The 85,434-nt window shown below is 71.1% G+C and carries 77 protein-coding genes and 1 pseudogene; 35 read left to right on the top strand and 43 right to left on the bottom strand.

The window, feature by feature from the left end:
• Positions 1-660: 660 nt before the first annotated feature.
• The 3 genes from ACTOWY_RS39325 to ACTOWY_RS39315 all read right to left on the bottom strand — a co-directional run bounded on the left by ACTOWY_RS39325 (position 661) and on the right by ACTOWY_RS39315 (position 4,311).
• Positions 661-1,191: an AMIN-like domain-containing (lipo)protein gene (locus ACTOWY_RS39325; protein WP_441314676.1), complete on the bottom strand. Its 531-nt coding sequence runs from the start codon at positions 1,189-1,191 to the stop codon at positions 661-663.
• A 233-nt stretch (positions 1,192-1,424) separates the two neighbouring features.
• Positions 1,425-2,315, bottom strand: a complete 891-nt coding sequence (locus ACTOWY_RS39320) for a LysR family transcriptional regulator (protein WP_441314675.1) — start codon at positions 2,313-2,315, stop codon at positions 1,425-1,427.
• A gap of 19 nt (positions 2,316-2,334) precedes the next feature.
• Positions 2,335-4,311 (bottom strand): acyltransferase family protein, encoded by a 1,977-nt coding sequence (locus ACTOWY_RS39315; RefSeq protein ID WP_441314674.1) that lies wholly within the window; start codon positions 4,309-4,311, stop codon positions 2,335-2,337.
• A 66-nt stretch (positions 4,312-4,377) separates the two neighbouring features.
• Between ACTOWY_RS39315 and ACTOWY_RS39310 the strand changes: the two genes are divergently transcribed.
• Positions 4,378-4,770 carry a hypothetical protein gene (locus ACTOWY_RS39310; protein ID WP_441314673.1) on the top strand — a complete coding sequence of 131 codons (393 nt, stop codon included), beginning with the start codon at positions 4,378-4,380 and terminating at the stop codon, positions 4,768-4,770.
• Here the strand turns inward: ACTOWY_RS39310 and ACTOWY_RS39305 are convergent.
• From ACTOWY_RS39305 to ACTOWY_RS39295, 3 genes are all read right to left on the bottom strand, one after another.
• The gene (locus ACTOWY_RS39305) at positions 4,767-5,438 is read right to left on the bottom strand and encodes an acVLRF1 family peptidyl-tRNA hydrolase (protein ID WP_441314672.1); all 672 of its coding nucleotides are present in this window, start codon (positions 5,436-5,438) and stop codon (positions 4,767-4,769) included. The two genes, ACTOWY_RS39310 and ACTOWY_RS39305, sit on opposite strands and share 4 nt — an antisense overlap.
• Complete coding sequence (locus ACTOWY_RS39300; RefSeq protein WP_441314671.1) at positions 5,435-6,040, bottom strand: hypothetical protein; 606 nt, start codon at positions 6,038-6,040, stop codon at positions 5,435-5,437. Before ACTOWY_RS39300 ends, ACTOWY_RS39305 begins: the two co-directional genes overlap by 4 nt.
• Before the next feature lie 74 nt (positions 6,041-6,114).
• Complete coding sequence (locus tag ACTOWY_RS39295) at positions 6,115-8,838, bottom strand: S8 family serine peptidase (protein ID WP_441314670.1); 2,724 nt, start codon at positions 8,836-8,838, stop codon at positions 6,115-6,117.
• Positions 8,839-9,163: 325 nt separating this feature from the next.
• Here ACTOWY_RS39295 and ACTOWY_RS39290 point away from each other — a divergent pair, with 325 nt between their 5' ends.
• Positions 9,164-10,126: an isopenicillin N synthase family dioxygenase gene (locus ACTOWY_RS39290; protein WP_441314669.1), complete on the top strand. Its 963-nt coding sequence runs from the start codon at positions 9,164-9,166 to the stop codon at positions 10,124-10,126.
• Positions 10,127-10,147: 21 nt separating this feature from the next.
• Positions 10,148-10,705, top strand: coding sequence for a DUF3558 domain-containing protein (locus tag ACTOWY_RS39285; protein WP_441314668.1), 558 nt, complete (start codon positions 10,148-10,150; stop codon positions 10,703-10,705).
• A gap of 26 nt (positions 10,706-10,731) precedes the next feature.
• On the opposite strand, the gene ACTOWY_RS39280 is transcribed toward ACTOWY_RS39285, so the two are convergent.
• On the bottom strand, positions 10,732-12,306 hold the full coding sequence (locus ACTOWY_RS39280; protein ID WP_441314667.1) for a deoxyguanosinetriphosphate triphosphohydrolase family protein: 1,575 nt from the start codon (positions 12,304-12,306) through the stop codon (positions 10,732-10,734).
• A 131-nt stretch (positions 12,307-12,437) separates the two neighbouring features.
• On the opposite strand from ACTOWY_RS39280, the gene ACTOWY_RS39275 reads away from it, so the two are divergent.
• Positions 12,438-13,142: an SDR family NAD(P)-dependent oxidoreductase gene (locus ACTOWY_RS39275; RefSeq protein ID WP_441314666.1), complete on the top strand. Its 705-nt coding sequence runs from the start codon at positions 12,438-12,440 to the stop codon at positions 13,140-13,142.
• A gap of 224 nt (positions 13,143-13,366) precedes the next feature.
• A complete protein-coding gene (locus ACTOWY_RS39270) occupies positions 13,367-13,885 on the top strand; it encodes a lytic polysaccharide monooxygenase auxiliary activity family 9 protein (protein ID WP_441314665.1) in 519 nt (172 codons plus the stop codon).
• A gap of 123 nt (positions 13,886-14,008) precedes the next feature.
• Here ACTOWY_RS39270 and ACTOWY_RS39265 read toward each other — a convergent pair whose 3' ends face one another.
• Together ACTOWY_RS39265 and ACTOWY_RS39260 are read right to left on the bottom strand one after the other, a co-directional pair.
• On the bottom strand, positions 14,009-14,338 hold the full coding sequence (locus ACTOWY_RS39265) for a DMT family transporter (RefSeq protein WP_441314664.1): 330 nt from the start codon (positions 14,336-14,338) through the stop codon (positions 14,009-14,011).
• A 146-nt stretch (positions 14,339-14,484) separates the two neighbouring features.
• The gene (locus tag ACTOWY_RS39260; RefSeq protein ID WP_441314663.1) at positions 14,485-15,303 is read right to left on the bottom strand and encodes a Kelch repeat-containing protein; all 819 of its coding nucleotides are present in this window, start codon (positions 15,301-15,303) and stop codon (positions 14,485-14,487) included.
• Positions 15,304-15,504: 201 nt separating this feature from the next.
• Between ACTOWY_RS39260 and ACTOWY_RS39255 the strand changes: the two genes are divergently transcribed.
• Entirely contained in the window at positions 15,505-19,290 is a 3,786-nt protein-coding gene (locus ACTOWY_RS39255) for an AAA family ATPase (protein ID WP_441314662.1), read from the top strand.
• 82 nt (positions 19,291-19,372) lie between these two features.
• On the opposite strand, the gene ACTOWY_RS39250 is transcribed toward ACTOWY_RS39255, so the two are convergent.
• A complete protein-coding gene (locus ACTOWY_RS39250) occupies positions 19,373-20,116 on the bottom strand; it encodes a GntR family transcriptional regulator (RefSeq protein ID WP_441314661.1) in 744 nt (247 codons plus the stop codon).
• A gap of 82 nt (positions 20,117-20,198) precedes the next feature.
• Here ACTOWY_RS39250 and ACTOWY_RS39245 point away from each other — a divergent pair, with 82 nt between their 5' ends.
• From ACTOWY_RS39245 to ACTOWY_RS39230, 4 genes are read left to right on the top strand one after another with little or no spacing between them, the layout of a single operon-like run.
• Positions 20,199-20,819 (top strand): 5-oxoprolinase subunit B family protein, encoded by a 621-nt coding sequence (locus tag ACTOWY_RS39245; RefSeq protein ID WP_441314660.1) that lies wholly within the window; start codon positions 20,199-20,201, stop codon positions 20,817-20,819.
• Entirely contained in the window at positions 20,816-21,730 is a 915-nt protein-coding gene (locus tag ACTOWY_RS39240; RefSeq protein WP_441314659.1) for a biotin-dependent carboxyltransferase family protein, read from the top strand. The genes ACTOWY_RS39245 and ACTOWY_RS39240 overlap by 4 nt, the downstream gene beginning before the upstream one ends.
• Positions 21,727-23,052, top strand: coding sequence for an MFS transporter (locus tag ACTOWY_RS39235; protein WP_441314658.1), 1,326 nt, complete (start codon positions 21,727-21,729; stop codon positions 23,050-23,052). The genes ACTOWY_RS39240 and ACTOWY_RS39235 overlap by 4 nt, the downstream gene beginning before the upstream one ends.
• Before the next feature lie 40 nt (positions 23,053-23,092).
• Complete coding sequence (locus tag ACTOWY_RS39230) at positions 23,093-24,373, top strand: pyroglutamyl peptidase (RefSeq protein WP_441314682.1); 1,281 nt, start codon at positions 23,093-23,095, stop codon at positions 24,371-24,373.
• A gap of 39 nt (positions 24,374-24,412) precedes the next feature.
• Here the strand turns inward: ACTOWY_RS39230 and ACTOWY_RS39225 are convergent, their stop codons facing one another.
• The 6 genes from ACTOWY_RS39225 to ACTOWY_RS39200 form a co-directional block, all read right to left on the bottom strand.
• Positions 24,413-25,585, bottom strand: coding sequence for a JmjC domain-containing protein (locus tag ACTOWY_RS39225; protein ID WP_441314657.1), 1,173 nt, complete (start codon positions 25,583-25,585; stop codon positions 24,413-24,415).
• The gene (locus ACTOWY_RS39220) at positions 25,585-25,824 is read right to left on the bottom strand and encodes a hypothetical protein (protein ID WP_441314656.1); all 240 of its coding nucleotides are present in this window, start codon (positions 25,822-25,824) and stop codon (positions 25,585-25,587) included. Before ACTOWY_RS39220 ends, ACTOWY_RS39225 begins: the two co-directional genes overlap by 1 nt.
• Positions 25,821-27,014, bottom strand: coding sequence for a JmjC domain-containing protein (locus ACTOWY_RS39215; protein ID WP_441314655.1), 1,194 nt, complete (start codon positions 27,012-27,014; stop codon positions 25,821-25,823). Before ACTOWY_RS39215 ends, ACTOWY_RS39220 begins: the two co-directional genes overlap by 4 nt.
• 157 nt (positions 27,015-27,171) lie before the next feature.
• A complete protein-coding gene (locus ACTOWY_RS39210; RefSeq protein WP_441314654.1) occupies positions 27,172-28,515 on the bottom strand; it encodes a sensor histidine kinase in 1,344 nt (447 codons plus the stop codon).
• Positions 28,512-29,195 carry a response regulator transcription factor gene (locus ACTOWY_RS39205; RefSeq protein ID WP_441314653.1) on the bottom strand — a complete coding sequence of 228 codons (684 nt, stop codon included), beginning with the start codon at positions 29,193-29,195 and terminating at the stop codon, positions 28,512-28,514. Before ACTOWY_RS39205 ends, ACTOWY_RS39210 begins: the two co-directional genes overlap by 4 nt.
• A gap of 67 nt (positions 29,196-29,262) precedes the next feature.
• Entirely contained in the window at positions 29,263-30,624 is a 1,362-nt protein-coding gene (locus ACTOWY_RS39200; RefSeq protein WP_441314652.1) for an aminotransferase class I/II-fold pyridoxal phosphate-dependent enzyme, read from the bottom strand.
• Between the two features lie 129 nt (positions 30,625-30,753).
• On the opposite strand from ACTOWY_RS39200, the gene ACTOWY_RS39195 reads away from it, so the two are divergent.
• A complete protein-coding gene (locus ACTOWY_RS39195) occupies positions 30,754-31,815 on the top strand; it encodes an NAD-dependent epimerase/dehydratase family protein (protein WP_441314651.1) in 1,062 nt (353 codons plus the stop codon).
• Here the strand turns inward: ACTOWY_RS39195 and ACTOWY_RS39190 are convergent.
• Positions 31,802-33,082, bottom strand: coding sequence for a hypothetical protein (locus tag ACTOWY_RS39190; protein ID WP_441314650.1), 1,281 nt, complete (start codon positions 33,080-33,082; stop codon positions 31,802-31,804). The genes ACTOWY_RS39195 and ACTOWY_RS39190 overlap by 14 nt on opposite strands.
• Before the next feature lie 144 nt (positions 33,083-33,226).
• Between ACTOWY_RS39190 and ACTOWY_RS39185 the strand changes: the two genes are divergently transcribed.
• From ACTOWY_RS39185 to ACTOWY_RS39165, 5 genes are read left to right on the top strand one after another with little or no spacing between them, the layout of a single operon-like run.
• Complete coding sequence (locus ACTOWY_RS39185; RefSeq protein ID WP_441314649.1) at positions 33,227-33,892, top strand: glycosyltransferase family 2 protein; 666 nt, start codon at positions 33,227-33,229, stop codon at positions 33,890-33,892.
• Positions 33,889-34,581, top strand: a complete 693-nt coding sequence (locus tag ACTOWY_RS39180; RefSeq protein ID WP_441314648.1) for a TIGR04282 family arsenosugar biosynthesis glycosyltransferase — start codon at positions 33,889-33,891, stop codon at positions 34,579-34,581. Before ACTOWY_RS39185 ends, ACTOWY_RS39180 begins: the two co-directional genes overlap by 4 nt.
• Positions 34,578-35,210 (top strand): methyltransferase domain-containing protein, encoded by a 633-nt coding sequence (locus tag ACTOWY_RS39175; RefSeq protein WP_441314647.1) that lies wholly within the window; start codon positions 34,578-34,580, stop codon positions 35,208-35,210. The genes ACTOWY_RS39180 and ACTOWY_RS39175 overlap by 4 nt, the downstream gene beginning before the upstream one ends.
• The gene (locus ACTOWY_RS39170) at positions 35,188-36,309 is read left to right on the top strand and encodes a molybdopterin-dependent oxidoreductase (RefSeq protein ID WP_441314681.1); all 1,122 of its coding nucleotides are present in this window, start codon (positions 35,188-35,190) and stop codon (positions 36,307-36,309) included. Before ACTOWY_RS39175 ends, ACTOWY_RS39170 begins: the two co-directional genes overlap by 23 nt.
• Positions 36,309-36,734, top strand: a complete 426-nt coding sequence (locus ACTOWY_RS39165; RefSeq protein WP_441314646.1) for a hypothetical protein — start codon at positions 36,309-36,311, stop codon at positions 36,732-36,734. The genes ACTOWY_RS39170 and ACTOWY_RS39165 overlap by 1 nt, the downstream gene beginning before the upstream one ends.
• On the opposite strand, the gene ACTOWY_RS39160 is transcribed toward ACTOWY_RS39165, so the two are convergent.
• Together ACTOWY_RS39160 and ACTOWY_RS39155 are read right to left on the bottom strand one after the other, a co-directional pair.
• Entirely contained in the window at positions 36,691-37,323 is a 633-nt protein-coding gene (locus ACTOWY_RS39160; RefSeq protein WP_441314645.1) for a DsbA family protein, read from the bottom strand. The genes ACTOWY_RS39165 and ACTOWY_RS39160 overlap by 44 nt on opposite strands.
• A gap of 36 nt (positions 37,324-37,359) precedes the next feature.
• Entirely contained in the window at positions 37,360-37,899 is a 540-nt protein-coding gene (locus tag ACTOWY_RS39155) for a MarR family winged helix-turn-helix transcriptional regulator (protein ID WP_441314644.1), read from the bottom strand.
• 97 nt (positions 37,900-37,996) lie between these two features.
• On the opposite strand from ACTOWY_RS39155, the gene ACTOWY_RS39150 reads away from it, so the two are divergent.
• Positions 37,997-38,536: a putative immunity protein gene (locus ACTOWY_RS39150; protein ID WP_441314680.1), complete on the top strand. Its 540-nt coding sequence runs from the start codon at positions 37,997-37,999 to the stop codon at positions 38,534-38,536.
• A 58-nt stretch (positions 38,537-38,594) separates the two neighbouring features.
• Positions 38,595-39,467, top strand: a complete 873-nt coding sequence (locus ACTOWY_RS39145; protein WP_441314643.1) for a S8 family peptidase — start codon at positions 38,595-38,597, stop codon at positions 39,465-39,467.
• 31 nt (positions 39,468-39,498) lie between these two features.
• Here the strand turns inward: ACTOWY_RS39145 and ACTOWY_RS39140 are convergent, their stop codons facing one another.
• Positions 39,499-40,797 (bottom strand): alpha/beta fold hydrolase, encoded by a 1,299-nt coding sequence (locus ACTOWY_RS39140; protein WP_441314642.1) that lies wholly within the window; start codon positions 40,795-40,797, stop codon positions 39,499-39,501.
• Between the two features lie 133 nt (positions 40,798-40,930).
• Here ACTOWY_RS39140 and ACTOWY_RS39135 point away from each other — a divergent pair, with 133 nt between their 5' ends.
• From ACTOWY_RS39135 to ACTOWY_RS39105, 7 genes are all read left to right on the top strand, one after another.
• A complete protein-coding gene (locus ACTOWY_RS39135) occupies positions 40,931-41,773 on the top strand; it encodes a nitrilase-related carbon-nitrogen hydrolase (protein ID WP_441314641.1) in 843 nt (280 codons plus the stop codon).
• Position 41,774: 1 nt separating this feature from the next.
• The gene (locus ACTOWY_RS39130) at positions 41,775-43,073 is read left to right on the top strand and encodes an aspartate aminotransferase family protein (RefSeq protein ID WP_441314640.1); all 1,299 of its coding nucleotides are present in this window, start codon (positions 41,775-41,777) and stop codon (positions 43,071-43,073) included.
• Positions 43,070-44,476 carry a dihydropyrimidinase gene (hydA, locus tag ACTOWY_RS39125; RefSeq protein WP_441314639.1) on the top strand — a complete coding sequence of 469 codons (1,407 nt, stop codon included), beginning with the start codon at positions 43,070-43,072 and terminating at the stop codon, positions 44,474-44,476. The genes ACTOWY_RS39130 and hydA overlap by 4 nt, the downstream gene beginning before the upstream one ends.
• Positions 44,477-44,484: 8 nt before the next feature.
• Positions 44,485-45,978 (top strand): CoA-acylating methylmalonate-semialdehyde dehydrogenase, encoded by a 1,494-nt coding sequence (locus tag ACTOWY_RS39120; protein WP_441314638.1) that lies wholly within the window; start codon positions 44,485-44,487, stop codon positions 45,976-45,978.
• Between the two features lie 14 nt (positions 45,979-45,992).
• Complete coding sequence (locus ACTOWY_RS39115; protein WP_441314637.1) at positions 45,993-46,994, top strand: TIGR03842 family LLM class F420-dependent oxidoreductase; 1,002 nt, start codon at positions 45,993-45,995, stop codon at positions 46,992-46,994.
• 169 nt (positions 46,995-47,163) lie between these two features.
• The gene (locus tag ACTOWY_RS39110; RefSeq protein WP_441314679.1) at positions 47,164-47,985 is read left to right on the top strand and encodes a helix-turn-helix domain-containing protein; all 822 of its coding nucleotides are present in this window, start codon (positions 47,164-47,166) and stop codon (positions 47,983-47,985) included.
• A 64-nt stretch (positions 47,986-48,049) separates the two neighbouring features.
• Entirely contained in the window at positions 48,050-48,631 is a 582-nt protein-coding gene (locus ACTOWY_RS39105) for a dihydrofolate reductase family protein (RefSeq protein WP_441314636.1), read from the top strand.
• Positions 48,632-48,721: 90 nt separating this feature from the next.
• Here ACTOWY_RS39105 and ACTOWY_RS39100 read toward each other — a convergent pair whose 3' ends face one another.
• The gene (locus ACTOWY_RS39100; RefSeq protein ID WP_441314635.1) at positions 48,722-49,324 is read right to left on the bottom strand and encodes a TetR/AcrR family transcriptional regulator; all 603 of its coding nucleotides are present in this window, start codon (positions 49,322-49,324) and stop codon (positions 48,722-48,724) included.
• A gap of 53 nt (positions 49,325-49,377) precedes the next feature.
• Here ACTOWY_RS39100 and ACTOWY_RS39095 point away from each other — a divergent pair, with 53 nt between their 5' ends.
• Positions 49,378-50,709, top strand: coding sequence for a M14 family zinc carboxypeptidase (locus ACTOWY_RS39095; protein ID WP_441314634.1), 1,332 nt, complete (start codon positions 49,378-49,380; stop codon positions 50,707-50,709).
• Here ACTOWY_RS39095 and ACTOWY_RS39090 read toward each other — a convergent pair.
• Both ACTOWY_RS39090 and ACTOWY_RS39085 read right to left on the bottom strand, forming a co-directional pair.
• Positions 50,699-51,505 (bottom strand): class I SAM-dependent methyltransferase, encoded by an 807-nt coding sequence (locus ACTOWY_RS39090; RefSeq protein ID WP_441314633.1) that lies wholly within the window; start codon positions 51,503-51,505, stop codon positions 50,699-50,701. The two genes, ACTOWY_RS39095 and ACTOWY_RS39090, sit on opposite strands and share 11 nt — an antisense overlap.
• Complete coding sequence (locus ACTOWY_RS39085) at positions 51,502-52,410, bottom strand: TetR/AcrR family transcriptional regulator C-terminal domain-containing protein (RefSeq protein ID WP_441314632.1); 909 nt, start codon at positions 52,408-52,410, stop codon at positions 51,502-51,504. Before ACTOWY_RS39085 ends, ACTOWY_RS39090 begins: the two co-directional genes overlap by 4 nt.
• A gap of 94 nt (positions 52,411-52,504) precedes the next feature.
• On the opposite strand from ACTOWY_RS39085, the gene ACTOWY_RS39080 reads away from it, so the two are divergent.
• Both ACTOWY_RS39080 and ACTOWY_RS39075 read left to right on the top strand, forming a co-directional pair.
• Positions 52,505-53,059: a GNAT family N-acetyltransferase gene (locus ACTOWY_RS39080; protein WP_441314631.1), complete on the top strand. Its 555-nt coding sequence runs from the start codon at positions 52,505-52,507 to the stop codon at positions 53,057-53,059.
• Between the two features lies 1 nt (position 53,060).
• Entirely contained in the window at positions 53,061-54,185 is a 1,125-nt protein-coding gene (locus ACTOWY_RS39075) for a C45 family autoproteolytic acyltransferase/hydolase (protein WP_441314630.1), read from the top strand.
• A gap of 57 nt (positions 54,186-54,242) precedes the next feature.
• Here the strand turns inward: ACTOWY_RS39075 and ACTOWY_RS39070 are convergent, their stop codons facing one another.
• Together ACTOWY_RS39070 and ACTOWY_RS39065 are read right to left on the bottom strand one after the other, a co-directional pair.
• Entirely contained in the window at positions 54,243-54,440 is a 198-nt protein-coding gene (locus tag ACTOWY_RS39070) for a hypothetical protein (protein ID WP_247763929.1), read from the bottom strand.
• Positions 54,441-54,901: 461 nt separating this feature from the next.
• Positions 54,902-55,801: an SMP-30/gluconolactonase/LRE family protein gene (locus ACTOWY_RS39065; RefSeq protein ID WP_441314629.1), complete on the bottom strand. Its 900-nt coding sequence runs from the start codon at positions 55,799-55,801 to the stop codon at positions 54,902-54,904.
• A 62-nt stretch (positions 55,802-55,863) separates the two neighbouring features.
• Here ACTOWY_RS39065 and ACTOWY_RS39060 point away from each other — a divergent pair, with 62 nt between their 5' ends.
• Entirely contained in the window at positions 55,864-56,337 is a 474-nt protein-coding gene (locus tag ACTOWY_RS39060) for an Lrp/AsnC family transcriptional regulator (protein ID WP_441314628.1), read from the top strand.
• Positions 56,338-56,381: 44 nt separating this feature from the next.
• Here ACTOWY_RS39060 and ACTOWY_RS39055 read toward each other — a convergent pair whose 3' ends face one another.
• Complete coding sequence (locus ACTOWY_RS39055; RefSeq protein WP_247763934.1) at positions 56,382-56,537, bottom strand: DUF6131 family protein; 156 nt, start codon at positions 56,535-56,537, stop codon at positions 56,382-56,384.
• Positions 56,538-56,675: 138 nt separating this feature from the next.
• On the bottom strand, positions 56,676-57,218 hold the full coding sequence (locus ACTOWY_RS39050) for a hypothetical protein (protein WP_441314627.1): 543 nt from the start codon (positions 57,216-57,218) through the stop codon (positions 56,676-56,678).
• Positions 57,219-57,460: 242 nt separating this feature from the next.
• Between ACTOWY_RS39050 and ACTOWY_RS39045 the strand changes: the two genes are divergently transcribed.
• The 3 genes from ACTOWY_RS39045 (at position 57,461) to ACTOWY_RS39035 (ending at position 62,826) form a co-directional block, all read left to right on the top strand.
• On the top strand, positions 57,461-58,750 hold the full coding sequence (locus ACTOWY_RS39045) for a sensor histidine kinase (RefSeq protein WP_441314626.1): 1,290 nt from the start codon (positions 57,461-57,463) through the stop codon (positions 58,748-58,750).
• 160 nt (positions 58,751-58,910) lie between these two features.
• Positions 58,911-59,918, top strand: a complete 1,008-nt coding sequence (locus ACTOWY_RS39040) for a PQQ-dependent sugar dehydrogenase (RefSeq protein ID WP_441314625.1) — start codon at positions 58,911-58,913, stop codon at positions 59,916-59,918.
• Between the two features lie 169 nt (positions 59,919-60,087).
• Positions 60,088-62,826 (top strand): AAA family ATPase, encoded by a 2,739-nt coding sequence (locus tag ACTOWY_RS39035; protein WP_441314624.1) that lies wholly within the window; start codon positions 60,088-60,090, stop codon positions 62,824-62,826.
• Between the two features lie 200 nt (positions 62,827-63,026).
• Here the strand turns inward: ACTOWY_RS39035 and ACTOWY_RS39030 are convergent, their stop codons facing one another.
• The 4 genes from ACTOWY_RS39030 to ACTOWY_RS39015 all read right to left on the bottom strand — a co-directional run bounded on the left by ACTOWY_RS39030 (position 63,027) and on the right by ACTOWY_RS39015 (position 67,415).
• Positions 63,027-64,784 carry an NAD(P)/FAD-dependent oxidoreductase gene (locus ACTOWY_RS39030; RefSeq protein ID WP_441314623.1) on the bottom strand — a complete coding sequence of 586 codons (1,758 nt, stop codon included), beginning with the start codon at positions 64,782-64,784 and terminating at the stop codon, positions 63,027-63,029.
• The gene (locus tag ACTOWY_RS39025; protein ID WP_441314622.1) at positions 64,781-65,650 is read right to left on the bottom strand and encodes a 4Fe-4S domain-containing protein; all 870 of its coding nucleotides are present in this window, start codon (positions 65,648-65,650) and stop codon (positions 64,781-64,783) included. The genes ACTOWY_RS39030 and ACTOWY_RS39025 overlap by 4 nt, the downstream gene beginning before the upstream one ends.
• Before the next feature lie 240 nt (positions 65,651-65,890).
• A complete protein-coding gene (locus ACTOWY_RS39020; RefSeq protein WP_441314621.1) occupies positions 65,891-66,889 on the bottom strand; it encodes a DUF4142 domain-containing protein in 999 nt (332 codons plus the stop codon).
• Positions 66,879-67,415, bottom strand: coding sequence for a hypothetical protein (locus ACTOWY_RS39015; RefSeq protein WP_247764039.1), 537 nt, complete (start codon positions 67,413-67,415; stop codon positions 66,879-66,881). The genes ACTOWY_RS39020 and ACTOWY_RS39015 overlap by 11 nt, the downstream gene beginning before the upstream one ends.
• A gap of 165 nt (positions 67,416-67,580) precedes the next feature.
• Between ACTOWY_RS39015 and ACTOWY_RS39010 the strand changes: the two genes are divergently transcribed.
• Positions 67,581-68,135, top strand: a complete 555-nt coding sequence (locus tag ACTOWY_RS39010; RefSeq protein WP_185006828.1) for a sigma-70 family RNA polymerase sigma factor — start codon at positions 67,581-67,583, stop codon at positions 68,133-68,135.
• A 210-nt stretch (positions 68,136-68,345) separates the two neighbouring features.
• On the opposite strand, the gene ACTOWY_RS39005 is transcribed toward ACTOWY_RS39010, so the two are convergent.
• The 4 genes from ACTOWY_RS39005 to ACTOWY_RS38990 all read right to left on the bottom strand — a co-directional run bounded on the left by ACTOWY_RS39005 (position 68,346) and on the right by ACTOWY_RS38990 (position 72,867).
• Positions 68,346-69,722, bottom strand: a complete 1,377-nt coding sequence (locus ACTOWY_RS39005) for a GH1 family beta-glucosidase (protein ID WP_441314678.1) — start codon at positions 69,720-69,722, stop codon at positions 68,346-68,348.
• A 67-nt stretch (positions 69,723-69,789) separates the two neighbouring features.
• Positions 69,790-70,617, bottom strand: coding sequence for a carbohydrate ABC transporter permease (locus tag ACTOWY_RS39000; RefSeq protein ID WP_441314620.1), 828 nt, complete (start codon positions 70,615-70,617; stop codon positions 69,790-69,792).
• A 5-nt stretch (positions 70,618-70,622) separates the two neighbouring features.
• The gene (locus ACTOWY_RS38995) at positions 70,623-71,588 is read right to left on the bottom strand and encodes a carbohydrate ABC transporter permease (RefSeq protein ID WP_441314619.1); all 966 of its coding nucleotides are present in this window, start codon (positions 71,586-71,588) and stop codon (positions 70,623-70,625) included.
• A gap of 4 nt (positions 71,589-71,592) precedes the next feature.
• Complete coding sequence (locus ACTOWY_RS38990; protein ID WP_441314618.1) at positions 71,593-72,867, bottom strand: extracellular solute-binding protein; 1,275 nt, start codon at positions 72,865-72,867, stop codon at positions 71,593-71,595.
• A 236-nt stretch (positions 72,868-73,103) separates the two neighbouring features.
• Between ACTOWY_RS38990 and ACTOWY_RS38985 the strand changes: the two genes are divergently transcribed.
• On the top strand, positions 73,104-74,129 hold the full coding sequence (locus ACTOWY_RS38985) for a LacI family DNA-binding transcriptional regulator (RefSeq protein WP_441314617.1): 1,026 nt from the start codon (positions 73,104-73,106) through the stop codon (positions 74,127-74,129).
• 101 nt (positions 74,130-74,230) lie between these two features.
• Here the strand turns inward: ACTOWY_RS38985 and ACTOWY_RS38980 are convergent, their stop codons facing one another.
• Genes ACTOWY_RS38980 through ACTOWY_RS38970 form a run of 3 tightly spaced genes read right to left on the bottom strand, consistent with a single transcriptional unit; the run spans position 74,231 to position 77,733 of the window.
• Positions 74,231-75,160, bottom strand: coding sequence for a phytoene/squalene synthase family protein (locus ACTOWY_RS38980; protein ID WP_441314677.1), 930 nt, complete (start codon positions 75,158-75,160; stop codon positions 74,231-74,233).
• 53 nt (positions 75,161-75,213) lie between these two features.
• Positions 75,214-77,070 (bottom strand): cellulase family glycosylhydrolase, encoded by a 1,857-nt coding sequence (locus tag ACTOWY_RS38975; protein ID WP_441314616.1) that lies wholly within the window; start codon positions 77,068-77,070, stop codon positions 75,214-75,216.
• Between the two features lie 33 nt (positions 77,071-77,103).
• Entirely contained in the window at positions 77,104-77,733 is a 630-nt protein-coding gene (locus ACTOWY_RS38970; RefSeq protein WP_441314615.1) for an HD domain-containing protein, read from the bottom strand.
• Positions 77,734-77,880: 147 nt separating this feature from the next.
• Here ACTOWY_RS38970 and ACTOWY_RS38965 point away from each other — a divergent pair, with 147 nt between their 5' ends.
• Complete coding sequence (locus tag ACTOWY_RS38965) at positions 77,881-80,061, top strand: tetratricopeptide repeat protein (RefSeq protein WP_441314614.1); 2,181 nt, start codon at positions 77,881-77,883, stop codon at positions 80,059-80,061.
• Here ACTOWY_RS38965 and ACTOWY_RS38960 read toward each other — a convergent pair.
• From ACTOWY_RS38960 to ACTOWY_RS38940, 5 genes and pseudogenes are all read right to left on the bottom strand, one after another.
• Positions 80,042-82,732 carry a sugar-binding protein gene (locus ACTOWY_RS38960; protein WP_441314613.1) on the bottom strand — a complete coding sequence of 897 codons (2,691 nt, stop codon included), beginning with the start codon at positions 82,730-82,732 and terminating at the stop codon, positions 80,042-80,044. The two genes, ACTOWY_RS38965 and ACTOWY_RS38960, sit on opposite strands and share 20 nt — an antisense overlap.
• 17 nt (positions 82,733-82,749) lie before the next feature.
• Positions 82,750-83,556, bottom strand: coding sequence for a carbohydrate ABC transporter permease (locus ACTOWY_RS38955; RefSeq protein WP_441314612.1), 807 nt, complete (start codon positions 83,554-83,556; stop codon positions 82,750-82,752).
• Positions 83,553-84,425 (bottom strand): carbohydrate ABC transporter permease, encoded by an 873-nt coding sequence (locus ACTOWY_RS38950; RefSeq protein ID WP_441314611.1) that lies wholly within the window; start codon positions 84,423-84,425, stop codon positions 83,553-83,555. The genes ACTOWY_RS38955 and ACTOWY_RS38950 overlap by 4 nt, the downstream gene beginning before the upstream one ends.
• A complete protein-coding gene (locus ACTOWY_RS38945; RefSeq protein WP_441314610.1) occupies positions 84,412-85,368 on the bottom strand; it encodes an extracellular solute-binding protein in 957 nt (318 codons plus the stop codon). The genes ACTOWY_RS38950 and ACTOWY_RS38945 overlap by 14 nt, the downstream gene beginning before the upstream one ends.
• Positions 85,311-85,434 (bottom strand): annotated as a pseudogene (locus ACTOWY_RS38940) (IS630 family transposase); the annotation flags it as partial. The gene ACTOWY_RS38945 and the pseudogene ACTOWY_RS38940, both read right to left, overlap by 58 nt.

Here is an 85,434-nt window from a genome sequence, read left to right as displayed (position 1 = left end):
ATACTGAAGGAGGCCTCGTCGGGTCGGTTGTGTGTGGTAACTCAATCCAACCCGACGGGGCTCTTCACGTTCGAGGGAAGGTCAACTCCCGCGAGTTACGGACACAACTTCTGGCAACCCGCTTAGCGCGGGTAGCCCACCGGACACAAGCGGCGGCAGCGGTTTTCTGGTCCAGGCAGGGCACTCCAGGCGTGGCGAGCGGCGTGAATCACCCGTTTGGGTAGGTGATCCAAACGCGAAGGCAACCAAAACGCGGGTTTCTGCGTTCCGCTAGAGAGCGGTGTGCGGGGCGGAGGGCCGAAGGCTCACTCGTGCGACTCACTCGGCCGACTCGCTCGGCGGGGGCCAGGCAGCCATCAGGCCTGACAGCCCTCGGGCCAGGCAACCCGTCGGGGCCGGGCAACTGCCGGGCGTCGGGCGCGCCGCCAATTCGCTCCGGCGCGCCCAGGCCACGGGTGGTGATCACCACGGGATGTGGGGTGCCTGTCCAGTGCTCCCGCTGCGGTGCTCCCGCGCAGGCGTTATCTGGGCTGCGGCCTGAACCTGGGCTGGAGCCTGGACGAGCCGGCGGGGCGGGGAGTCGCGGCCGTGCGGTCGATCCGGGATGAGATCGACCGCCGGGTCCGTGTGTTGCTCCGCGAGTGCTGGGCGGCTACGGACTCACCAGAAGTGGGCGACGTCCACCACGACTCGGTTGGGCAGGGTGAATACCCGGAACGGCAGGCGGGCGCGCACGCCCAGGCCGACCAGGGTCTGGCCTTCGAAGGAGCCGGCCCAGGCTACTTGGCGGAAGGTTTGGTAGCCGGTGACGTTGACCAGTTCGGCGCGGTTGGCTGGGTGGTAGGTCAGGTTGCCGTGTTCGTCGTAGGCTGGGGCGTCGACCTTGACCGAGAGGATCGCGCCGCCGCGCAGCGGCACTGGGTTGCCGGTGGGGTCTTCGGTCATTTCCGGGACGTAGCGCACCGTGTAGCCGTCGGCGACGCCGCGGAGGTCGATGACCAGCCGGTCGAAGCAGTCCTGGCGGCCGGCGCGGATGTTGGTCAGCTCGGCCGTGGTGGTGGGGTTGGCGTGTTTGTCCGTGGAGCCCCAGGCGAGGCCGCAGTAGCCGGGTGTGGCTGAGGCGGTCAGGGGCGCGGTCAGCGCCATGGCCGCGAGTGCGGCCAGCAGTAAGGCCAATCGTCGTAACACCATCTCGTGCTCCCCTCGGGAACCGGAAGTCCGGCTACCCGGCAGACGCCCGAGTCCTGCGGCGCGTTGTCCGGCCGTCGGCGACGTGTCCTGTTCGTGCCCGGAACGTCACCTGACCTGCTTCGCCGTCCACCTGGCCTGCCCGCCGCCCATCCGACCTGCTCCGCCGCCTCCTCAGCTGACCTGGTCCGCCGCTTCCTCAGCCGACCTGCTCCGCCGCCTACCTGGCCTGCCGCCTACCTGGCCTGGTCCGCCGACGCCGTGGCCACGGCGAGGAAAGCCTTGGCGGCGGGGGTGAGTGGGGCGGTTCTGGTGGCCAGGGCCAGGGTGAGGTGCGCGGGGGGTTCCAGGGTCAGGACCAGGGCGCCTGCTCGGTGGGCCAGGTCGGACCAGGACTCGGCGAGTATCGCCAGGCCGACGCCGCTGAGTACCAGGGGCAGGATGGCTTCGCGATGTTCGGTTTCCACGACCTGCTGGAGGTCTACGCCGCTGGCTCGGATTTGTTCGACCAGGCGGCGCATGCCGGTGCCGGGCTGGCCGACCACGATCCGTTGGCCGGCTAGGTCTTCCGGGCGGACCACCTGGTCGGGCTGGAATGGGCCGTCGGGTGGGGCGATGAGGACGAAGCGCTGGCGGCCCAGTGGGATCAGGCGGATGTCGGCGGCGGCGGGGAGTTCGGTGGCGCCTAGCAGGCCCAGTTCGGTGACGCCGGTGCGTACCGACTCGATCACTTCGGGGGCGGTGAAGGCGGCGCGGATGGTCACTGACAGGCCGGGGTGGCGGGTGGTGAACTCGGTGATCAGGCGGCTCAGTGGTTGCACTGCTTGGGAGGGCATGGCGGCGATCTCCACCCGGCCTACCGTCAGGCCGGCGGTGGCGGCGACGCTGGCGCGGGCGGTGTCCAGGTCGCGGACTACCTGGCGGGCGGGTTCGACCAGGGCGTGGCCTGCGTTGGTGAGCACCAGGCGGCGGCCGACGCGGTGGAACAGGTCCTGGCCCAGGTCGCGTTCCAGTGCGCGGATCGCCTGGGACAGGGAGGGCTGGGCCAGGTAGAGGGCGGCGGCGGCCCGGTGCACGCCGCCGTGGTCCACGACCGCGAGGAAGTAGGCGAGCTGCCGGGCGTCCATGGCCTCGACGCTACCGGGCTCAGTGGGTCAGCGCGGGCAGCAACCTGCGGGCGAGCACCGGGGACAGTGAGGCCACGAAGCTGGCTGAGAGGTGGTTGTCGTCCAGGTAGACCTGGATGTTGCCGATCACCGGTGGGCAGCCCTCGGCCGCGCACAGGTAGTCGCTGAGGTCCACAAAGGACACGGTGGATGGGATGTCCGGGATGGACAGGTAGGGCGGGTGTTCCGGGTAGAGGTCGGCGCGGGTGGCCACGCAGTCGGGTGCGTCCGGGCCGAGTTCGTAGGCGCAGGTGGACGGCCAGTGGTCGAAGCGGGGGTTGTCTCGTAGTGCGATCACCGGGATGTTGGCCGCCGCCAGGCGTTTCCACTGTTCGACGAAGCCGGGTGGGGTGACCTCGGTGCGGCCGATCCTGACGTCCCGGCTGGCCAGGGTGAGCACGGCGTCGGGTTTGAGGTTGATGATCTCGGCCGCGGCGGCGGCGTTCCAGTCCACGCAGGGCTGATCGCCGGGCATCGACTCCGACGCGGTGGAGAACGGGCAGAGGCCCTTGAGCATGGCCACCACCCGCCAGTTGCGCTTGGCCGCGATCGGGCGGACCGCGGCCAGGTACTGCTGCATGTGTGAATCTCCCACCAGGACAACGGTTTTCGCCGGTTTGTCCATTGTGGACGTCGAGCAGAGTTCCAGGTCAGGGTTGCGGGCGGCGCGGGTGCAGTCGAGATCGTCCAGGGTGGCCCAGTCCTGGGGTAGCGCGATCCGGGGTGGCATCGGCGGCAGGTCGTCGGCGCCGCGGTACTGGAAGCCGGGGATCATGGCTTGCGCGCCAGGGTAGTCGCGGCTGCCGATGGTGATCGAGTAGTTGGCCTCGCGCAGGGCCAGGGCCTGCCAGGAGGTGGCCAGCGCGAGTACCGGGACGAGCAGCAGCGCGGCGAATCGGTAGGCGCCCCAACGGGTCGCGGGCAGTAGCCGGGTGGGTTGCTCGATGAATCGGTGGGTCAGCGTGGCCAGCGTGAGCGCGGCGCCGATCACCAGGATGCCGCCGCGCCAGCCGACCTGGTCGCCGCCGCGGGCGACCAGGTAGAGCACCAGGATCGGCCAGTGCCACAGGTACAGCGAGTAGCTGAGGTCGCCGAGCCGGACCAGCGGGCGGGCGGAGAGGACCCGCACCGCGTCCCCGGAGACGATCACCAGCACGGCGGCCAGGGTTGGCCAGAGCGCGGCGTAGCCGGGGAAAACTGTGCCCACGTCGATGATCAGGCCGCAGCTGATCAGCGCGAGGATCCCGAACCAACCGATCGGTCGGCGGAGGCGCTGGGGCAGCGAGATCGCGTCCACCACCAGGGCCAGCAGGCCGCCGAGGGCGAACTCCCAGACCCGGGTGAAGGTGTTGAAGTAGGCGAACGGTTGGTCGGTGGTGGTGAGCACGATGGAGTAGGTCAGGGACGCGGCGGTGATCGCCCCGAGCGCGAGGCCGATCCGGCGCCGCAGTCCGCCGCGCCGACGCACCAGCAGCGCGATGAGCAGCGGTAGCAGCAGCATGATCTGGGCCTGCACGGACAGCGACCAGAAGTGCTGCACCGGGCTGGCCAGGTCGTTGCGGGCGAAGTAGTCCACCGAATCCGCGCCCAGCCGCCAGTTCTCCAGGAACACCGCGGCCGCGAAGACCTCGCGGATGGTCTGGAACCAGCGCTCTGGGGGCAGGATCACATACGCCGCGACCGCGGTGGCCGCCAGCACCACCGCCGCCGCGGGGACCAGCCGGGTGAGCGTGCGGCCCCACTGGCGAGACAGGTCGAGGCGGTCGCGTTCGGCGGCGCGGACCAGCTGGCCGGTCAGCAGGAAGCCGGAGAGCAGGAAGAACACGTCCACGCCGCCGGAGATCCGGTCCGAGTAGACGTGGTAGATCACCACCAGGACGACCGCTAACGCGCGTAACCCTTGCAGCTCAGGACGATACCGCCGGGTCGGGGTGCCGGTGATCTCGGCTCGGGTCACCCGTCCGAGCTTGCGGGGCAAGTCTGAAGCGGCCCTGAAGAGCGACCGGTTCACTAGAATCCCGGCATGCTGCCCAAGGTGTCCGAGGACCGGCTCAGCGCACTGCGCGGACTGGCCGCCGACGTGCGCGACACGCTCGCCGAGGCCGGGCTGCCGATGACCGGCGACCTCGCACCTGGTCTCCGGGTGGGCGTCCGGGTCGAGGTGGACCCCGCCGACGACGAGGCTGGCGGCGTGTGGGTCGACTGGCACACCCATCCGCGGCTGGCGGAGGCGGCGGCGGACTGTGTCAACGACGGGCGACTGGACGATCCGGTGCTGACCCGCCAGGGCGAGGTGATGGAGGCGATGCAGCAGGCGTTGCTGGCGATCCTCACCGCCGCGGGCTTCCAGGCGAGCGATCCGGACCACGACTACCGGCCGTATGAGTTGCAGGTGACCGCCGGGCCGCGCTCCTAGGGTTCGGTGACCACCACTTCGACGGTGCGGGCGCGTTCGGCGGCGTCGTCGAGGATGGTGCGGCGCGGCTCGGGCACGTCCAGGATGCGGTCCTCGGCGCGGTTCATCAGCTCGGCGATGCGGCGGTCGGTGCGGAGTTCGGCCAGCGCGGCGCGGTCGCCGCCCAGCATTACGGCGGCCACAGTGGACAGTTGGGGCACCAGCACCCGGAACACGTCGTCGGCCGCGGCCTGCAGCGCGACCCTGGCCTGGCCTTCGCGGCGGCGGGCGAAGCGTTGCTGGGACCAGCCGCCCGCCTTGTTGCGGCCGTGCACCTGGCGGCGGTCGGTGGTGGACAGCAGCACCTTGCCACCTTCGGCGATGCCCAGGCTGTGCCCGCCGAGGCGGACCAGGATCAACGCGATCCGGCGTGGCAACAGCAGGTGCGGCAGCAGCGGGTCCAGGTGCAGGCCGGGGCTGGTGATCGGGTCGCCGGGCAGGCCGCCGAAGGGGATGGTCAGCTCGGCGCGGGCGCCGTCGGCGGCGGTGAACACGGCCTGGTCCGGCCCCAGCACCGACTCGGTGACGCCCTGGTGGCGGGTGCCGAAGCGCTCCAGGAACCCTTGCAGGCGTTCGGGTTCGACCTCCACCGCGCGGCCACCGCCTGCAACCTGGCGGACCCGGCTCATCGCGGGGCCAAGGCAACGCACAGCGGCAGCGGATGGCCGCTCTCGGCCGGGGACAGGCATTGCACCGCGGCGAAACCGGCTTCGGTCAGCGCCTCGGCGACCTCCTCCACCGAGAGCACCCGGTGGTGGGTGGACACCGAACCGGCCACCGCCCAGCCCTCCGCGCCGCGGATGAGCTGCACGACGTCCAGGCCGTAGGAGCCGCCGTCCTCGGCCCAGTCCCACAGCTGCACGGTGACCTGGCGGTCCGGGCCGGAGCCGGTGACCCGCGGCGGCGGCGCGGTGGGCCGGAACACGCCGAGTTTGGCCAGCTCAGGCACTGCGGCGACGAGCACGCCGCCGGGGCGCAGCAGGCGGCGGATCTGGTTGAGCACGGTGCCAAGGGCGTTCTCGTGGGCCAGCCGGGGCAGCAGGTCGTCGTTGGCGCGCACCGCGTCGACCGGACCGCGGACCACCCCGTCCAGGAGGTCCATCAGGTCCACGCTGAGATGCCTGCCGGGACCGAGGACCGCGGCGGCCACATCGGCCAGCACGTCCTCTGGCGCGCGCGGCACCGGCACCACCTCCACGGGGGCGACGGGGGCTGGTTGCGAGCCGGTCACGATCGAAACCCTAAGACCACGGCGCCCCGGAGCGACCACTGGGTCACTCCGGGGCGCCGACGATCAACGCAACGTCACTCGTAGCCGTTGATGTGCAGGGACAGCTGCCGCAGGTGGCCGACGTCGGTGCGGACGTTGTCCACCACCTTCACCGTCCACGTGCCGTCCGCGGTGCCGCGCAGCGTCGGCGACAGCGGCGACACCGGCCGCCAGGTGCCGGTGAACGGCGCCTGACCAGGGGTGACCCCGCTGAACGGCTGGGCGGCGCCGTCGTCGAAGACGACCTGGCAGAGGTTGTTGCCACTGCCGCCCTGCCGCTGGAACAGCGTGATGACCTGCCCCGACGGCGAGGTCAGGGTGCCGACCAGGTCACCGGCGTAGGTGTGGCTGATGCCCGCGGTGGTCGAGCCCTCGGCGGCCGAGCAGTCGGTGCCGTCCACCGAGAAGGTGACCTTGGAGGCCCGGCCGACACCGGTCACCGGGATGGTGACCGAAACCCCGGCCGAATCGCCGTCCGGGATGGCCACCGCGTCACCGGCGTAGGCGAAGTTCTTCGCCACCGCCGAGGGCTGGCCGATCGGGATGCTCAGCGAGGTCACCGTCGGCGACAGCGAACCGGCGAAGGTCACCCGCGCCGAGAGCACCACCGGATCCCCGATCAGGTGCGTCGAGGGCACCGAGATGGAGAACTGGTTGAGCCCGGTCTGCCCGGCCTCGATGGTGCCGTAGTTCTTGGTGCGCGGCGCGATGGTCACGCCCGGCGTGGTCGCGGTCAGCGCCACGCTGACCGAAGCCGCGGTGCCGTCGCCGTTGTTGAGCACCGGCAGGAACAGCGAGGCGCTCTCCCCCGGCTCCAGCCAGGCGTCGCCGTCACCGCTGGTCGGGCTGACCGTCGGGGACTGGGCAACGGCCCTGGGCTGCGGGCTGGCGCCGGTGTAGGCCAGCACCTTGTCGGTGAGCACGATGCCCGCACCCGCGCGGTTGTCCACGCCGGGCGCGCCGATGTCCACCGCGGTGCTGGTCAGCGCCTGCCGCACATCCGCGGCCGGCAGACCCGGGTTGCCGGAGAGGATCAGGCCGGCGATCGCGGCGGCGTGCGGCGCGGAGGCCGAGGTGCCGTAGAACGGGCTGAAACCGGGGGTCTTGGTGACCACGCCGTCCGCGGCGGTCAGGTCCGGCTTCTGCCGCACCTCGCCCTCGGGCGCGGACACCGGGGTGCCGTCGGCGTGGAAGAACACCCGGCGCGGGCCGTCGGAGCTGAAGCGCTCCAGCTTGGCGGTGCCGTCGAAGACACCGGGGAAGGGGCCTGCCGGGTTGGCCGGGTCGCCGATCTCGCCACCGGTGAAGGCCTTGGCCGCGGGGGCCGCGGCCACGCTGAAGGCGTTCTTCGCCGCGGAGTGGCCACGGGTCACTCCGGAGGTGGCGAAGCCCTTGAACCCGTCGGCGTCCTTGAACCGGCCGCGCAGCACCGACAGCGAGAGGTACTTGTCCTCACCGCGGTACTTGACCACGGCCAGCCGCTGACCGCCCGCGGTGGTGTCCACCCGCTCATACGGGCTCTGCAGACCGTCCTGCACGCCCTGACTGAGGCTGACCACGTCCCCGTTGGCGTTCAACAGGTACAGGTCGTAGTCGTTGGTGGAGCGCAGCAGCGGGTCGGCCCAGAACAGGGTGACCGGCTTGGCGCCCGAACCCGCCGACATCGGGTTGATGATCTGCGTCCCGGCGCCGGGGTCGAAGTCGTGCGCGGTGCCGACGAACCGGCCGATGCCCTTGCCGGAGTCGACGAACTTGCCCTCCCAGTGCCCGGAGGTGCCGTCGGCGAGGTTGCCCTCGTTGCCCGCGGAGGAGAAGAACAGCGCGCCGTTGGCGGTCACGTCGTTGACCGCGGCGGCGATGATGCCGTCCTGGAACGGGGATTCGTTGAAGTAGAGGACGTCGTCCACGATGACGTCGCATTTGAGGTCGAAGCGCAGCTTGCGGATGTTGTCCGCGAAGCTGGCGTCGCCGTTGAAGGCGGTGGCGAAACCGAGGGTGGCGCCGGGCGCGACGTCGTGCAGGATCTCCAGCATCGCCGTGCCCTCGTCGCCGTCGCCCTCCTGACCGGCGAGGACGTCGACCGCGGGCAGTTCGCCCTGGGTCCGCAGCGCGGCCAGGGAATCCACGCCGTCGGACATGGCACACAGCTTGACGCCGACGCCGCTGATCTTGAAGTCGCGGCGGGCGGTGTCCGCGGCGTGCACCCGGTCACCCTCGGAGGTGACCGCGGCGACGCCTGCCCGCTGCTGCCTGGCGGCCAGGGCGGCGCGGGTCTGCTCGGCGATCCGCTTGCCGCGCGCCTCCTTGCTCTCACTGGATTTCGGTGCCCCGGCGCGGGCGGTCATCGCCTCGCTGGCCGGTTCGATCTGCCGGACGTCCCCGCGTGCGGCCAGCCTGGCCAGCGAGGACAGCGGCAGTTCGGCGCGCACGGTGCGGGTGTCCGGGGAGACGTGCCGGAGCACGCCACCCAGCTTGCGGACCTCGCCGGTGAGTTCGTCGGAGACCTGGTCCGCCCGGATCTCCACCAGCACGGATCCGTTGCCCGCCACCGCGATCCCGGTGTTCAGCTCCGGGGCAGCACTCAGCAGCGAGCGGTCCTGGCGGAGCCGCTGCTCCACCACCAGACGACTGTCCACTTTGGACTCAGCCTTGGACTGGGTCGCCTTGACCCGTTGCAAGGTGTTGATCTGCCGCGCGGTCCGCTCGGACAGGCCCCCGTTGTCAGCGGGGTTGCCAGGCGCCGCCACGGCGGGTGTCACGGCGCCCAGTGCCGCTGTCAGACAGGTTGCCCCGGCGACCAAAACGGTGGTCAGCCGGGATGGACGTAACCGTGTTCGCACGCGCCCTCCACGTGTTGTGCGTGCCCCGACACACGCGTCGATCACCGGGATCCCCGGCTGATCGGTAAACGTACGGTCACGAAAGCCACTGGTCAGCAGCCGTTCGGGGGAAGTACCACCGGGTGAGACAACAACTCTTACTTGCACGCTTCGTAACGTTTGCCTGGTGGACAAGACCCGGCTCGCGTTGTCAACCCGCAAAGTTCCGCCCAACGGCGGAAAGCACTGCTGCTACCGTCCGAACATGAGTGACGCGGTGCCGATCATCGACCTCACGCCCTGGTTCCACGGCGATGCCGCCGCCCGGTCCGAGGTGGCCCGGCGGGTGGACCTCGCCCTGCAACGATCGGGTTTCCTGCTCATCACCGGACACGGCGTGCCGGAGGCCTTGCGGGACAACGTACGCGCCGCGGCCAAGGAGTTCTTCGCCCTCCCGGCGGAGACCAAACGGCGCTACGCGGTCAAGGTCGGCGAGCACGGCTGGCTGCCGCCGGGCGCGGAGGCCAACTCCTACGCCGAGGGCGCCGAATCGCCACCGGATCTCAAGGAGAGCTACTCGGTCGGCGCGGATGCGCCCACCGGCGACCCGGAGCTGGACCGGGAATGGTTCGCGCCCAACGTCTGGCCCGCCGAGACCCCCGCGTTGCAGGCCCTCACTGAGGAATACCTCGGGCACATGCGCAGGCTGGCCGACGAGTTGCTGGTGCTGTGCGCGGTGGCCCTTGAGCTGGCACCGGACTTTTTCTCCGGCCAGGCAACGCATCCCTCGTACACGATGAACATCAACTGGTACCCGCCACTGTCCACTGTGGGCACTCCGGCGCCCGGCCAGTTCCGGATCGGCGCGCACACCGACTTCGGCACGGTGACCATCCTGGACCGCCAGCACGGCGTCGGCGGCCTGCAGGTGCATACCCTGGACGGCGACTGGATCAACGCGCCGTTCGACCCGGCCGCCTTCACCGTCAACATCGGCGATCTGCTGGCTCGCTGGACCGGCGACCGCTGGCGCTCCACCCGGCACCGGGTGCTGCCACCGGATGCCAGCGCGCCCGATGAGGAGCTGATCTCGCTGATCTACTTCTACGAGACCGATCCGGACGCCCGGATCTCCTCGCTCGGCCCGCCGATCGGCAAGGTGGACTACCCGGAGGTGCGGGCCGCGGACTATTTGCGGGCGAAGCTGGACGCCATCACCATGGACTGACTCGCGCGAGGAGGCGGCACCATGCGCAGCGCCATCCCGATCGTCCTGACCGCGCTGGCCCTGCTGGCCACCGGCTGCGGCAGTGGCGCGCCCGGCCCCGGCAGCGCGACCGCCGCGCCGCCGGGCACGGCGGTGCCGCAGCGGCCGCGGGATGTCGCCGCGCACACCGTGCCCGCCTGTGAGCTGCTGACCTCGGCGCAGCAGGGCGAGTTCCGGGTGTCCCGGATCGAACCGGGGCCGACCGATGGATCGCAGGACCCGTGGTGCGCCTACGTGGTCGGTCCGGCCGGGCACCGGTTCGTGCTGACCCCGTGGGCCGGGGCCGGGATCGAGAGCTGGCTGGGCATCTCCAGCGCGAGGGCGGCGCTGATCGGGGTCGCCGGATTCCCGGCCGCGCGGGTGAGTTCGGCGGCCGGTCGCGGCGCGCCGTGCGGGGTGCACATCAGCGTGGCCGAGGGCCGGACCCTGGCGGTGACCGGCACCGCGACCCGGCCGGGCATCGGCGAGGACGAGCTGTGCGGGCTGACCGAACGGATGGCCGGGGCGGCCCTGGCGACCGCGCTGTCCCGGGCCCGCTGACCCGGTTCTGTTGACTCAGGCGCGGTTCACAGCACGAAGGCGTCCGTCCACAGCTGCCCGGTGCGTCCGGACAGCGCCTCCAGCATGGCCACCGCCTGCGAATCGGTCAGCGAGGCCACGAAATCCACCACCGCCCGCCCGCGGGCCAGCCTGCGCAGTGAGTCCCGGCCCTCCGGTAGCTCACCGGTGGCCCCGGCCAGCACCTGCGGCCGGGTCCGGGCCAGCTCGGTGTACTCCCCCTGCGCCAGCTCCACCAGGTCGTTGAGCCTGCGCGGCAGCCGGGAACGCTCGTAGCGGTCGCTGAGCCACTGGTCCAGCGCCTCCACGAGCGAGGTCAGCAGCCGGGCCTGGCCGCGCTGGTGCAGGGCCAGGTCCGGGCGGCCCAGCACGAAGCGGTGGTGCACGAACTTGAGCACCTGCACCTCGTGCCACTGGTCGGGGGCCAGCGCCACGTGCGCGGTGCGGGTGCTGGGTTCGGCGAGCATGGTGACGCCCTCGACCAGGCGGGCGGTCCAGCGCACCGAGAAGTCCGCGACCAGCTGCTCCGCCTCGACCGATCCGTCGAAGGGGGTGGAGAGCAGGCCGTCGACCAGGTCCCGGCGCACCCTGGCCACCGCGGCGGCGAAGGCCTCGTCGTCAACCACCCAACCGTCCTTCTGGTGCAGTCGGCGGCGCAACAGTTCCAGGGACCGGCCGGGGCGGCGGGACTGCGCGTGCAGGTCGGCGCGGCTCATCCCGGCCAGGTCGAGCTGCTCGCGCTGCCAGACGTCGAGTTCGGCGGCGACCGTGGCGTGTTGCAGCACGCCGACCCGGTGGAAGTCCTCCAGGTCGTGGATGGCGTAGGCGATGTCGTCGGCGGTGTCCATCACTGAGGCCTCGACCGTTTGCTGCCAGTCCGGGATCCGGCCGTGGAAGGGCAGCCGGGCCTGCAGCATGTCGTCGATCTCGGAGACGTAGACGGAGAACTTGGCCGATCCGGTGCCCGGCGAGTCCGCGGGCTCACCGGCGCCGCGCGGGGGTTGCGGCATGGTGCGCGGGTGCGGGTCCGGGTGGGACAGCCGGGTCCACGGGTACTTCAGCATGGCCGCGCGCACCGCCACGGTCAGGTCAAGGCCGACCGCGGCCGGGCCGCGCACATCGGTGGTGGTGACGATGCGGAAGGACTGGGCGTTGCCCTCGAAGCCGTCCGGCAGGCCGAGCCGGTGCCGGGCGAGGCGGTCCAGGACCTGCTCGCCGAGGTGGCCGAAGGGCGGGTGGCCCAGGTCGTGCGCGAGCGCGGCGGCCTCCACCACATCCGGCTCGCAGCCGCCGAGCTTGTCCACCAGGTCGGCGTGGAAAGGGTTGCGGCGCAGGCGCTCGGCGATCGCGCGGGCCACCTGGGCGACCTTGATGCTGTGCGTGAGCCGGTTGTGCACCAGCAGCCCGGAGCCGGACGGGCTGATCACCTGGGTGACACCGCCGAGGCGGGCGAAGAACGGGCTGGCCGCGACCCGGTCCCGGTCCACCCGGAACGGGCTGGCGGCCAGGTCCAGCGATAGCGGGACGGTGCCCTGGTCTCCGGAGCGGCGGAGCGCTCGCGCGTCGGTGGCGTGATCGTGCATGCGACGACGGTAGACGCTCGGTGGCCGGTTCGCCCCGCGGTCTGGTCGCAGCGGCTGATCGGATTGGGCTCACCGGGTCGAACAGCCTTGCAGACCTGGTATTTCGCCAATTCTTGGCGGATTCTCGATCTATGGAGCTGAGCGGAGCGCGGATTCTCGTGGTGGGTGCCACCGGTGTCCTCGGTGGCCGGATCAGCCGTGGGCTGGCCGACCGGGGCGCGAAACTCGCGCTGGCCGGACGTGATCGCCGAAAACTCATCGCGCTGGCCCGCGAACTGGGCGGCTGCCAGTACAAACGCTTCGACGCCTACGACGTCGAGGGCTGCCCGTGGCTGGTGCGCGATGCCCACCAGGTGCTCGGCGGGCTGCAGGGGGTGGTGGTGTGCTCGGGCATCGTGGCCTTCGGCACCGCCGAGAACACCCACGACGTGGTCTCCGAGCAGCTCTTCGCGGTCAACACCCTCGCCCCGATCGCCATCCTGCGCACGGCGTTGCCGGTGCTGCACCGGGGTTCGGCGATCGCGGCGATCACCGGTGTGGAGTCCGACCGGCCCGCCGCCGAACTGGCCACCTACTCGGCCAGCAAGGCCGCGCTGTCGGCCTGGCTGGCCGCGGTGCGCGAGGAGCAACGGCCGCGCGGGGTCACCGTGCTGGACGCGAAACTGCCGCACGTGGACACCGGCATGGGCGAGCGCGCGGCCGCGGGTCGCCGGCCGAACCGGTTGGGGCGTGGCGCGGATCCGCAGTACGTGGTGGACCGGATGCTGGACGCGCTGGCCAGTGGGGCCGAGGAGATCCGGGTAGGGCCGGACGGCCGGACTTTGGAAGCGGCCTAGACCACTCTGGGCATCCGACGGGTGGGCCGACTGGTGACGGCAAGTCACCAACCGGTTCACCCGTCTGTCGTATGTCGACTCATCCCAACGTTTGCCAAGATGAATCTGGTCTAGACCACACCTGGCGAACGTTGATTCCACTTCGCCGCCGCCACGGTCCGCACGCAGGACCGCACAACCTCGGAATCTTCCGTTCAGTCGCCTCCACCCTGTGAAGGAGAGACATGAGCGTGAAAAGCAAGCTCGTCGCGGCCGCCGCCGGACTCGGGATGGTGCCGGCGATGCTGGTTGCCCTGCCGGCCACGGAGGCGAGCGCGCACGGCTACATCGCCAACCCGCCGAGCCGTCAGCAGCAGTGCGCCGCGGGCACGGTGTCCTGCGGGGACATCAAGTACGAACCGCAGAGCGTGGAAGGCCCCAAGGGCCTGCGCAACTGTCACGGCAACGTCGGCCGCTTCGCCGAGCTGAACAACGACGGCAAGGGCTGGCGGGCCACCTCGGTGGGGCGCAACGTCACCTTCAACTGGCGCCTGACCGCCCGGCACCGCACGTCCACCTGGGAGTACTTCATCGGCGGCACCCGCATCGCCTCGTTCAACGACAACGGCGCGATCCCGGGCGCGACCGTGTCGCACAACGTGAACCTGGGCAACCACTCCGGCCGGCAGAAGGTGCTGGCCATCTGGAACATCGCCGACACGGCGATGGCCTTCTACAACTGCGTGGACCTGCAGGTCGGCTGACGTGGTGACCCGGGGGCGACGGCGGAGACGGGACCGCCGCCGCTCCCGCGTCCCACTTGGGCCAACCGGTACGCCCACTGTGGCCAAACCGGCGTACCAGTTGGCCCAACTCGTCGGTGGGGGTCAGCTGTGGGTGGCGCTGCCGGAGAAGCCCATGATCATGACGCCGGCGATGACGACGCAGATGCCGGTGATCGCCATCGGGTTCAGCTTCTCGTTGAACAGGAGGCTGGCGACGACGGCGGTGCCCGCGGTGCCGACGCCGGACCAGATCGCGTAGGCGATGCCGACGTTGATCTGTTTGAGGGCGAAGGCCAGCAGGGTGAAGGCGATGCCGTAGCCCAGCACCACGAAGACCACCGGCACCAGCCTGGACAAACCGTTGCTGGCCCGCAGGGACAGCGTGGCGGTGATTTCGGCCAGGATCGCTCCGGCGAGCAGGAGCCAAGGCATGGGCGACCTTCCCCAGGTGTGACCGCGGCCGGGCGCGGTGGCCGGGTCGGTGGCAGAGATGATCAGACTAACCCCGCGGGCTGGGCGCCGGCGGGTCGGCGGGCCCGGGGTGGTCGCGCTCTCTCGGCAGGCAGTTTGATGGCGGGTCAGGCGAAACGGAAAATCTCCGCGTCGGCGGTCAACGGGAACTCGCCCGCGGCCGGGATCGCCTCGCCCGCCGCGCCACTGCCTGCCACCAGCACCCCGCCCGCCACCAGAACCCGGCCGTCGGTCAGTTCCACCACGCCGAAATGCGCCCGCGCCACCCGCAGCGCCGCCTTCGGCCCGGTCCCGGCCACCAGCACCCCGCCCGCGGCCAGGGCCAGCGCGCGATCACCGGTGCGGCCGACCTGCTTGGCCTCGGCCAGACTGCGCGGGCCCGCGTCCGCGTCGTAGTGCTCGGTCCTGGTCCACAGGCCCGAATCCGGGTCGTACAGCTCGGCGGTCTCCAGCATCGTGTACCCGCCCGCGCGGGTCGTGCTGCCACCGGCCAGCAACACCCGGCCGTCCGGCAACAGCGTCGCGTGGTGGAAGAACCTCGGCTCCGCCATCGACCCGGCCGAGGTCCACCTGCCGGTCGCCGGGTCGTACAGCTCGGCACTGGCCAGGCCCAGCGCCGGGAACTCCCTCGGCCCGGTCAGCCCGCCGGCCACCAGGATCCGGCCGTCGGCCAGCACGGTCGCGGAGTTGCGGCGGCGGGCGGTGGCCAGTGGCGCCAGCTCGGACCAGTCCTGCCGCACCGGGTCGAAGCGGAAGACCTCCGCGCGGGCACTCCGGCGGCCGTCCTCGCCGCCGACTGCCACGATCGCACCGTCGGGCAGCCGGACCAGCCCGTCGGAATGGCCCCACCAGGCTCTGGGGGACGGCAGCGGAACGGCGCTGGTCCACTCCCCCGCTGCGCGGTCAAGCACCGCAACGCTTCCCATGGGAGAACGGTGCCAGGCCGCCAACCGGGTGACATCGTGTTCGCCCCAGGTCCTCCCTTTCGGGCAGGGTTTCACTTTCGGCCGCCGGACTGACCCGTTCGGCCGCCTCAAGGGGCAACCTCACTCGGGTGTCAGAGGCGCTGACTACTGTGGTGGCACACGCGGTCACGATCCGCGCTGGACTTCCTGGGGGTGTCATCGGTGGCGCTGGAGCCTGACCTCGGCCTGGTAGGGCGGGACAGCACGGCCGCGTTGCTGGCCTCCCTCATCGACCGCAAGGCGCGGCGGCCACTGCCCATCGTGGTCGCCTACGGGCCCGGCGGCAGTGGCAAGACCACCCTGCTCGACCACCTCGAACGCCGCTGCCGCCCCGATGTGCCGCTGGCTCGGGTGGACCTGGACGAGACCGGGTCCAAATCCTGCCGGGACGTCCTGGACGCGGTCTTCGGCCAGCTCCGCCGCTACCAGAACGCGCACTTCGGCCGGATGCGGCTGCCCCGCTACGAACTGCTCCGACTGGCCCAGAGCACCGCCGCACAACCCGAGGAGGACGGCGACCCGCACCGCCGCGCCCGCCAGCTCCTGGCGCACCGGCTCACCGGCCTGCCCCGGATCGCCGACGTGGTCGGCTCGCTCGCCGAGTCCGCCCCCGCCCCGCACTGGCTCACCCGCCTCATCCGGCCGCTGCTGAGCTGGCTGATCACCCTGGCCGTGGTGGCCCCGCCGAAGATCCGCTGGCTGCTCGCGCCACGCCGGTTCGCCGCCACCTGGCGCTGGTACGAGAAAGTCGCCGGGGAAGGCGTGCTCGGACTGGCCAAGGGCTGCAAGGTGGACGAGGTCATCGGGCAGATCTGGCACCTGCTGCGCAGCGAGGAACGCCGGGACCGCCTGGTGGTGGACCGGCTGCTGGTGGCCGCCTTCCTGGCCGACCTCGACGGCGCCTACAAGGGCCACCGCCGCAGGCGCCGCCGGGTCAACTGCGTGCTGCTGCTCGACGGCGCGGACCTGTTGTCCCCCTTCGAGGTCAACCTGTTCCCGCCCGGCCGCACCGCCCCCGAACCCCCGGTCAGCGACCTCCTCGAACTGCTCGCCGAGGCCAAACTGCGCCACCCCGAGGTGCCGCTGCTGGTGGTGGCCACCAAACAGGCCACCCCCGACCAGCAGGACATCCCACCGCAGGACACCGACTCGTTCGACCCCGGCGACGCCGCGCACGCCCGCTACCACGGCTGGCGGCAACGCTTCGAGACCGCGCGGGCCAACCACGGACCGGCCGGGGCCGCGGTGCTGCCGGTGCGGCTGCGGCCGTTCACCCTGGAACAGACCCGGCAGTTCCTGCACGAATGGAACCGCAGCCGGGACAGCACCGTCCGCTCGGACGCGCTGGTCGCCGAACTGCACGAGGTCACCAAGGGCCACCCCCTGGCGGTCCGGCTCACCACGCAGGTGGTGGACCGGCTGTTCCGGCGGGACCGGGTGATCCCCTCGGTGCGCGCGGTCTTCGCCCAGCGGGTGCCCAGGGACGAGGCCGGGGCCGAACCGGATGAGAAGGTCGGCGACTACCTGCTGGTCCGCTTCCTGCAACGCTTCCGCGGCTCCGACGTGCCCGAGCGCGCCCAGACCCGCCGGCTGCTCACCCGCCTCGCCGCCCCGCGCCGACTCGATCTGGCCACCATCCAACGGCTGGTCCCGGACCGGGACGCGGAGGAGATCTGGGGCAGGCTGTCCACCTACAGCTTCGCCGACCGCAGCGCCGACGGCCGGTGGATCGTGCTGCACCCGCTGCTGCGCGAACTGCTGGGCGCGCAACTGCTCGCGCACGGCGCGGGCGCGGAGTACCCGTACGAACACGTGCACCGCGAACTACGCAACCACTACACCATGCTGGGGCGGCAGGGAGATCGGCTCTACCACGCGCTGGCCCTCGGCGACACGCACGTGGTGGCCAGTCACCTGTCCTCCCGGCTCACCCGCGGCGACAGCCGGTGGGTGGCCGACCTGGAGATCATCGCCGAGGCGCCCGGCTGGCGGCACAGCAGGCAGTTGCGCAGCCGGTTGAACTGGCCGCGGGTGCGCCGGGTGGAGGAACTGCTGATCGCGGTGTGGAAACTGCGCTCCAGCACCTCCACCGTGCGCCGCAGCGCCGAACTCTTCGACGACGTGCTGCGCGCCTACCGCAACCTCGACGCCGCCGGACAGCCCGCGGTGGCCGACCAGCTTTCCTTCTACCGCAACCAGGTCCGGCTGGCCGAGGACAACTCGATCGCCGAACCCGGCCCCGCGCTGCCGCCCTACAGCACCGGCGAGGACCGCCACCCCTACCCCGCGGTGTGGCCGCCGCCGCACACCCTGCGCCGGACCGCGGTGGTGCTGGTGGCCGTGCTGCTGCTCGGCTACGGCGGGGTGTACCTGCGGCACCAGCTCACGCACTGCGACCGGGACGGGTTCTTCGCGCCGGGGCGGGTGCTGGACTCGGTGTTCGACCCGAGCCTGATGCTGACCAAGTCCGCGCAGGGTGAGTGCTACGGCGTCACCGACGGCATCGGCAACTTCATGCACGACGCCAACGAAACCCTGCCCGACGACATCGAGGGCGCCGAGCTGAGCAGGCTGATCGCCGAACAGAACGAGCAAGTGCGCCGGGAGGCCGCCCGGCCCGCCGCGGACGACCGCAGGCGGCCGTACGTGACCCTCGTGGTGGCCTCGATGCTGAGCAGCGCCAACGAAGTACCGCGCCGGGACCTGTCCGCCGGCGTGAACGAGTTGCGCGGGGCCTACCTCGCCCAGCGCGCCTGGAACCGGTTCAACACCCCCACCATCAAGCCACCGTTCCTCATCCGCCTGGTACTGGCCAACTTCGGCGGCAACTCCGAGTTCGCCCAGCACACCGCGGAGAAGATCCAGTCCCTTGTGGACAGTGATCCGACGGTGATCGGGGTCAGCGGCATGGGCCAGACCCGCGACTCCACCATCCGCGCCGCCGAGATCCTCGGCTCGGCCATCGGGCCCTGGCAGGGGATTCCGATGGTGGCCTCCGCGCCCACCGGCAACGCCTTCAGCGGCAAGGACTACTTCTTCCGGATCGCCCCGCCCAACCAGCGCCAGGCCGAGGCGGCGATCTCCTTCGCCGCCAACGAATCCCGGCTACGGGACAGTCAGCCGTTCCTGCTGCACGACCCCACCGACCGCTACAGCGCCGAACTCAAGGACGACTACGTGCGGACCCTGCTGCGGCTGCGCAGCGGCCTGGGCGAGCCGGTCGAGCAGACCTATGAGGCAGGCAAGAGCAACACCGGCAACCTGCTGGCCACCCGGGTCAAGGAGATGTGCGAGATCGCGGCCCAGCGCAAGCGCAAGCCGCTGCTCATCTACTCCGGCCGGGCCAACGAGATGCCCACCCTGCTGGAGAAACTCGACGACTCCGCCTGCGACCGGGACACCGTGATCCTGGGCGCCGACGACCTGTCCCAGCTGGAAACCGCAGGCTACGCCGACCTGGCAGGCAACGAGCAGCAACGCGCCCGCCGAGTATCCTATGTGGACGGAAGGCTGTACTTCACCACGCTGGGCCCCACCGAGGACGGCTGGCGCCGCATCACCGGCGGCCATCCCCCCGCCGAGGCCGAGCAGTTCTTCACCCAGCACGCCGACGCGCAGAAGGAACAGGGCGAGCAGGCCAGGGCCTTCCGCTCCGGCCCCAACGGCCACGTGATGCTGGCCTACGACGCGGTGAACCTGTTCCTGGAGGCCATCGAACGCGCCCGCACCGACACCGCCCTGCCCGACCGCGCCAAGCTGTACGCCGCCCTGCGCGCCACCACCGGCGCGAACCTGTTCCGCGGCGTCACCGGCCCGGTCGACTTCGGCCAGGCCGACCCGGAACTGCTGCGCCGCGGCGCAGACCCGCGCGGCAAGCAGGTCATCGTCCAACAGGTCATCGCCGACGGCGACAACCTCCGCTCCGCCTTCGTCCGCGCGGTCACCTGATTCCCGCACCACTTGGGCCAACTGGTACGCCCGCTTGGGCAAAACCGGCGTACCAGTTGGCCCAAGTCGCCGGGCGGGGCGCTCAGGTGGTGAGGTCGGGGGCGAGGGGGGCGTAGGCGCGGACCAGGGTTTGTTCGGCTTCGTCCAGATAGGACACCAGCAGGGCCTCGGCACGTTCGGCCGCGCCCTCTTCCAGCAACTCCAGGATGTCGCGGTTGCCTGCCATGAACGGGACGTGGAAGGCCTTGGGATCGTTCATCACCAGGAAGACCAGGCGCAGTTCGGCGAGTAGCTGGCGCATCAGCTCATCCAGGCGGCCGCTGTCGGCCAGGGCCACGATGGCCTGGTGGAAGCGCATGTTCGCGGTGCCGACGTCGCGCCAGCGGCGGTCGGTGGCGGCGCGGTCGGCTTCGGCGACGGACTCGCGCAACGCGGTCAGGCCGCTCGCCGGGGCATTGGCCAGGTTGCGCACGCCCGCGGACTCGACCACCCGGCGGACCCGGTAGAGGTCCACCACGTCGGCCACGGACAGGGTGCGCACGAAGACGCCGCGGTTGAGCTGGTGGGAGAGCAGGCGTTCGTGGCTGAGCAGCCGGAACGCCTCGCGCAGGGTGTTGCGGGAGACGCCGAGCGCCTGGCCGATGGCCTCCTCGGAGAGCCGTTCGCCGGGCTGAAAGAAGCCGGCGATGATCCGGTCCCGCAGGATGCCCGCGACCCGCTCGGCCGTGGAGCTGCGTCCCAGCAGCCCGCGATCAGCCGTCAGGTCCGCCAGGGGCGCGTCGCTCACCGTGTCCTCCTCGTTGCTCTCTAGAAAATCATGGCACATGGGTCTTGTTCTTTTGTTGAACAATCCTTATGTTGACTCGTACCACATCATAGGGTGACCCAGGACACACCGGGGGTGGACAGTGCACGCGGACATCCGGCGTTTCGGCAGCTCAGCGGCACTCGTCGAGCTGCCCGACAGCGAAGCGGCGCACGCCCTGCACGCGCTGCTGACCGCCCAGCCCCCGGCCGGGGTGCTCGAACTGGTCCCCGCGGCCCGCACCGTGCTCGTCCGGTACGACCCGCGTGCCACGAACTTCAGCACGCTGCGCGATCACCTGGACCGGCACGCCCCGCCACCCGGCATGCGCGCGCCGGCCAGCACCATCGAGGTCCCGGTGCGCTACAACGGGCCGGACCTGGGCGAGGTCGCCGAGCTGACCGGGCTGGCCGCGGCCGAGGTGGTGCGGCGACACCTGGGCGGGGAGTACACGGTGAGCTTCTGCGGGTTCGCGCCCGGCTTCGCCTACGTGACGGGCCTGGACCCGGCGTTGCGGGTGCCGCGGCGGGAGACCGCGCGGACCAGGGTGCCCGCGGGCGCGGTGGCCATCGCGGACGAGTTCGTCGGCATCTACCCGCGGTCCAGCCCTGGCGGGTGGCGGCTGCTGGGACAGACCGACCTGGTGTTGTGGGACACCGGACGGGCCCGGCCCGGGTTGCTGACCGCGGGCACCCGGGTGCGGTTCCGGGAGGTGGCGGCATGAACGCGAACCAGGGGTGCGGCGGGATCGAGGTCCTCGACGCCGGGCTGCTCACCCTCGTCCAGGACCTCGGCCGTCCAGGGCTGGCCGCGATGGGGGTCGGCCGCTCCGGCGCCGCCGACCAGCCCGCGTTCACCCTCGCCAACCGATTGGTCGGGAACGCCGAATCCGCCGCCGCCCTCGAACTCACCCTCGGCGGCGTCCAGCTCCGCTTCCATCGGGGCGCCTGGGTCGCCCTCACCGGCGCGCCCGCCCCGCTGCACCTCGGCACCCCCTCGATCGGCGCCCCGCTCGGCCCGCGCACCGCCGCCGCGCACGCGCCGCTCTACGTCCCGGCCGGGACCACGCTGCGGATCGGCCGCCCGGAGCGCGGACTGCGCAGCTACCTCGCCGTGCGCGGTGGGATCGACCTGCCGCCGGTGCTCGGCTCCCGGGCCAGCGACCTGCTCTCCGGCATCGGTCCGGAACCACTCGTCCGGGGGGCGTGCCTACCGATCGGTCGGGAGACCGTCGGTGACCCGATCGTGGATCTCGCGCCGGTCGCGGAACTGCCAGCCGAACCGGTGTTGCGGGTGCTGCTCGGCCCGCGCGCGGACTGGTTCACCCACCACGCCGCCGCGGCCCTGTGTTCAGGTCCGTACCAGGTCACCCCGGCCAGCAACCGGATCGGCGTCCGGCTGGCCGGCCCCCGCCTCGACCGCGCCCGTCCTGGTGAACTGCCGCCGGAGGGCATGGTCGGCGGCGCGCTCCAGGTTCCCCCGAACGGGCAACCCGTGCTGTTCCTCGCCGACCACCCGGTGACCGGCGGTTATCCGGTGATCGCGGTGGTCCTCGAGCAGGATCTGCCCCAGGCGGCGCAGGTCCGGCCCGGACAGCGAATCCGATTCCAGTGCACCGAAAGGACTAGCCGATGAGCAGCTCAGCGCCCACGTCGACCGCCCGGTCCGGCCGCAAGGTGATCGCGGCCAGCCTGATCGGCACCTCGCTGGAGTGGTACGACTTCTTCCTCTACGGCACCGCGGCCGCGCTGGTGTTCCCCAAGTTGTTCTTCCCGACCAGCGATCCGCTCACCGGCACCCTGCTGGCGCTGACCACCTACGCGGTCGGTTTCATCGCCCGCCCGGTCGGCGGCGCCATCTTCGGCCACTTCGGCGACAAGGTCGGCCGGAAGAACGTCCTGGTCATCACGCTGCTGCTGATGGGCGTGGCCACCTTCGCCATCGGGCTGCTGCCCACGCACGCCCAGATCGGCGTGCTGGCCCCGATCCTGCTGGTCACCCTGCGCTTCGTGCAGGGCCTTGGCCTGGGCGGGGAGTGGGGCGGCGCGGTGCTGATGACCATGGAGCACGGCGCGGCGGACAAGCGCGGGCTGAACGCGAGCTGGCCGCAGGTCGGCGTGCCCGCGGGCAACCTGCTGGCCGCCGGGGTCATGTGGATCATGTCGGCCTCGCTGTCCAACGAGCAGTTCCTGGACTGGGGCTGGCGGGTGCCGTTCCTGCTCTCCGGGCTGCTGGTGCTGGTCGGTTTCTGGATCCGCCGCACCATCTCCGAGAGCCCGCTGTTCACCCAGGTCGAGCAGACCGAGGCCAAGGCCAAGCTGCCGCTGTTCGACGTCTTCCGCGAGCACCCGCGCGAGCTGCTCACCGCGATCGGCGCGCGCATCGGCACCGACGTGGCCTTCTACACCTTCACCCTGTTCATCCTGACCTACCTCAAGGACGTGGTGAAGGTGGACCGGCAGGTCGGGCTGAACGCGGTGCTGGTCGCCTCGGCCTGTCAGCTCGCGCTGATCCCGTTCTTCGGCGCGCTGTCGGACCGTTACGGCCGCCGCCCGGTGTACCTGGCGGGCGCGCTCGGCGCGGCGGTGTGGGTGTTCGCCTTCTTCCCGTTGCTGGCCACCGGATCCACCGCGTTGATCATCCTGGCCACGGTGGTCGCGCTGGTGGCGCACGCGGCCATGTTCGGCCCGCAGGCGGCGTTCATCTCCGAGCTGTTCAGCACCAAGCTGCGCTACACCGGCGCCAGCCTGGGCTACCAGCTGGCCGGGGTGCTCGGCGGCGCGCTCGCCCCGCTGATCTCCCTGGCGCTGCTGGAATCCACCGGCAGCTGGGTCGCCATCGGCGTCTACGTGGCCGCCGCCCTGCTGCTCACCATCGGCGCGCTGATCATCGCGCCGGAGACCAGCCGGGTGGACATCGCCGCCGATCCGGCCCTGGACAAGCCCGCACTCACCTGATCGGGTGAGGCTCCCCTGTGAAGGAGGCGTGTTGAACACCGTGTTTCCCGGAAAGCTGATCCGCGCAACCCTGACCGGCACACTGGCAGTGGGCGCGCTGCTGGCCGCCGCCCCGCTCGCGGTGGCGGCCGAGACCGCCGCCCCGGCGAACTGCTTCGACCGCGCCGCGCCGATCCCGGTGGAGGAGCAGCGGCTCACCCTGCCGGTGCCGCAGGAGATCCTCGACCGCAGTGGCTTCGACCAGCGCGGGCCGAAGTTCGAGAAGTCGTTGTGCCGCACCAGATCGCTGCGGGTGGCCAAGGCGCTCGCGCAGACGCAGAGCAGGCAGCTGTGGCAGGCCGCGGTGGACCGGGTGCAGGGCCGTGGCCCGGCCGGTGGCGACCTCGTACGCAGTGACGACCGGCCGTTGTACTGGGCGCGGTTGCAGCTCACCAGGGCGCTGCGCCAGTGGCAGCCCGCCTTCACCCTCTCCCCGACCGACCGGAAGGTTCTCCTCGACGCGGTGGAGACCGGGTCGCGTGGCCAGGACTCGATCGACCTGCCCGCCGGGAACCGGGTGAAGCGGGTGCTGCTGACCGGTTTCGACCCGTTCCAGCTCGACGGCGACATCCGCCGCACCAACCCCAGCGGCGCGACCGCGCTGGCCCTGGACGGCACCTACATCGACACCCCGTCCGGGCGGGCGCGGGTGGAGACCGCGGTGTTCCCGGTGCTGTGGACCCCGTTCGAGGCGGGCATGGTCGAGCAGACCCTGTTGCCGCACTTCAAGCCGGGCCGCAAGCAGGTGGATCTGTTCACCACGGTCAGCCAGGGCCGGGCCGGCCAGTTCGACATCGAGCGCTACAACGGCCGCTGGCACACCGGCGCGGACAACAACCGGGAGAACCGGGCTACCGGGATCCCGATCCCGGCCGGGGTCCCAACGGTGACGCCGCAGCCGGAGTTCGTGCCGACCACGTTGCCGTACCAGGACATCGTGGCCGCGACCACCGGTCCGTTCACGGTGCTGGACCGCACCGCGGTGACCGAGATCCCGGCCGGGCAGACCCAGCCGGTGACCAGCCCCCACGGTCCGACGCCTGGTTCGGTGGCCCGCGCCGGTGGCGGCGGTTCCTATCTGTCCAACGAGATCGCCTACCGGGCCACGCTGCTGCGGGACGCGGTCAAGGCGAAGGTGCCGGGCGGGCACGTGCACACGCCGATCCTGTTCTTCGACCCGGCCAACCCGGACAAGGTCTCCGATCCGGTGCTGGAGAAGAACCGGGCCGACATCGTGGCCCAGGCCAGGGCGATCCTCACGGTCGCCGTCGGCACGCTCTGAACTCCCAGCGGGCGCCGGGATCACCGGCGCCCGCCGGTGTCAGACCCGGCGCAGCAGCCGGGTTTTCTCCAGCATGCCCAACAGTTCGCGGGCTTCCTCCTTGCTCAGCCCTGGCGCTTCGCGCAGCACGTCCGGGATGTCCACCGGCGCGCCAGCGGACATGTCGCCCATCCAGCGCAGCGCGGGCAGGAACTCCCGCCGCACCCGCAGACTGGCGGTCTGGGTGTCCCGGAAACCGTAGGCGGACACCGAGATCCGCGCGGTGTCCGGGTCCAGTTCGTCCACCCCGAACGCGGTCTGCCCGGCGCGCACGAACCGGGTCTCCAGTTCGACCGGCCGCTGGGTGAGCGGCTCCCGGACCAGGTCCCGCGGGTCCAGGCGGTCCAGCGCGTCGCGCAGCGCGGCCAGGTCCACGGTGGTGCGGCTGGTCGCCTCCTCCGGGGTCTCGAAATCGTAGATCGACTCCCGCCAGCGCTCGTCCCTGGTCAGCTGATTCTTGAGGCCGGCCAACAGGAAGTCCATCCGCAGTGGCGGAGTCAGCAGCACGTGCAGGGAGATCGAGTCCTGGTCGGAGCAGGTCTCGTGCCAGTAGCCGCGCGGCACGTGCAGCACGGCCCCTGGCTCCAGCGTGAACTCCTCGGCGTCACCGGGAATCCGCTCCGGTGGGGCCGCACGCTGGTAGGCACGCAGGTCCGGGGTGAGCGGATCGCCAGCGCCCCAGCCGTGCAGCGGACGCGGCGTGAACTCATTCGGCGCCACCCGCCACACCTTGCGGCCGGTGAGCTGCACGGTGATCACGTCGACCGGGTCGAAGTGCACCCTGGTGACCGCGCCCGGCCGGTTGCCGAAGAGCTGGACCTTCGCCGAGTGGCCGGAGACCCGGAAGGTCTCGGCCACCTCGCGCTCGAATGGGTCGAACTCGGCGATCTCCTGGAAGAAGGCGGTCATGCCCGCGTCGTAGAGCCGCCGCGCACTGGCCGCGGGCATCAGCGCGGAACTGGTGTTGCCCGCGGTGTCCTGGAACCAGGCGCAGACCCGCCGCACCTGTTTGGCGAAGACGTCGTCGATGGAGTGGATCTCCAGGGTGTCCCGCAGGCGGGCGGCCAGCTCCGCCCGGGCCGGAGTGGCGAGAATCCGGCGGCCCAGCACGGAGTCGCCGAATCCGGCCAGGTCCATGGGGGCGAACCAGTCCGCGAGGTCAAGCCGGGACATCACCCCTCCAGGTTGTCTTCGACGGGCGCCTTGGTGATCTGGGGATGGGGCCGGTGCGCGGTGGCCTCGCCAAGGCCCCGGGTGGTGGTGATCCGCAACTCGCCGAAGGTGGCGGTGGCGATGACGTCCTCGCCTGCACCGCGGTCGATGAGATCGGACGGACGCACGGCGTACTCGGCCTCGGCGCCCGCTTCGACGTGGACGACCACGGCGGGCGGCAGATCCGGTTGTTCGATCATGACAGCGGCTCCTCGGGGGATCGGCGCACCAGCCGGGTCTGCTCCATGAGCCCCAGCAGGTCCTGCGCCTCGGGTTTGGTCAGTCCGGGGGCCTCGCGCAGCACATCGGCCACATCGAGGGCGGCCCCCGCTGGCAGGGCGTTCACCCAGCGCAGGGCGGGCAGCGACGGCGCTGGCACGGTCACCGCGGCGGTCTGGGTCTCGCGGAAACCGTAGGCGGACACCGAGATCCGGGCCGTGCCCGGTTCGAGGCCGTCCACGCCGAAGGCGGCCTGACCGGCGCGGGTGAACCGGGTCTCCGGCCCGACCGGGGCGGTCGGCAGCGGGGCGCGGACCAGGTCACGCGGGTCGAGGCGGTCCAGCGCGGCGCGCAGCGCGGCCAAGTCGGCGGCGGTGCGGGCGGCGGTCTCGGCCGGGGTGGCGAAGTCGTAGATCGCATCGCGCCAGTGCCGCTCACTCGCCAGCTCGTTCTTCAGCGCGGCCAGCAGGAAATCCATTCGCAGCGGCGGGATCAGCAGCAGGTGCAGGGAGATCGAGTCCTGGTCGGAGAACGTCTCGTGCCAGTAGCCGCGTGGCACGTGCAGCACCGAACCCGGTTCGAGCCGGTATTCCTTGACGTTGCCAGGGATCACTTCGGGCGGCGGGTTCTCCTGGTAGGTGCGCAGACTGGGCCCGATCGGCTCGCCTGCGCCCCAGCCCTTGAGCGGGCGCGGCGCGAACTCATTCGGCGCGATCCGCCAGGTCTTGCGGCCGGTGAGCTGCACGGTGATCACGTCGACCGGGTCGAAGTGCACCTTGGTGACCGCGCTGGGCCGGTTGCAGAACAGCTGCACCTTGCCCGAGCCCGGCGCGACCCGGAAGGCGTGGGCCACCTCGCGCTCGAACCCCGCGAAGTCGGCGACCTCCTGGAAGTAGGCGGTGGTGCCCGCGTCGTAGAGCCGCCGCGCGCTGGCCGCGGGCATCGGCGCGGTGGCGGCGTTGCCGTCCAGGTCCAGGAACCAGGCCCGGACCTCGCGCACCCGCTTGCCGAAGGCGTCGTCCACGGTGTGCACGCCCAGTGCGGCGCGCAGCCGGTCGGCCAGCCCGGCCCTGGGCTGGGTGACCAGGGGCCGCTGGCCGAGCACGGTGCGGCTGAACTCGGTCAGGCCCAGCGGGGCGAACCAGTCGTCGAGATCGAGGCGCGGGCCCATCACAGTCCCCGGTCCGCGGGGTCTGGGTGGCGCCGAGTCCGGATACTCCATCAGTCCAACCTCGCCGCCGACCGTTCGGTTGGCCAGCGCGGTGACCGTTCCGCGCCCGATCGGGACCCATGATCAGCCCCTAAAGACGGTCAAACCGGGAAGTTGATCACTCTGGCGGGGCAAGCGGGAGCTGGACCCGGAAGCGCGCGCCCGGTCCCCGGCCCGCCCGGATCCGCCCGCCGTGGTGCTCGGCGATCTGGCGGGCGATGGCCAGTCCGAGGCCGGTGCCGCCGTCGGCGCGGGCGCGGGCGTCGTCCAGCCGGGCGAACGGCTCGAAGATCCGCCCCCGGTCCATCAGCGGGATGCCGGGCCCGTCGTCGAGCACCTCCAGCACGGCGTGCCCGTCCTCGGTGCCCAGCCGGACCTCGACGTAGCGGTCGGCGTGCCGTTCGGCGTTGTCCAGCAGGTTGCCCAGCAGCCGGGTCAGCGCGGCGGCCCTGCCGGGCACCACCACCGGCAGCTTCGGCGGTCGCGCGCTGCGCTGCAGGTGCGCGGGCAGCTCGCGGCCAGCCAGGTGTTCGCCGATCAGGTCGCCCAGGTCGACCTCGGCGCCGGTGGCCGGGCCGGGGTTGTCCAGCTGGGCCAGCAACAGCAGGTCGGCGGCCAAGTCCTGCAGCCGGACCGTGTCGGTCAGCGCGAGCCGCACCACCTCGGGCCAGTCGGCCTGGCCGGGGTGTGTGGTGGCCAGTTCCAGTTCACCGCGTAGCGCGGCGATCGGGCCGCGCAGCTCGTGCGCGGCGTCGGCGACGAACCGGCGCTGCCCGGTGACCGCCTGGTCCAGTCTGCTCAGCGTGGCGTTGACGGTGCGGGCCAGCTGGTGGATCTCGTCCTGGCGCACCGGTTCGGGCACCCGGCGGCCGAGGTCGGTGGCGGTGATGTCGGCCAGCTCGTCCCGGATCCGGGCCACCGGGCGCAGCATCCGGCCCAGGGCGAGCCAGGTGAGCCAGCCGGCCAGGGCGAGCAGCAGCGGCACGCCGGCGATCAGGCCCAGCATCCACCGGTCGAGGGTTCGTTGCGCCCATTCCAGGGACAGGTGCTCGCCCGGTGGGAGTGGGAGGTAGCGGTTGCCGGAGAGGACCCTGATCATCCGGCTGTCCGGCTGGTCGCCGAAGGGCCACAGGGTCAGCAGCCGGTCCGGTTCGGGGTTGAGCCGGACCGTTCGGGGCGCCTGGGCGGGCACGGCGAACTCCACGTTCTCGCCGAACCCGGCACAGGGCTTGGTGTACCGCAGGGTCTCGGGCAGGTTCCCCTGGGGATCCGCGATCCCGGTCAGGTACCCGGTGCACTCGCCCCCGCTCACTGCGTGCTCGGCCCGTTCCCTGGCCTGCGTCAGCAGCTGGTCCCGGATCAGGCCCGGTAGCAGCGCGGCCAGGGTCAGCACGGGCAGCGCCACCACGGCCAGCACCAGCAGGGTGAGCCGGACCCGCATCGAGGACAGCCGCCGCCTCATCGGCCCGTCCCGTCCGCGGTGAGCCGGTAACCGACCGAGCGGATGGTTTCGATGCTGCGCCGCCCGAACGGGGCGTCGATCTTGCGCCGCAGCGCGCTGACGTAGACCTCGACCAGGTTGGGCGCGGGCTCCTCGTCGCTGACCCACACCGCCTCGATCACCTCGGCCCTGGTCACCACTTCCTCCCGCCGCCGCAGCAGGCACTCCAGGACCTGGAACTCCTTGCCGGTCAGCCGGATCTCGGCCGGGCCGCGGTGACAGCGGCGGGTGGCCGGGTCCAGGGTGAGGTCCCCGGCGGCGAGCACGGCCGGGCGGGTGAGGTGGCCGCGGCGGATCAGCGCGCGCAGCCTGGCCACCAGCACCACGTAGGAGAACGGTTTGGTGAGATAGTCGTCGGCGCCGGTGTCCAGGCCCTCGGCCTCGTCGTAGACGCCGTCCTTGGCCGTGAGCAGCAGGATCGGCGTGCACACCCCGGCCGCGCGCAGGTCGGCGCAGACCCGGTAGCCGTTGCGGCCGGGCAGCATGATGTCCAGCACGATCGCGTCGAAAGCCCTGGCCTTGCCCAGCGCCAGACCTTGGTTGCCGTCATGGCACACCTGGACCGCGAAGCCCTCGGCTGCCAGTCCGCGGCGCACCAGTCCGGCCAGCCGCAGGTCGTCCTCCACCACCAGCACCCGCATGCCGCTCAGCCTGGCGGATCACCCGCCCGGGTGCCTGAAGGATGTTTCAGGAACTGTCCTGATCGGCTCAGACCCGGCTGTACGGCGGGTACGGGCGGGCCGCCTCGGCCAGGGCGTCGGCCACCGCGGCGGCCTCGCTCACCGGCAGCGTGGCGGTGGTGATGCGCAGGTGGTCGCCGCCGCTGGGCTCGACCAGGAACGGGGAGCCGGGGGCCGCGCCGATGCCCTGGGCGGCCAGGGTCACCAGGGCCTCGCGCTCGCGGGCCACATCGATCCACAGGTTGATGCCGTCCCAGCCGGTGGAGCGGATGCCGCGGCTGGTCAGGGCGTCTTTGAGGGCGGATCGGCGCTGGCCGTACACGGTGCGGGCGGTGGCCACCGCGGCCACACACCCCGGGTCGGTGAGCAGGCCGACCAGGACCTCCTGCAGCAACCGGCTGGACCAGGCCGCGCCCAGGTGCCGTCGCCCGATCAGCGGTTCGACGATCGAGGCCGGTCCGCCGAGGGCGGCCAGCCGCAGGTCGGGGCCGTGCGATTTGGAGAAGCTCTGCACCCGGACCACCCGGCCGGGCAGTGCGCCGGCGAAGCTGACCGGGTCGGCCAGGGCCACGTCACCGGAGTGATCCGCCTCGATGACCACCACGTTCGGGTGAGCCCGCAGCTTCTCTACCAACTGGTCGGCTCGGCGCTGGGTGAGGCTGACGCCGGTCGGGTTCTGCGCGCGCGGCTGCATGAGCAGCACCGCGGGGTCGCGGCGCAGCTGACCGGCCAGGGCGTCCGGCAGGATGCCCTCGTCGTCCACTGGCACCGGCAGCGCGCTGGCGCCCACGGTGTCCAGCAGGTCCAGGAACGGCGGGAAGGTCGGGTTCTCCACGATCACCCGGTCGCCCAGGCGCAGCAACTGGGCGAGCAGCCGGTCGATGCCGTCCAGGGAGCCGTTGACGATGGTCAGCGTCTCCGGATCGCACACCGGCGCCCAGGACTTGCGGACCAGGCGGTCCAGTTCGGGCAGCACCGGGGCGTCCAGGTAACCCGACAGTGGCGGCTGACCGTCGATACGGGCCAGCGCGGGCCCGATCGGCGGCAGTAACGCCTGGTCAGGCACGCCGGCGGAGAGGTCGCGGGCGAACCGGCCGGTATCGCCGGCCAGTCGCCAGAACCGGGTGGGTTCGGCGTTGTGGGTGTGCGCGGTGACGAAGGAGCCGTTGCGGCCCTTGGTCTCGATCGCGCCGACCCTGGCCAGTGAGCGCCAGGCCTCGTTCACCGTGGTCGGGCTGACGCCGAGGGCCTGGGCGAGCGCGCGCACCGTGGGCAGCCGGGTGCCGACGGACAACTCGCCCGCGCCGATCAGCCGGTTGATCGCCGCGGCGATGCCCGTGGCCGATCCCTCCTCGACGACCGACAGAATCCGGCTCAGATCGGCGTGCATGACCCTCCCGTCCACTGGCCCGCCGCCACCTTGGCGGACCACTCAGCATTGTGCGCAAGTTCTGACGGTTTGGTGACGTCCGACGCCGATGGCGCTCATCGATACATCGTTCGGCCTAGCGTCAGGGGCATGCGAGTGTTGATCACCGGGGCCGCCGGGTTCATCGGCTCCCACATCGTCGAGGCACTGTCCGGATCGGACACCGTGCTGCTGGACGCCCTGCTCCCGCAGGCACACGGCGCGGACGGCCCGCCCCCGTGGACGCCACCGGAGCTGGTCGTCGGCGACGTCCGGGACGCCGGCCTGCTGGACCGGCTGCTGCCGGGCGTGGACGTGGTGTGCCACCAGGCCGCCATGGTCGGGCACGGGGTCGATCCGAACGACGCGCCGGAGTACGCGCTGCAGAACGACTACGGCACCGCGGTGCTGCTGGCCGCGATGCACCGGGCGGGGGTGGGCAGGCTGGTGCTGGCCTCCTCGATGGTGGTCTACGGCGAGGGCCGCTACCGCTGCGCCGGGCACGGCGTGGTGCGGCCCGGTCCGCGGCTGCTGGCCGAGCTTGCGGCGGGCCGGTACGAGCCGCCGTGCCCGGTGTGCGGGGCGGCGCTGGCCGATGAACTGGTGCCCGAGGACGCGCCGGTGGATCCGCGCAGCACCTACGCGGCCAGCAAGCTCGCCCAGGAGCACCTGGCGGCGGCCTGGGCGCGGCAGACCGGCGGTGCGGTGTGGGCGTTGCGCTATCACAACGTGTACGGGCCGCGGATGCCGCAGAACACCCCGTACGCCGGGGTGGCCTCGATGTTCCGGTCCTCCCTGGAACGCGGTGAGGCGCCGGTGGTCCTGGAAGACGGGCGGCAGCGGCGGGACTTCGTGCACGTGCGGGATGTCGCGCTGGCCAACCGGCTGGCGATCGAGACGCCCGCGGCGGCGGGCGGGTTGTGCGCGGTGAACGTGTGTTCCGGCGATCCGCACACCGTGGGTGAGCTGGCCGCCGCGCTGGCGACGGCCTGCGGTGGCCCGGCGCCGCGGATCGTGGGCGGGGCCCGGCCGGGGGATGTGCGGCATGTGGTGGCCGATCCGGTGAAGGCGGTGGCGGTGCTCGGCTACCGGGCCCAGGTGTCCTTCGCCGAGGGCGTCACCGAGTTCGCCACCGCGCCGTTGCGGCGACCGGCGCAGCTCACCAGTTCGTGAGCACCAGGTGGTTCACCGCGAGCGCGGTGACCGCCTGCGCGGCCAGCCACCAGCGCCGGGATTCCCTTGGCAGCAAGGCGGTCCCGGCGCACAGCCAGACCGCGAAGGGCAGCCAGATCCGTTCCACCTCGGCCTTGCTGAGGCCGGAGAGGTCCGCGGCGAGTACCGCGAGCAGGGCCGCGGCGACCAGGATGGTGATCCCCCTGGTCCGTTCGGTGACGGCGCGGCGGATCCCGGCGGCCAGGGCGGGTCCGGTGGCCAGTGCGAGCGCGGCGAGGTTGGCCCAGACCCAGTAGGCGTAGGGGCGGGCGGTGGCGATGCCCTGGTAGTAGCGTTCGACGACCAGGTGGTAGCCGTCCAGCCACCAGAACCCGGCCAGCGCGAACGCACCCGCCACGGCGAGCACGCCGGTGGCAGCCGGGAGCACCTTGCCGCGGCCGGCGATCAGCACCGCCAACGCCAGTGGTCCCAACAGGATCAGGCCGTAGCTGAGGAACAAGCCGAAGCCCAGCAGCAGTCCGCCGAGCAGGGACCGCCACCAGCCACCCAGTGCCAGCAACGCGATTCCGCAGGCGGTGACCCCGGCGAAGAGGCCGTCCGCGGAGACACCGAACCACACGAATCCAGGCAGCAGCACCACAAACGGCAGCATCCGGCGGGCCGCGTCGGCATCGGCCAGCGCGCGCACGGTGACCGGCACCGCGATCGCGACCAGGCAGCCGATCAGGATCGTGACGATCCCGGCCCAGGCGCCGCCGTCCAGGCCGATCCGGTCCAGCAGCACGTACACCAGCAGTGCGCCCGGCGGGTGGCCGGAGACGTGCGTGGTCCAGGAATCGGGCTGGAAGTCCAGGATCCGCCCGGCGAACCCGGCGATCATCGCGCCGATGTCGGTGACCCCGCCGACCTCGTGGAGGTACTCGTCGGAGGTGGTGAGCCTGGTTGCCAGGCCGCGTTGCCAACCGTCCACAGTGGCCAGTGCCACGGTCCAGGCCACCGCGGTCACATACCCGGCGGCGAGCAATCCGCGCCAGGGCAGGCGATCCGCGAGCCGCGGTCCCTGCCACACCACCAGGACTACTAGGAGCACCGCGGGCGCGGTACCGGGTCCGAGGTGCGGCAGCCATTCGCCGAACAGCGGCGCGGCCCCGGCGAAAATGGGCACTCCGTTGGCACGCAGGATGATTCCGAGGACCACCGCGACGGCCACGAGCAGCACGAGGGCCGCCGCGGCCAGCAGGTCACGGCGGTCTTTTCCAGACAGCACGCGGCCAACCTAAGGCCATCCCAGGCACCGCACCCGGCGGATCCGAGGTCTGAAACAACTCGGTAAGAACTGGCCGGTACGTCATATTTCGGTAAGCACCGCAACGGTTCCCGGCTGATCGCCAGCGCCCTAACCTCCGGTGGCATGACGCAGACGACCGGCGCGGTAGACGTGGTGCTGCCCTGTCTCAACGAGGCAGCCGCACTGCCCGCCGTACTCCAGCAGCTCCCTCCTGGATACCACGCGATCGTGGTCGACAACGGTTCGACCGACGGCACCGCCGCGGTGGCCGCCGGACTCGGCGCGACCGTGGTACACGAAGCGAGCCGGGGTTACGGCGCCGCCGTGCACACCGGTATCGAACACGCCACGACCGAGATCGTCTGTGTGCTCGACGCCGACGGCTCAATGGCCCCGGCCCTGCTGCCCGCCCTGGTCGCCCCGGTCGCGACCGGCCGGGCGCGACTCTGCGTGGGACGGCGGATCCCGGTGAGCCGCGGGGTGTGGCCATGGCACGCGCGGGCCGGGAACGCCGTCCTGGCCTGGCTGCTGCGCCGCCGCGGCCTCGCGGTCCGGGACATCGGCCCGATCCGCGCCTTCCGCCGCGACGACCTGCTCGCCCTGGGCATCACCGACCGTGGTTTCGGCTACCCCCTGGAACTGTTGATCCGCGCGGCCGACGCGGGCTGGGAAGTGTCCGAAGTGGACTTCGACTACCTGCCACGCGCCGCGGGCACCAGGTCGAAGGTGAGCGGTTCGGTGCTCGGCACCCTGCGCGCGGCCAGGGACATGGCGGGGGTGCTGCGATGAATCCCGCGATCCTGGTGGTGGCCAAGGCCCCGGTGCCCGGCCAGGCCAAGACCCGCCTGACCCCGCCGGCCACCCCGCAGCAGGCCGCCGCCATCGCCGCGGCGAGCCTGCACGACACCCTGGCCGCCGCCCGCGCCACCCCCGGCACCCGCCTGGTGGTGGCGCTGACCGGGGACCTGGCGGCGGCGGCCGATTCGGTGCGGCTGCGCCGATCCCTGTATGGCAGCACGGTGATCTCCCAGCGCGGCAACGGTTTCGCCGAACGCCTGGCCAACGCGCACGCCGATGTCGCCGGACCGCGGTTGCAGCTCGGCATGGACACCCCGCAGGTCACCCCGAGACTGCTCGCCGACTGCCTGCGCCTGCTGGCCCAGCGCAACACGGACGCGGTGCTCGGCCCGGCCGCCGACGGCGGCTGGTGGGCGCTCGGGCTGCGCAGGCGGGAGCACGCGGCACTGCTGGCCACGGTGCCGATGTCCCAGTCCGACACCGGCGAGCGGACCCTGGCGGCCTTGCGGGACAAGGGCCTGGTCGTGCGGATCGCGCCGGAACTGTCCGATGTGGACACCATGGCGGACGCGGTGGCGGTGGCCCGCGGCCTGCCGGGCTCGTACTTCGCGCACGCGGTGACCGCGGTACTACCCAGCCTCGCCGCGGCAGCCACGCGCCCTGCCGAGGTGGCCCGATGACCAGCGAGTTCGACGCCGCCCTGCTAGGTCACACCGACCTGCTGCTGCTCCCGGACGGCCGCAGCCTGTTGCTGCCCATCGCCCGCTGGTCCGCCACCCCGTGCCCCGCCGACGAGCAACTCCTGCGCCGCTGCACCGGCCCGGTCCTCGACCTCGGCTGTGGCCCCGGCCGCCTGGTCACCGCGCTCGGCCGCCGCGGCGTGATCGCGCTCGGCGTGGACAGCTCCCCGGTGGCCGTCCGCCTCACCACCGACCGCGGCGGCGCCGCCCTGTGCCGGGACATCTTCGACCGGCTGCCCGCCGAGGGCCGCTGGCAACAAATCCTCCTGGCCGACGGCAACATCGGCATCGGCGGCGACCCGGTGGTGCTGCTCCGCCGGGTGCACCGGCTGCTCGCGCCCACCGGCCACGTCCTCATCGAGGTCGAACCCCCTGGCACCGGTCTGCGCCGGGAACAGGTGCGGCTGACCGGATCCGCCTTCGACTGGGCCTGGGTCGGCGCCGACGCCATCGGCCTGCTCGCCGTGGTCACCGGATTCCGGGTGACCGAACTCCTCGATCACTCCGGACGCTGGTTCGCCGTGCTGGGCAAGGAGGTTCGCGATGATGCGACTACGGCCACCCGCTGAATCCGACTTCAAGGGCGCCGCGCACGATGTCCGGGTCACCAGCCGGATCGGGCTGTGGCTGGGCATCGCGTTCGGGTTGTGCTTCGTCACCGGGCTGCTCAGCCACGGCATCCAGCACCCGCCGGCCTGGTTCAGCTGGCCCACCCGGCCGGTGAACCTGTTCCGGATCAACCAGGGCGTGCACGTGATCAGCGGGATCGCCGCGATCCCGTTGCTGGTGGCCAAACTCTGGACGGTCTACCCGAAGCTGTTCGCCACACCCGCCGTGCGCTCGCTGCCGCACGCCATGGAACGGCTGTCCATCTTCGCGTTGCTGGCCGCGGCGTTCTTCCAGCTGGCCAGCGGGCTGTTCAACGTGGCGCAGAACTATCCGTGGCGGTTCTACTTCGTCAGCGCGCACTACGCCGTGGCCTGGATCGCGGTTGGGGCGCTGCTGCTGCACATCGCGGTCAAACTCCCGCTGATCCGCGAGGCGCTGAGCCAACCCGTTGGCCTGCAACGGGAACCGGCGGTCGGCCTGTCCCGCCGGGCGTTCCTGCGCGGCACCGGCCTGGCCACCGGCGCGGCCGTGCTCGCCACCGCCGGAGCCACCGTGCCTGGCCTGCAAGGACTTTCTTTCCTCGGCTGGCGTTCCACCAAGGGCCCGCAAGGACTTCCAGTCAACCGCACCGCCTCGGCCGCCGGAGTCGCCCGGATCACCGACACCTGGAAGCTGGAGATCACCGGCCCAGCCGGGACCCGGACACTCAGCCTGGCCGAGCTGACCGCGTTGCCGCAGACCACCGCGGAACTCCCGATCGCCTGTGTGGAGGGCTGGAGTCAGTCCGCCACCTGGACCGGTGTCCGGGTCGCCGACCTGATCGGCAGTGTCGGCGCGGGGCCGGACGCGGTGGTGCGGGTGGAATCCCTGGAGCAGGGCGGCGCGTACCGGGTCAGCGAACTGCCCGCCACGCACGCGCACGACCCGTTGACACTGCTGGCCCTGCGGCTCAACGGGGAGGAACTGGACCTGGATCACGGCTACCCGTGCCGGATCATCGCGCCGAGCCGTCCGGGTGTGTTGCAGACCAAGTGGGTCGGCGGATTGGCGGTGCGGTGATGCGGTGGGTGCTGGGCGCGATCGGCGCCGGACTGCTCGGCTGGGGCGCGATCCTGTTGCTGCCCTTGCTGTCCACCTCCGTCGGCGACACGGTGTCGCTGGGCGGCTGGCTGATCGGCGGGCCGATCCTGCACGACGCGGTGATCGCGCCGGTCATCGGTCTGCTCGGCCTGGCTATCAGCCGGCGGGCCGGCCGGGCCTGGCGGACACCGGTGATCACCGGGCTGGTGGTGTCCGCGGTGCTGGTGACGCTGTCCGTGCCGTGGCTGTGGCGGACCTTCGCGCCCTACGTCAACCCCGGCCTGCACGACCGGAACGTGGCGCTGGGCCTGGTGATCGCGCTCGGCGTGGTGTGGCTGGCGGTACTGGCCGCCGGTCTGGTCAATCGCCGCCGGATGAGCGCAACGCCGCCAGCCGACGGGTGACTTCCTCGGTGGAAGCGTGTCCCACCGCGAGGGTCGCCACCCGTTCCTCGTCCACCACGAGCAAGGTCGGGAAGCCCTGCACACCCAGCTCCCCGGCGAACCGGAAGTCCGCCGCCGCCTCGGCCACCGCGTTCGGCGACTCGAAGGCGGCCACCAGCAGGTCCGGGTCCAGCCCGGTCCGCTCGGCCAGCGCGCGGTAGGTCGCGGGGTCGGACAGGCTCTGCCCGTCCTGGTAGAAGGCGTCCTGGAGCGCGCCGACGAGTTCCACCGCCCGCTCCGGGGCCAGCACGCGCAACGCGGCCACCCCGCGCGCGGCCGCCTCGGAGTCCATCACGAACGAGCCTTCATCGAGGAGTCGCTCGAATCCGGCGCCGAAGCTCACCCCGGTGAGGTCGGTGATCCGCTCGTTGGCCTCGCGGATGAACTCGTACTGACCGATCGGTCGGCGCCGGTCGCCGGTGAACAGCCCGCCGGAGACCACCTCCACCAGCAGCCAGGGGTACGCGGCGGTCACGTCGGCCATGGTCCGGGCGAACCCGTACGACCACCCGCAGTAGGCGTCCAGCACATACACCAGCCGAAAGGTCACCCGTCGAGATTACCTGACGAGTCAGATGTTTCACTATCAACCCAGCCGCGGCAGCGCGTCCCTGGCCGCGTGACTGAGCAGCTTCAGCTGTGCCGCGAACCGTGCCCGCTCCGGCTCGGGCAGCAGGTCCAGGAGATACCGCTGGACGTTGCGCGCGTGCAGCCGCGCCGCGGTCACCGCGGTCCGCTCCCCCGCCTCGGTCAGCCGTACCAGGTGCACCCGCCGGTCCCCCGGCTCGGCCACCCGCTCGACCAGGCCCGCCCGCACCATCCGGTCGACCAGGCGGGTGGCGCCGCCGGTGGTCAGCACCTGTTCCTGGGCGATCCGCCGCATCGGCAGCCCCGGCTCCCCGGCCCGGCCCAGGATCAACAGCACCTCGAACATGAGGTGGCTGATCCCGCACTCGGCCTCGATCTCCCGCCCGAGGATGTGCTCCAGGCGGTTCGCCGTGCCCAGCAACCGCCCGAACACGAGCACCCGGTCATCGGCCGCGGCCTGCTGCGCCGTGCTGATCTCCGTGTGCCCGGCCTCCGCGCCCAAGTCCCCGGCCTCCAGTCCCACCGTTTGAGGGTTCATCACCATTGTCCTGCGATTATCACCAAGAAGTCTCCACCGAATATTCAACGATACCGTTCACTGGGTGACTGACCAGGACCTGACGATCGAACTCAGCATGACCGAACTGCGCGAGATCGCAGGCTACGCCGCGGCCTGCGCGCAGCCCGCGTTGGCGATCTTCGAACGGGCCCGCCCCGGCGACCCGCGGCCACGAGCCGCGATCGAGTCCGCACTGGCGTTCGCGGCCGGCGCCGAGCGGACCAAGGCGATCCGGGACCACGCGTGGGCGGCCAACCGGGCCTACCACGAGACCCGCGACGCGGGAGCGGCCGCGGCCAGTGACGCCGCCCGCGCCGCTGTCGCCGCGGCCAGCGCCGCCTACCTGCATCCCCTGGCCAAGGCCACCCAGGTCCTGCACATCCTCGGCGCGGCCGCCCACGCGGCGAGGGCCTTCGAACTGGACGCCGGTACCGACCGTTCGGTAGGCGAGCAGTACATCGAGAAGGCCCGCACTCTGGCCAGTCCCGTGGTGGTGCGCGTCCTGGCGCGGTACCCGAACGCGCCGGGCGGGCGCGGGCGGGCGGGAGAGCTGTTGCGGGCGCTGGACACCGCGTTGCGCGCACCGGCCGCCGGTGTGAACCCGGCCGCCAACTGAAACCCCGGCTACTTCCGTAGGTACCCGGCCCCGCCCGACGCCCCGAAAAGTGGCGGGCATGACCACCCTGCACCGGCGCGCGCTCCCCGTGCTCGCCACCATCCTGCTCACCGCGCTCGCGTTCACCCCCGCCGCCTCCGCCGCCCCCGTCGACTGGGGTCTGGACCGCATCGACCAGCGCGACCTCCCGCTCAACGGCGCCTACCAACCGGTCGGGAACGGCGCGGGCGTCAACATCTACGTCCTGGACACCGGCATCCGCACCACGCACCAGGCCTTCGGCGGCCGGGCGCGCACCGCCTACGACCCCGAGGGCGTCGGCGGCGACTGCGCCAGCCACGGCACCGCGGTGGGCAGCATCGCCGCCCGCACCGCGCCCGCGGCGACCATCCAGTCGGTACGGGCGCTGTGCGGGCGGGTGGACGTGGTCGAGGCCGTGCGCTGGGTCGCCGCCAACGCGGTCAAGCCCGCCGTGCTCAACCTCAGCCTGGGCGGGGCGCGCAACGCCGCGATGGACGCCGCCGTGCAGCAGGTGCTGAACAAGAACATCCCGGTGGTGGTCTCCGCGGGCAACCAGCCGGTGGACGCCTGCAACGGCTCGCCCTCCCGGGTGCGGGACGCGATCACCGTCGGTTCGGTGACCCGCACCGACCAGGTCTGGCAGCACTCGGCGATCGGCCCGTGCGTCGACCTGTTCGCCCCCGGCGCGGCCATCCTGACCGCCACCAGCGAGTCCGACACCGCCACCGCCGTGCACGACGGGACCTCCGAGGCCGCCCCGTTCGTCTCCGGTGTGGTGGCCAACTACCTGGGCGCGCACCCGGCGGCCACCGTCGCCGAGGTGAACAAGCACCTCGTCGACGGCGCCACCAAGAACAAGGTCACCGGGCTGAAGGCAGGCACCCCGAACCGCCTGCTCTACGCGCGCTGACCAGGGCGGCTGTGACCGGGGAAGCCGCCGGTCACAGCTCCCCGCGGGCCATCTTGATCAACCGGTCCAGCACCGAGGCGGACCGGCCGGCGCCGTCGTGCTCGTACTCGTTGGTCACCCAGGCCCTGGTGGCGCCCACGACGCTCGCGGTCTCCAGGGAGTAGGCGGAGTCGACGTACATGTCGTCGAAGTAGACCGCCGCGGCCACCGGCACCTCGTTGCGCGCCAGCACCTCCGGGTCATACAGCGGGCCCCAGTCGGTGCGCCCGGCCAGGATCTCCGCGACGTCCTTGAGCGGGGTCAGCGCCGGGTCCTCGTCGAACTGCCAGGGGTAGATCATCTCGCCGGTGAACAGCACCGGCCAGTCACCCTCCAGGTCGAACTCGGGGAACTCCGCGCGCACCCGCTGCGCCGACCAGTCCGAGGCGCACCCCTGGGCGTAGATCGCCTCGTGCACCAGCGCGTACAGCGGCGCGGTGGCGAAGGACAGCCGCGCCCCGGCCTGGACCAGGAACGCATCGGACAACTCGGGGCCGCCCACACCGTCCACAAAGGACATCTCCAGCAGGTAGTGCAGCGAGTCGAACTCGCGGTGGGTGCCAAAACCCATGCCCAGGGTCTGGAAGCGGTGCGCGGTCAGCCGTTCCCCGGTGGGCAGCCGGACGTCGTGCGCCAGCAGGTGGTCCACCACCCGGCGGGCGATCTCCGCGTCCTCCGGGTACCTGGCGAAGAACTGCTCGTTCTTCTCCCGCACCCGCGGGTACAGCGCGCGGTAGACCTCGTCCGCGGTGGCGGTCAGCGGGGCCAGCCCGCCGGTGATCAGCGACTCGCGCAGCGAACCGGGGAACAGCGACAGGTAGGTCAGCGAGCAGAAGCCGCCGAAGCTCTGCCCGTAGATGCTCCACGGCGCCTCGCCGATCAGCGCCCGCCGGACCAGCTCGGCGTCCCGCACGATCGAGTCGGCGCGGAAGTGCGCCACGTAGTCCGCCTGTGCCTTGGCGTCCCCGCGCAGCGGCAGCGTCTGCCGGTTGACCCGGCTGCTCAGGCCGGTGCCGCGCTGGTCGAGCAGCAGCACCCGGTAGTCCTTGAGCGCCCGGCCGAGCCAGGCACTCGGCGCGCTCGGCCGCTCACAGGGCTGGCCGGGGCCGCCCTGCAGCATCAGCAGCCAGGGCAGCTCGTCCTTCTCCCGCCCGGCGGCCACCACCTCGCGGGCGAACACGGTCAGGTGTTCCCCTTGCGGAGCAGCATGGTCAACCGGTACGTCGAAGGTGTAGGCGGTGGTCACCAGGCCGGGCAGCCGGTCGGTGCGCAGGCGATTGGCAGTCGTCACGCCCAGAACGGTAACTCCATGGCGCCCGGGTGAATTATTGTTCGGTAACAAAGACCCTATTGCACCAGAGTGATGCTCTTCATAGGTTGCCGAGGTCGACCCCGACGCCCAGACCGGAAGCGAGGGGAAAGCTGTGGTCAACGTGGTTCGAGCCGCGATCTTCCAAACGAAGTGGACCGGCGACACCGACTCGATGATCGAGGCGCACGAGCGTGCGGCGCGGTCCGCGGCCGCCCAGGGCGCCAAGGTCATGGGTTTCCAGGAGGTGTTCAACGCGCCGTACTTCTGCCAGGTGCAGGACGCCGAGCACTACAAATGGGCCGAACCGGTGCCGGACGGGCCGACGGTCAAGCGGATGCAGGCCCTCGCGAAGGAGACCGGCATGGTGCTGGTCGTCCCGGTCTACGAGGTCGAGCAGTCCGGCTTCTACTACAACACCGCGGCGGTCATCGACGCCGACGGCAGCTACCTCGGCAAGTACCGCAAACACCACATCCCGCAGGTCAAGGGCTTCTGGGAGAAGTACTACTTCCGGCCCGGCAACCTCGGCTGGCCGATCTTCGACACCGCGGTCGGCCGGATCGGCGTCTACATCTGCTACGACCGGCACTTCCCCGAGGGCTGGCGCGCGCTCGGCCTGGCCGGGGCGAAACTCGTCTTCAACCCCTCCGCCACCAGCCGCGGCCTCTCGGCCTACCTGTGGCAGCTCGAACAACCCGCCGCCGCGGTGGCCAACGAGTACTTCGTGGCCGCGATCAACCGGGTCGGCGTGGAGGAGTACGGGGACAACGACTTCTACGGCACCAGCTACTTCGTCGACCCGCGCGGCCAGCTGGTCGGCGAAGCGGCCAGCGGCACCGAGGAGGAACTCGTGGTCCGCGACCTGGACTTCGACCTCATCGACGAGGTCCGCCAGCAATGGGCCTTCTACCGGGACCGCCGCCCGGACGCCTACGGAACCCTGACGGAGGGCTGAGATGGGAGCGCACGCGGAGCTGTACGCCCGCCGCCAGGCGGTGCTGCCGAGCTGGCTGTCCGCCTACTACGCCGAGCCGATCGAACTCGACCGCGGCGAAGGCAGGCACGTCTACGACAGCGAGGGCAACCGCTACCTGGACTTCTTCGGCGGCATCCTGACCACGATGACCGCGCACGCCCTGCCCGAGGTGACCAAGGCGGTCACCGAGCAGGCAGGCAAGATCCTGCACACCTCCACGGTGTACCTGAGCCGCCCGATGGTCGAGCTGGCCGAGCAGATCGCCGCGATCTCCGGCATCCCGGACGCGCGGGTGTTCTTCACCGCCAGCGGCACCGAGGCCAACGACGCGGCCCTGTTGCTGGCCACCGGCGCGCGCCGGTCCAACCACGTGCTGGCCATGCGCAACAGCTACCACGGGCGCTCCTTCTCCGCGGTCTCCATCACCGGCAACTCCGGCTGGTCCACCACCAGCCTCTCCCCGTTCCAGGTCTCCTATGTGCACGGCGGCAACCGGTTCCGCGGCCCGTTCCGCGAGTTCTCCGACGCCGAGTACATCAACGCCTGCGTCGAGGACCTGCGCGATGTGCTCGACCAGGGCGACAAGAACGCGGCCGCGCTGATCGCCGAGCCGATCCAGGGCGTCGGCGGGTTCAGCGTGCCCCCGGACGGGCTCTACGGCGCGCTCAAGGAAGTCCTGGACGAGCACGGCATCCTGTGGATCGCCGATGAGGTGCAGACCGGCTGGGGCCGCACCGGCGAGAACTTCTGGGGCTGGCAGGCCCACGGCGCCACCCCGGACATCGTCACCTTCGCCAAGGGCATCGGCAACGGCATGTCCATCGGCGGCGTGATCGCCCGCGCCGAGATCATGAACACCCTGCGCGCGAACTCGTTGTCCACCTTCGGCGGCAGCCCGATCACCATGGCCGCCGGCCTGGCCAACCTGCGCTACGCCCTGGACAACAACCTCCAGGCCAACGCCCTGGAAGTGGGTGGCTGGCTCAAACAGGAACTGTCCTCGGCCACCGCGCTGCTGCCGGTGGTCGGCGATGTGCGCGGCAAAGGGCTGATGCTGGGCGTCGAACTCGTCCGGCCCGGCACCCTGGACCCCAACCCGGCCGCCGCCACCGCCACCCTGGAGGCCGCGCGCGCCGGTGGACTGCTGATCGGCAAGGGCGGCCTGCACAACAACGTGCTGCGGCTGGCCCCGCCGCTCTCGCTCACCAGGGCCGAGGCCGAGGAAGGACTGCGGGTGCTACGCCACGCGCTGACCGTGGCCGGGGAGGAAAACCCATGAGCCGCACCGTGATCCGCAACGGCCTGGTGATCACCGCGGCCGACGAGCTGCGCGCCGACGTGCTCATCGACGGCGAGAAAGTGGTGGCCCTGGCCGCGCCCGAATCCGGACTCGCCGAGTCCTTCGCCACCGGCGCGGACACCGTCCTGGATGCCACCGGCCGCTACGTGCTGCCCGGCGGCGTGGACTGCCACACCCACATGGAACTGCCCTTCGGCGGCACCTTCGCCGCCGACACCTTCGAGACCGGCACCCGCGCCGCGGCCTGGGGCGGCACCACCACCATCGTCGACTTCGCCGTGCAGACGCCCGGCATGTCGCTGCGCGAGGGCCTGGACGCCTGGCAGGCCAAGGCCGACGGCCAGTGCGCCATCGACTACGGCTTCCACATGATCATGGGCGAGGTCACCCCGAACTCGCTCAAGGAAATGGACCAGCTCGTCGGCGAGGGCATCTCCAGCTTCAAACTGTTCATGGCCTACCCCGGCGTGTTCTACAGCGACGACGGCCAGATCCTGCGCGCCATGCAGAAGGCAGCCGACAACGGTGGCCTGATCATGATGCACGCGGAGAACGGCATCGCCATCGACGTGCTCATCGAACAGGCCCTGCAACGCGGTGAGACCGATCCGCGCTACCACGGCCAGGTCCGGCACGCCTTCCTGGAGGCCGAGGCCACCCACCGCGCCATCCAGCTCGCCAGGGTGGCAGGCGCGCCGGTCTACATCGTGCACCTCTCCGCCGCCGAAGCCCTCGCCGAGGTGGCCCGCGCCAGGGACAACGGCGTCAACGCCTTCGCCGAAACCTGCCCGCAGTACCTCTATCTGTCCACAGAGGACCTCGCGCGGCCGGGATTCGAGGGGTCCAAGTACGTCTGCTCCACCCCGCTGCGACCCGAACAGCACCAGGCCGAACTGTGGAAGGGCCTGCGCACCAACGACCTCTCCGTGGTCTCCACCGACCACTGCCCGTTCTGCTTCAAGGGCCAGAAGGAACTCGGCCTCGGCGACTTCTCCAAGATTCCCAACGGATTGCCGGGCGTCGAGCACCGGATGGACCTGCTGCACCAGGGCGTGGTGGACGGCCAGATCAGCCGCAAACGCTGGATCGAACTCGCCTGCGCCACCCCGGCCCGGATGTTCGGCCTGTACCCGCGCAAGGGCACCATCGCACCCGGGTCCGACGCCGACGTGGTGATCTACGACCCCAAGGCGCGACAGACCCTCTCCGCCGAGACCCACCACATGAACGTCGACTACTCCTGCTACGAGGGCAAGACCATCACCGGCAAGGTCGACGTGGTGCTCTCCCGCGGCAAGGTGGTCATCTCGGAGAACACCTACCTCGGCAGCAAGGGCCACGGCTCCTTCCTCAAACGCGACACATGTCAGTACCTGGTGTGAGGACAGCGATGCGCACGATCAACCACTGGATCGGCGGCAAGACCGTCGAGAGCACCTCCGGCCGCCACGGCGTGGTGACCAACCCGGCCACCGGCGAACAGACCGCACAGGTCGCGTTCGCCGATGTGTCCGAAGTGGACAGTGCGGTGGCCGCGGCCAAGGACGCGCTGACCTCCTGGCGGAACTCCTCACTGGCCACCCGCACCCGGATCCTGTTCGCCTACCGGGAACTGCTGCTGCGGCACCGGGACGAGATCGCCGCCCTGCTCACCGCCGAACACGGCAAGGTCACCTCCGACGCCGCGGGCGAGGTCTCCCGCGGCCTGGAGGTCGTCGAATTCGCCTGCGGCATCCCACAACTACTCAAGGGCGGGCTGTCCATCGGCGCCTCCACCGGCGTGGACGTGCACTCCATCCGGCAGCCGGTCGGCGTGGTCGCGGGCATCACCCCGTTCAACTTCCCGGCCATGGTGCCGCTGTGGATGTTCCCGCTGGCCATCGCCTGCGGCAACACCTTCGTGCTCAAACCGAGTGAGAAGGACCCCTCCGCGGCGCTGCGGGTAGCCGAACTCATGGCCGAGGCCGGGCTGCCCGAGGGCGTGCTCAACGTGGTGCACGGCGACGCCACCGCGGTCAACCGGCTGCTGGAACACCCGGACGTGGCCGCGGTCAGCTTCGTCGGCTCCACCCCGGTCGCCCGGCACATCCACCAGACCGGCACCGGCAACGGGAAACGCGTGCAAGCCTTGGGCGGGGCCAAGAACCACATGGTCGTGCTGCCCGACGCCGACCTGGACCTGGCCGCCGACGCGGCCGTGTCCGCCGCCTACGGCTCGGCGGGGGAACGCTGCATGGCGATCTCCGTGCTGGTCGCCGTCGGCGGCGTCGGCGACGACCTGGTCCGCCGCATCCAGGACCGCATCGCCGCGCTCACCATCGGCCCCGGCACCGATCCCGGCTCCGACATGGGCCCGCTGATCACCCGCGAACACCGGGACAAGGTCGCCGGATACGTTGCCGCGGGCGAAAAAGAAGGCGCGACGGTCGTCGCCGACGGCCGGGACGTCGCGGTTCCGGGCCACGCCAACGGTTTCTGGCTCGGCGTCAGCCTGGTCGACCACGTCACCCCCACGATGAGCGTGTACCGCGACGAGATCTTCGGCCCGGTGCTCTCGGTGGTCCGGTCACCGTCCTATGAGGACGCTCTCGGCCTGGTCAACGACAACCAGTGGGGCAACGGGGTGGCCATCTTCACCAGGGACGGCGGGGTGGCCCGCAAGTTCCAGCTGGAGGTCGAGGCCGGGATGGTCGGGGTCAACGTGCCCATCCCGGTGCCCGTGCCGTACTACCCGTTCGGGGGCTGGAAGGCCTCGCTGTTCGGCGACCACCACGCCTATGGTGCGGACGGGGTGCACTTCTACACCAGGGGAAAGGTCGTCACCACCCGCTGGCCCGACCCGGCCACCAGTAGTGTCGACCTGGGGTTTCCACAGAACCGCTGAGTTGAGGGGACACAATGGACTTCGGACTGGTGCTGCAGACCGATCCACCGGCCTCGGCCGTGGTCGAGCTGATGAAACGGGCCGAGCGAGCGGGCTTCGACTACGGCTGGACGTTCGACTCCTGCGTGCTGTGGCAGGAACCGTTCGTCATCTACAGCCAGATCCTGGCCCAGACGGAGCGGCTGATCGTCGGGCCGATGGTGACCAACCCTGGCACCCGCGACTGGTCGGTCACCGCGTCGTTGTTCGCCACCCTCAACGACATGTTCGGCAACCGCACCGTCTGCGGCATCGGGCGCGGTGACTCCGCGATGCGGGTGATCGGCAACAAGCCGAACACCCTGGCCCGCCTCGGCGAGTCCATCCGGGTCATCCGCGACCTCGCCGAGGGCCGCCCCGCCACCATCGGCGACCAGGAGGTCCGCATCCCCTGGGTCCGCGACGGCGAACTCCCGGTCTGGATGGCCGCCTACGGCCCCAAGGCCCTCGCCCTCACCGGCCAGGTCGCCGACGGCTTCATCCTGCAACTGGCCGACCCGTTCCTCACCGAGTGGATGGTCAAGGCCGTCCGCGACGCCGCCGAACAGGCGGGCCGCGACCCCGGCTCGATCACCATGTGCGTGGCGGCTCCGGCCTACGTCACCGACGACCTGGCCCACGGCCGGGACCAGTGCCGCTGGTTCGGCGGCATGGTCGGCAACCACGTCGCCGACCTGGTTTCCCGGTATGGCACCGATTCCAGCATCGTGCCGCAGGCGCTGACCGACTACATCAAGGGCCGCCAAGGCTACGACTACAGCCACCACGGCCGCGCGGGCAACCCGGACACCGAGTTCGTCCCCGATGAGATCGTGGACCGCTTCTGCCTGATCGGCCCGCCGGAGAAACACATCGAACGCCTGGAACACCTGAAATCCCTTGGCGTGCACCAGTTCGCCGTCTACAACATGCACGACGCCAGAGAAGCCACCATCGACACCTACGGCGAGAAGATCATCCCAGCCCTGCGCGGCTGACCCCCGCACCCGAGTGTTGGCCGTTGTCGTACGCCACGTTGGCGGTTGTGGGCGGCAGGTCCGGGCCCGCGGGACTCGCGGGCCCGGCCTGGGTGGCATCGGCGCCGCATCCCCGCGTGCGATGCCGGCGGGCGTCGGCGATGCTGTGCGGGTGGAGTACGTGTCCCGAGTGCCGCGACCGCCGCTGGACGGGCTGATCGACGACCTCTACTACCTGGAGGGGGTGCCGCCGTACGCCCGGCTGACGCTGCCGCCGAGCCCGTCGGCGTTGCTCATCGTCAACCTCGGGGCGCCATTCCGCATCCGCGCCGGCGCCGACATCGAGACGGCCGGGTACGCCGACGGCTGCGTGATCACCATGCCCACCCGCGCGTGGGAGTTCGGCTACCCACTCCCGACCCGGTCCGTCGGCGTGCACTTCAAGCCGTGGGGGCTGGCGCCGTTCCTGCCGATGCCCGCGGCCGAGCTGTGTGACCGGCCGGTGACGGTGGAGCAGGTGTGGGGCAGGCCCGCCATCGCCGGGCTGCGGGACCGGCTGGCCACGGCGGAGGGACCGCACGAGATGCTGACGCTGCTGGAGGAGGAGCTGCTGCGACGGCTGGGCGAGACCCCCGGCCTGGGGCTGGTCCGTCATACGAGCGGCGTCATCGCGGCGACCGGCGGGGCGGTGCCGATCGGCGAGCTGAGCGTGGCGGCCGGTGTCAGCAGCACTCATCTGGCACAGCGGTTCAAGGCGCTCATCGGCGTCACGCCGAAGCGGCTGGCCCGCACCCACCGCTTCGCCGCCACCGTGTTCGCGATCAACCCCGCCGAACCGATCGACTGGGGCGAGCTGGCCGGTGGCGCGGGCTATTTCGACCAGGCCCACTTCGGCCACGAGTTCCGGGAGTTCACCGGGCTCACACCGACCCGGTACCTCGAAGTCCGGCGGCGGTTCCTGCGCGAACATCCCGGCCACACGCTGGACGGCTGGCCGCTGCCCGCCGATTGATTTCTTACAAGACCGACAGCTCACGACCCGCTAATTTGGGGCCCCCAAAGCAGAGGAGCGCCCCGTGGGCAAAGTGGTCATGTACGCCTCGGTGTCAGTGGACGGTTTCATCGCGGACGAGAATGACCAGCCCGGACCGCTGTTCGACTGGTTGTCCAACGGTGAGGTCCCGCTGGAGGAGAGCGGCTTCGTGAAGGTGTCGCAGACCTCCTACGACTACACCCGGCCGTACTGGGACCAGATCGGGGTGACCATCGCCGGCCGCCGCGTCTTCGACCTGACGGACGGCTGGGACGGGAAGCCGCCGAGCGGGATCGACCACGTGGTCGTCGTGACGCACCGCCCCGCGCCCGAGGGCTGGGACTCCGAGGCTCCGTTTCACTTCGTCGACGGCGTCGAGGCAGCCGTGGCCAAGGCGCGGGAGCTTGCCGGTGACCGCATCGTCGAGGTCGCCGCCGGCGACGTCGGCGGCCAGGCGCTTGCCGCGGGCCTGGTCGACGAGGTGCGCATGGACGTCGTACCCGTGGTGTTCGGCTCCGGCAAGCGCTACTTCGGATCGGTCAACGCGCAACACCTGCTGGCAGATCCGGACCTGATGATCCAGGGCAACCGAGTCCTTCACCTGCGCTACCAGGTACGCCGCTGACCAATCCCCCCGCCGGTGTGTTGGCCGTTGTCGTACGGCGTGTTGGCCGTTGTCGTACGGGGCGTTGGCCGTTGTGGGACGGCGGGTGGGTCAGCTCGCCGCCAGGACCGCGAGGGCCAGTTCCCCCCACCGCTCCCCTGACGCCACCCCCGGCTCCACCGCGCACTGCACCGCCAACCCGCGCACCACCGCCGACACCGCCACCGCCGCCCGCTGCGCCCGCGCCTCCCCCAGCCGCCGCCCGTCCAGCACCCGCCCGGTCAGCAACGCGGTCAGCGCCCGCCGGCTGCCCGCCCCGAACTCCCCCAGCGCCCGCTCCGGCTCCGCGCTCCCCAGCACCAGCGAGAGCGCCTCCACCTCCAGCCGCAGCGTCCGCCATCCGTCCACAGTGGACACAACCTGGTGGTACGCCCGCACGTAACGCCGCACCACCTCCCTGGCATCCACCTCCGGCTCGGCCGCCAGGACCCGGATCTCCGACTCGACCTGGTCGGACAGGTCGGCGAGTACCGCGTGCAGCAGGGCCTGTTTGGAGCCGAACAGGGAGTAGATGGCGCCGATGGTCAGGCCCGCTTCGGTGGCGATGGCCTGGATGCCGACCGCCTGGTAGCCCTCGGCCAGGAACAGGCGCCGGGCCGCGGCGAGCAGTGCTTCGGTGTTGTGGCGTTTGGATTCCGCTCTTCTGCCGGACATGAGCCAAATGATAGCGTCGCTATTCAATAGCGGTGCTATCAGATTGGATGATCATGACTGACGCGCTCAGGAAGGTGCTGGACGCCCTGCCTGAACTGGGGCGATACCCCACCGTGGATGAGTCACAGGCGGAGCTGGACGAGCTGGCGGCGCGGTATCCGGACCTAGTCACCGTGCGGCGGATCGGGACCTCGCGGCTGGGTGAGCCGATCCGGGTGGCGTCCATCGGAACGGGCGAGCGGGACGCGCTGGTGCTGGGCGGTCCGCATCCGAATGAGCCGGTGGGCGGGCTGACCGTGCGGGAGCTGGGGCGACTGCTGTGCGCGGAGCCCTGGTCGCGGGCCGGGCTGCGGTGGCAGCTGGTGCCCTGCATTGATCCGGACGGGGCCCGGTTGAACGAGACCTGGTACGGGGTTCCGGGAGATCGGGACGCCTATGGGCGCGGGTTCTACCGGCCTGCCATGGACGAGCAGCCGGAGTGGACGTTCCCGCACCTGGCCGAGACGGGGTACTTCGATCGGATGTTGCCGGAGACGGTGGCCCTCGCCCGACTGATCGACGAGGTGCGGCCGGTGTTGCTGGCCTCGCTGCACAACGCGGAGTACGGCGGGGCCTTCCACTACACGACCGCCACCGATCCGGCGCTGGCCGAACTGCTGGCCGCGGTGCCGGGGTGGTTCGGGGTGCCGTTGCAACACGCGGTGTATGAGGTGCCGGGCAGTTTCCAGCTCACGCCGGGAGTGCTCCGGATGCCGACCGTGGCCGAGCTGACCGAGGGCGCGCCACCAGGGGACGGGTCGTTCGGGGCGAGCAGCGGCGAGTACGCGAGCAGGCACGGGGCCGTCACGGTGATCACCGAGGTGCCAATGTGGGCCGATCCCCGCGCCGCCGACTCCCTACCGACCGGTCGGTTGATGGACGAAATCGTGACTGGACTGCTGGCCGAGCTGACCGGCGCGGAGGAGGCGGTGACGGGGGTGCTGGACTCGGCGCGGTCCTCGGTCCTGCTGAACACCCCGCACCAGCGTGCGCTGACCGATGTGCTGACCGGAATGCGACGGATCGGCGCGGGCTGGCGGCGACTGGCGGGCACCGCCGAGGGTGCGCGGCCGGCGACCGTGGCCGATGAGTCCGCGTTCCTCGCGTTGCCGCACACGCTGCGACTGCGGGCGGCGGGCACGTTGTTGCGGGTCCTGGACGCCGAGCGGGCCAGCGGCAACGTGCCGCCGGCGATCCGCGCCGCGCACGCTCGCGCCGAAGCCCTGTTCACCGGGTGGCGCGAGGCCGCCGACCGTCAGCCCGGCACGCTGATCCCGCTGCGGGCGCAGGCCGGGATCCAGCTGGGCTCGATCCTGGCCACGGCCGCGCACCTGGTCAGAACGTGAAGCGGAACTCGCGGAACATGGTGCGCCAGCCCGGGATCGCGTGCCCGAGCCGGTACAACAGCCGGTAGCCGCGGGCCGGGATCCTGGCCCAGTGCGTGGTGAACGGCGGCTGTGCGACGCAGCGCAGCCGCGGGTGCCAGGCTTCGACCTCCCGGCCGTCCCGGATGCCCCACCGGCCCAGCGGCGACAGCCGGGCCAGCCAGGGCGCGCCGCCGTCGAACTGCAACTCGCCGGTGCCGAAGTGCTCGACGAGTCGCTGGACCAGGCCCCGCACCTCGGCGCCGTCCAGGTACGGCAGCAGCCCCTCGGCGATGATCAGCGCGGGGCGGTCGGCGGGGATCCCGGCCAGCCAGGCCGGGTCGGTGACCGAGGCGCCGATCAGGTGGTAGTGCTCGCGTTCCGGGTACAGCCTGCGGCGCAGCTCGACGACTTCGGGTTTGTCCAGGTCGTACCAGTCCACTGTGGACGGAGGGTCGAGTCTGAGCATGCGGCTGTCCAGGCCGCAGCCCAGATGCAGCACCACGGCGTCCGGGTGACGGCGCAGGAAATCCGCGGCCCACTCGTCGAGCTGGGTGGCGCGCAAGGCGACCAGGTACTGGTTGCTCTCCGGGCGGACCCGGCGGTGCAGCTTGGGGAAGTCGTAGTCGATGCGGCGGATCGCCTCGGCGGCGTGGTGGTCGCCCAGGATCGGGTGCCGTGAGCCGCTTTCCCAGGCGCGCAGGTACAGCGTGCCGAGCAGGGTCCAGGTGACGTCGTTGTCGGCGACGCCGGTGAAGTCGAGCCGCTGCGCGCTCATGGGGCCAACCGTAGTCGGGCGGCCAGGCCGTCCAGGTGCCGGGTCAGGCCGTGCTCGAACAGGCCGTCCAGGTCCTCCACCGCACTGGAGTCCATTGTGGACAGGCAGGGGTAGCGGCCGGACTCCAGGTGCACCATGATCTCCTGCTCCTGGGCCTGCCACCACTCGGTGGCGCTGAGCCCGGTGTCCTTGCTCGCCTGCAGTTCGGCGGCGTGGCTGAGCGCGACGCCGCGGACGAAGGCGGGGATGGTGACCGCCTCCCGGACCCGTTCGGCCCGCCCCAGGCCGAGTCCCGCCAGGGCGGCCAGGGTCCATTCGGTGTGCGCCATGGCTTCCGGGATCAGCCGGGGCCTGGTGATGGAGACCAGTTCGGGCAGCCAGGGGTGCGCGCGGTAGATGGCCCACTGGATGCGGGAGACCGCGGTGAGCCTGGCCCGCCAGCCCGGCGGCGCCGGGGCGGGCAGCGGGTGACTGCCGAAGACCCGGCGCATCATCAGGTGCACCAGTTCGTCCTTGCCCGCCAGGTGCCGGTACAGCGACATGGGTCCGGTGCCCAGATCGGTGGCCAGGCGGCGCATGGTCACCGCGTCCAGGCCCTCGGCGTCGGCCAGCTTGATCGCGGCGGCGGTGATCCGGGCCCTGGTCAGCGTCGGCGCGGTCGCGGGCGTGCGCCGCGGACCGTGCACGGGGGCGCGAACCACGGTGCCCGCGCCGGGGTGGGTCTCGACCAGACCTTGCTGGCGCAACAGATCCAGGGCCTTGGCCGCGGTGGCCAGCGCCACGCCCCACTCGCGCATCACCACGCGGGTGGACGGCACCCGGTCGCCGGGCAGCAGCTCACCTGCGGTGATGCGCGCGGCCAGCTCGGCGGCAATCCGCCGGAACGGCGGCACGGAATCGTTCACAGCGACAAGTGTACTAGTACAGCCCGGTGGGCTTATCTCCCCTATTCGCCCGATTTCGTTGCGAGCACTCGGCCAACGTCGGCACAGTTGAGCCATGACACCGATACAGCGTACGCAGGACGCGGTGCGGATCCTGTGCGACGCCTTCCTGGAGGACGCGCCCATGCGGTGGCTCTTCCCCGGAGCACCCGAACAGCGACGGCTCAGCGCGGGCCGGCTGTTCGAGGGGGCGGTGGCCGAATCCGCCGCGGCGGGCACGCTGGCGATGGCCGGCGCGGACGCGGTCGCGGTGTGGCTGCCGATGCCGGTCGGCGCGCACGTGGCGCCGCCGCCCGAGGTCGAGCTGCCCGAGCGGGTGCGGATCATGGTGGAGTTGTTGGCACAGCGGCATTCCACCGACCGCGCGCACCTGTACCTGGCGTTCCTGGGGGTGACGCCGGACAAGCAGGGGACCGGGATCGGCGGCGCGTTGCTGGCCGAGGGCTTGCGCCGGGCCGATGCCGAGGGCCTGCCCGCGTACCTGGAGGCCAGTTCACTCCGCAACCTGCCGCTGTACGAGCGGCACGGATTCCACCGGCTCGGCGAGCCGATCACCCTGCCCGACGGCCCGTCGGTGTGGCCGATGTGGCGCGAGAACAAGGAGAACTGAGATGGCACAGCAGATCGTCGCCGGGGGCGGCGCGGCGGATTTCCCGACGGTGCGGCTGGTCAGCGCCGAGGGCGACCAGCAGGCGATCGGGCGAACGCTGGCCGAGGCGGCCCGGGAGACCTATGGCTGGCGGCCGATTCCGGCCGACCGGCGCAAGGCTCGGGCCCGGCGGCGCTGGTTCGAGCGGAACTGGCCGCAGCACCACGAGCGGATGCGCGGGGCGGCTGCCGCGCTGGGCCTGGACTTCACCGCCGATGAGTTCTATGTGGACAGTCTGTTTCCGCTGCCTGCGGGCTCGGCCTGCTCGGCCACCTACCTGCCGCCGGGGCTGACCGAGGAAGGGCGTGGCCTGCTCGGTCGCAACTACGACTTCTTCACCACCAGCCAGTCCGAGCTGTTCGCGCTGATGACCGGCGCGCAGCCGCCCGCGACCGCCGAGGTGCCGATGGCCTCGCGGCCGACCCTGGTGCACAGCAGGCCGACCGACGGCCCGGCCACGCTGGTGCTGACCATGGACACCCTGGACGGCTGTATGGACGGGATCAACGAGCACGGCCTCGCCGTGGTGCTGCTGATCGCCGACGCGGAGAACGCCTCCCCGCCGGTGGATGAGGGCCCGCAGGTCGGGGTGTCCAGCGTGCAGCTGCCCCGTTTCCTGCTGGACACCTGCCGCAACGCCGAGGAGGCACGCGCGGCGCTGCTGGACGCCAAGCAGTACGACATGGGCACTCCGCTGCACTACCTGGTCGCGGACGCCGGCGGCGACTCGTTCGTCTGGGAGCGGGTCAGCGGGAACGAGCACATCACCGACGGCGACGGCGCGCTGTGCGTGACCAACCACCTGCTGCACCGGCACCCGGACGCGACGAACCTGCCCGCCGACAACGCCGAGACCCTGCTGACCTACCAGCGCTACCAGCAGCTGGCCAAGAGCACCGACGCGACCATGTCCGCCGACTCGCTGCGTGCCGCACTGGCCGAGATCGGCTTCGACGCGGACTCCCCCACCGACTACCCGGTCCGCACCCTGTGGCGCACCGTGTTCGATCTGGGCGCGCGCACCATGTCGACCCGGTTCTACCTGGATGACCTGCGGCAGAGCGCGGAGCTGAGCTACTCGGTCTGAACACAGGCGAACCCGGGTCCGCGGTGGACCCGGGTTCGTCCGTCAGCACACCGCGGCTCAGCCCGGCAGCCCGACCAGCTCCTCGTTCTCGGAGAGCAGCTCGATCTCGACGTCGAAGTCGACCGGCGATTCCGGTTGCACCACCTCGGCCGGCGGCGCGGGGACCGGGTCCACGGCAGCGGAGGCGTTGGGGGCGAACAGGATCAGGGCGGCGCCGGAGAGCAGAGCGGCAACCACGGTCCAGAGCTTGCGCAAGACGCAGGTTCCTTTTCTCGAGGTTCGACTGTGGGTGCCCGCCCGAGTTTTCCGGCCCCGCCCCGATTTGCCAACCCGCTCGATCGGGTGTCGAGGTGCCCAGGGGCGCAAACACCCGGGCCGGGTGCCAGTCCGCCGACGTGCGCCGACAACCGGTCGAGGCTGGCATACCCTCGACCGGCCAACCATATCGGCAGCACGCCGGACAGACCTGGCACAGTGCTTTCTGAGAGCACCGTGATGAAGTCCGCTGGGAGAACAGCGAACCGGAGAAGCTTTGGGTACAGCGTCAACACCGAACACGTCCACAGAGGACGCTCGTGCGGCGGTACAGCCCTGGCGACCCGGTCCGAAGTGCGGCGGTCGAGCCTGCGCAGTCGAGCACTACCGTACACCCTCGGCCGAACCCGGCCAGCCGGGCCGGGCCCGTGACCTCGGTCTCCACCGCTGGTTGACCCTGGTCAGCGCGGGTAGCGAAGTCCGTTGAAGTTCACCCGGAGCGAGTAGACCGAGCTGGTCGCGCAGATGTACAGGTGGTTGCGCTTAGGGCCGCCGAAGGTCAGATTGGCGCACACCTCGGGCACCCGGAGCTTGCCGAGCAGCGTGCCGTCCGGGTCGAAGCAGTGCAGCCCGTCCCCCGCGGCCAGCCACACCCGGCCCAGCTCGTCCAGCCGGATCCCGTCCGGATTGCCCGCGCCGCAGTCGGCGAAGACCTCGCCACCGGCGAGGGTTCCGTTGTCCCGCACGGCGAACCGCCGGATATTCCGGCCCCGGGTGTCCACAATGTACAGAGTCTGTTCGTCGGCGGAGAAGGCCAGCCCGTTGGGGCGGACGAAATCGTCGGCGACCCGGGTGACCGCGCCGTCCGGGTCGACGCGGTAGACGTGACAACCCTCGGTCTCGCTCTCCGCGCGGTTGCCCTCGTAGTCGCTGTCAATGCCGTAACTGGGGTCGGTGAACCAGAGCGAGCCGTCGGCGCGTTCGACGATATCGTTGGGACTGTTGAGTTTCCGCCCCCGCCACTGCTCCGCGAGCACGGTGATCGACCCGTCGGCCTCAGTGCGGGTGACCCGGCGCGCACCCTGCTCACAACTCACCAGCCGACCACGGCGATCAACGGTGTGCCCGTTGCTGTGGCTGGCGGGCTGCCGGAAAACGCCGACCGCGCCGGTGGTCTCGTCCCAGCGCAGCATCCGATCGTTGGGAATGTCGCTGAACACCAGGTACCGCCCAGCCGGGAAGTACGCGGGCCCTTCCAGCCACCGCCCACCGTCGAAGAGCACCTCCAGGTAGTCATCGCCCCCGGCCCGCCGGAACCGCTCATCCAGCACCTCGAACACGGCCTTGACCCGATCCGCCATCTCACCCTCCCTGGTGAACTACATTCACCAAGAAGCTAACATGGCCATATGAGGTTCAGTCGATGACGGATGACACAGATCGCGCCCTGCTCACCGAGCTACAGCGCGACGCCACCCAGTCCTATGCCACCCTGGGCGCCGCGGTCGGCCTGTCCGCGGGCGCGGCGCACGAGCGGGTGCGCAAACTACGCGAGCGCGGGGTGATCCGGCGAACCACGATCGAGGTCGACCCGGCAGCGGTCGGCGCGGGTGTGCTGGCCTTCGTCCTGGTGGAGTCCAACGCCTGGATGGGCGAGGCGGACACCAGCGAGGCCCTGGCCGCGCTGCCGGAGGTGCAGGAGGCGCACATCGTGGCCGGCGCCGCCTCAGTGCTGATCAAGGTCCGCACCGGGACCACCGAGCAGCTACAGGATGTGCTGCGCCGGGTGTTCGCGGTGCGCGGCGTCAGCGGAACGCAGACGGTGATGGTGCTGGAGACCATGTTCGAGCGTTCGGTCCACTGTGGACAAAAAGGTCCCGCAGGCGCGCCGGGCTGACAGTCGGCGCGCCCACGGGAGTTCACGGACCGGTCAGTTTCCGGTCAGTACCAGTGCGGACGGCCGCCCACGGCCCGGCCAGTGCCGCCGAGGACCGCGAGAACCAGTCCGATCACGACCAGCACCATGCCGATCGTCCACAGGACGGAAATGTCGGCCAGGAATCCGATGAGGAGCAGGATCGCGCCGAGAATGATCACGGGTTGCCTCCCTGGGATGTACGGGACGCAGATGGGATTACCGTTCTATGCCAGGCCAAACCTGGCGTTCGGGGCTCCGTGCTGCCGCCATTCGGCCGAGCAGCGGGCCGGGGCGGCGCGACTCCGCCCCGGTGCGCGCTAGGACCAGATCACCTGGAGCAGTGGCGAGGTGAGCTGGGTGAGCCCGGCGGTGGCGCAATCCAGGTTGGGGTTGAGCACCACCGGGAACGCGTTCGCGGTGTCCCCGGCCAGCGGCCCACTGGTGAACAACGCGCTGATCGTGATCGGACCGGCCAGCGGATCGGTGTTGACGGTGATCTCGAACTCGCTGACCTCACCGGTGTTCCAGGTCAGCACGGCGGTTTCCCGGATCGTCATGACCGGAACGCACGGCAGCAGACCGAGCGGCCTGCTCACCGTGCCCTGGCCGACCCGGACTCCGGACTTGAGGCGGGTGTACTGACCGTTGAGGGACAAGCAGTTCACCAGGCCGCCCCCGACGACGGCGTTGGCGGTGGTGTTGGTGGCGGTCAACGGTGGGTCGAAGTCGAACTGGAAGTTGCCGGTACAGGTCAGGTCCCCCACCGCCGCCGAGGCGGCGTGCGGGAGGAACATGGTCGCGAGCAGTGCGGCGCAGGCGGCGAGCAGAATCCGCACCCGGGCCGGATAACGACGAGCCACTGCGAACCTCCTTGTCTGCGTGCTTGGTGATCGCGGCGAGCATGGCAGCGGGATGGAGCAGCACCACAGCGGCCGTTCGGGTCACGCGTACCACAACTCGACCATCGCGCCGCCTGCCCGGAGCGGGTCGCCGGGTCGACCGCCGGTCGCGGGCGGCGATCCTGTCCTCCGATCCGCCAATTGTGTGCGCCGGCGCACGGTGGTAGTCCATTCGGCGACTTGCCCCGGACCCCGTCACTGGCATGGAATCTGAGTCCTGGGGCGAGGGGTATTGGAGTGTTGTGGCGGCGCATCCGCAGAGCGAGACCGTGCAACGACCAGACGAGGGCAAACGCCGGCGGTGGGCCTGGCTTGACCCGCGCTACATGCTCGCGGAGAACGGCGAGCAGCGGACCCGGTGGTTCATCGCGGTCATCCTGTTCGTGCAGCGGGCCTCCTACCTGATACCCGCCTCGATCGCGATGGCCAGCGCCGACCTGCACCGGCACACCAGTCCCACGCTCAACGGCGCGCTGCTGGGCGTGGCCTGGCTCTGGCAGGGCTACCTGCTCTACCGGATGCGCAGGCACGGCTGGTTCACCTACCGAACGGTCGGTATGGACGTTGTGCTGGCCTGTCTGCTGATGACCGTGGTGACCTCCAACGTGCAAGCCGGGTTCGAGTTCACCACGGTCAACTGGGCGCCGAAGTACGCCCTGGGCACCGCGGCCCTGATCGGCGCGGTGCTGCCGCTGCGCTGGGCGCTCGCGGTGGAAGTGGTGCCGATGGCCTGGTACGTGATCGCGCTGAGCAGTGAGACCCAGCCGGACCAGCCGCTGCTGCCCGCCGTGGTCGGGCACCTCAACTCGTGCATCTTCTTCGGCGCGATCCTCTACTTCATGACCCGGTACCTGACCGCGCAGGCCAAGTACCTGGACGAACAGACCGAGGCCCGATTGCGCGCGGAGACCCGGCAGGCCGCCGAGCGCGCCAGGTTCGAGACCCGGACCAGGCACTACCGGGCCCTGCACGACAACGCGCTGGCCACGTTGACCGCGATCGCCATGGGCGGGCTGGACCACCGGGGCGAGCAGGTGCGGAAACGCTGTGCCAAGGACGCGGAGTACGTGCGGCGGTTGATCGCGGCCGACACCACCAACTCCTTCACCGGCCTCGGCGACCGGCTGGCCGAGGTGGTCACCGACGCGGAGGCCCTCGACCTGCGGGTCCGCTACATGCCGGACACCGTGCCGGGGCACCTGCCGCACCACGTGGTGGAAGCGGTGGCCGACGCCTGCCGGGAGGCGCTGAACAACGTGGCCAAGCACGCGGGCACCGATCAGGCCTGGGTGACGGTGTCCTGGGTGGAGGACACCCTCAGCGTGCGGGTGGTCGACCGCGGGCGCGGGTTCGACCCGATCCGCACCCCGCGCGGGCAGGGGCTGAAGTCCTCGATCAGCGGGCGGATGCGGGAAATCGGCGGCAGCGTGCAGGTGGACTCGATGGCCGAGAACGGCACCTGCGTGGAACTGGTCTGGTCGCACGTGCCATAACCCGTTCCGTCCATTGCGGACAGAGAGTGGACAGTGATACGGGGTATCCCCCTTTCCGACGAAAGTCGTGACCGGAGGCTGCCTTCGCGGGTGGCCGGATACCGGGCGGGGGTGTTGGCTGGGAGACCACCCTGTACCGCCGCCGTGTGAGGAGTCCACCATGAGGAGACGACTTCGGCTGCTGCTCGCCGCGACCACCGTCGCGGCGCTGCCACTGGGGACCGCCGCCGCCGAACCGGCCGCGGTCCGCGTGATCGCACAGAACCTGGCCTACACCTGGGGCGTCGGATTCCTGCCCGACGGCTCCGCGCTGGTGACCGAGCGCAACAGCGCCAGGGTGCTGGCCATCAAGGGCACCGCGGTCAGCACCGCCGCGACCATTCCCGGGGTGCGCCCGGCCGGGGAGGGCGGGCTGCTGGGCATCGCGATCTCGCCGACCTACGCCAGCGACGGCCTGATCTTCGTCTACTACACCGCCGCGGGCGACAACCGGATCGCCCGGTTCAAGCTCGGCCAGACCCCGCAGGTGATCGTCACCGGCATTCCCAAGGCCAACATCCACAACGGCGGCCGGCTCGCCTTCGGGCCGGACGGCCACCTCTACGCGGGCACCGGCGACGCGGGCAACACCGCCAACTCGCAGAACCCCTCCTCGCTCGGCGGCAAGATCCTGCGGATGACCGCGGAAGGTCGTCCGGCCCCGAACAATCCCACCGGCACCCTGGTGTACTCGTTGGGGCACCGCAACGTCCAGGGCCTGGCCTGGGACGGCAAGGGTCGGATGTTTGCCTCGGAGCTGGGGCAGAACGCACAGGACGAGCTGAACCAGATCCAGGCAGGCGCCAACTACGGCTGGCCGACCTGCGAAGGCCGGTGCGGCAACCCGAGGTTCAAGGACCCGCTGCTGACCTGGACCACCGCGCAGGCCTCGCCGAGTGGGATCGCGGTCTACAACAACAACGTCTACCTGGCCGCGCTGCGCGGGCAGCGGCTGTGGCGGATCCCGCTGACCGACTCCGGAGTAGGTACGCCGACCGCGCTCTACCAGGGCACTTACGGCCGGATCCGGGACGCGGCGGCGGCTCCGGACAAGACGTTGTGGGTGCTGACCTCCAATGGTCCCACCGGTGTCGCCGGCGGTGACAAGGTGCTGAGCACCGACGGCTAGACCAATCAGACTCGAGCTGGCTACCGAAAGCCACAGATCCCGCCAGATTCGTGTGCCTTCTTGACTACCGGAAACCGTGTGGGCAGTTACGGTGGGGGCGCCAGACGCCACGTGCAGACCGCCGCCCTGCGCCAGACTGACCTGAGCCCGTCAAGGAGTACTCGTGTTGGTGGAGCGGTCATCCGAGCTGTCCGCACTTCGGGACGCGGTGCACAGTGCCCAGGCCGGCCAGGGCCGGACCGTGGTCATCGAAGGGCCCAGCGGGATCGGCAAAACGGCGCTGCTGGACGCGGCGGCCGAGTACGCGGTCACCGCGGGCAGCCACGTGCTGCGCGGGAGTTGCCGCGCCGAGGAACAGGACAGCGAGCTGGGCCTGGCCGCCCAGCTCGTCTCCCCGCTGCTGCGGGAGGGTGCGACCGGGCTGGACCTGTTGTCCGGCCCCGATGCCGCGGTGTGGAGCCGGTTGTGCCACCTGATGGCCGGACCGGCCGCGCCCGGCCCATGGTGCGTCTTCGCCGACGACGTGCAGTGGGCCGACCGCGCCTCGCTGGACCTGCTGGTGCGCTGCGCAGGCCACACCGCCGCGCTGCCCATCGCGCTGATCGTCACCGCGCGGGCGGGCAGCGGCGAGTCACGCGCGCCCGAGGCGGCCGCACTGCTCGAGGCCACCGGCGCCGAACCGATCCGGCCGGAACCATTGACCGAACGCGGAGTCGGGCTGTTGCTGCGCAACCGGCTCAACCAGCAACCCGCCGACGCCTTCACCATCTCCTGCCACCGGCTCACCGGCGGCGAGCCGCAGTTGCTGACCGCGGTGCTGGACTCGGTGCGGCGCAAGCAGATCGAGCCGCAGCCCGAACAGCTCTTCGCGTTGCGGGCCATTGTCGGCCAGCTGCGCACCGGACTCGCGGTGGCCCGGCTGCGCGCGGAATCGCGGGCGGTGCGGCGGCTGGCCGAGGTGATCGCGCTGCTCGGCGAATCGGCCAGCCTGGCCGTGGTGGGCGAGCTGATCGGACTGGAACCCGAACAGGCCGAACGGGCCGCGGCGCGATTACGGCAGCTGTCCATCTTCGGCAAGGGCGAACGGCTCACCGTCAGCGATCCCAAGGTGCGCCAGACAGTGCTGCGCTGGCTGCCCTCGCGTGATCACCACCGGCTGCGCATCCAGGCCGCGAAACTGTTGCGGGAACACGGAGAGTCCGCCGATCTCATCGCACCGCACCTGGTCTCCGCGCGGCCAGAGGGCGACCAGCAGGCGGTGGACGTGCTGCGCACCGCGGCCGGGAACGCGCTGCGGCGCGGCGACCATCGCTCGGCCACGGGGTACCTGCGTCGGGCTTTGGCCGAGCCGCCAACGGGTTCGCTGCGGGCCACCGTGCTCACCGAACTGTCCGCGGCCCGCTACCACACCGATCCGGGCGCGGCGGCGGACAGTCTCCTCGACGCGCTCGCGCTGGCGCCCACCGCGCGGGCGCAGGCGGCGTTGCTCACCAACTACCCGCACCCCACCGTGATCAGCGCGACGCCCGCGCTGGTCGGCGTGGTGAAGCGGATCGTGCCGCAGCTGTGGCCCGGTGAGGGCAGTGTGGAGCCCTCGCCGCTGCTGACCGCGGCCCGGTTGCTGGCGCTGGTGCCGGTGACCGATCCGCAGGACGCGGACACCCGGTACGGGTCGGTGCGGCGCAGCGTGCACCAGCAGTGGAACAACCTCAAGGCCACCAGGGTCGGCAGGCAGCTGCTGGCGGTGGAGGCCTACAACCAGGCGATCCGGTGTTCCGGGGAGATCGACCAGATCCGGGCGCTGGCCCGGCTCTCCCTCACCGACGCGCCGGACACCGCCGAGTTCCTGACCTCGCCGCTGCTCTACGGCGGGGCCGCGCTAGCGCTGACCGACGATCTGCCGGAGGCGCTGGCCGCACTGGACGCGCCGATCGTGGACGCGCAACGGAAAGGCTCCACCGCGCGGCTGGTGACCGGGCTGAGCTACCGGGCGATGATGCTGATCCGGCAGGGCCGGGTGCAGGACGCGATCGGCGAGGCGCGGCTGGCCGCGCGGTTGCTGCGCAAGGTGCCCGAGCACCCGAACCGGGGCGCGGTGGTGATCGCGCTGGGCGGGGCGCTGCTGGAGAACGGGCGGCCGGAACGGGCGGCGGCGGTGGTGCACAAGTACATCACCGACCGGGACGGCGGTTTCCAGGAATGGGACCAGGTTTTCGCGCTGTCCGGGCGGATCCGGTTGGTGCAGAAGGACGCCACCGGCGCGCTGCGGGACGCCCTGGACTGCGGGCGGCGGCTGGCCGAGGTCGGCTGGACCTATCCCGGTTGCGTGCCCTGGCGTTCGGTGGCGGCCATCGCGCACCTGATGCTGGGACAGACCAGACAGGGCTGGCCGCTGGTGGAGGAGGAACTGGAACGGGCCCGCAGCTGGGGTTCGCCGGAACCCCTCGGCGTGGCCCTGTGCACGGCGGCCCGGCTCACCGGGCACCGGGCCGGACTGCGGTACCTGGACGAGGCGGTGACGGTGCTGCGCGGCCGGACCAGCAGGCTGGAACTGGCGCGGGCGTTGATCCAGCGCGGCAAGGCCCGGCACGAGCTGGAGTTGGCTGGCGCGGACGAGTCGTTGCGCGAGGCGCTGCGGCTGGGCGAGCGCTGCGCGGCGCCGCGGGTGGTGACCAGGGCGCGGACGTTGTTGCGGGAGTTCGGGTTCCGGGCCGATGGCGGTGGCGAGCTGAGCCGGACGGAGTTGCGGGTGGCGGCGCTGGCGGCGGAGGGGCATACCAATCAGGAGATCGCGGAGCGGTTCCACGTGGGGCTGCGGACGGTGGAGATCCACCTGACGCACGCGTACCGGAAACTCGGCATCCGCGGCCGAGGCGAACTCGCCAAAGCCCTCGCCAAGGCCAACTAACCCCACCCGCCCGGGAAAACACCGGCGTGTTGGCCGTTCTCGTACGGCGAGTTGGCCGTTGTGGACGATGAGTTGGCCGTTGCGGGGCGGTGTGTTGACCGAGGCGCCACTTTGGTCCAACCCGGCGTACAAGTTGGGCCAACGCGGCGTACAAGTCGGGCCAACGCGGCGTACAAGTTCGGCCAACACGCCGGCCGGGGTTAGCCGGTTCGGCGGCGGCGGGGGATTTGGCGGGAGATGCCGTTGGCCGGGGCGTCGAGTTCGGCTGGTTCGGTGAAGGACCATTGGCGGGTGGGGGGTTTGGGGTCCATCCGCGGGATCGGGCGGGGTGGGGCCGGGAGTGGGAGCGAGGGCGGGCCGCCGCGGCGGGGAGCGGGCGCCGGGAGTGGGCCGGAGTTCTGGTCGGCGGGCCGGGGTGGGGCAGGCGAGGCGGGGAGCGGGCCGGGGATTCCGTTGCCGGGCCAGGAGTTGGCCACCGCGGCGGAGCGGCCGTTGCGGGCCGCCGCCGGGACCGGGACGCCGCGGAGTGGAGCGCCGTTCGCGGGAGCCGGGCCGTTGGGAACAGCGTCGCTGAAGCCCGGGCCGTTGGGGGCGGCATCGGTGAAGGCCGGGCCGTTGAAGGCTGGGCCGGTGAACGCCGGGCCGTTGGGGGTGGGGCGGAGGTTGGGTGCCGGGAACGGTGGGGGTGTCACCGGTCCCGGCACCCGGCCCCGCGCTGAGGGAGGCCGCGCGGGGGTGATGGTGGCGACCGACTCACGGTCGGGGGCGTGCAGTCTTGGCCTGGTCTGGCGGTCGAGTTCAGCGGTCCAGGACAGCAGAGCTTGGGGGCTGTTCAGGGCGACCAGGCCGACCAGTCTGCCGCCGCGGACGAAGCCGGTGACGCTCTGGTCGGCGCGGGAGGAGGGCAGCAGCTGCACGGTGTCCTCGCCGAGGGCGGGAATGCCCGCGCCCTGGATGCGCATGCCGTGTTGTTCGGACCAGAACCTGGGGATCGGGGTGAAGGGTTTGGCCGCCGCCCTGCCCGCGAGCAGGCTTTCGGCGGCGTGGCGGCCCATCTCGATCGCGTTGAGCCAGTGTTCGACCCGGCGGGGCCGGGCGTCGAAGCGCAGGTTGGGCCAGCGGGCGACATCGCCGGCGGCCACGATGTCACCGCGGCCCAGCACGTGACAGGTGGGTTCGCACAGCACGCCGTCGTCGATGGTCAGGCCGGAGCCGCGCAGCCAGTTCACCGCGGGCACCGAACCGGCGCACACCACCACCGCGCCGGCCACGATCACCTGGCCGGAGGACAGGTTCAGCACCACACCCTGTTGTTGCGGCAGCCAGTGCAGGACCTTCTCCCCCAGTGCCAGGTCGACCCCGTTGCCGCGGTGCAGGTCGGTGATCCGTTCGGCCAGTTGTGGGCCGACGGCCTTGCCCAGCAACACCTTCGACCGGCCGACGATGGTGACCTCGCCGCCGAGGTGGTGTGCGGTGGAGGCCAGTTCGCAGCCGATGAACCCGGCGCCGAGCACCACCAGCGGACGCCGGGTGCGTTGCAGGTTCTGGCGCAGGGCGAGGGCTTCGTCGACGGTGTGCAGGAAATGCACCCGCGGATCGTGCACCGGGACCCCTGGCAGGTGCCGGGGTTCCACGCCGGTGGCGATCACCAGGCCGTCGTAGCGCAGCTCCTCGCCGCCGGGTAGGTGCACCACCTGGCGACGCGGGTCCATGCCGAGCACGGGGGTGTTCAGCCGCCAGGTCGCGTCCAGTTCGGTGTAGCTGGGCAGCAGCAGATCGCTGGGCCGCAGCTTGCCGCACAACAGCTGTTTGGACAGCGGCGGCCGGTGGTAGGGCGGCGTCGGTTCGGCGCCGACCAGCACGATCTCGTCGGTGAACCCCAGTTCCCGCAGGCGTTCCGCGGTCCGCAGGCCGGCCACGCCACCGCCGACCACCACCACGCGTTCCCGTTTCCTCACTTGACACCACGCTCCTGGACGGTGATCGCGCGCATCGGACAGCACCGCGCCGCGGCCTTGGCCTGGGTGGCGAACTGCGCGTGCGGGCTGGTGTCGTACCGCAGCCGCCCGTCCTCCACCAGTTGGAACACCTCCGGCGCCGCGGTCTCGCAGATCCCGTACCGCTGGCACCGCTCGTTGTCCACGCTGACCCCGACCTTCCCTGCCCTCGGGTTGGGCGGCGCGGCCGGATCCTGCTGCACCGGCTGCACCGCCGGTTCGGCCGAGACCAGGCCGACCTTGGTGAGCAGCCGCGGCGGCAGGAAGCGCAGCGCGGTCAGCGTGATCACCGGCACCACCAGGGTGATCCCGGCGGTCTGCAGCAGCGCCAGGTTGCCGTTGGCGGCCGCGCCCAGCCAGGCGTGCACCACGGTCAGCCCGACCGCGAGGTAGCCGAGCTGGTGGAAGCGCAGCCAGTGCCGGTAGACCAGCCACCGGCGCACCGCCACCGAGATGGCCACCGCGGTCATCAGCTGCAACCCGATGATCCCGGCCGCGTGCCGGGCGAAACCGCCCTCGGCGAACGGCACCATGATCTTGACGACGCCGAAGTCGATGTCGGTGACGAAGATGAACGCGAAGCCGTGCAGCGAGCCGAAGGCGATGGTCATCACCGCCAGCATCATGTGTCCGCTGCGCAGGGCCTGCCTGCTGGTGGTGCGCCGCACCCACCCGGTGGCGGTCAGCACCCCCCAGACCAGGGTGAAGCACATCATGGCGTAGGCCAGCCTCGCGGAGAGCGCGGCCACCTGACGAACGCCGACGTCGTGCGATGAGTTCTGGGCGAGAATCACGCCCAACTCGGGGATGCCGGCGAGTTGGCTCAACACCGGATGCCTCCAGCGACTCGGGAGAAAATGGGGGCGAGGCGAAACCCGGGCGGCGTGGTGGGCGCCCCTGCCCGGCCGTGGCGAACGGGGAGGCACGGCCGGGCAGTGCGAATCAGTGTCAATACCTCCTCTCTTTCAGCAGCTCAATTACCTTGTTGGCACGCTGAACGAATTGCGGAGGCGGGCTCTACTGGAACAATTCCATTGTTGGACTCGCTCCAGAATGCGCCAGGCCGGCTATCGGGACTGCACGAACCGGACCACTCCGATGGTGGCCGCGGCCAGTCCGGTGCACAGCAGCAGCACCAGCAGGATCATCCCGCCGCCACCGGCGTCCTCGGTCCAGGAGGACGAGCTGGCATTGGCCACGTCCCTGGACTGCGGTTCGTCCACGGGCTGCTGGGCGGGCGCGGCCGGGGTCGGCTTGGCCTTGACCGAGGGCTTGGGCGCGGCGGGCGCCTTGGTGCTGCCAGGGGCGGCCGCGCCACCGGTGCTGGGCGCGGCGGCGGGGGGTTTGGCCGCGTCCGGGTTGGGCGCCAGCGGCAGCTCCTCGAAGTTGACCAGCTTGGTGCTCTCCAGCAACGTCATGTGCCGCATGACCGCGTTGATCGCCTCCTGGGCGAACTCGCGGACCAGGGTGTTGCGGGTGCCGGAGCGGACCGCGGCGACCACGGTGAAGACCTTGCCGTGCGCGGCGCGCAGCCGGTCGGCGAAGAGCTGGTCGAAGGCCGGGCCGGTGGCCCCGCGCAGTTCGGCCATCCAGCCCTGCTGATCGGCGTTGGGCTCGGCGGGCAGTTCGACCGCGAGCTGGCCTGCCACCTTCTTCACCCTGGTGTCCAGGACCTCGTGGTCCTTCATGATCAGCCTGCCGACCTCCTTGACCCGTGGTGCGGCCGCCCTGACCTGGGCTTCATCGCCCATGGGCATCTCCCACAGGCCGGCTTGACGGACCTTGACCAGCAGGTCGCGGTCGGCTGGGCCGAGTGGGCCGCACTCGGTCTGGGTCCAGCCGGAGCCGGCGGTCTCCTCGTCGAGCTGGGTCACCGGCGAGGTGGGCGCCGGGGCCTTGGCCTGCGGCGGTGGCGCGGCCGGTTTGGAGCTGACGGGGGGTGGCGGCGCCCCGGTCGGTTCGTCGGCCAGCGCGGCCCCGGCTGCGGCGAACGCGACGGCCGTGGCGGCGACGGCGAGCGCGCTCCCTCGCAGGAGCCTGGTCCGGACGGATGTCTCAGTAGCCACTTGCGGTGCCTCCATTCGCCGGCGCCGCCGCCTTCTTGCCGTCAGGGGTGGCCGCGTGCCAGGTGCCGCCCTTGCCGTGTCCTCTGGACTCGCCGGGCTTGGCGTCCTGGAAGAAGCGGTACAGCGGCCAGCCACCCACGGTCACCTGCTGCGCGCCGTCGGCCCGCTCGACGGTGCTGACCAGTGCCGGGTCGATCCCCTCGACCTGGAAGTTGCCGTCGGCGAGCACGGGCGGCCACTGCACGGCACAGGTGTCGGCGCAGTTGGATTTAGCCGGTTTGGCGGTGTCCTTGTCGAATCGGTACAGGGTATAGCCCTCGTGGTCGGTGATTACCTGACCAAGCGCGCCGACCTGCCGGGCGTGCATTAACGAGCTTTCGTGGCCGGGCTGGAAACTCGGTGGGGCGCCGTTATCGCCGCTGCCGCCGCCCGGGGAGTAGGCGTCCCCGCCACAGGCGGTGGCGGACAATGCGGCGGCGCAGGCTATAGCCGCCAACGCGGGGCCCCTACTGCCGCTGATTTTCATCTCGGTCACCTTTCCTGCTGCACATCACGCCAACGCCCAGGACTACGGATCTCCCGGAAGGGTGGTTCAGGACCAAATCCGCGATTACCGAAAAAAGGTGATCTGGGTCACATACGAGGTATGAAACTACGCTGGGTCATACCCCGGGCACAGCACGATGACGCCATGTCACAGCAACTTCTCGCCCACCACCGCAGAGCCCAGGGCCCCGCGCACCCGGGTGAAGAACTCGTCGAGTGGCTCAACCTGAACTTCGGCAGACGGCTGCTGCGCTTCACCACCGCGCTCACCGGAGGCGATCGCCAGTGGGCCGAGGACGTGGTTCAGGAGACCTGGCTGCGCGCCTGGCGCAACGCCGGGAAGCTGCGTCCCGAGACCGATCAGGTGCTGCCGTGGCTGTTCACCGTGGCCCGGCGGATCGTGGTGGACGGGGTCCGCCAGCGCCGGGCCCGGCCGACCGAGGTGGACCTGACCCAGCTCGGTGAGGCCACCGTGCGGGACGAGGCCGACCACGTGGTCATCAGCATCACCGTGGCCGACGCGCTCAACCAGCTCAGCAAGGAGCACCGGGACGCCATCCGGGAGACCTACCTGCGCGACCGCACGGTCAACGAGGCGGCCCGCATCCTGGGCGTGCCGCCGGGCACGGTGAAATCGCGGGTGTACTACGGCCTGCGCATGCTCAACCAGCTGTTGCAGGAGCGAGGGGTCACCCGGTGAGGACGGTGACATTGGCGCGCTCCGCGCGCGGGATTTTTCGCTCCCGAAGTCGCCTCGCCGTGCACTCGCCGCACGCGAAGCAAGCTTCGGATGCGTCGAGCACACGGCAAGGCAACGCGAAAAATCAACCGCCCTGAAGGCGAACCGCCCGCCGTGTCGCTGGCGCGCCACGCCTTCTCGCACGCCGTGGACGGGTCGATCGGTTCCCGACTACTCGGTCGGCACCGCGTTGTCGGCGACCACCTGGGCGTAGGCGAACGCGGAGTCCTTGAGCGTGCGCTTCTGGGTGGCGAAGTCCACGTGCACCAGGCCGAACCGCTTGTCGTAGCCGAAGGCCCACTCGAAGTTGTCCAGCAGCGACCAGGCCAGGTACCCGCGCACGTCGGCCCCGTCCTGGATGGCTGCGTGCACCGCCCGCAGGTGCGCCAGCAGGTAGGCGGTCCGCTCCGGGTCGTGCACCCGGCCTTCCGGGGTGACCTCGTCGCCGGGGAAGGCGGAGCCGTTCTCGGTCACCAGCATCGGCAGTCCGGGCGCCTGGGCGGCCAGCCAGCGCAACAGATCCGCCAGCCCGTCGGCCTCCTGTTCCCAGCCGGTGTGGGTCAGCGGGCCTTCCGCTGGCAGGATCTCCACCCCGCGCAGGCCCGGCAGAGCGCCCGGGGTGTCCAGGAGCGGATCGGCGGCGGGGGCGACCCTGGTGGGGTTGTAGTAGTTGACGCCGAGCCAGTCGATGGGCGCGGCGATCTCGGCCAGGTCACCGTCCTGGATCACCGGTTCCAGGGCGTCCAGGTGCGCGACGTCGGCGAGCACGTCGGCCGGGTAGTTCCCGCGCAGCACCGGTTCCAGGAACAACCGGTGACCGATGCCCTCCACCTTGCGCGCGGCCTCCCGGTGCGGCTCGTCGTCGACCGCGATCCGCGGCGTGCTGAAGTTGAGCACCAGGGAGAACTCCTGCTCCGGCCGGGCCTGCGCGCGCATCGCGCGCACCGCGCGGCCGTGCGCGAGCAGCAGGTGGTGCGCTGCCTTGAGCGCGGCGGCCGGGTCCACGATGCCGGGCGCGTGGATCCCGTTGCCGTAGCCCAGGTAGGCCGCGCAGAACGGCTCGTTGAACGTGGTCCACTGCTTGACCCGGTCGCCGAGGTGGGCGTGCGCGATCCGGGCGTAGTCCACGAAGTCGTCCACGAGGTCCCGGTTGACCCAGCCGCCCTTGTCCTGCGACGCCTGCGGCAGGTCCCAGTGGTAGAGCGTCACCATCGGCTCGATACCGGCTTCGAGTAAGGCGTCCACCAGGCGGTCGTAGAAGGCCAGTCCGCGTGGTTCGACCGCACCCGCGCCCGCGGGCTGGATCCGCGGCCAGGAAAGAGAAAATCGGTACGCGGCCACCCCCAGCCGCCGCATCACCGCGATGTCCTCCGGGTACCGGGTGTAGTGCTCGCAGGCGGGATCGCCGGTGTCGCCGCCGTCCACCTTGCCAGGGGTGGCGGAGAAGGTGTCCCAGATGGACGGTCCGCGTCCGTCCACTGTGGTCGCACCCTCGATCTGGAAGGCCGAGGTGGCGGTCCCCCAGACGAACCCGGGCGGGAAGGCCAATGGCTTCTGGGCGCCCGCCGGGTCCGCGACGGTCAGGTCACCAGAGTCGGTTGTGGTCAAGTTCCCCTCATCCCTTGACGGCGCCCTGCATGATCCCGCCCACGATGTGCCGGGCGAGCAGCAGGAACAGCGCGATCACCGGCAGCACACCCAGTGTGGCTCCGGTCAGCATCAGCGAGTAGTCGGTGTAGTAGCCACTGGCCAATGTGGACACCGCGACCTGCACGGTCGGGCTGTCGTTGGGGTCCAGCACGATCAGCGGCCAGAAGTAGTCGTTCCAGGCGGTCATGAAGGTGAGCATGCCCAGCACCGCGGCCTGCGGGCGGATGGCGGGCAGGGCCACGGTGAAGAAGGTGCGCAGCACCGAGCAGCCGTCCACTCGGGCCGCCTCGATCAGCTCGTGCGGCACGGTCTCCTCACAGGCCTGGCGCATCATGAACACCCCGAGCGCGCCCACCAGCGCGGGCAGGATGACCGCCTGCAGCTGGCCGTACCAGTCCAGTTTGGACATCAGCATGTACAGCGGGATGACGCCGAGCTGGGTGGGCACCATGGCGGTGCCGACCACGACCAGGAACAGCGAGTCCCGGCCGCGGAAACGCAACCGGGCGAAGGCGAAACCGGCCAGTGAGGACAGCAGCACGTTGGCCACCGCGACCGTGGAGGCGATGATCAGCGAGTTCTGGATCGCCAGCCAGAAGTCCACGGTGTCGAAGACCCTGGCGATGTTGGCGAACAGGTTCCCGCCGGGGATCAGCGGCGGCACCTTGTCGCCGATCGCCGAGTTGTCCTTGGAGGCCACCACGAAGGAGAAGTACAGCGGGAACACCGAGGCGAGCAGGAACGCCGAGAGCAGTCCGTAGACCAGGAATCCCGGCCGGGTGGTGGTCCGCACCCGCCTCACCCCTTGGACGCGATACGCCGCGCCAGCGTGAAGTTGATCAGAGCGAAGATCAGCACCACCAGGAACAGCACCCAGGCGATGGCGGATGCGTAGCCGGCGTCGAACAACCGGAACCCCTTCTCGTACAGATACATCGTCAGGGTCTGGAACTGCCGGTCGCTGCCGCCGACCCCGGAGGCGCCCTTGGGGTCGAACAGGGTCGGCTCGACGAAGAGCTGCATGCCGCCGATGGTGGAGACCACGATGGTGAACAGGATCGTCGGCCGGATGCTGGGCACCGTGATGGAGAAGAACATCCGCCACCGGGACGCGCCGTCCACGGTGGCCGCCTCGTAGAGGTCCCTGGGCACCGACTGCATCGCGGCCAGGTACAGCAACGCGTTGTACCCGGTCCAGCGCCACATCACCATCGCGCTGACCGCCAGGTGCGAGGACCAGGTGTCGGCCTGCCAGTTGACCCGGTCCAGGCCGATGAGTTCGAGGAGGTAGTTCACGACGCCGAAGTCGCGGCCGAAGATCTGGGTGAACACCAGCGCGACCGCGACCACCGAGACCACGTTGGGCAGCAGCAGTCCGGCCCGCCAGAACGTGCGGCCGCGCAACCCGCGGTCCAGCAACGCGGCCAGGCCGAGCGCGGCCAGCAGCTGGGGCACGGTGGAGAGCAGGAACATACTCACCGTGTTGCCCAGCGCGTTGTAGAAGTTCGGGTCGCCGAAGAGCGCGAAGTAGTTGTCCAGGCCCACGAAGCCCTGCTGCCCGTCCACCAGCTGCCAGTCGTGCAGCGACACCCAGGCGGTGTAGAGCAACGGGAACAGCCCGAACGCCCCGAAGATCAGGAAGAACGGGGCGACGAACAGGTACGGGGTGACCTTGGTGTCCAGACGGGCCAGCGGCCACCGCCGCTTGCGCGACGGTGGCTGCTGGGGTGTCCGAAGTGGACGGTCGGTGACGGGAGCCGCCATCGAGCTACTTCACCTCGTTGCGGGACTGGGTGACCGCCTCGCCGAAGGCCGTGTCCGGGGTGGACTTGCCCTGTTCGATCCGGGCCAGGGCCTCGTTGAAGCGCGGGCGGACCTTGGAGTCGCGGGTGCCGCGGTAGTTGGGCTTGAGGCTGTCCGCGGCGGCGGCGAAGATCTGGCCGACCGGCGCGTCGTTGTAGAACGCGTCGACCTTGTTGAGCACCTCGGGGTCCTTGTAGACCGCGGGCTCGCTGGGCAGGTTGCCGGTCTTGGCGAAGATCTTCTTCTGCTGCGCGGGCGCGGTGAGGTACTTGGCGACCTCGTAGGCGTCCTTGGTGTTCTTGCCCTGCTTGGGCACGGTCAGGAACGAGCCGCCCCAGTTGCCGCTGCCGCCGGGGACCGAGGTGACGTCCCACTTGTCCGCCGCGCCCTCCCCGGCGCCTGCCTTGATCTGGGCCAGGGCCCAGGCCGCGCAGGTCTCGGTGGCGAAGCTGCCCTGCTTGAGCGCGATGGTCCACTCCGGGGTGAACGGCTTGATCCCCGCGGTCTGGCCCTTGGCGCCCATCCCACCGGCCAGCAGGAAGGCTTCCTTCACCTTGGGGTTGGTGTCGGCGATGAAGCTGTCGTCGGCCTTGGCGAAGTAGCCCTCTTCGCTCTGGTAGAGCTTCGCGGTGAAGATGTTCTCCGCGGACCCGGCGAACTTGACGTTCGGCGTCTTCTCCTTGAACCGGTCGGCGACCTTGGCGTACTCCTCCCAGGTCGGCCACAGCTTGGCCACCTCACCGCGTTCGGTGGGCAGGCCGGCGGCGGCGAAGAGGTCCTTGCGGTAACACAGCGCCAGGCTGCCCATGTCGGTGCCCAGGCCCAGCACGAAGTTGCCGTCCTCCAGGATGCCCTGGCTCCACTTCCAGGAGACCCACTGGTCCTTGAGGTCCTTGGCGCCCAGGTCGGCGAGGTTGACGAACTTGTCCTTGGAGGTGCGGAACTGGGCCAGCCAGCCCTCCTCGATGGCGACCACATCGGCCGCGCCCCGACCGCCGGCGAGCTGGGTGGCCAACTGCGAGTGGTGCGCGTCGAACTCGAGTTTGCGCGCCTCCAGCTTGATGTTGGGGTGCGTCTTCTCGTACTCGGCGAACAGGTCCTCGTAGCCGAAGTCGCTGAACGTGCCGACCGTGATCTTGATCTTGCCATCGTCCGCGGATCCACCACAGGCGGCGACTCCGGTGGCCAGGACAGCGGCAGCCGCGAGCGCCACCGCCCGGCGCGTCGCGTTGTTGTTCATTGGTCCTCCTCGACCGCAGTGCCGGGCTGATTGTCGGCACCGATGGATGAGAGCGCTCTCACTTTTGAGTGGTCAGGGTCACATGTCAAGCCGCGATCAACGATCCGACATCTTTCCGTAACCGGCCCCGCCCAGCTCACGGGCTCCTTGTGAGAGCGCTTCCGTGCAGGTGGGCGGGGAAATCGACCGGCTACGCTTGGCCGATCGAGGTCAATGGCAACAGGGGTGGTGCGCAGGTGGCGGAACGATCGGCAGGCCGGCCGACCCTGGAGGATGTCGCCGCGCACGCGGGCATCTCCCGGGCGACGGTCTCCCGCGTGGTCAACGGCGCGAGCCGGGTGAGCGAGCAGACCAGGCTGACCGTGCAGCGGGCGGTGGAGGAGCTGGGGTACCGGCCCAACCAGGCCGCGCGTTCGCTGGTCACCCGGCGCACCGGCACCCTGGCAGTGGTGCTGTCCGAGCCGGGCGAGAAGTTGTTCGAGGACCCGTTCTTCGCCGCGGTGATCCGCGCCGCGCACCACGAACTGTCCACTGTGGACGCCCAGATGGCGTTGCTGATCGCCCGCTCCCCGGCGGAGGTCGAGCGGGCGGTGCGGTTCCTGGGTTCCGGGCACACCGACGGCGCGCTGGTGTTCACCCCGCGCCGCGGTGATCCACTGCCGGGGGCGGTGCGTTCGCTGGGCATCCCGGTGGTCTTCGGCGGCAGGCCGTGGCGGGGCGGGCGTGGCCTGGACGTGGTGTCGGTGGCCAACGAGGCGGGCGCGACGCAGGCCACCCGGTTGCTGTTGTCCCTGGGGCGCAAGCGAATCGTCACCGTGTGCGGGCCGTCGGACCAGGCCGCCGCGGTGGACCGGCTGACCGGCTGGCGGGTAGCCATGGAACTGGGTCCGGACCAGGCGGCGCAGTGGTCCGAACCGGCCGAGTTCAACCTGGAGGGCGGCGAACGCGCGATGACCGAGTTGCTGCGCCGGGTGCCGGACCTGGACGGGGTGTTCGCGGCCAGCGACCTGATGGCGGTGGGCGCCTTGCGCGCCTTGCACGCGGCCGGTCGCCGGGTGCCGGAAGACGTCGCGGTGGTGGGGTTCGACGATCTGCCCTCGGTGGCCCAGCAGTCCCAGCCCAGCCTGACCACGATCCGCCAGGACCCGGGCGCGCAGGTCCGCGAGATGGTCGCCATCCTGCGCGAACGCCTGCGCGGCAACGAAGTCCGCCCCCGCAACCGCATGCTCCCAGTCGAGTTGATCCGCCGGGAGTCGGCTTAGCCCCGCACAACAGCCAACCCCGCGAACGAGTTGGCCCAACTGGTACGCCCAGTTTGGCCAACTCGGCGTACCGGTTGGGCCAACTCGGCGTTCGGGGCGGCCTAGGCCCATCTGGCGAGCACCGCCCGGCCGAATCCGGGCAGGGCGACGGCGAGGCGGCGGGTCTTGGGCACCGCCACGCGGTGGTCAAGGACGCGGTAGCCTGCGGCCTCGATCTCGTCCAGGATGCCTTGGTACAGCTCGAAAGCGGTCGCCACGCAGGGCCGGGACACCGGCGCGAGCATGGCGATGCCGGGGCGGGCGCGGCGGTAGGTGGCCCTGGTGCGGGAGACCAGGTGGGCCAGGGCGGCGCGCAGTGGCCGGTCGGTGTGGCCGCGGTCCCGGCAGTGCTTGAGGTGCGCGCGGTCCACGCCGAAGGCGGCGAGTTCGTCCAGGGGCAGGTAGATCCGGTCGCGGTCGAGGTCCTCGCCGACGTCGCGCAGGAAGTTGGTGAGCTGGAAGGCCTCGCCGAGCGCGGCGGCGTGCGGTTCGGCCTCGGCCCGGCTGGTCACGGTGCCCAGCACCGGCAGCACCTGGAGTCCGATCACCTCGGCGGAGCCGCGCACGTAGCGGGAGAGTTCGGCGAAGCTGGCGTACTCGCGGATCTGGGTGTCCATCCGCATCGAGGCCAGGAAGTCGGCGAAGTAGTCGCGGTCGATGTCGTAGCGGGCCACCGTGTCCACCACCGCGGCCAGCACCGGGTGCGTGCTGTGCCCCAGCTCGAAGCCCCGGGCCAGGTCCGCGCCCAGTTCGTCCAGGGCGGCCCTGCGCTGGTCCAGGGTGCGGCCGTCGCCCTGGTCGTCCACGATCTCATCGGCCCAGCGGGCGAAGCCGTACAGCGCGTGCACGGCCGGTCGCTGGGCGGGGGTGAGCATCCGGGTGGCCAGGAAGTAGGTGCGGCCGTAGCGGGCGTTGATTTCCCGGCAGCGGCGGTAGGCGGTACGCAGCGACGGTTCGAGCACGCCTGCGGCGTCCAGCTCGGTGGTGGTCAGCGGGGACACGTCAAGAGTCTGGCGGTTGCTCCGTTCGGCTGCACGCCGGGGCGTCACCGGGTGCCGAAAGTGGCCGCCGCCCACCCGGTCAGCTCGGTTCTCGCCTGCGCCAGCACCGCCTGATCCGTACTGGCCGGGGCGATCAGCGCCACGTGCAGCGTGCCCGCCGGACCGCCGGGCAGCACCAGCCGGGCCGCCCCGTGGTGCCGGTCCACGCCGAGTCCGGTCCCGCCGTACACCGGCGCGCTGCCGAACACACCCAGGTCCGAGACCACCGCGCCGGTCGCCAGATCCTCCGGCACCTGCACCTCGGTCGGCGCGGCAGCGCCCGAGGAGCGCCACACCAGCACCGCGTGCCGCCGGTCCGCGGTCAGCTTGACCAGTCCGGGGTACTCGGCGGGCACCCGTTGCCACTGCTGCACGGTGTTCCCGTCCCGGCTGAGGTCCTCGAAGCTGAACGCCAGGGTCCGTCCGGCCACCGCGCGCGGATACGCCCGGTCGATCACCCGGCGGTCCACCCTGGGGGTCACCGCGCCGGTGTTGTCCTTGTGCACCGGGGAGAAGTCCTCGTCCATCCACGCGTCGGTCTCGGTGAGCACCTTGTTCGGGTTGCCGTTCATCAGTTCCCGGTGCCGCCCGCTGTTGGTGTCCCACTGCCATTGGGTGGCCGACATCGGCGGCGCGGCGTTGCGCGCTTCCCGCCACCAGTTCTTCCCGGCCACCCCGGAGTCCAGGGACTGGTAGGCGGCCTTGAGGATGCTGGGGGTCTTGTCCGAGGTGAACCCGGTGATCGGGTGCCCGAACTCGCTGAGGATCGGCGCGGTCCGGTGGTACTGGGCGCGTTCGCGCACCGCCTGGATGTCCGCGGTGTACTCGCCGTCGCCCGCCTTGCCCGGCTTGAGGATCCCGGAGCGGGCCTTGGCGTCGTAGAAGTGCGCGTTGAACACGAACCGCTGACCCAGCGGCGGGATCTCGGTGAGGCCACCGGGTTCGCGGAAGATGGAGGTGTTGATGTTCCAGTACACCAGGGGTTCGGCGAACAGCGGTTTGTCGGTCCACCCGGCCCGGTCCATGGCCGCGCGCGTCCGCTGGTAGAACGGCGCCAGGAAATCCCGTTCCCAGGCCGGTCCCTGCTGACCTTCGTCGTAGCGCCCGGCATAGGGCTCGTTCAACGGGTTGAACCCCACCACCCGGCGGAACTCGTTGCCGCTCAACGCGGTGCGCAGATGTCCGAGCGCGATCTCGCTCTGTACCAGGAAGGCGTCCAGGATGTTGCGCGGTCCGGCCTCGGTGTCGATGCGGCGGTTGTGCCAGAAGTCGTAGGTGGCCATGGTGACCGCCTTGTTGTTCTTCATGTTCTGGCCCCAGTTGACGCAGGCCTCGCAGTATTCCTTGGGATAGCCGCCCGCCCGCACCACCCACTCCGGCGCGCCGTCCCCGGTGTACCAACTGTCCACATTGAACAGATAGCGGGAGTACAGGTCCTGGTGGTAGTCCACGAACACGAACAGCCCGGCGGCCAGGAACTCCCGGATCTGCGCGGTCACCCGGTCCAGGTAGGTCCGGTCGATCTGCCCGGCCCGCGGTTCGACCCGCTCCCAGGTGATCAGGAACCGCACCGCGTTCGCCCCGGTCAGCCTGCGCATGGCGGTGGCCGACACCCCGGCCTCGGCGGTACTGGGGAAGGGCAGGCCGCCGTGTTCGGCGAGTTTGGCGGTGCCGGAGACGTTGTAGCCGCGCAGCAACACCTCGCGCCCGTGCCCGTCCCGGAAGGTGCCCTCCGGTGACACGGTGACGACGTCGGCCCGCGCGTCGTCGAACCACCATCGCGCCGCGGCGGGCGCCCCCGGCACCGCCGTCAGACCCAGCACGACCGCGAGGACCCCGGTGACCACGCTCCGCCATCCCATGTCCGCAACGGTAGGGATCGCGGTCGCACAGCGTCACCCGCCGAATGAATGTTTTTCACGTTTAAGGTTGGTCTTGGCCGCCGCCTCCCACCGGTCCTGGGCGGGCGCGGTCCAGTACAGCGGGTCGCGCGCGATCAGCCGGTCCAGCACAGCCCCGCGCCCGACCAGCCAGTCGGCGTCACTCACGTGCGCGTATTCCGCGCGCACCGCCCGCGCGTACCGGTCGTAGTCGGCCGCCATCCCGCCCAGCACCGCGAGGTCGGCGTCCAGCAGGGCCAGGGTGAGCGGGTCCTCGCCCAGATGGTCGATGGTCGCCAGCACCAACCGTTCGGTCGGCGCGCGGTGGTGTTCGGCCACTCCGGCCTCGCTCAGCCACCGTCGCACCCACTCCGCGCTGCGCCGTTCGTCCTCGCCCGGCACGCCGTCGTAGACCACGTCGTGCGCGGCCGCGGCCACCACCAGGACCGATCTGTCCACTTCGGACAGTCCAAGTTCCGCGCCCAGCCAGGCCGAATCCCGCAGCACCGCCTCGACGTGGGTCAGATCGTGGTACCGCCGGTGCGCCTCCCGGTACCGGTCGATCAACTCCTGGCCCGCCCGCCGGGCAACCTCTGGCTGCCCGCCAAGGGCCACCACCGCCGTCACCCACGCGTCCAGGACCATCACTTCCCCCCTCTCATCGCCACCCAGTGTGACCGCCGGTCTCACAAGATCGGGCGACACGCCTCACGACCACGGCATGTGAAACCTGTGTCACACTCGGTGAAGACGCTCCGCTGCTGTCCTTCGACCGGCGAAGGGGGAACGCTGGTGGACTTCCGGATCCTGGGTCCCGTTTCGGTCTGGGTCGACGGACAACAGGTCGGGATCACCGAACCCGACCTGCGGCGCCTGCTCGCGATCCTGCTGCTGGCCGACGGTCGCCCAGTGCCGAAGGAGCAGGTCATCGCCGACCTGTGGGACGGCGCGCCACCGCTGCGGCCCGGTCGTGCGCTGCGCACCCAGTTCATTCAGCTCAGTGAGACGCTGCCACTGCCCGAGGTCCAGTTGCACAGCGCGCACGGCAAGCACCAGTTGCAGGTCGATCTGGAGAAGCTGGACTGGCACCGGTTCCGCCAACTGGTGGGCAGGGGCCGCTCGGCCGCCCGTGGTGGCCGCTACCAGGCCGCGGTGGAGATCCTGACCCAGGCCCTGGACGAATGGCGCGGGGACGCCCTGGCCGACGTGGACGGCGACTGGGCCCGCCGCTGCCGCGCGCACCTGGAACGGCAGCGGCGCAGTGCCCGGCAGTGCCTGGTCGCCGCGCGCCGGGCCTGCACCGGCAGGCAGATCTTCGTGCCGGTGCCGCGCCGCGGCGAGATCGAACGCGGCCCAGCCCCCATGCAACTCCCGCTCGGCGTGGCGGATTTTGTTGGCCGGGAACAGGAACTGGCCACCCTGGGCACCGCGATCCCCGGCACCGTCACGGTGATCAACGGCGCCCCTGGCAGCGGCAAGACCTCCCTGGCGCTGGCCTGGGCGCACCGGGTCAGCGACCGGCACCCCGACGGCGCGCTGTTCGCCGAACTACGCGGGCACGGCCCCGGTGAGCCGGTGCCGCCGGCCGAACTCCTGGCGGATTTCCTCACCGGGCTCGGCGTGGCCCCGGCCAAGATCCCGGCCACCGAGAGCGCCCGCGCGGAACTGTTCCGCACCCTGCTGATCCGCCGCCGCCTGCTGATCCTGCTCGACGGCGCCCGCGACCTGGCCCAGGTGCAGCCGCTGCTGCCCGGTCTGCCCGGGGTCACCGTGGTGATCACCAGCCACGAACCCCTTGACCTGCCAGGGCGGCACATCACCGTCGGCCCGCTCTCCCCCGCCGACGCGACCGGGCTGCTCAAGGAGCTGATCGGCCCGGCCCGGGTGGCCAACCAGGCCGGGGCGCTGGCCGATCTGGCCCGCTACTGCGCCTACCTGCCCCTGGCACTGCGCATCGCCGGCCGCCGGGTCGCCGGCCGGCCGCACACCTACCTGGCCGATCTGGTCGGCGAACTGCGCGAGGAGCGGCACCGGCTGGACCGGCTCTCCCCCGACGCCGACGGCTCCGGCGCGATCCGCGGCACCTTCCGCTGGTCCTACCGCGCGCTTCCTCTTCCGGCGCAACGCATGTTCCGGCTGCTCGGGCTCTACCAGGGCGTGGACGTCGACGCGCCCGCCGCGGCCGCACTGTCCGGAATGGACCTTGAGCAGGCCACGAAACTGTTGCGGGACCTCAGCAAGGCGCAGCTGCTGCAGCCGAGTCCGCGTGGCGCGTACCAGCTGCACGACCTGTTGCGCGGCTACGCGGCCGAACGCGCCCTGCGCGAGGAGGGCGCGAACAACCGGCAGGCCGCCATCCGCAGGCTGCTCGACCACTACCGGGCGGCAGGCGCCGATCCCGGGCACGCTTGGAGCGACACCGAACTGATCAACCTGTGCGCCGCCGCGCGCAGTGCGACCAGCACCGGAAACCACGCGGTGGCGGTGGATCTGCTGACCACCGCGGGCGCCGTGCACCGCTCCCGCGGCCAGCTGGACCGGGCCATCGCCCGCTATCACCTGGCCTGGGTGAGCGGGGACCGGCACGGCGACACCGACATCGCGCACCGCCTCGGCGAGACCTACCTGGCGGCAGGCCGGTTGTGCGCCGCGGTCGAGGTCCTCGGCCGGGCCACCCCGGACGCGCTCACCCTGGACCTGCTGGGTGGCTGCTACCAGCGGCTGGGCCGCCCGGACGCGGCGATCCAGCACTTCCAGCGCGGTCTCCGCCTGGTCAACGAACCCGCCGCCGAGGCGCGACTGCTGTCCAGCCTGGGTGAGGCGCTACGCCGACTGGGCCGGTTGGCGCAGGCCAGGGAACACCTGGCCCGCGCCTTGGAGCTGAGCCGCCGGATCGGCGATCACGGGGTGACCGCGCACTGCCTGCACAGCCTCAGCCAGTTGCCCAGCACACTCAGCCCGAACCTGCCCTGACCCGCGAGGCGGACACCTTCCCGTCCGGGGTCTCGAAGCCGAGCAGCACCTGGGCCGCTCGCCCGCCGGTGACCGGCACGGTGATCTCGCTGAACCCGTGCGACAGGTCAACGGTCTTGCGGCCCAACAGTTTCCCGTCCTGGTTGACCACGAACAGGTACGCCTTGCCAGGCGCGCCGAGCACCCGCGCGGTCACCGTGTCCCCCTGTGCTCGGGCGGTGAGCAGCCGCGCCGATTCCCACACCGGCGCGATCGGCTTGCCGCCCAGCGAGATCCCGGTGCGCACGGACTGCTCCACCGACTGCGCGGAGTCCACAGAGGACAGTGCGATCAGCGGGAGTTTCGCCGCGGGCGGGTCCACCGGTCGGCCGGCCGGCGGGGTGTAGCCGTCGAAAACCGCGTGGCCCCAACGGTACGGGTCGCCCTGCACGCCGCCCCAGGTGGACCAGCCGAGCCGGGTCTGGCCGATCTTGTCCTGGGTGTCGGAGTCGTAAACGAACAGGTTCAGCCCGACCTTGGCCGGGTCCAGCGCACCCGGCACCGCGGCCAGGGGCAGCGCGAGTTCGATGGTGTACCCGGTGTACGGGCTGCTCACCTTGCTCGCCACCTGAAGTCCGGGCACCGTCTCGGCGGCCGGGCCCTGGAAGTTGTCGGCGTCCCTGGCCGCGCAGGGTTTGCCCGCGGTGGTGGCCGGGAACACGGCCAGCTTCAGCGTGGTGGAGGTGTTCTCGGACTTGCCGCGCGGGTCGATGGCCAGTTCCAGGGAGTCGGTGCGCCAGTGCCGTTTGCAGTCGGCGGCGTCCAGCACACTGCCCTGTTTGTCATCGGCCACGGTGACCAGCGCGTACAGGGTGTCGTTGTGCCAGCTCAGTTTCGCCTTGGCCGAGCAGTCCGCGGCGGAGACGCAGTCATCGCCTTCCCAGCGGGTGGACAGGTCCAGTTCCGGACCCGGGTACTCGCCGGGCGTGGCCACCCCGTCCACGGTGGGTGCGGTGGGCGCCCGCGGGATCGTGGTGCGCGGCACCAGTTCCAGGGCCGGGGTGCTGCTGCCGACCCCGGTCACCGACAGCGTGTACCGGTAGTCACCGCCCTGCATTCCGGTGCGCAGCGCGGTATCGGTGTTGGTCACCTTGCCGGTGAGCGTGGTCGTCGCACCGGCGGCGAGTCCGGTGAACGGCAGGCTCGCCGTGGCACTGAATCCGGCCGGTGGCGCGATGGTCACCGTGCCCGACCTGGTCACGGACCCGTTGTTGCGCACCAGGATCGGCAGCTCACGGTCCCCACCGGAGGGCAGGGTCAGCACCGGTGGCACCAGGTCGGCCAGCGCGGGCACCCCACTGCGCCGCGCCCAGTCCCGGAACTGGGCGACCTGCGGCAGCGGCTGCTGCTCCGCGGTCAGCTCCGGCACCACGGCCACCACGGTCTCGGTGTACCCGGATCCGTTGCCACTGCTCAGTTCCACCGGAATACGCACCCGGCCCGGCTTGGTGCCCGCGGGCACGGTCACAGTGAACTCGGCACTCGCCGACCGTCCAGAGTGGACAGTCCCGAGCCGCCCGTACCCGGTCGACTGCCACCCGGCGGGCAGCGAAAGCTTGGCCTCGACCCGGGTCAGCGGCCGGTCTTCCGGGGCGGTCACCGTCACCTTGACCGGCACCGAGGATCCGGCGACCAGACCGAACCGCCCGGCCTCGGCCACCGCGCCGGCACCGAGGGGCAGGCCGCCGGGGATCGGGATCAGCGCACCACGCAGTGCCGCGTCCGGGCCATTGGCGGTCGGCGAGAATGGCACCCGGCTGGCAACCTGGGTGAACCAATCGCATTCGATGAGCTTCGGATCCGTTGGCACGTCGGGGAATCCGGCCCAGCCCTGGGTCACGTACTCCCGCTGCGCGGACCGCTCCTCCTGCGCCCAGCTGCGACCGGGCACAGTGGACGGTCGCCCGTCCCACACCCCGTACACCCGGTCACTGGCCTCAGTCGGCACGAACTTGGCCGCGCAGTCCGGTCCACTGGGCGTTTCACCGCGTGCCCCGCCGGTCAGCAACCGCTTGACCGCCCACGGCCGCAACCCCTCTTCGCGCAGCTGCTCCGGGTAGGCGCCGGGGTCGGCGGCCACCCGGTAGGCCTCGATGGCCAGCCGGGCCGCGTACTGGTGGTTGCCGTGGTTGCCCGGTGTGGGCGCGGGATCCATGGTGACCACGAGTTCGGGGCGGGTCTGCCGGATCGCCCGGACCAGCTTGCCGAGCACGTCCTGGTGTTGCCAGCGCTGTTCGGTCAGTGGCGAGCTGACCGTGTAGTAGAAGTCGGCCTCGTCCAGGTTGAGCACCTCGGTGATCCCGGCCCGGCGCACCGCCCGCCGCTCCTCGGCCTCCCGCAGCTGGCCCAGTGCCGGGCCTTCCTCGGGTCCGGCCGCGTTGCCGCCGCCCTCGCCGCGGGTGATGGTGACCACCCCGGCCCGCACCTTGTGCTCGGCGTGCCACTGCCCGAAGGTGGACAGGCTGAACGCCTCGTCATCGGGGTGCGCACCCACGAACAGCGCGTCCAGGTCGACCGCGCGTCGCGCGGCCTCCGCCTGCTCGTCCACCGCGGTGGCCGGACTCTCCAGCGCCACCAACGTGATCAGGGCGGCGGCCACCGGCAGCAGCCCGGTCAGCCAACGTCGATCCACCCGGTTCTCCTTACGTGTCAACCCTTGACCGCGCCGTCCAGCATGCCGCGGATGAAATGTCGTTGCAGGAACAGGTAAAGCACCACCACGGGCAGCGCGACCAGCACCGAACCGGCCGCCAGCAGCGGCACGCTCGTGGTCGCCCGGCCCTGGAAGAACCGCAGCCCCAGCGGGGCGGTGCGCAGACCCTCGTCGGTGACCATGACCAGGGCGAGCAGGAACTCGTTCCAGGTCCACATGAACACCAGCACCACCAGGGTCAGCACCGCCGGCCTGCCCATCGGCAGCAGCACCCGCCACAGGATCTGCCAGTGCCCGGCCCCGTCCAGTCGCGCCGCCTCCACCACACTGGTGGAGCTGGACCGGAAGTAGGCGCGCATCCAGAACACGCCGAAGGCCACCGACTGCGCGACCTGCGGCAGCACCAGCGCCGCGTAGGTGTCGAGCAGGCCGACATCGCGCAGGTCGAAGTACAGCGGCACCACCACGGCCTGACTGGGGATGGTGACCCCGAGCAGCAGCAGGTAGAACAGCAGCCCCGAACCCCGGAAACGCATGGTGCCAAAGGCATAGCCGGCCAGCACCGACAGCAGCACGGACAACGCCACCACGGCCACCGCGACGATCGCGCTGGTGCCGAGGTAACTGCCGAACTTGCCCTGGGTCCAGGCGGTGAGGAAGTTCTCCGGGTGCCAGCCGCCCTGCCCCGGCACGTCGGAACGCACCGCGGTCAACAGGATCCACAGCACCGGGTAGAGCGCGTACCCGGCGAAGAGCAGCAACACCACATACGTGCCAGCACGTTCCCAGCGGGACACTGTCATCGCCGACCCCCAGCCAGTCGCAGCACCACCGCGCTGAGCGCGAACACCAGCACGGTCAGGGTGATCCCGATCGCCGCCGCCGAACCCACCTGCCCGGATTGGAAAGCGCGGTGGTAGATCTCGTAGGCGGGCACCGTGGTCGACTCGCCCGGCCCACCCAGTGGGGTCATCACGTACACCAGGTCGAAGGTGCGCAGCGAGGAGATCACGGTCAGTGTCAGCGCGACCGCGATGTCCGGGCGCAGCGCGGGCAGCGTCACCGAGCGGAACTCGCGCAGCGCCCCGGCCCCGTCCAGCCGCGCCGCCTCGTACAGGTCACCGGAGATCCGGCCGATCCCGGCCAGGAACAACACCACGGTCAGCCCGGTCTGCACCCAGGTGCCGACCAGCCCGACCGCGATCAGCGCGGTGCTCTCCTCGCCCAGCCAGTTGAACGCGAACGCGTCGAGGCCCAGCGCGCGCAGCGCCGAGTTGAGCGGGCCGTCCGGGGCCAGGATCTGTTGCCAGGCAACGGCGACCACCACCATCGCCACCACCTGTGGCAGGAACACCACGGTGCGGAAGAAGGCGAGTCCGCGCACCCGGCCGCGATGCAGCGCCGAGGCCAGCACCAGACCGAGGCACACCGGCAGGATGGAGAAGAACACGATCAGCACCAGCGCGTGCCCGAACGCCGCGCGCAATCCGGCCTCGGCGAACAGGGTCAGGTAGTTGTCCAGCCCAGCCCAGGTGCCGAGTGTCAGACCGTCCCAGTCGAACAGCGAGATCCACGCGCTGTGCAGCAACGGGAACAGCAGGAACGCCACGTACACGGCCAGGGCCGGCAACACATAGAGGTAGCCGACCCGCCGCGGTTCACCGGCCGCCACGGGCGGCGTCCACGTCGGCCTGGAGCTTGTCCAGGGCCTGCTGCGGGCTCAACCGCTTGGCCAGCAACTGCTCGATCACGCTGGTCACGGTGTCGTAGGCGGTGGGGGTGGCGTAGTCCAGGTAGGGCACCAGCCCGCCGGTCTCCGAGGCGTGCGCCCAGGAGTTGAACACCTCGGCCCGGAACACCGTCGGCGGGCGCTGGCTGGTGGCCTCCACCACCGGCAGGTTCGCGTGTTCGGCCATCAGCGCCATGCCCCGCGAGGAGGTCACGAACTCGATGTAGGCCGCGGCCGCGTCCGGGTTCCTGCTGCGTGCGCTGATCGCGAACGGCACGCTGGTGCCCGCGGTCACCGCGACCTTGCCGTCATCGGTCGGTGGTAGCACGAAGCCCACCTTGTCCCCCATCGCCGCCTCCAGATCGGCCATCAACCAGGTGCCGCTGACCAGGAAAACCCCTTTGTCCTGGGCGAACTCCCGCCAGGCCGCATCCGAGCCGAGCCCGGAGAACCCGTTGGTCAGCATGCCCTGATCAGCCCACCGCACCAGGAGTTCGGCCGCCGCCTTGGGATTCTCGTCGGCCCAGAACACGCCCTGCCTGCCGGTGGCCAGCTTGTAGACGTCCTCGGTGGGCGCGAACCGGTTGAGCGCGAAGCCGAACAGGTGGATGCCCGCGCTCTTCTCCAGGTTGCCGAACTGGATCGGCACCTCGCGGGACTCCTTGGCCTTGCGCAGCGCGGCGTCGAACTCCGCCCAGGTGCGCGGCGGCGCGATGCCGAGCCGGGCCAGCTTCTGCTTGTTGAAGAAGATGCCGACCAGCTCACCGCCCTGCGGCAGGCCGAACAGCTTGCCCTCGCCCAGCGGATCCCCGGCGGCGGGGTAGCGGGCTAAGCACCTGGCCAGAAGTCTTGTCCGAAACCTTCGGGTAGCCAGGGGCTGGTCCAAGGGGCGGCAGTGGTGAGGTGCTGCTCGGTGGTTCGGCTGCGGAAGTAGGCGTGGGTCTGGCGGAGG

Source organism: Crossiella sp. CA198 (assembly GCF_052078295.1).
Lineage (GTDB): Bacteria > Actinomycetota > Actinomycetes > Mycobacteriales > Pseudonocardiaceae > Crossiella.
Note: the sequence above shows the minus strand (reverse complement) of the source record. Positions and strands in the feature narration are given on the sequence as shown.

Excerpts from the sequence above, each read along its gene's own strand:
- ACTOWY_RS38975 (WP_441314616.1), bottom strand. The coding sequence starts at position 77,070 with ATGGGATGGCGGAGCGTGGTCACCGGGGTCCTCGCGGTCGTGCTGGGT.
- ACTOWY_RS39010 (WP_185006828.1), top strand. The coding sequence starts at position 67,581 with ATGTCACAGCAACTTCTCGCCCACCACCGCAGAGCCCAGGGCCCCGCG.
- ACTOWY_RS39260 (WP_441314663.1), bottom strand. The coding sequence starts at position 15,303 with ATGGGAAGCGTTGCGGTGCTTGACCGCGCAGCGGGGGAGTGGACCAGC.
- ACTOWY_RS39130 (WP_441314640.1), top strand. The coding sequence starts at position 41,775 with ATGGGAGCGCACGCGGAGCTGTACGCCCGCCGCCAGGCGGTGCTGCCG.
- ACTOWY_RS39180 (WP_441314648.1), top strand. The coding sequence starts at position 33,889 with ATGAATCCCGCGATCCTGGTGGTGGCCAAGGCCCCGGTGCCCGGCCAG.
- ACTOWY_RS39100 (WP_441314635.1), bottom strand. The coding sequence starts at position 49,324 with ATGTCCGGCAGAAGAGCGGAATCCAAACGCCACAACACCGAAGCACTG.
- ACTOWY_RS39210 (WP_441314654.1), bottom strand. The coding sequence starts at position 28,515 with ATGAGGCGGCGGCTGTCCTCGATGCGGGTCCGGCTCACCCTGCTGGTG.
- ACTOWY_RS39065 (WP_441314629.1), bottom strand. The coding sequence starts at position 55,801 with ATGGCGGATCGGGTCAAGGCCGTGTTCGAGGTGCTGGATGAGCGGTTC.
- ACTOWY_RS39175 (WP_441314647.1), top strand. The coding sequence starts at position 34,578 with ATGACCAGCGAGTTCGACGCCGCCCTGCTAGGTCACACCGACCTGCTG.
- ACTOWY_RS39200 (WP_441314652.1), bottom strand. The coding sequence starts at position 30,624 with ATGCACGCCGATCTGAGCCGGATTCTGTCGGTCGTCGAGGAGGGATCG.
- ACTOWY_RS39145 (WP_441314643.1), top strand. The coding sequence starts at position 38,595 with ATGACCACCCTGCACCGGCGCGCGCTCCCCGTGCTCGCCACCATCCTG.
- ACTOWY_RS38990 (WP_441314618.1), bottom strand. The coding sequence starts at position 72,867 with ATGAACAACAACGCGACGCGCCGGGCGGTGGCGCTCGCGGCTGCCGCT.
- ACTOWY_RS39290 (WP_441314669.1), top strand. The coding sequence starts at position 9,164 with ATGAGTGACGCGGTGCCGATCATCGACCTCACGCCCTGGTTCCACGGC.
- ACTOWY_RS39235 (WP_441314658.1), top strand. The coding sequence starts at position 21,727 with ATGAGCAGCTCAGCGCCCACGTCGACCGCCCGGTCCGGCCGCAAGGTG.
- ACTOWY_RS39150 (WP_441314680.1), top strand. The coding sequence starts at position 37,997 with ATGACCGAACTGCGCGAGATCGCAGGCTACGCCGCGGCCTGCGCGCAG.
- ACTOWY_RS38970 (WP_441314615.1), bottom strand. The coding sequence starts at position 77,733 with ATGGTCCTGGACGCGTGGGTGACGGCGGTGGTGGCCCTTGGCGGGCAG.
- ACTOWY_RS39090 (WP_441314633.1), bottom strand. The coding sequence starts at position 51,505 with ATGAGCGCGCAGCGGCTCGACTTCACCGGCGTCGCCGACAACGACGTC.
- ACTOWY_RS39060 (WP_441314628.1), top strand. The coding sequence starts at position 55,864 with ATGACGGATGACACAGATCGCGCCCTGCTCACCGAGCTACAGCGCGAC.
- ACTOWY_RS39270 (WP_441314665.1), top strand. The coding sequence starts at position 13,367 with ATGAGCGTGAAAAGCAAGCTCGTCGCGGCCGCCGCCGGACTCGGGATG.
- ACTOWY_RS39155 (WP_441314644.1), bottom strand. The coding sequence starts at position 37,899 with ATGAACCCTCAAACGGTGGGACTGGAGGCCGGGGACTTGGGCGCGGAG.
- ACTOWY_RS39250 (WP_441314661.1), bottom strand. The coding sequence starts at position 20,116 with ATGTGCCATGATTTTCTAGAGAGCAACGAGGAGGACACGGTGAGCGAC.
- ACTOWY_RS39275 (WP_441314666.1), top strand. The coding sequence starts at position 12,438 with ATGGAGCTGAGCGGAGCGCGGATTCTCGTGGTGGGTGCCACCGGTGTC.
- ACTOWY_RS39095 (WP_441314634.1), top strand. The coding sequence starts at position 49,378 with ATGACTGACGCGCTCAGGAAGGTGCTGGACGCCCTGCCTGAACTGGGG.
- ACTOWY_RS39325 (WP_441314676.1), bottom strand. The coding sequence starts at position 1,191 with ATGGTGTTACGACGATTGGCCTTACTGCTGGCCGCACTCGCGGCCATG.
- ACTOWY_RS39080 (WP_441314631.1), top strand. The coding sequence starts at position 52,505 with ATGACACCGATACAGCGTACGCAGGACGCGGTGCGGATCCTGTGCGAC.
- ACTOWY_RS39240 (WP_441314659.1), top strand. The coding sequence starts at position 20,816 with ATGAACGCGAACCAGGGGTGCGGCGGGATCGAGGTCCTCGACGCCGGG.
- ACTOWY_RS39075 (WP_441314630.1), top strand. The coding sequence starts at position 53,061 with ATGGCACAGCAGATCGTCGCCGGGGGCGGCGCGGCGGATTTCCCGACG.
- ACTOWY_RS38955 (WP_441314612.1), bottom strand. The coding sequence starts at position 83,556 with ATGACAGTGTCCCGCTGGGAACGTGCTGGCACGTATGTGGTGTTGCTG.
- ACTOWY_RS39305 (WP_441314672.1), bottom strand. The coding sequence starts at position 5,438 with ATGAGCCGGGTCCGCCAGGTTGCAGGCGGTGGCCGCGCGGTGGAGGTC.
- ACTOWY_RS39225 (WP_441314657.1), bottom strand. The coding sequence starts at position 25,585 with ATGTCCCGGCTTGACCTCGCGGACTGGTTCGCCCCCATGGACCTGGCC.
- hydA (WP_441314639.1), top strand. The coding sequence starts at position 43,070 with ATGAGCCGCACCGTGATCCGCAACGGCCTGGTGATCACCGCGGCCGAC.
- ACTOWY_RS39310 (WP_441314673.1), top strand. The coding sequence starts at position 4,378 with ATGCTGCCCAAGGTGTCCGAGGACCGGCTCAGCGCACTGCGCGGACTG.
- ACTOWY_RS39120 (WP_441314638.1), top strand. The coding sequence starts at position 44,485 with ATGCGCACGATCAACCACTGGATCGGCGGCAAGACCGTCGAGAGCACC.
- ACTOWY_RS39320 (WP_441314675.1), bottom strand. The coding sequence starts at position 2,315 with ATGGACGCCCGGCAGCTCGCCTACTTCCTCGCGGTCGTGGACCACGGC.
- ACTOWY_RS39185 (WP_441314649.1), top strand. The coding sequence starts at position 33,227 with ATGACGCAGACGACCGGCGCGGTAGACGTGGTGCTGCCCTGTCTCAAC.
- ACTOWY_RS39220 (WP_441314656.1), bottom strand. The coding sequence starts at position 25,824 with ATGATCGAACAACCGGATCTGCCGCCCGCCGTGGTCGTCCACGTCGAA.
- ACTOWY_RS39265 (WP_441314664.1), bottom strand. The coding sequence starts at position 14,338 with ATGCCTTGGCTCCTGCTCGCCGGAGCGATCCTGGCCGAAATCACCGCC.
- ACTOWY_RS38995 (WP_441314619.1), bottom strand. The coding sequence starts at position 71,588 with ATGGCGGCTCCCGTCACCGACCGTCCACTTCGGACACCCCAGCAGCCA.
- ACTOWY_RS39205 (WP_441314653.1), bottom strand. The coding sequence starts at position 29,195 with ATGCGGGTGCTGGTGGTGGAGGACGACCTGCGGCTGGCCGGACTGGTG.
- ACTOWY_RS39280 (WP_441314667.1), bottom strand. The coding sequence starts at position 12,306 with ATGCACGATCACGCCACCGACGCGCGAGCGCTCCGCCGCTCCGGAGAC.
- ACTOWY_RS39165 (WP_441314646.1), top strand. The coding sequence starts at position 36,309 with ATGCGGTGGGTGCTGGGCGCGATCGGCGCCGGACTGCTCGGCTGGGGC.
- ACTOWY_RS39045 (WP_441314626.1), top strand. The coding sequence starts at position 57,461 with ATGGAATCTGAGTCCTGGGGCGAGGGGTATTGGAGTGTTGTGGCGGCG.
- ACTOWY_RS39170 (WP_441314681.1), top strand. The coding sequence starts at position 35,188 with ATGCGACTACGGCCACCCGCTGAATCCGACTTCAAGGGCGCCGCGCAC.
- ACTOWY_RS39115 (WP_441314637.1), top strand. The coding sequence starts at position 45,993 with ATGGACTTCGGACTGGTGCTGCAGACCGATCCACCGGCCTCGGCCGTG.
- ACTOWY_RS39195 (WP_441314651.1), top strand. The coding sequence starts at position 30,754 with ATGCGAGTGTTGATCACCGGGGCCGCCGGGTTCATCGGCTCCCACATC.
- ACTOWY_RS39015 (WP_247764039.1), bottom strand. The coding sequence starts at position 67,415 with ATGAAAATCAGCGGCAGTAGGGGCCCCGCGTTGGCGGCTATAGCCTGC.
- ACTOWY_RS39040 (WP_441314625.1), top strand. The coding sequence starts at position 58,911 with ATGAGGAGACGACTTCGGCTGCTGCTCGCCGCGACCACCGTCGCGGCG.
- ACTOWY_RS39285 (WP_441314668.1), top strand. The coding sequence starts at position 10,148 with ATGCGCAGCGCCATCCCGATCGTCCTGACCGCGCTGGCCCTGCTGGCC.
- ACTOWY_RS39215 (WP_441314655.1), bottom strand. The coding sequence starts at position 27,014 with ATGGGCCCGCGCCTCGATCTCGACGACTGGTTCGCCCCGCTGGGCCTG.